This is a genomic window from Microbacterium oleivorans (assembly GCF_001691565.1).
Lineage (GTDB): Bacteria > Actinomycetota > Actinomycetes > Actinomycetales > Microbacteriaceae > Microbacterium > Microbacterium oleivorans_B.
Genome location: NZ_MAYO01000003.1, coordinates 510,375 through 624,028 on the forward strand (window position 1 = coordinate 510,375; position 113,654 = coordinate 624,028).

General features: G+C 69.0%; 111 protein-coding genes, 4 tRNA genes and 1 other RNA gene (2 of these 116 cut by a window edge). 41 read left to right on the forward strand and 75 right to left on the reverse strand.

From position 1 onward, the window contains the following. The 7 genes from pepN to dut form a co-directional block, all read right to left on the reverse strand. A protein-coding gene (pepN, locus tag BBA86_RS05240; RefSeq protein ID WP_065570604.1) for an aminopeptidase N crosses the window boundary here: on the reverse strand, positions 1-105 show its 5' portion. Its footprint begins 2,412 nt before the window's first position; 105 of the gene's 2,517 nt are visible here — the first part of the coding sequence; the start codon lies at positions 103-105; its stop codon lies off the left edge, out of view. 20 nt (positions 106-125) lie between these two features. Then, positions 126-2,093, reverse strand: a complete 1,968-nt coding sequence (dxs, locus tag BBA86_RS05245; RefSeq protein ID WP_065570605.1) for a 1-deoxy-D-xylulose-5-phosphate synthase — start codon at positions 2,091-2,093, stop codon at positions 126-128. 73 nt (positions 2,094-2,166) lie between these two features. Then, positions 2,167-5,031 carry an aconitate hydratase gene (locus BBA86_RS05250; RefSeq protein ID WP_065570606.1) on the reverse strand — a complete coding sequence of 955 codons (2,865 nt, stop codon included), beginning with the start codon at positions 5,029-5,031 and terminating at the stop codon, positions 2,167-2,169. A 149-nt stretch (positions 5,032-5,180) separates the two neighbouring features. Beyond that, complete coding sequence (locus BBA86_RS05255; RefSeq protein WP_065570607.1) at positions 5,181-5,822, reverse strand: LON peptidase substrate-binding domain-containing protein; 642 nt, start codon at positions 5,820-5,822, stop codon at positions 5,181-5,183. A gap of 42 nt (positions 5,823-5,864) precedes the next feature. Next, positions 5,865-6,641: a DUF3159 domain-containing protein gene (locus BBA86_RS05260; RefSeq protein WP_065570608.1), complete on the reverse strand. Its 777-nt coding sequence runs from the start codon at positions 6,639-6,641 to the stop codon at positions 5,865-5,867. Next, positions 6,638-7,222: a DUF3710 domain-containing protein gene (locus BBA86_RS05265; RefSeq protein ID WP_065570609.1), complete on the reverse strand. Its 585-nt coding sequence runs from the start codon at positions 7,220-7,222 to the stop codon at positions 6,638-6,640. Before BBA86_RS05265 ends, BBA86_RS05260 begins: the two co-directional genes overlap by 4 nt. After that, positions 7,219-7,668, reverse strand: coding sequence for a dUTP diphosphatase (dut, locus tag BBA86_RS05270; protein WP_189318423.1), 450 nt, complete (start codon positions 7,666-7,668; stop codon positions 7,219-7,221). The genes BBA86_RS05265 and dut overlap by 4 nt, the downstream gene beginning before the upstream one ends. 12 nt (positions 7,669-7,680) lie before the next feature. On the opposite strand from dut, the gene BBA86_RS05275 reads away from it, so the two are divergent. Beyond that, on the forward strand, positions 7,681-8,151 hold the full coding sequence (locus BBA86_RS05275; protein ID WP_065570611.1) for a DUF3093 domain-containing protein: 471 nt from the start codon (positions 7,681-7,683) through the stop codon (positions 8,149-8,151). A gap of 12 nt (positions 8,152-8,163) precedes the next feature. On the opposite strand, the gene BBA86_RS05280 is transcribed toward BBA86_RS05275, so the two are convergent. Continuing rightward, positions 8,164-8,457: a DUF4193 domain-containing protein gene (locus tag BBA86_RS05280; protein WP_018186686.1), complete on the reverse strand. Its 294-nt coding sequence runs from the start codon at positions 8,455-8,457 to the stop codon at positions 8,164-8,166. Between the two features lie 218 nt (positions 8,458-8,675). On the opposite strand from BBA86_RS05280, the gene sepH reads away from it, so the two are divergent. After that, positions 8,676-9,704: a septation protein SepH gene (gene sepH, locus BBA86_RS05285; RefSeq protein WP_065570612.1), complete on the forward strand. Its 1,029-nt coding sequence runs from the start codon at positions 8,676-8,678 to the stop codon at positions 9,702-9,704. Between the two features lie 2 nt (positions 9,705-9,706). On the opposite strand, the gene BBA86_RS05290 is transcribed toward sepH, so the two are convergent. Continuing rightward, complete coding sequence (locus BBA86_RS05290) at positions 9,707-10,819, reverse strand: alkaline phosphatase family protein (RefSeq protein WP_065570613.1); 1,113 nt, start codon at positions 10,817-10,819, stop codon at positions 9,707-9,709. 94 nt (positions 10,820-10,913) lie between these two features. Here BBA86_RS05290 and BBA86_RS05295 point away from each other — a divergent pair, with 94 nt between their 5' ends. Further along, entirely contained in the window at positions 10,914-13,367 is a 2,454-nt protein-coding gene (locus tag BBA86_RS05295; RefSeq protein ID WP_065570614.1) for a DNA topoisomerase (ATP-hydrolyzing) subunit A, read from the forward strand. 6 nt (positions 13,368-13,373) lie between these two features. On the opposite strand, the gene BBA86_RS05300 is transcribed toward BBA86_RS05295, so the two are convergent. Both BBA86_RS05300 and BBA86_RS05305 read right to left on the reverse strand, forming a co-directional pair. Continuing rightward, the gene (locus BBA86_RS05300; RefSeq protein WP_065570615.1) at positions 13,374-13,622 is read right to left on the reverse strand and encodes a DUF4287 domain-containing protein; all 249 of its coding nucleotides are present in this window, start codon (positions 13,620-13,622) and stop codon (positions 13,374-13,376) included. A 25-nt stretch (positions 13,623-13,647) separates the two neighbouring features. Next, positions 13,648-15,720 carry a DNA topoisomerase IV subunit B gene (locus BBA86_RS05305; RefSeq protein WP_065570616.1) on the reverse strand — a complete coding sequence of 691 codons (2,073 nt, stop codon included), beginning with the start codon at positions 15,718-15,720 and terminating at the stop codon, positions 13,648-13,650. A gap of 203 nt (positions 15,721-15,923) precedes the next feature. Here BBA86_RS05305 and BBA86_RS05310 point away from each other — a divergent pair, with 203 nt between their 5' ends. Beyond that, complete coding sequence (locus tag BBA86_RS05310; RefSeq protein ID WP_065570617.1) at positions 15,924-16,145, forward strand: hypothetical protein; 222 nt, start codon at positions 15,924-15,926, stop codon at positions 16,143-16,145. Between the two features lie 94 nt (positions 16,146-16,239). Here the strand turns inward: BBA86_RS05310 and BBA86_RS05315 are convergent, their stop codons facing one another. The 5 genes from BBA86_RS05315 to BBA86_RS05335 form a co-directional block, all read right to left on the reverse strand. Beyond that, entirely contained in the window at positions 16,240-17,253 is a 1,014-nt protein-coding gene (locus BBA86_RS05315) for a sugar-transfer associated ATP-grasp domain-containing protein (RefSeq protein ID WP_065570618.1), read from the reverse strand. A gap of 24 nt (positions 17,254-17,277) precedes the next feature. After that, a complete protein-coding gene (locus BBA86_RS05320) occupies positions 17,278-18,291 on the reverse strand; it encodes a sugar-transfer associated ATP-grasp domain-containing protein (protein ID WP_223247031.1) in 1,014 nt (337 codons plus the stop codon). An 11-nt stretch (positions 18,292-18,302) separates the two neighbouring features. Further along, positions 18,303-19,007, reverse strand: a complete 705-nt coding sequence (locus BBA86_RS05325; protein ID WP_065570620.1) for a coenzyme F420-0:L-glutamate ligase — start codon at positions 19,005-19,007, stop codon at positions 18,303-18,305. After that, positions 19,004-20,335 carry an RNA polymerase sigma factor gene (locus tag BBA86_RS05330; protein ID WP_065570621.1) on the reverse strand — a complete coding sequence of 444 codons (1,332 nt, stop codon included), beginning with the start codon at positions 20,333-20,335 and terminating at the stop codon, positions 19,004-19,006. Before BBA86_RS05330 ends, BBA86_RS05325 begins: the two co-directional genes overlap by 4 nt. Positions 20,336-20,560: 225 nt before the next feature. After that, a complete protein-coding gene (locus tag BBA86_RS05335; RefSeq protein ID WP_065570622.1) occupies positions 20,561-21,490 on the reverse strand; it encodes a proteasome assembly chaperone family protein in 930 nt (309 codons plus the stop codon). A gap of 86 nt (positions 21,491-21,576) precedes the next feature. On the opposite strand from BBA86_RS05335, the gene BBA86_RS05340 reads away from it, so the two are divergent. The 3 genes from BBA86_RS05340 (at position 21,577) to sucB (ending at position 26,195) form a co-directional block, all read left to right on the forward strand. Then, a complete protein-coding gene (locus tag BBA86_RS05340) occupies positions 21,577-23,049 on the forward strand; it encodes a leucyl aminopeptidase (protein ID WP_065570623.1) in 1,473 nt (490 codons plus the stop codon). Next, positions 23,046-24,416, forward strand: coding sequence for a dihydrolipoyl dehydrogenase (gene lpdA / locus BBA86_RS05345; RefSeq protein ID WP_065570624.1), 1,371 nt, complete (start codon positions 23,046-23,048; stop codon positions 24,414-24,416). Before BBA86_RS05340 ends, lpdA begins: the two co-directional genes overlap by 4 nt. 63 nt (positions 24,417-24,479) lie before the next feature. Then, positions 24,480-26,195, forward strand: coding sequence for a 2-oxoglutarate dehydrogenase, E2 component, dihydrolipoamide succinyltransferase (gene sucB, locus BBA86_RS05350; protein WP_065570625.1), 1,716 nt, complete (start codon positions 24,480-24,482; stop codon positions 26,193-26,195). Between the two features lie 18 nt (positions 26,196-26,213). Here the strand turns inward: sucB and BBA86_RS14530 are convergent, their stop codons facing one another. Next, positions 26,214-27,521: a hypothetical protein gene (locus BBA86_RS14530; RefSeq protein WP_065570626.1), complete on the reverse strand. Its 1,308-nt coding sequence runs from the start codon at positions 27,519-27,521 to the stop codon at positions 26,214-26,216. A 117-nt stretch (positions 27,522-27,638) separates the two neighbouring features. Here BBA86_RS14530 and BBA86_RS05360 point away from each other — a divergent pair, with 117 nt between their 5' ends. Then, positions 27,639-28,349 (forward strand): DUF4191 domain-containing protein, encoded by a 711-nt coding sequence (locus tag BBA86_RS05360; protein ID WP_065570627.1) that lies wholly within the window; start codon positions 27,639-27,641, stop codon positions 28,347-28,349. Between the two features lie 6 nt (positions 28,350-28,355). On the opposite strand, the gene BBA86_RS05365 is transcribed toward BBA86_RS05360, so the two are convergent. Then, positions 28,356-28,784 carry an RDD family protein gene (locus BBA86_RS05365; RefSeq protein WP_065570628.1) on the reverse strand — a complete coding sequence of 143 codons (429 nt, stop codon included), beginning with the start codon at positions 28,782-28,784 and terminating at the stop codon, positions 28,356-28,358. Positions 28,785-28,915: 131 nt separating this feature from the next. Here BBA86_RS05365 and glnA (BBA86_RS05370) point away from each other — a divergent pair, with 131 nt between their 5' ends. Further along, positions 28,916-30,340, forward strand: coding sequence for a type I glutamate--ammonia ligase (glnA, locus tag BBA86_RS05370; RefSeq protein ID WP_065570629.1), 1,425 nt, complete (start codon positions 28,916-28,918; stop codon positions 30,338-30,340). Positions 30,341-30,397: 57 nt separating this feature from the next. On the opposite strand, the gene BBA86_RS05375 is transcribed toward glnA (BBA86_RS05370), so the two are convergent. From BBA86_RS05375 to BBA86_RS05405, 7 genes are all read right to left on the reverse strand, one after another. Then, positions 30,398-30,784 carry a GntR family transcriptional regulator gene (locus BBA86_RS05375; RefSeq protein ID WP_065572189.1) on the reverse strand — a complete coding sequence of 129 codons (387 nt, stop codon included), beginning with the start codon at positions 30,782-30,784 and terminating at the stop codon, positions 30,398-30,400. Positions 30,785-30,882: 98 nt separating this feature from the next. Further along, entirely contained in the window at positions 30,883-31,806 is a 924-nt protein-coding gene (glsA, locus tag BBA86_RS05380; protein ID WP_065570630.1) for a glutaminase A, read from the reverse strand. A 5-nt stretch (positions 31,807-31,811) separates the two neighbouring features. Next, a complete protein-coding gene (locus BBA86_RS05385; RefSeq protein ID WP_065570631.1) occupies positions 31,812-32,066 on the reverse strand; it encodes a hypothetical protein in 255 nt (84 codons plus the stop codon). A gap of 49 nt (positions 32,067-32,115) precedes the next feature. Then, positions 32,116-33,024 (reverse strand): DUF808 domain-containing protein, encoded by a 909-nt coding sequence (locus tag BBA86_RS05390; protein WP_065570632.1) that lies wholly within the window; start codon positions 33,022-33,024, stop codon positions 32,116-32,118. Positions 33,025-33,055: 31 nt separating this feature from the next. Continuing rightward, complete coding sequence (locus BBA86_RS05395) at positions 33,056-36,037, reverse strand: bifunctional [glutamine synthetase] adenylyltransferase/[glutamine synthetase]-adenylyl-L-tyrosine phosphorylase (protein WP_065570633.1); 2,982 nt, start codon at positions 36,035-36,037, stop codon at positions 33,056-33,058. Between the two features lie 4 nt (positions 36,038-36,041). Continuing rightward, a complete protein-coding gene (gene glnA, locus BBA86_RS05400; protein WP_064002148.1) occupies positions 36,042-37,379 on the reverse strand; it encodes a type I glutamate--ammonia ligase in 1,338 nt (445 codons plus the stop codon). 77 nt (positions 37,380-37,456) lie between these two features. Further along, positions 37,457-37,639: a hypothetical protein gene (locus BBA86_RS05405; protein ID WP_065570634.1), complete on the reverse strand. Its 183-nt coding sequence runs from the start codon at positions 37,637-37,639 to the stop codon at positions 37,457-37,459. A 91-nt stretch (positions 37,640-37,730) separates the two neighbouring features. On the opposite strand from BBA86_RS05405, the gene ppgK reads away from it, so the two are divergent. Both ppgK and BBA86_RS05415 read left to right on the forward strand, forming a co-directional pair. After that, positions 37,731-38,552: a polyphosphate--glucose phosphotransferase gene (ppgK, locus tag BBA86_RS05410; protein WP_065570635.1), complete on the forward strand. Its 822-nt coding sequence runs from the start codon at positions 37,731-37,733 to the stop codon at positions 38,550-38,552. Positions 38,553-38,634: 82 nt separating this feature from the next. Further along, positions 38,635-39,000 carry a hypothetical protein gene (locus BBA86_RS05415; RefSeq protein ID WP_065570636.1) on the forward strand — a complete coding sequence of 122 codons (366 nt, stop codon included), beginning with the start codon at positions 38,635-38,637 and terminating at the stop codon, positions 38,998-39,000. A 35-nt stretch (positions 39,001-39,035) separates the two neighbouring features. Here the strand turns inward: BBA86_RS05415 and rnpB are convergent. The 3 genes from rnpB to BBA86_RS05430 form a co-directional block, all read right to left on the reverse strand. After that, positions 39,036-39,396, reverse strand: an RNA gene (gene rnpB / locus BBA86_RS05420) — RNase P RNA component class A. Between the two features lie 31 nt (positions 39,397-39,427). Next, complete coding sequence (locus BBA86_RS05425) at positions 39,428-41,191, reverse strand: bifunctional 3'-5' exonuclease/DNA polymerase (protein ID WP_065570637.1); 1,764 nt, start codon at positions 41,189-41,191, stop codon at positions 39,428-39,430. Continuing rightward, entirely contained in the window at positions 41,149-41,880 is a 732-nt protein-coding gene (locus tag BBA86_RS05430; protein WP_065570638.1) for a zinc ribbon domain-containing protein, read from the reverse strand. The genes BBA86_RS05425 and BBA86_RS05430 overlap by 43 nt, the downstream gene beginning before the upstream one ends. A gap of 107 nt (positions 41,881-41,987) precedes the next feature. Here BBA86_RS05430 and BBA86_RS05435 point away from each other — a divergent pair, with 107 nt between their 5' ends. Continuing rightward, entirely contained in the window at positions 41,988-43,487 is a 1,500-nt protein-coding gene (locus BBA86_RS05435) for an amino acid permease (protein WP_065570639.1), read from the forward strand. Positions 43,488-43,506: 19 nt separating this feature from the next. On the opposite strand, the gene BBA86_RS05440 is transcribed toward BBA86_RS05435, so the two are convergent. Beyond that, positions 43,507-43,582: transfer RNA gene (locus BBA86_RS05440), tRNA-Val, on the reverse strand. Positions 43,583-43,732: 150 nt separating this feature from the next. On the opposite strand from BBA86_RS05440, the gene aceE reads away from it, so the two are divergent. The 6 genes from aceE (at position 43,733) to BBA86_RS05470 (ending at position 51,280) form a co-directional block, all read left to right on the forward strand. Continuing rightward, a complete protein-coding gene (gene aceE, locus BBA86_RS05445; protein ID WP_065570640.1) occupies positions 43,733-46,459 on the forward strand; it encodes a pyruvate dehydrogenase (acetyl-transferring), homodimeric type in 2,727 nt (908 codons plus the stop codon). Positions 46,460-46,467: 8 nt separating this feature from the next. After that, complete coding sequence (locus BBA86_RS05450) at positions 46,468-47,670, forward strand: PucR family transcriptional regulator (RefSeq protein ID WP_065570641.1); 1,203 nt, start codon at positions 46,468-46,470, stop codon at positions 47,668-47,670. 87 nt (positions 47,671-47,757) lie between these two features. Further along, positions 47,758-48,675: an ACP S-malonyltransferase gene (locus tag BBA86_RS05455; protein ID WP_065572190.1), complete on the forward strand. Its 918-nt coding sequence runs from the start codon at positions 47,758-47,760 to the stop codon at positions 48,673-48,675. After that, positions 48,672-49,673: a beta-ketoacyl-ACP synthase III gene (locus tag BBA86_RS05460; protein ID WP_065570642.1), complete on the forward strand. Its 1,002-nt coding sequence runs from the start codon at positions 48,672-48,674 to the stop codon at positions 49,671-49,673. The genes BBA86_RS05455 and BBA86_RS05460 overlap by 4 nt, the downstream gene beginning before the upstream one ends. A 69-nt stretch (positions 49,674-49,742) precedes the next feature. Beyond that, positions 49,743-49,991, forward strand: coding sequence for an acyl carrier protein (locus tag BBA86_RS05465; RefSeq protein ID WP_065570643.1), 249 nt, complete (start codon positions 49,743-49,745; stop codon positions 49,989-49,991). A gap of 50 nt (positions 49,992-50,041) precedes the next feature. Then, positions 50,042-51,280 (forward strand): beta-ketoacyl-[acyl-carrier-protein] synthase family protein, encoded by a 1,239-nt coding sequence (locus BBA86_RS05470; RefSeq protein ID WP_065570644.1) that lies wholly within the window; start codon positions 50,042-50,044, stop codon positions 51,278-51,280. Positions 51,281-51,448: 168 nt separating this feature from the next. Here the strand turns inward: BBA86_RS05470 and BBA86_RS05475 are convergent, their stop codons facing one another. Next, positions 51,449-51,952, reverse strand: a complete 504-nt coding sequence (locus BBA86_RS05475; protein WP_065570645.1) for a DUF3145 domain-containing protein — start codon at positions 51,950-51,952, stop codon at positions 51,449-51,451. Positions 51,953-52,152: 200 nt separating this feature from the next. Here BBA86_RS05475 and BBA86_RS14535 point away from each other — a divergent pair, with 200 nt between their 5' ends. After that, on the forward strand, positions 52,153-52,296 hold the full coding sequence (locus BBA86_RS14535; RefSeq protein ID WP_189318425.1) for a hypothetical protein: 144 nt from the start codon (positions 52,153-52,155) through the stop codon (positions 52,294-52,296). Between the two features lie 115 nt (positions 52,297-52,411). Continuing rightward, positions 52,412-52,981, forward strand: coding sequence for a hypothetical protein (locus BBA86_RS05480; protein ID WP_083199468.1), 570 nt, complete (start codon positions 52,412-52,414; stop codon positions 52,979-52,981). Here the strand turns inward: BBA86_RS05480 and BBA86_RS05485 are convergent. Both BBA86_RS05485 and BBA86_RS05490 read right to left on the reverse strand, forming a co-directional pair. Beyond that, positions 52,979-53,052: transfer RNA gene (locus tag BBA86_RS05485), tRNA-Ile, on the reverse strand. The two genes, BBA86_RS05480 and BBA86_RS05485, sit on opposite strands and share 3 nt — an antisense overlap. 14 nt (positions 53,053-53,066) lie before the next feature. After that, positions 53,067-54,143, reverse strand: coding sequence for a DMT family transporter (locus BBA86_RS05490; RefSeq protein WP_065570646.1), 1,077 nt, complete (start codon positions 54,141-54,143; stop codon positions 53,067-53,069). 41 nt (positions 54,144-54,184) lie between these two features. On the opposite strand from BBA86_RS05490, the gene def reads away from it, so the two are divergent. Beyond that, positions 54,185-54,751, forward strand: a complete 567-nt coding sequence (def, locus tag BBA86_RS05495) for a peptide deformylase (protein ID WP_083199470.1) — start codon at positions 54,185-54,187, stop codon at positions 54,749-54,751. A 10-nt stretch (positions 54,752-54,761) separates the two neighbouring features. Beyond that, positions 54,762-55,151 (forward strand): ester cyclase, encoded by a 390-nt coding sequence (locus BBA86_RS05500; RefSeq protein WP_065570647.1) that lies wholly within the window; start codon positions 54,762-54,764, stop codon positions 55,149-55,151. Positions 55,152-55,154: 3 nt separating this feature from the next. Here the strand turns inward: BBA86_RS05500 and BBA86_RS05505 are convergent, their stop codons facing one another. The 6 genes from BBA86_RS05505 to dusB form a co-directional block, all read right to left on the reverse strand. Then, positions 55,155-55,946, reverse strand: coding sequence for a DUF4328 domain-containing protein (locus tag BBA86_RS05505; RefSeq protein WP_065572193.1), 792 nt, complete (start codon positions 55,944-55,946; stop codon positions 55,155-55,157). A gap of 170 nt (positions 55,947-56,116) precedes the next feature. Then, positions 56,117-56,192: transfer RNA gene (locus tag BBA86_RS05510), tRNA-Asn, on the reverse strand. A gap of 61 nt (positions 56,193-56,253) precedes the next feature. Then, a complete protein-coding gene (locus BBA86_RS05515) occupies positions 56,254-57,021 on the reverse strand; it encodes an ATP-binding cassette domain-containing protein (RefSeq protein ID WP_189318426.1) in 768 nt (255 codons plus the stop codon). 79 nt (positions 57,022-57,100) lie between these two features. Further along, the gene (gene dnaG / locus BBA86_RS05520) at positions 57,101-58,951 is read right to left on the reverse strand and encodes a DNA primase (protein WP_065570648.1); all 1,851 of its coding nucleotides are present in this window, start codon (positions 58,949-58,951) and stop codon (positions 57,101-57,103) included. After that, the gene (locus tag BBA86_RS05525; RefSeq protein WP_223247032.1) at positions 58,951-60,348 is read right to left on the reverse strand and encodes a deoxyguanosinetriphosphate triphosphohydrolase; all 1,398 of its coding nucleotides are present in this window, start codon (positions 60,346-60,348) and stop codon (positions 58,951-58,953) included. The genes dnaG and BBA86_RS05525 overlap by 1 nt, the downstream gene beginning before the upstream one ends. After that, entirely contained in the window at positions 60,320-61,480 is a 1,161-nt protein-coding gene (gene dusB / locus BBA86_RS05530; RefSeq protein WP_065572195.1) for a tRNA dihydrouridine synthase DusB, read from the reverse strand. The genes BBA86_RS05525 and dusB overlap by 29 nt, the downstream gene beginning before the upstream one ends. 63 nt (positions 61,481-61,543) lie before the next feature. On the opposite strand from dusB, the gene BBA86_RS05535 reads away from it, so the two are divergent. Further along, the gene (locus BBA86_RS05535; protein ID WP_065570650.1) at positions 61,544-62,038 is read left to right on the forward strand and encodes a glutathione peroxidase; all 495 of its coding nucleotides are present in this window, start codon (positions 61,544-61,546) and stop codon (positions 62,036-62,038) included. Between the two features lie 67 nt (positions 62,039-62,105). Here the strand turns inward: BBA86_RS05535 and BBA86_RS05540 are convergent, their stop codons facing one another. After that, on the reverse strand, positions 62,106-62,783 hold the full coding sequence (locus BBA86_RS05540) for a DsbA family protein (protein WP_065570651.1): 678 nt from the start codon (positions 62,781-62,783) through the stop codon (positions 62,106-62,108). Between the two features lie 60 nt (positions 62,784-62,843). Here BBA86_RS05540 and BBA86_RS05545 point away from each other — a divergent pair, with 60 nt between their 5' ends. After that, positions 62,844-63,410, forward strand: coding sequence for an AAA family ATPase (locus tag BBA86_RS05545; RefSeq protein ID WP_065570652.1), 567 nt, complete (start codon positions 62,844-62,846; stop codon positions 63,408-63,410). A gap of 3 nt (positions 63,411-63,413) precedes the next feature. Here BBA86_RS05545 and BBA86_RS05550 read toward each other — a convergent pair whose 3' ends face one another. Both BBA86_RS05550 and recO read right to left on the reverse strand, forming a co-directional pair. After that, positions 63,414-64,220 carry an isoprenyl transferase gene (locus BBA86_RS05550; RefSeq protein ID WP_065570653.1) on the reverse strand — a complete coding sequence of 269 codons (807 nt, stop codon included), beginning with the start codon at positions 64,218-64,220 and terminating at the stop codon, positions 63,414-63,416. Further along, a complete protein-coding gene (gene recO / locus BBA86_RS05555; RefSeq protein WP_018186632.1) occupies positions 64,217-64,945 on the reverse strand; it encodes a DNA repair protein RecO in 729 nt (242 codons plus the stop codon). The genes BBA86_RS05550 and recO overlap by 4 nt, the downstream gene beginning before the upstream one ends. Before the next feature lie 35 nt (positions 64,946-64,980). On the opposite strand from recO, the gene BBA86_RS05560 reads away from it, so the two are divergent. Then, positions 64,981-65,667 carry a trimeric intracellular cation channel family protein gene (locus tag BBA86_RS05560; RefSeq protein WP_018186631.1) on the forward strand — a complete coding sequence of 229 codons (687 nt, stop codon included), beginning with the start codon at positions 64,981-64,983 and terminating at the stop codon, positions 65,665-65,667. Between the two features lie 34 nt (positions 65,668-65,701). Here BBA86_RS05560 and leuA read toward each other — a convergent pair whose 3' ends face one another. Next, positions 65,702-67,462: a 2-isopropylmalate synthase gene (gene leuA, locus BBA86_RS05565; RefSeq protein ID WP_065570654.1), complete on the reverse strand. Its 1,761-nt coding sequence runs from the start codon at positions 67,460-67,462 to the stop codon at positions 65,702-65,704. A 185-nt stretch (positions 67,463-67,647) separates the two neighbouring features. On the opposite strand from leuA, the gene BBA86_RS05570 reads away from it, so the two are divergent. Continuing rightward, entirely contained in the window at positions 67,648-68,274 is a 627-nt protein-coding gene (locus BBA86_RS05570; protein WP_065570655.1) for a hypothetical protein, read from the forward strand. A gap of 7 nt (positions 68,275-68,281) precedes the next feature. Here BBA86_RS05570 and BBA86_RS05575 read toward each other — a convergent pair whose 3' ends face one another. The 12 genes from BBA86_RS05575 to lepA form a co-directional block, all read right to left on the reverse strand. Beyond that, positions 68,282-69,211 carry a zinc-binding alcohol dehydrogenase family protein gene (locus tag BBA86_RS05575; protein WP_065572196.1) on the reverse strand — a complete coding sequence of 310 codons (930 nt, stop codon included), beginning with the start codon at positions 69,209-69,211 and terminating at the stop codon, positions 68,282-68,284. A 35-nt stretch (positions 69,212-69,246) separates the two neighbouring features. Then, complete coding sequence (gene era / locus BBA86_RS05580) at positions 69,247-70,143, reverse strand: GTPase Era (protein ID WP_065570656.1); 897 nt, start codon at positions 70,141-70,143, stop codon at positions 69,247-69,249. Further along, positions 70,140-71,456: a hemolysin family protein gene (locus BBA86_RS05585; RefSeq protein WP_065570657.1), complete on the reverse strand. Its 1,317-nt coding sequence runs from the start codon at positions 71,454-71,456 to the stop codon at positions 70,140-70,142. The genes era and BBA86_RS05585 overlap by 4 nt, the downstream gene beginning before the upstream one ends. Beyond that, a complete protein-coding gene (gene ybeY / locus BBA86_RS05590) occupies positions 71,453-71,920 on the reverse strand; it encodes an rRNA maturation RNase YbeY (protein WP_065570658.1) in 468 nt (155 codons plus the stop codon). The genes BBA86_RS05585 and ybeY overlap by 4 nt, the downstream gene beginning before the upstream one ends. Then, positions 71,917-72,945: a PhoH family protein gene (locus BBA86_RS05595; RefSeq protein ID WP_223247113.1), complete on the reverse strand. Its 1,029-nt coding sequence runs from the start codon at positions 72,943-72,945 to the stop codon at positions 71,917-71,919. Before BBA86_RS05595 ends, ybeY begins: the two co-directional genes overlap by 4 nt. Before the next feature lie 46 nt (positions 72,946-72,991). Beyond that, complete coding sequence (locus tag BBA86_RS05600; protein ID WP_026302843.1) at positions 72,992-73,339, reverse strand: histidine triad nucleotide-binding protein; 348 nt, start codon at positions 73,337-73,339, stop codon at positions 72,992-72,994. A gap of 44 nt (positions 73,340-73,383) precedes the next feature. Continuing rightward, the gene (locus BBA86_RS05605; protein ID WP_065570660.1) at positions 73,384-74,121 is read right to left on the reverse strand and encodes a 16S rRNA (uracil(1498)-N(3))-methyltransferase; all 738 of its coding nucleotides are present in this window, start codon (positions 74,119-74,121) and stop codon (positions 73,384-73,386) included. A gap of 2 nt (positions 74,122-74,123) precedes the next feature. After that, positions 74,124-75,239: a molecular chaperone DnaJ gene (dnaJ, locus tag BBA86_RS05610; protein WP_065570661.1), complete on the reverse strand. Its 1,116-nt coding sequence runs from the start codon at positions 75,237-75,239 to the stop codon at positions 74,124-74,126. Between the two features lie 31 nt (positions 75,240-75,270). Continuing rightward, complete coding sequence (gene hrcA / locus BBA86_RS05615; protein WP_065570662.1) at positions 75,271-76,305, reverse strand: heat-inducible transcriptional repressor HrcA; 1,035 nt, start codon at positions 76,303-76,305, stop codon at positions 75,271-75,273. A 70-nt stretch (positions 76,306-76,375) separates the two neighbouring features. After that, the gene (gene hemW / locus BBA86_RS05620; protein ID WP_065570663.1) at positions 76,376-77,593 is read right to left on the reverse strand and encodes a radical SAM family heme chaperone HemW; all 1,218 of its coding nucleotides are present in this window, start codon (positions 77,591-77,593) and stop codon (positions 76,376-76,378) included. Further along, positions 77,593-78,243: a DUF1990 family protein gene (locus tag BBA86_RS05625; RefSeq protein ID WP_065570664.1), complete on the reverse strand. Its 651-nt coding sequence runs from the start codon at positions 78,241-78,243 to the stop codon at positions 77,593-77,595. Before BBA86_RS05625 ends, hemW begins: the two co-directional genes overlap by 1 nt. A 9-nt stretch (positions 78,244-78,252) precedes the next feature. Then, entirely contained in the window at positions 78,253-80,103 is a 1,851-nt protein-coding gene (gene lepA / locus BBA86_RS05630; protein WP_065570665.1) for a translation elongation factor 4, read from the reverse strand. Between the two features lie 213 nt (positions 80,104-80,316). On the opposite strand from lepA, the gene BBA86_RS05635 reads away from it, so the two are divergent. From BBA86_RS05635 to rpsT, 3 genes are all read left to right on the forward strand, one after another. After that, positions 80,317-85,053: an ExeM/NucH family extracellular endonuclease gene (locus tag BBA86_RS05635; protein WP_065570666.1), complete on the forward strand. Its 4,737-nt coding sequence runs from the start codon at positions 80,317-80,319 to the stop codon at positions 85,051-85,053. An 81-nt stretch (positions 85,054-85,134) separates the two neighbouring features. Then, positions 85,135-85,869 (forward strand): alpha/beta fold hydrolase, encoded by a 735-nt coding sequence (locus BBA86_RS05640; RefSeq protein ID WP_065570667.1) that lies wholly within the window; start codon positions 85,135-85,137, stop codon positions 85,867-85,869. 127 nt (positions 85,870-85,996) lie between these two features. Next, positions 85,997-86,257: a 30S ribosomal protein S20 gene (gene rpsT, locus BBA86_RS05645; RefSeq protein ID WP_065570668.1), complete on the forward strand. Its 261-nt coding sequence runs from the start codon at positions 85,997-85,999 to the stop codon at positions 86,255-86,257. Positions 86,258-86,323: 66 nt separating this feature from the next. On the opposite strand, the gene holA is transcribed toward rpsT, so the two are convergent. Both holA and BBA86_RS05655 read right to left on the reverse strand, forming a co-directional pair. Then, positions 86,324-87,358: a DNA polymerase III subunit delta gene (gene holA / locus BBA86_RS05650; RefSeq protein WP_065570669.1), complete on the reverse strand. Its 1,035-nt coding sequence runs from the start codon at positions 87,356-87,358 to the stop codon at positions 86,324-86,326. Between the two features lie 10 nt (positions 87,359-87,368). Further along, positions 87,369-88,016: a Pr6Pr family membrane protein gene (locus BBA86_RS05655; protein WP_065570670.1), complete on the reverse strand. Its 648-nt coding sequence runs from the start codon at positions 88,014-88,016 to the stop codon at positions 87,369-87,371. Positions 88,017-88,126: 110 nt separating this feature from the next. On the opposite strand from BBA86_RS05655, the gene BBA86_RS05660 reads away from it, so the two are divergent. Next, on the forward strand, positions 88,127-88,357 hold the full coding sequence (locus tag BBA86_RS05660; RefSeq protein WP_065570671.1) for a hypothetical protein: 231 nt from the start codon (positions 88,127-88,129) through the stop codon (positions 88,355-88,357). Between the two features lie 42 nt (positions 88,358-88,399). Here the strand turns inward: BBA86_RS05660 and BBA86_RS05665 are convergent, their stop codons facing one another. The 4 genes from BBA86_RS05665 to BBA86_RS05680 form a co-directional block, all read right to left on the reverse strand. Further along, on the reverse strand, positions 88,400-90,703 hold the full coding sequence (locus tag BBA86_RS05665) for a ComEC/Rec2 family competence protein (protein WP_065570672.1): 2,304 nt from the start codon (positions 90,701-90,703) through the stop codon (positions 88,400-88,402). Then, positions 90,700-91,290 carry a ComEA family DNA-binding protein gene (locus tag BBA86_RS05670; protein ID WP_065570673.1) on the reverse strand — a complete coding sequence of 197 codons (591 nt, stop codon included), beginning with the start codon at positions 91,288-91,290 and terminating at the stop codon, positions 90,700-90,702. The genes BBA86_RS05665 and BBA86_RS05670 overlap by 4 nt, the downstream gene beginning before the upstream one ends. 92 nt (positions 91,291-91,382) lie before the next feature. After that, on the reverse strand, positions 91,383-93,962 hold the full coding sequence (gene leuS, locus BBA86_RS05675; protein ID WP_065572197.1) for a leucine--tRNA ligase: 2,580 nt from the start codon (positions 93,960-93,962) through the stop codon (positions 91,383-91,385). Positions 93,963-94,030: 68 nt separating this feature from the next. Next, on the reverse strand, positions 94,031-95,320 hold the full coding sequence (locus BBA86_RS05680) for an anthranilate synthase component I family protein (RefSeq protein ID WP_065570674.1): 1,290 nt from the start codon (positions 95,318-95,320) through the stop codon (positions 94,031-94,033). A gap of 33 nt (positions 95,321-95,353) precedes the next feature. Between BBA86_RS05680 and BBA86_RS05685 the strand changes: the two genes are divergently transcribed. From BBA86_RS05685 to BBA86_RS05710, 7 genes are all read left to right on the forward strand, one after another. After that, entirely contained in the window at positions 95,354-96,031 is a 678-nt protein-coding gene (locus BBA86_RS05685; protein WP_065570675.1) for a DedA family protein, read from the forward strand. A 4-nt stretch (positions 96,032-96,035) separates the two neighbouring features. Beyond that, positions 96,036-97,082: an App1 family protein gene (locus BBA86_RS05690; RefSeq protein ID WP_065570676.1), complete on the forward strand. Its 1,047-nt coding sequence runs from the start codon at positions 96,036-96,038 to the stop codon at positions 97,080-97,082. A 10-nt stretch (positions 97,083-97,092) separates the two neighbouring features. Beyond that, complete coding sequence (locus tag BBA86_RS05695) at positions 97,093-97,800, forward strand: SOS response-associated peptidase (protein WP_065570677.1); 708 nt, start codon at positions 97,093-97,095, stop codon at positions 97,798-97,800. A gap of 11 nt (positions 97,801-97,811) precedes the next feature. Further along, entirely contained in the window at positions 97,812-98,684 is an 873-nt protein-coding gene (locus tag BBA86_RS05700; RefSeq protein WP_065570678.1) for a 3-methyladenine DNA glycosylase, read from the forward strand. 65 nt (positions 98,685-98,749) lie between these two features. Next, a complete protein-coding gene (locus tag BBA86_RS05705) occupies positions 98,750-98,944 on the forward strand; it encodes a hypothetical protein (protein WP_065570679.1) in 195 nt (64 codons plus the stop codon). An 82-nt stretch (positions 98,945-99,026) separates the two neighbouring features. Beyond that, positions 99,027-99,524 (forward strand): hypothetical protein, encoded by a 498-nt coding sequence (locus BBA86_RS14255; protein WP_223247034.1) that lies wholly within the window; start codon positions 99,027-99,029, stop codon positions 99,522-99,524. Between the two features lie 92 nt (positions 99,525-99,616). Then, positions 99,617-100,039 carry a hypothetical protein gene (locus BBA86_RS05710; RefSeq protein ID WP_065570680.1) on the forward strand — a complete coding sequence of 141 codons (423 nt, stop codon included), beginning with the start codon at positions 99,617-99,619 and terminating at the stop codon, positions 100,037-100,039. A 26-nt stretch (positions 100,040-100,065) separates the two neighbouring features. Here BBA86_RS05710 and BBA86_RS14540 read toward each other — a convergent pair whose 3' ends face one another. Further along, positions 100,066-100,299 (reverse strand): hypothetical protein, encoded by a 234-nt coding sequence (locus tag BBA86_RS14540; protein WP_065570681.1) that lies wholly within the window; start codon positions 100,297-100,299, stop codon positions 100,066-100,068. A gap of 124 nt (positions 100,300-100,423) precedes the next feature. On the opposite strand from BBA86_RS14540, the gene BBA86_RS14545 reads away from it, so the two are divergent. Next, positions 100,424-101,125, forward strand: a complete 702-nt coding sequence (locus BBA86_RS14545) for a GAF and ANTAR domain-containing protein (RefSeq protein ID WP_411267697.1) — start codon at positions 100,424-100,426, stop codon at positions 101,123-101,125. A gap of 30 nt (positions 101,126-101,155) precedes the next feature. Next, complete coding sequence (locus tag BBA86_RS05725) at positions 101,156-101,890, forward strand: GAF and ANTAR domain-containing protein (RefSeq protein WP_065570683.1); 735 nt, start codon at positions 101,156-101,158, stop codon at positions 101,888-101,890. 108 nt (positions 101,891-101,998) lie between these two features. Here BBA86_RS05725 and BBA86_RS05730 read toward each other — a convergent pair. The 10 genes from BBA86_RS05730 to rplU all read right to left on the reverse strand — a co-directional run bounded on the left by BBA86_RS05730 (position 101,999) and on the right by rplU (position 108,762). Next, positions 101,999-102,074 (reverse strand) — tRNA-Ala (locus BBA86_RS05730). Between the two features lie 72 nt (positions 102,075-102,146). After that, positions 102,147-102,524 carry a ribosome silencing factor gene (gene rsfS / locus BBA86_RS05735; RefSeq protein WP_065570684.1) on the reverse strand — a complete coding sequence of 126 codons (378 nt, stop codon included), beginning with the start codon at positions 102,522-102,524 and terminating at the stop codon, positions 102,147-102,149. Beyond that, positions 102,524-103,576 carry a hypothetical protein gene (locus BBA86_RS05740; protein ID WP_065570685.1) on the reverse strand — a complete coding sequence of 351 codons (1,053 nt, stop codon included), beginning with the start codon at positions 103,574-103,576 and terminating at the stop codon, positions 102,524-102,526. The genes rsfS and BBA86_RS05740 overlap by 1 nt, the downstream gene beginning before the upstream one ends. Next, the gene (nadD, locus tag BBA86_RS05745) at positions 103,573-104,169 is read right to left on the reverse strand and encodes a nicotinate-nucleotide adenylyltransferase (protein ID WP_065570686.1); all 597 of its coding nucleotides are present in this window, start codon (positions 104,167-104,169) and stop codon (positions 103,573-103,575) included. The genes BBA86_RS05740 and nadD overlap by 4 nt, the downstream gene beginning before the upstream one ends. 10 nt (positions 104,170-104,179) lie before the next feature. Next, entirely contained in the window at positions 104,180-104,404 is a 225-nt protein-coding gene (locus BBA86_RS05750; RefSeq protein ID WP_065570687.1) for a hypothetical protein, read from the reverse strand. Between the two features lie 44 nt (positions 104,405-104,448). Continuing rightward, positions 104,449-105,708 carry a glutamate-5-semialdehyde dehydrogenase gene (locus BBA86_RS05755; RefSeq protein WP_065570688.1) on the reverse strand — a complete coding sequence of 420 codons (1,260 nt, stop codon included), beginning with the start codon at positions 105,706-105,708 and terminating at the stop codon, positions 104,449-104,451. Between the two features lie 38 nt (positions 105,709-105,746). Then, a complete protein-coding gene (proB, locus tag BBA86_RS05760; RefSeq protein WP_065570689.1) occupies positions 105,747-106,577 on the reverse strand; it encodes a glutamate 5-kinase in 831 nt (276 codons plus the stop codon). Then, positions 106,574-108,082: a GTPase ObgE gene (obgE, locus tag BBA86_RS05765; RefSeq protein ID WP_065570690.1), complete on the reverse strand. Its 1,509-nt coding sequence runs from the start codon at positions 108,080-108,082 to the stop codon at positions 106,574-106,576. The genes proB and obgE overlap by 4 nt, the downstream gene beginning before the upstream one ends. 92 nt (positions 108,083-108,174) lie before the next feature. After that, a complete protein-coding gene (gene rpmA, locus BBA86_RS05770; protein WP_065570691.1) occupies positions 108,175-108,432 on the reverse strand; it encodes a 50S ribosomal protein L27 in 258 nt (85 codons plus the stop codon). A gap of 21 nt (positions 108,433-108,453) precedes the next feature. Continuing rightward, positions 108,454-108,762: a 50S ribosomal protein L21 gene (gene rplU, locus BBA86_RS05775; protein ID WP_065570692.1), complete on the reverse strand. Its 309-nt coding sequence runs from the start codon at positions 108,760-108,762 to the stop codon at positions 108,454-108,456. A gap of 211 nt (positions 108,763-108,973) precedes the next feature. Between rplU and BBA86_RS05780 the strand changes: the two genes are divergently transcribed. Next, a complete protein-coding gene (locus BBA86_RS05780; RefSeq protein ID WP_065570693.1) occupies positions 108,974-109,246 on the forward strand; it encodes a DUF4031 domain-containing protein in 273 nt (90 codons plus the stop codon). Between the two features lie 9 nt (positions 109,247-109,255). Here BBA86_RS05780 and BBA86_RS05785 read toward each other — a convergent pair whose 3' ends face one another. Further along, positions 109,256-111,670: an Rne/Rng family ribonuclease gene (locus BBA86_RS05785; protein ID WP_065570694.1), complete on the reverse strand. Its 2,415-nt coding sequence runs from the start codon at positions 111,668-111,670 to the stop codon at positions 109,256-109,258. 299 nt (positions 111,671-111,969) lie between these two features. On the opposite strand from BBA86_RS05785, the gene BBA86_RS05790 reads away from it, so the two are divergent. Then, positions 111,970-112,575 (forward strand): vitamin K epoxide reductase family protein, encoded by a 606-nt coding sequence (locus BBA86_RS05790; RefSeq protein WP_065570695.1) that lies wholly within the window; start codon positions 111,970-111,972, stop codon positions 112,573-112,575. A gap of 51 nt (positions 112,576-112,626) precedes the next feature. Here the strand turns inward: BBA86_RS05790 and ndk are convergent, their stop codons facing one another. The 3 genes in view from ndk to BBA86_RS05805 are tightly spaced (at most 11 nt apart) and all read right to left on the reverse strand, a layout consistent with a single transcriptional unit that may run on beyond the window. Further along, positions 112,627-113,043, reverse strand: coding sequence for a nucleoside-diphosphate kinase (gene ndk / locus BBA86_RS05795; protein WP_065570696.1), 417 nt, complete (start codon positions 113,041-113,043; stop codon positions 112,627-112,629). A 1-nt stretch (position 113,044) separates the two neighbouring features. After that, positions 113,045-113,443 (reverse strand): DUF4233 domain-containing protein, encoded by a 399-nt coding sequence (locus BBA86_RS05800; RefSeq protein ID WP_141677837.1) that lies wholly within the window; start codon positions 113,441-113,443, stop codon positions 113,045-113,047. Between the two features lie 11 nt (positions 113,444-113,454). Continuing rightward, positions 113,455-113,654 carry the end of a bifunctional folylpolyglutamate synthase/dihydrofolate synthase gene (locus BBA86_RS05805; RefSeq protein WP_065570698.1) on the reverse strand. It continues 1,153 nt past the right edge of the window, so only the last 200 of its 1,353 coding nucleotides appear in the window; the start codon falls outside the window, past its right edge; its stop codon occupies positions 113,455-113,457.

Here is a 113,654-nt window from a genome sequence, read left to right on the forward strand (position 1 = left end):
GACGTCGAGGTCGACCTCGATCGTGTCGACGACGATGACGGATGCCCGAGCCGCGGCATCCTCTCGACTCAGGTTCTCATCACCGGGATGCTGCCGTGTCTGCATCCCTCCATGCTGTCACGCGGTCAGTCGGAACCCGCATCGGTCGGACCGCGCAGTTCGACCTCGTGCGATTTCCACACCGCGTCGTCCGTCGACTGGCGGGCGACGGGCACGCGGGTGCCGAGCACCTGTGCGACGACGTCCTGCGCGATCTTCGAGGCCGTCAGCCCGGCATCGACCAGGATCTGCTCGCGGGTCGCGTGGTCGATGAACTCGTCGGGGAGGCCCAGCTCGTCGACCGCCGTCGAGACCCCCGCTTCGCGCAGCACCTGGCGCACGCGCGTCCCGACACCCCCGACGCGGATGCCGTCCTCGATCGTGATCACGAGGCGATGGGATGCCGCGAGCTCGACGACGGCAGGGCGGATGGGAACGGCCCACCGAGGGTCGATGACCGTCGAGCCGATTCCCTGCGCCCGCAGCCGCTCGGCGACCTCGACCGCCATGTGCGCCATCGGTCCGATGCCCACGATGAGGACGTCCTCCGCGCCGCTGCGATACAGCACGTCCGAGCCGTCCGCGAGACGCTCGACCGCGTCGAGCGCGTCGGGGACCGATCCCTTCGGGAAGCGCACCACCGTCGGGGCGTCCTCGACGGTGACCGCCTCGTCGAAGAGCTCACGGAGCCGTTCGGCGTCGCGGGGGGCGGCGATCCGGATTCCCGGCACCAGTTGGAGCATCGCGAGGTCCCAGATGCCGTGGTGGCTGGGACCGTCGGGACCGGTGACGCCTGAGCGGTCGAGGACGAAGGTGACCCCGGCCTTGTGCAGGGCGACGTCCATCATGACCTGGTCGAAGGCACGGTTCATGAAGGTGGCGTAGATCGCCACGACGGGGTGGAGCCCGCCGAAGGCGAGCCCCGCGGCCGAGGCGACGGCGTGCTGCTCGGCGATGCCGACGTCGTAGACCCGCTTCGGGAACCGCTGCGCGAACTCCTGCAGGCCCGTGGGCCGCAGCATCGCAGCGGTCATCGCGATGATGTCGTCCCGGCGCTCCCCGGCGGCCACGAGCGCCTCGGAGAAGACGTCCGTCCAGGCGACGGCATCCGAGGACCCGATCGGCTCCCCCGTGACCGGATCGATCTTGCCGACCGCGTGGAACTGGTCGGCCTCGTCACGCCGCGCCGGCTCGAACCCGCGCCCCTTGTCGGTGATGGCGTGCACGATGACGGGCGCGCCGTACTCCTTCGCGAGGCGGAGCGTCTCCTCCATCGCATCCAGATCGTGTCCGTCGACGGGGCCGAGGTACTTGATGTCGAGGTTGGAGTACAGCGCCACGTTGTTGGTGAAGCGCGACAGGAAACCGTGGGTGCCGCCGCGTACGCCGCGGTAGACCGCGCGGCCGATGGGTCCGAGCAGCCGGGAGACGTGCGCGGAACTCTGTCGCAGTGTCTTGTAGCTGTCGGCCGTGCGGACGCGGTTGAGGTAGCGCGCCATGCCGCCGATGGTCGGCGCGTACGAGCGACCGTTGTCGTTGACGACGATGACGAGGTTGCGGTCGTTGTCGTCGGAGATGTTGTTGAGCGCTTCCCACGTCATCCCGCCGGTCAGCGATCCGTCGCCCACGACGGCGACGACGTGGCGATCCTTGCGGCCGGTCACCGTGAGGGCGCGGGAGACCCCGTCGGCCCAGCTGAGCGAGCTCGAGGCGTGCGAGGACTCGACGACGTCGTGCGGGCTCTCGGAGCGCTGCGGGTAGCCGGCGAGCCCCCCGCGGGAGCGCAGCTTCGAGAAGTCCTGACGACCGGTGAGCAGCTTGTGGACGTAGGACTGGTGACCGGTGTCGAAGATGATGGGGTCGTTCGGGGAGTCGAAGACGCGGTGCAGGGCGATCGTCAGCTCGACGACGCCGAGGTTCGGACCGAGGTGTCCACCGGTGCGCGAGACGTTCTCGACCAGGAAGGTCCGGATCTCATCTGCGAGGACGTGGAGCTCCTCGCTCGAGAACCGATCGAGGTCGCGCGGACCGGAAATTCCCTCGAGAAGACTCATGACAGGAGTCTACGTGCCCGCATGCGAGAGGACCCCGACTCCACGCGGAGCCGGGGTCCTCTTGACAACCGGGTCAGACCAGCGAACGCAGCACGTACTGCAGGATGCCGCCGTTGCGGTAGTAGTCCGCCTCACCGGGGGTGTCGATACGGACGACCGCGTCGAACTCGACGGTCTGCTTGCCCTCGGGCGAGAACTCGCTCGGCTCGGCGACGACCTTCACCGTCTTCGGCGTGACGCCTTCGTTCAGCTGCTCGAGGCCCGTGATCGACACGATCTCGGTGCCGTCGAGGCCGAGCGAGCTCCAGCTCTCACCGGCGGGGAACTGCAGCGGCACGACGCCCATGCCGATGAGGTTCGAGCGGTGGATGCGCTCGAAGCTCTCGGTGATGACCGCCTTGACGCCCAGCAGGCTCGTGCCCTTGGCCGCCCAGTCGCGCGACGAACCGGAGCCGTACTCCTTGCCGCCGAAGACGACGAGCGGGGTGCCCTGCGCCTGGTAGTTCTGGCTCGCGTCGTAGATGTACGACTGCGGGCCCCCGGGCTGCGTGAAGTCACGGGTGAAGCCGCCCTCGACGACCTTGCCGTCGTTGACCGCGGCGACGATCTCGTTCTTCAGGCGGATGTTCGCGAACGTGCCGCGGATCATGACCTCGTGGTTCCCTCGACGCGAGCCGTAGGAGTTGAAGTCCTTCTGCGCCACACCGTGCTCGGTGAGGTACTGAGCCGCCGGGGTGCCGGCCTTGATGTTGCCGGCCGGGCTGATGTGGTCGGTCGTGACCGAGTCGCCCAGGGTCGCCATGACGCGCGCGCCGGAGATGTCGGTGACGGGCGCCGGCGTGCTCTCCATGCCGTCGAAGTACGGGGCCTTGCGGACGTACGTCGACTCCTCGTCCCATTCGAAGATGGGACCCGTGGGCGTCGGCAGGTTCTGCCAGCGCTCGTCGCCGTCGAAGACGGTCGAGTACTGCTTGATGAACTGCTCGCGCGAGATGGAGTGGTCGATGACCTCCTGGACCTCGTCGGGCGAGGGCCAGATGTCCTTCAGGAACACCTCGTTGCCGTCCGCGTCCTTGCCGAGCGCATCGGTCTCGAAGTCGAAGTTCATCGACCCGGCGAGGGCGTAGGCGACGACCAGCGGCGGCGAGGCCAGGTAGTTCATCTTCACGTCGGGGCTGATACGGCCCTCGAAGTTGCGGTTGCCCGAGAGGACGGCCGTGACGGCCAGGTCGTTCTCGTTGATCGCTGCCGAGACCTCTTCGATGAGCGGCCCGGAGTTGCCGATGCAGATCGTGCAGCCGTAGCCGACCGTGTAGAAGTCGAGGCCCTCGAGCGCCTTGTCGAGTCCGGACTTCTCGTAGTAGTCGGTGACGACCTTCGAGCCGGGGCCGAGCGTCGTCTTGACCCACGGCTTGCGCTTCAGACCCTTGTCGACGGCCTTCTTGGCGAGCAGGCCCGCCGCGATCATGACCGACGGGTTCGACGTGTTGGTGCACGAGGTGATGGCCGCGAGGGTGACCGCACCGTTGTCGAGCAGGTAGGACTCGCCCTCGGGCGTCGTGACCTTGACGGGCTTGGATGCCGCATGGCGCGCGCCGCTGGAGATCATCGAGGGCACGTGCTCGTGCTCGTGCTGGTGCGAGACGCCCTCGGCCGAGACCGTCTCGTGCTCGACACCCGGAGCGGAACCCGGGTCGGACGCGGGGAAGGTGCCTTCGACCTCGACGGAGTCTTCGGCCGCGGCATCCGCGTAGTTGAGGATGTCCTTCTCGAACTGGTTCTTCGCCTCGGACAGGAGGATGCGGTCCTGCGGACGCTTGGGACCTGCGATGGAGGGGACCACCGTCGACAGGTCGAGCTCCATGAACTCGCTGAAGCTGAGCTCGCGCGAGGCGTCGTGCCACAGCGACTGGGCCTTGGCGTACGCCTCGACGAGGGCGACGGTCTGCTCGTCGCGACCCGTGAGACGCAGGTAGTCGAGGGTCACGTCGTCGACGGGGAACATCGCCGCGGTCGAACCGAACTCGGGGCTCATGTTGCCGATGGTGGCGCGGTTGGCCAGCGGTACCTGGGCGACGCCCTCGCCGTAGAACTCGACGAACTTGCCGACGACGCCGTGCTTACGCAGCATGTCGGTGATCGTGAGGACGACGTCGGTCGCGGTCACGCCGGCGGGGATCTCGCCCGTGAGCTTGAAGCCGACGACGCGCGGGATGAGCATCGAGACGGGCTGGCCGAGCATGGCCGCCTCGGCCTCGATACCGCCGACGCCCCAGCCGAGCACACCGAGGCCGTTGACCATCGTGGTGTGCGAGTCGGTGCCGACACAGGTGTCGGGGTAGGCGCGCAGGACACCGCCGACCTCGCGGTCGTAGATGACCTTGGCGAGGTGCTCGATGTTCACCTGGTGGACGATGCCGGTCCCCGGGGGAACGACCTTGAAGTCGTCGAACGCGGTCTGGCCCCAGCGGAGGAACTGGTAGCGCTCACCGTTGCGCTCGTATTCGATCTCGACGTTGCGCTCGAGGGCGTTGTCGGATCCGAAGAGATCGGCGATCACCGAGTGGTCGATGACCATCTCGGCCGGCGACAGCGGGTTGATCTTGCTCGGGTCGCCGCCGAGGGCGGTGACGGCCTCGCGCATGGTGGCGAGGTCGACGATGCAGGGGACACCGGTGAAGTCCTGCATGACCACGCGCGCCGGCGTGAACTGGATCTCGGTGTTGGGCTCGGCATCGGGGTTCCAGTTACCGAGCGCCTCGATCTGCTCCTTGGTGACGTTCGCACCGTCCTCGGTGCGAAGCAGGTTCTCGAGGAGGATCTTGAGGCTGTACGGAAGCTTCTCGAAACCGGGAACGGTATCGATGCGGAAGATCTCGTAGTCGGTGTCGCCGACTGTGAGTGTGCTCTTGGCACCGAAGCTGTCAACAGTGGACACGTGTGCTCTCCTTCGTCGGCGGGCGCGGCGTCAGCCGGCCCTCCCATCTTCGCCCTGCCCGGTCCCGGTGACTAGTGAGGTCCGCCTTACCCCGGCGGGCGAAATTTATCTTGATATCAAGATACCTCACTTCGCCCGGCGACGCGGACTCAGCCGTCGTCGATGTCCGTGTCGGCGGCATCCGCCGCTCGTGCGACGAGGACCGGTTCCTCTTGGAGACACAGGTCGATGAGTTTCGACAAGAGCTCGCTGAGCGTCGTCGCGCCGAGCAGCCGGAACCGGTCGTACTCGCTCAGCGGCGCCATCGCGGTGAGCTGCCACGAGGACTCCACGGGGTCGTCCGAGACCTCCGTGTCGGGATCCCACCGCGCCTCCTCGAGCACCGCTGCGAGGGTCGCGACACGGCGCACGACCCGTTCCGCCTCGCGGCGCAGCGGCAGGAGGTCGTCGTCCCACGTCAGCGGTTCCAGCGTCGTAATGTCTGCGATCGGATGCGGATCATCGTCCCTCCACCGATCGACCGCGATCCGGTCCCCGCCGACCGCGATGACGAACAGATCCGCGGCGCCTGCCTCGATCCGGACGATCCTCGCCATCGTGCCGAGCGAACTGCGCTCGTCTCCTCCCCCCGACTCCCATCCCCGCTCGATGAGGACGACACCGAAAGAGGGATCCTCGGCATCCAGAAGACGACCCATCATCGTCAGGTACCGCGGCTCGAACACCCGAAGCGCCAACGGCGTGTGCGGGAACAGCACGCTGCCGAGGGGAAACATGGGAACGGCGTCCATGCGGCCCAGTCAACCACTCGGCGAAGTGCGCCGGGCGGGCTGTCAGGTCTCGTCGGGTCGCGCGGCGCGTCGGGGGTAGAGCGCTCTGACCGCCAGCCACGTGACGGCCACCATCGGTGCGAAGAGCGGGAGTCCCATGATGAGCTTCAGCGTGCCGAGCGCCGCCGTCTGATCGGCGAGGTACAACGGCAGTTGAACCGCCAGCCGTGCGAAGAAGAGCGCGGCCCACGCGATCGCGAGCCAGAAGAAGACCCGGCGCTTGCGCCGATCGGCTCGCCACGCCGTGCCCTCGTTCATCAAGAAGCCGACAGCCAGCCCGATCAGCGACCAGCCGACGAGTGCCGACACGAGGAAAGCGGTGCCGTAGGCGGCGTTGGTGATGAGCCCCGGGACGAAGTTGTCGACGCCGCGGCCTGTGAACAGGGCGAGGGCCGCTGCGGCACCGGTGGCCACCAGACCGCCGAAGGCCGCCGCCACGGGCGAGCGCTGGATCAGTCGGATGACCGTGAAGACGGCCGCCAGCCCGACCGACGCCACCAGCGACACAACGAGATCCTGTCCCGTGACGGTGAACAGGACCACGAAGACGAGACCGGGCAGGACCGACTCCGCGATCCCGCGCCACCCGCCCATCGCACGCCAGACCACATGACCCGTCGTGGCGTCCGCGTGCGGATCCAGGCCGGCCCGCTTGGCCGCCCCTCCGAGAGCCTGGCCGAGGAGGTCGGATGCCGCGGACTCGCCCGCCGATGGCGGTACAAGATCATCGTGCCTCGACCGCGTGTCACCGGGCTCCGGGCGCTCCTTCGACGCGGTCATGCGCCACCGGGCGACGCCGGCATCTTCAGGGGGATGAGGTCGCGCGGCGGCATGGGGGTGTTGCCACGGACGACGACGATCGAGCGGAACAGATCCTCGACCTGCTCCGCTGCGGCGATGTCGCTCGCGCCCGCTCCGCCGATGACACCGCGCAGGAACCAGCGTGGACCGTCGACACCGACGAAGCGCGCGAGGCGCTTACCCGCCGCGCCGTCGGCGCCGGCCACGGGGACCTCGGCAAGCAGCTCGGGACCCAGCGGCCCCTCCCGCTCCTCGACGCGCCCGCCCTGCTGACGGACCTGCTGACGGATCTGCTCCCGCGTCTCCTCCCACAGCCCGCTGGAGCGGGGCGCCGCGAAGGGCTGGACCTGCAGGGTCGATCCCGCGTAGTCGAGTCCGACGGCCACGATGCGCTTCGTCTGCTCTTCGACTTCGAGACGGAGGTTGAGACCTTCCCGAGGGAGGACCTTGACTCCGCCGAGGTCGATGTAGGGACGTACGGCGTTCGCCTCCGCCTCGTCGAAGGGGCCGTTCTCGGCCCGATCGCTCGGTGCCGACTTGGGTGCGAGCTCGTCGCTCATGCGGTTGTTCCTGTCGTGTAGCCGGTGGATCCGAATCCCCCGTCGCCGCGCACGCTGTCGGGAAGCGCGTCGACGGGAAGGAAAGTCGCCCGCGAGACGGGCATCACGATGAGCTGGGCGATCCGGTCGCCCGGAGCGATGTCGAAGTGCTCCGCGGCATCCGTGTTCAACAGCGTCACCTTGATCTCGCCCCGGTACCCGGCGTCGACCGTCCCCGGCGAATTGACCACGGTGATGCCGTGCTTTGCGGCGAGACCGCTGCGCGGGACGACGAAGGCGACGTAGCCGTCGGGCAGGGCGATGCGCACTCCCGTGCCGATGAGAGCGCGCTGACCGGGGGCCAGACGGACCTGTTCTGTGGAGACGAGGTCGGCGCCGGCGTCGCCCGGGTGCGCGTAGACGGGCACATGAGCCGAGATAATGGGAACGTCCACGGTATCCATCACCCCCCGAGGCTAATGCACAACCCCGAGCGCACCGTCCCCTCCATTTACCGCGAGCGGCTGAGCCCGTCGCTGTGGCTCCTGGTGAGCGCGGCGGTCTGCGCACCCATGGCGGCCGTGGTGTTCTCTCCGATCGACACGACCCTCGCCCTCGTCATCGGGTTGGCGGTCGGCATCGTCCTGGTGGCGTCACTGATCCTGACCGCTCCCGTGGTGACGCTCGCGGACGGGATCCTCGGGGTCGGGCGGGCCCACATCCCCGTCGCCGACCTCGGTGAACCCGAGGTGCTGACGGGCGAGGAAGCCCGGGCCGCCCGGGGCGGCGGCCTCCGCCGCGACGACTGGCACCTGCTCCGGGGCGGGATCGACGGTGTCGTGCGCGTCCCCGTCGCAGACGACGACGACCCCACGGCACGCTGGGTGTTCTCGTCCCGCACCCCTGACCGGGTGGCGGCGATGATCACCCGCGCGCAGCGGGGTCGCTGATATCGGCGCTGCTTACGCGGCGCACTCGGTGCAGATCGCACCGATCGAGGTCTGGTGGTCGATCTGGGTCCGGTGCTTCACCAGGAAGCACTCGACGCAGGTGAACTCATCCTCCTGCGGGGGAAGGACGACGACGTCGAGGTCGACGTCGGAGAGGTCGGCGCCGGGAAGCTCGAAACCGCTGGGGTTGTCGGAGTCCTCGACGTCGACCGAGCCGGACATCTTGTCCGGGACGCGTTCCTTGAGAGCCTCGATCGACTCGCTGTCGTCTTCGGTCTTGCGGGGGGCGTCGTAATCCGTGGCCATTCGAGAACGTCTCAACTTTCGGGGTGGTGCTGTGGGGGCGGCCCGTTCGGGCGGCCATAGTTTGCATCACCTGTCGGTGAATCGCAAATGAGCCGTCGAGTCGTCGCCGCCTTTCGGAGGTGCCCCACCGCAAACTCGCGGCACGCCCCGGATATTCCCGCTCTCCACGGTTCGCCGTGACACCATGAACGCACCCGCTGGATCTGGAGGACGTCCGCATGGAACAGCTCAAAGTGATCGGTACCGAAGACGGTCGCCTGATGCTCGCGACCGACGCCGGCGACCGATTCTCCCTCGCCGTGGACGAGGCGCTGCGCGCCCAGCTCCGGCGCCTGCAGCGGGAGGCCGAGCCCCGCACGACGCGGCCGAACCCGCGTGACATCCAGTCCCACATCCGCGCCGGTATGACCGCGGAGGACGTCGCGCAGCTCCTCGGAGTGCGCGTCGAGGACGTGCAGCGCTTCGAGGGGCCCGTCCTGGCCGAGCGCGAGCACATCGTGGGCCAGGCCCTCGCGGTGACGGTACTCATCGGCGGCGAACTCGATCCGGGCGCGCAGCCGACGTTCGGGAACGCCGTCCGCGCCAAACTCGCCGAAGCCGGCGCCACCGGCGAACGGTGGACGAGCTGGAAGGACCAGAACGGCTGGACCGTGAAGCTCGAGTTCACGGTGGGCGAGGTCGAGCACGACGCTCGCTGGTCGTTCGACCCCCGCCGTTCGTCCCTGGCCCCGCAGAATTCCGATGCCACGCAGCTGTCGCGGCAGGGCTCGCTGCCGGAGGGGCTCATCCCCCGCCTGCGCGCGCTCGATTCGGCGCCGCAGAAGGATGCCTCACGGTTCGACTCCGGCGCATTCGGTCCTCGTGCGGTGACCGAACCGGAGGCCGACCTCGAGACGCCCGACGCTCGCCCGGCATCCTCCGCCGCGGTGCAGCAGGCTGCGATCAAGCGCGCGCCGGACGCTCCCGTCACTTCTGCGGAGACGGCCGACCTCCTCGAGGCGCTCCGTCGTCGCCGTGGACAGCGCGAACCCATGCCCGGCGAGCCCGGCGGCGAACGTTCATCGACCCCCGTGGCACTTTTCGACGCTCCGGAAGCCGAGACTGAGCCGGCGGCGACGTCAGAGCCGGAGACCGTCGAGCCCGAGGCCGCCGCGGAGCCTCCCGCCGAGCAGAGCCGCCGACGCGGTCGCACCTCGATGCCCTCCTGGGACGAGATCGTCTTCGGCGCTCGTACCGAGGACGGCTGAGTTCAGCCGAACGCGCCGAGTCGCACCAGCGGGACGATGCGCTCCTGATCGGTGAGCGAGCCGTGCTGGCCGATCATGTTCTGCGGCTTCTTGTCGGCCTCTCTGTCGTCGTAGTAGGCCACAGCTGAGCGAGCGGCGACGAGGACATCGCCGATACGCGGCACGACCTCCGGGTCGGGCGACGCGCCGAACAGCCCGGCGTCCACCGCCTGCTCCCGAGACATCACCCAGGAGCGGGAGGCCTCGGCATCCCGCCACCGTTCCGCCACCTCCGCCGCTCTGCCGTCATCGGCATAGAGGTGGAGCATGCGCGGCTCGCCTCCGATGATGCTCACGCCGTCCACGAGCGGGTCGCCGTCGCGGAGCAGGATCTGACGCTGCCGCGGGACGTCGACGATGCCGTGGTCCGCGGTGAGGATCGCCCCGGCGTGAGAGCCGATGGCGGTATCCAGATCCCGTGCCGCCCCGTCCACCCGCTCGAGACCGGCGGCCCACTCGTCGCTCTCCCATCCCCGCGCGTGGGCGATCGTATCGAGCTCGGGCACGTAGGCGTAGACGAGAGCCCCGGGATGCCGGAGCGCGAGGTCCGCGGCGCGTTCCACGCGCTCGGAGATCGAGGCGGCGCCGATGAACTCCGCACCTCGCTGAAGGGCGGCCGTGAAGCCGGTCCCGGCGTACCGAGACTGGGAGACGACGAAGCACGGACGCCCGGCGGCGGACTCGCGTTCGAGGAGGGGGACGGATCGCTGCCAGGTCAGCGGGTCCAGCCCGTCGGTCTCCCACCCCTTGAGCTGATTCGGCGCCAGGGCGGTCCCGGGGATGCGGACCCGGTAGCCGACGAGGCCGTGCCGGCCGGGCATCTCGCCGGTGAGGAGACTCGCGAGGGCCACCGCGGTCGTCGAGGGGAAGACGGTGCGGGCGGCATCCCGCTTCGTCATCCGTGCGGTCAGGAAGCGGGCGTACCCCGCGCGAGCCGTCAGGTTCGCGCGACCGAGACCGTCGACCACCAGCACGACGGCCGACCGAGCCGACGGGAACCAGTCCCCGCGCCCCTCGAGGGAGGCCAGGATCTGCGGCACGACACCGGTGAGGCTCCGGGCTGACGGCGGGTCCACGGGTAGGCTGAGAGACACCCGGGTCAGTCTTCCACACGGTGCTCCGCCGCCGTCTCTGGCCCCTCGCAGCATCTCCCGAAGACCGATCGAGGCCATGGCATCGCGCACTCCCCCTCCCCCGCCCGCTGTTGAACGCATCGAGGACGTCGACCTCGCTGACGAGATGCAGGGCTCGTTCCTGGAGTACGCCTACTCGGTGATCTATTCGCGGGCCCTGCCGGACGCCCGCGACGGCCTCAAGCCCGTGCAGCGCCGCATCCTCTTCCAGATGTCCGAGATGGGCCTGCGTCCCGACCGAGGCCACGTGAAGAGTGCGCGCGTCGTCGGCGACGTGATGGGCAAGCTTCACCCGCACGGCGACTCCGCGATCTACGACGCGCTCGTCCGCCTCGCTCAGGACTTCGCCCTGCGGGTCCCGCTCGTGGACGGACACGGCAACTTCGGCTCTCTCGACGACGGCCCGGCGGCCGCCCGCTACACCGAGGCCCGGCTCGCGGCATCCGCTCTGGCTCTGACGGAGAACCTCGACGAGGACGTCGTCGACTTCATCCCGAACTACGACGGTCAGTTCCAGCAGCCCGAGGTGCTCTCGGCGGCGTTCCCGAACCTGCTGGTCAACGGCGCGACGGGCATCGCCGTCGGCATGGCGACCAACATGGCGCCGCACAACCTCATCGAGGTCGTCTCGGCGGCGATCCACCTGCTCGAGAACCCCGGCGCGACCCTCGAGGAGCTCATGGAGTTCGTCCCGGGGCCGGACCTCCCGGGCGGCGGCGTCATCGTCGGACTCGATGGCATCAAGGAGGCCTACCAGACCGGCCGCGGCACGTTCCGCACTCGCGCGAAGACGTCGATCGAGCCGCTCGGACCGCGCCGCACCGGCATCGTCGTCACGGAACTGCCCTACATGGTGGGACCGGAGCGCGTCATGGAGAAGATCCGCGACGCCGTCTCATCCAAGAAGCTCACCGGCATCTCCGACCTCACCGACCTCACGGACCGCAACAACGGCCTGCGCCTCGTGATCGGCATCAAGACGGGCTTCGACCCGAACGCCGTCCTCGAGCAGCTGTACCGCCTCACCCCCCTCGAGGACTCGTTCGGCATCAACAACGTCGCCCTGGTCGGCGGCCAGCCGCAGACCCTCGGGCTCAAGGAGCTGCTGCGCGTCTATCTGGATCACCGCATCCAGGTCGTGACACGGCGCAGCCGCTTCCGTCTCGCCCGCAAGCAGGAGCGCCTTCACCTCGTCGAGGGCCTTCTCATCGCGATCCTCGACATCGACGAGGTCATCCAGGTCATCCGCACCTCGGACGACAGCGAGCAGGCTCGCATGCGCCTCATGGACGTCTTCGACCTGTCGCAGCGGCAGGCCGAGTACATCCTGGAACTCCGCCTCCGGCGCCTCACGAAGTTCTCGCGCGTCGAGCTCGAGGCCGAGCAGAACACGCTGAAGGCCGACATCGCCGCGCTCGAAGAGCTCCTCGGCAGCGACGTCCTCCTCCGTCGCCAGGTTGCGACCGAGTTGGATGCCGCGTCCGAGGCCTTCGGTACGCCGCGTCGGACGCTCCTCATGAACGGCGGGCCCGTCGCCCCGCGCGGCCGCGCCGCCGCGCCGGCGGACCTCCAGATCGCCGACGCGCCGTGCCGTGTCTATCTGTCGGCGACGGGCCGTATGGTGCGGGCGGAGCTCATCGCCGACGCGCCCGGCGGCGGTGTCGTCCCTCCGGCGCGTCGCTCGAAGCACGACGCGATCCGCGCCGCGGTCGATGGAACGACGAGAGGCGACCTCGGGGCGGTGACGACGCTCGGCCGCCTGGTCCGGTTCACCCCCGTCGACCTGCCGTCCGTACCGGCGAATTCGGTGCAACTGGCGGCCGGCACGCGCGCGGACCAGTACCTCGGCCTCGCCCCGACGGAGCACGTCGTGACCGTCGTTCCGCTGACGACCGACGCGCCGATCGCGCTCGGGACCGCACAGGGCGTCGTCAAACGCGTCTCCGCCACCGAGCTCCCCCCGGGCAAGCCGGACGTCGAGATCATCTCCTTGAAACCCGGCGACACGGTCGTGGGGGCCGCTCTCGCCGCCGACGGCAGCGAACTCGTCTTCATCTCGAGTGACGCCCAGCTGCTGCGCTTCGACGCTTCGACCGTCCGCCCTCAGGGCCGCTCCGCCGGTGGCATGGCCGGCATCCGACTTTCGGACGGTGCCCGCGTCATCGCTTTCGCGGCGGTCACCGCCACGGACGAGACGGTCGTGGCGACGGTCGCCGGCGCCAGCGCTGCACTGCCGGGGACCGACCCGGGATCGGCGAAGGTCTCGCTGTTCTCGGAGTTCCCGTCCAAGGGCCGCGCGACCGGCGGTGTGCGCGCTCAGCGCTTCCTCCGCTGGGAGGATGCTCTTCTCGTCGCCTGGATCGGCGACGCCCCGCGCGCCGTCGGTCTGGACGGCGCAGTCCGCCCGTTGCCGGACGCCGGAGCTAAGCGGGATGCCTCGGGCCAGGCCCTCGACGCCGCCGTCGGCGCCATAGGCACCGTCGTCGGCTGAGGGTCGTCAGCCGTCCAGCTTCGCTTTGACGTAGGCGACGATCGCATTCGCGTGACCGTGCCCGAGCCCGTGCTCGTTCTTCAGGACGGCGACGGTCTCCATGTGGGTGCGGGTGTCGAGCGCGTCGGCGGCGATGTCGAGCCAGCGCTGCACCGGCTGACCGTACGTCTTCTCGATGCTCGGGAAATAGGACGCGGGGCCTTTCGGCTTCTCGCCCGGGGCGATGACGGGCGCGACGACGCGGTGGGCTTCCATACGCGTCACGCTAGTGCCGCCGTCGTCAGGCGTCGATGCGCTCGCGGTCGAGCCGCTCACTCGAGGTGACGATGAAGTCGCGACGCGGCGCGACCTCGGAGCCCATCAGGAGTTCGAAGACCGTCGAGGCGACCTCCGCGTCCTGCACGCGGACGCGGCGGAGGGTGCGTCCTGCACGGTCCATCGTCGTGGTGGCGAGCTGATCGGCATCCATCTCCCCGAGCCCCTTGTAGCGCTGGACCGGTTCCTGCCACCGCTTGCCGGACTTCGTGAGCTTCGCCAGGAGTGTGTGCAGCTCCTGCTCGCTGTAGGTGTAGATCGTCTCGTTCGGCTTGGTGCCGGGGTTCATGACGACGACCCGGTGCAGCGGTGGGACGGCGGCGTACACGCGGCCCTCTTCGATCAGCGGTCGCATGTAGCGGAAGAACAGGGTCAGCAGCAGCGTGCGGATGTGAGCGCCGTCGACGTCAGCGTCGCTCATCAGGATGATCTTGCCGTAGCGGGCGGCCTCGAGGTCGAAGGATCGCCCCGACCCTGCGCCGATCACCTGGATGATCGCCGCGCACTCGGCGTTCGACAGCATGTCGCTGATCGATGCCTTCTGCACGTTGAGGATCTTGCCGCGGATCGGCAGCAGAGCCTGGTACTCGCTGTTGCGCGCGAGCTTCGCGGTGCCGAGAGCGGAGTCGCCCTCGACGATGAACAGCTCGGACTCGGCCACATCGTTCGTGCGGCAGTCGGCCAGCTTGGTCGGAAGCGAGGACGACTCGAGCGCGTTCTTGCGGCGCTGCGTCTCCTTGTGCGTACGCGCCGAGATGCGCGCCTTCATCTCCGAGACGACCTTCTCGAGCAGGAGGGCCGTCTGAGCCTTGTCGTCGCGCTTCGCAGATGCGAACTTCGCGGCGAGCTGCTTCGAGACGACGGATGCCACGATGTTGCGGACGGCGGGCGTTCCGAGGATCTCCTTCGTCTGTCCCTCGAACTGTGGTTCGGGGAGACGCACGGTGAGCACGGTCGAGAGCCCGGCGAGGATGTCGTCCTTCTCGATCTTCTCGTTCGCGCCGACCTTGAGCTTCCGTGCGTTCGACTCGATCTGGCCGCGGAGGGTCTTCATCAGCCCCTGCTCGAACCCCTGCTGGTGCGTGCCGCCCTTGGGCGTCGCGATGATGTTCACGAACGAACGGGCGACCGTCTCGTACCCGGTCCCCCATCGCAGTGCGATGTCGACCTCGCACTCCCGCTCCACCTCCGTGGGCACCATGGCACCCGAAGCCTGCAGGACGGGAACCGTTTCGGTGAACGTACCGGTGCCCGACAGACGCCAGGTGTCGGTGATGGGTGCGTCGGGCGCGAGGAATTCCGCGAACTCGGAGATGCCGCCGTCGTAGCGGAAGCTCGTCTCGACCTCTTCGTCGGCCCGCCGATCGACGATGACGATCTCGAGTCCCGGGACGAGGAACGCCGTCTGCCGCGCACGTTGCTCGAGCTCGCTCAGATCGAAGGCGGCATCCTTCGTGAAGATCTGCCGGTCGGCCCAATAGCGGATGCGACTGCCTGTGACGCCGCGAGGCGCCTTGCCGACGACTCTGAGCTCGCTGGACTTCTCGAAGGGACGGAACGACGACGCGGGGCCGTCACCGTCGAACAGTCCGGGCTCACCGCGGTGGAACGACATCGAGTAGGTCTTGCCGCCGCGGTCGACTTCGACGTCGAGTCGCTCTGACAGGGCGTTCACGACGGACGCACCGACACCGTGGAGACCGCCGGATGCGGCGTACGATCCCCCGCCGAACTTGCCACCGGCATGCAGCTTGGTGAAGACGACCTCGACACCCGTCAACCCCGTGCGGGGCTCGATGTCGACCGGGATGCCGCGGGCACGGTCGCGGACCTCGACGCTGCCGTCGGCGTAGAGCAGGATCTCGATGCGATCGCCGTGGCCACCGAGAGCCTCGTCGACCGAGTTGTCGATGATCTCCCAGAGGCAGTGCATGAGACCGCGGGAATCCGTCGAGCCGATGTACATGCCCGGCCGCTTGCGCACGGCTTCGAGCCCTTCCAGGACCTGGAGATGATGGGCGGAATACTCGGCGGTCACGATCTCCCATCGTATTCGGCGTCGCCGACACACCGCCGATCGACACACGAGCGGTCGGGAGGTCGGCGGACGCAGCGGACGCAGCGGACGCATACCGTACGCGCACAGCGAAATGTCACGCAATGGCGGCATACGTGCAACATCCCCGTGGTTGTATGACATGACAGTTCACCCGTCATGAGCAGTACGAGGAGGCACCTGACATGAGCACGTCGACCACCACCGAGCCTGGAGCCGTCCTCGAACACCGCCTGACGGCGATGGATCGCTGCGACTCCTGCGGAGCCCAGGCCTACATCGCCGCAGAGGTCAACGGGAGCGAACTCCTGTTCTGCGCCCACCACGGACGTAAGTATGAGGAGAAGCTCCGCGCCGTCGCCACCTCGTGGCACGACGAGACCGCCCGCCTCACCGAAACGGTCTGAGCCGCGGCATCCCGATCACGACGAAAGCCCCCTGCATCGTGCAGGGGGCTTTCGCGTTGCGCTCGGGCCCGGGCCCGGGCCCAGGCAGATCCGGTCAGAACCCGACGGCGGCCTGGTACACCGGCAGCAGACCCGTACGGACGCCCGATGCCGAGGGCTTCGGTTGGAAGACGCTCGAGTTGTGGTTTCCCTCGATGACGACCGGGCCGGCCGGGGTGATCGCGATGTCCCACCCCACGTACGGCGCTTCGGGCGTGCGGCGTGCGAGGGCGGCGACGAGATCGAGGACGCGGCTGTACTCCGGCACCTGGAATCCGACGATCGGGGTGCCGGTGACCGGGTGCTCGCTGTAGACGTTGCTGTTCTTGTCGACGCCCGGATACATGGCGACGCCGTCGTCGTCGAGCATCGTGAACATGCCGCCCGAGGCGAAGTTGTCGATCACGTCGCCGTTGCCGATGCGGAGGACCGCGGCGAGCAAGTGGACGCGGTCTTCCGTGTCGAGGAAGGTGATGAGGCGGACGGTGTTGACGGCCTCGGGGTACAGCGCAGACATCTCGGGATGCTGGACGATGAACTCGTCGAGGACGGTCTGCCCCTTCGCCGTGACCTCGGCGCGGAAACGTGCCGCATCGACGTCCGGCGCCACCTCGTGCAAGTCGATGCCGCCGCCGCCGTGCCCCTCGTTCGGCTTCGCGAGGACGCACGGATGCCGGGCGAGGAAGGCCGCCAACTGGGTGTCGTCGACGTCGCGGAGGTCGATCGTCTCGCGGCCGAGGAGGTCCGCGTACTCGCGGGCGAAGCGGCGCTTGTCCTCGAGCTTCGAACGCCCCTCGGGGGTGTTGTACATCTTCGTGATCCGGAACGACTTGGGGTGCGTCATCCAGGTCTTCCGCTCCCGTGCGTTCAGCAGGCGGATGTCCCAGACCGCGTAGTCGCGGAACGCCATGTCGTAGCGCAGCGAGCACCACAGCATGTCGGCGATGATCACCGGCAGGGGTGCCTTCGACACGCGCTGCACGGTGCGCGCGAACTCGACGAGGTTGCCCGGTCGGATCCTCCGCGCGCGTCGGATCAGGTACTGCAGGCGGACGCGGATGCGGCGCATGGCGGTCCCTTCGGTTCGGGTCGGTCAGAAACGCATCGCGGCGCGGTACCGGGGCAGCAGGCCACGGCGGATGCCGGAGACGGACGGCTTCGACTGGAACACACCCGAGTTGTGGTTGCCCTCGATGACGACCGGACCCTCGGGCGTGATGGCGATGTCCCACCCGATGTACGGGAACGCGGGCACACGCCGCGCGAGCCGGTCCACCAGTGCCAGGACCTCGTCGTACAGCGGGACCTGGAAGCCCGTGATGGGCGTACCGGTGGCAGGGTGTTCCGCGAACGGACGCCCCTCCTCGTCGCTGGCGGCGTGAAGGGCGCGGCCCTGCTCGTCGAGCATCGTGTACATGCCGCCGTTGCTGAAGTTGTCGATGACCCCGCCGTTGCCGATCTTCAGGACGCCCGCAAGGACGTGCACCTCACCGTCGGGGTCGAGGTACGACACCATCCGGAGCGAGTTGACGCTGCCCGGGTAGAGCGCGGCCATGTCGGGGTGCTGGACCAGTACTTCCTCGACCAGGTTCTGCCTGTCGGCGAGAAGACGCTCGCGGAACGCGGCGGTGTCGCCGATCTCCGCCGAGTCGATCAGCGTGATCCCGTTCCCTCCGACACCGCCCGGGTTCTTCGCGATGATGCGCGGATGCCGCCCCACGAAGTCGGCGAAGGTCGCGGCATCCGTCTCATCGAGATCGATCCACTCGCGGCCGAGCTCCGGACCGAACCGCGTCGCGAACTGGAGCTTGTCATCGAAGATGGCCCGCTGCGCGTTGTCGTTGAGACGTCGCGACAGGTGGAACGACTTCGGGTCGGTCATGTAGGTCTTGCGCTCGCGCCCCTTGAGGATGCGGAAGTCCCACTCCGAGTAGTTCTCGAAGGTGGTCTCGTAGCGCACCGAGCACCACGCCATGTCGGCCACGACCCACCACAGCGGCGCCTTCGAGAGCCGCGCGGACTGGCGGGCGAACTGCAGCACCCGGTCGGTGTCGAAGTTGACGACCCGCTTCACGAAGAAGCGTCCGCGACGGTAGAGCCTGTTCACGGCGCCCACTATCAGCCCTTCGACGCGCGGATGATGCCGAGCGGGGTGGACTGGTGCCCCTGGCCGAGCGGATTGTCCGAGAGGATGCGGACGAGCCGCTGCTCCCCCGCTTTGTCGAGCGTCGACCCGAGGATGTTGCCGCCGATGTCGTTGATATCGACGACGGCGACCTCGTACGACCCGCCGAGACGGGTCTTCAGTCGTGCCGCCACGGCAGCCGGCTCCTTCGGACCGAGCACGACCGCCTTGTTGTACGGCGGGATGGTGTGCGGCGTGGGGCCGTCGATCGAGCGCGCCTTGTCGCCGGCGATCCGGTAGAAATCACCACGGCGTCCGAAGAGCTTCGTCACGGCCGCGACACCCGCCGCGAACACGATGCGAGGGGTCCCGCACTCGCGGAGCGCCATCTCCATCGTCTCGGGCATGCCGAGGCCGATGCCGTACTTCGTCTTGACGACGTAGCGCGACAGGAACCGTGCGAGCGGCCTGGGCGTGATGTCCTCGACGAGGTACGAGCGCCCCTGCGTGATCGCCACGATCTTCTCGGTCACGAAGAGCAGGTCACCGGGCTGGAGCTCCGGAGCGGCGTAGGTCGCGACGATCTCGTCGATGTCCTCGCCCGGCATGACGACGTGAGTCCGGATGGGGATCCGGGCGTACGTCGCGCCGTCGACCGCTCGCGTGAGCTCCTTGCCCTCGTTCGCGGCGTCGCTCATTCGAGGTAGTCCCGGAGCGACTGCGACCGCGACGGGTGCCGCAGCTTCGCCATCGTCTTGGACTCGATCTGGCGGATCCGCTCACGCGTCACCCCGAACGTGTCGCCGATCTGGTCGAGCGTCTTGGGCTGACCGTCGCCGAGACCGAAGCGCATCCGGATCACGCCCGCCTCGCGCTCGCTGAGCGAGTCGAGAAGGGACTCGAGCTGACGCTGGAGCATCGTGAATCCGACGGCGTCGGCGGGGACGACCGCCTCGGTGTCCTCGATGAGGTCGCCGAACTCGCTGTCGCCGTCCTCACCCAGGGGGGTGTGGAGCGAGATGGGCTCGCGGCCGTACTTCTGGACCTCGATGACCTTCTCGGGGGTCATGTCGAGCTCGCGGCTGAGCTCCTCGGGCGTGGGCTCGCGGCCCAGGTCCTGGAGCATCTGACGCTGCACGCGGGCGAGCTTGTTGATGACCTCGACCATGTGGACCGGGATGCGGATCGTCCGCGCCTGGTCCGCCATGGCGCGCGTGATGGCCTGTCGGATCCACCATGTGGCGTAGGTCGAGAACTTGAAGCCCTTGGTGTAGTCGAACTTCTCCACGGCGCGGATGAGACCGAGGTTGCCCTCCTGGATGAGGTCCAGGAACTGCATGCCGCGACCGGTGTAGCGCTTGGCCAGCGAGACCACGAGACGGAGGTTGGCGCCGAGCAGGTGGCTCTTCGCACGCTGTCCGTCACGGGCGACCCACTGCAGGTCGAGACCGAGCTGCGACGACTTCTCGGCCGCCGTCATGTGAGAGAGCTTCTCTTCGGCGAAGAGGCCGGCCTCGATCCGCATCGCCAGCTCGACTTCTTCGGCGGCGTTGAGGAGCGGGACCTTGCCGATCTGCTTCAGGTAATCCTTGACCGGGTCGGCGGTCGCGCCGGTGATCTGCGTCGAGTAGACCGGGACCTCGTCGTCGTCCGAAGACGAGATGACGATCGCACCCGTCGGCAGCGGCTCGGTGAAGGCCGGCTTGGCGGGTTCGTCCTCGTCGTCGCCTTCGGGCTTGTCGGCGTCCTTCTTGGCGTCGTCGTCGGATGCGTCGTCGGTCGCGTCGAGCTCGACCTCCTCCGCTTCGCCGTCCTCGTCTTCGTCCTCATCGGCGGACTTCTTGGCGCGGGACTTCGCCGGGGACGCCTTCGTCGCGGCCGGCTTCTTCGCCGGGGCCTTCTTCGCGGGTGCCTTCTTGGCCGGAGCCTTCTTGGCGGGGGTCTCGGTCTCGGCGGGCTCGACGACGTCAGCTTCGTCGACCTCTTCTGCCGCTCGTGTACGGGTGGTCCTCGTGCTCGAAGTCACGTCTCGCCTTTCACCGACGGCACTCCGCCGGGTTTCGGACACTAGTAAGACCCTTGTCAAGTCCCGCGGACACGCACGATGACGCTCCTCGGGCCCGGACAACGGGTCATTTCGTCCATTCTCTCACACGTGTCGGATGCATGAAGGACGTACCGGTGTCAACACCGAAAACCGTATGGGCATTCCCCCGCGAACACGATCGGGACGAGGGAGCGGAGCGACGCGTCAGCCGAGACCGGGCCGACGGTCGTCGTCGCCCGAGGGCCTGTTGGCGAGGAATCGCTCGAGTTCGGCGGCCAGTTCGTCGGCCGACGGCAGATCGCCCGTGTGGATGATCGGCTGCGCCTGCGTCGCTCCAGCCATGTACGCGTCGTAGCGCGTCTCGAGGTTGTGGAGCATGGTGGTCAGCTCGTCGCTCGTCGACACCTGGTCGTCGACCTTCTCGAGGTACTCCCGGTTCTCGTCGCGCAGGGTGTCGCCGTCGAAGACGAGGCCCGTGGCGATCGACACGCTGTCGAGGGCGGCGATGGCGGCGGCGGGGAAATCGGTCTCCGCGAGGTAGTGCGGGATGAGAAGCGCGAAGCCCGCCACCGAGACGCCGGCATCCGACAACCGGTACTCGAGAAGGTGGCCGGCGGTGGAGGGCACCTGCGTGCGCGGCTTCCAGACCGAATGCGCCTCGGTCAGTTCGCTCCGGTTTCCGCTCACCGTCGTACCGAGGGGACGGGTGTGGGGTACGGGCATCGGGATGGCATGGAACCACGTGGCCGAACGGACCTGGAGACCCTCGGCGAGACCCACCACCGTGTCGACGAAGGCTTCCCACGCGAAGTCCGGCTCGTAGCCGGAGAGGAGGACGAACGGCTGGCCGAGAGCATCGTGCACGAGCGCGAGGTCGAGCCGGGGTGCCTGGTAGTCCGTGAGGTGGTCGCCGTCGAACGTGATGATCGGACGACGAGCGCGATAGTCGAAGAGGACGTCCGGGTTGAACGTGACCACGGGCTGCGGGTCGTGCTCCGCGTGCAGGTGGTCGACGACGCGCGTGACTGCGGACCCGGCATCCGTGAAGCCGGTCAACGCGACGACCAGTGGCAGACCCGCCGGGACGGGCGGAGCGGTCGTGATGCGCTCGTAGAGGGGACCAGACAGTGGCATGTATCCACTGTAGAAGCAGCCCTCAAGGGGTCGGCGCGCCCAGCGTCCCGCTCTGAGCGAACGCCGCCCTCCATAGGATGGGAGGCATGCCGTACCCCGAGCTGACCGTGTCCACCTCTCCTGCACGCGACGGCGGCGCCGACGCGATCGTCCTGGCCCTCCCGCCGTTGGACGAGGCCACGTCGGTCCTCACCGGCTGGCCCGGTGTCGCGGACGTGCTGCGCGGTGTGGGTTACACCGGCGCCGCAGGCACCACGGTGCGCGTCTTCGCGCCGGCATCCACAGATCTCCCGCTGTTCGTCGTCGGGACGGGAGCAGCGCCGTCGGCCGACGCGATCCGGGATGCCGTCGGTGCCGCCGTCCGCACGACGACCGGGTTCGCGCATCTCGCCGTCGCGGTTCCCCACGCGGAGGAGCACTGGCGTGCCGCTGCCGAGGGCGCCGTCCTCGGCGGGTACCGCTTCGAGGGGTACAAGTCGGGCGACCCGGGCAAGACGCGCGCTGTCCGCGTGAGCCTCCATCTCGCCACCGATGTCGACGCGACGGACCTGCGCGCCGTCGACATCGCCGGCTCCGCTGCGGCACTCGTCAAGGACCTGGTCAACGTCCCCGCCGAGTGGCTCGGACCCGCCGATCTCGCCGAGCGCGCGATCGAGGCCGTCGCAGGCCTCCCCGTCGACGTCGAGGTCCTCGACGAGTCGGAGCTCGCTTCGCAGGGCTTCGGGGGCATCCTCGGGGTCGGCCAGGGGTCGGACCGCCCACCTCGCCTGGTGCGCCTCACTTACTCCCCCGTCGATGCCACCCGGCACGTCGCGATCGTCGGCAAGGGCATCACGTTCGACACCGGCGGGCTGTCGCTGAAGCCACCGGCATCCATGGTGGGCATGAAGTTCGACATGGCCGGTGCGGCGACGGCACTCGCAGTGGTGCGCGCCGCCGCGCAGCGCGGGTTGCCCGTCGGGGTCACCGCCTGGCTCTGCATCGCCGACAACATGCCCTCGGGGCGCGCAACCCGCCCGGGCGACGTTCTCCGAATGCTCGACGGGACGACCGTCGAGGTGCTCAACACGGATGCCGAGGGTCGCCTCGTCATGGCCGACGGTCTCGTCGCCGCGAGCCGCACCCGGCCCGACGTCATCATCGACGTCGCGACACTGACCGGTGCCGTCATCGTCGCTCTCGGCAACCGCCACACCGGCGTCATGGGGGACGACGACACGGTGGCGCGTTATCTCGAGGCGGCCGCATCCGTCGGGGAAGCGGCCTGGCAGCTTCCCCTTCCCGAGCACATGGAGGATGAGCTCGACTCCCCCATCGCCGACATGCGCAATGCCAAGGTCGGCGATCCTGCGGGCGGCACGATGTTCGCAGGGCTCTTCCTTCGCCGGTTCGTCGGACGGACGTCGGAGGATGCCGATGCTCCCCGCATCCCCTGGGTCCACCTCGATATCGCCGGCAGCGGCGAGAACAAGGCGTCGCCGTTCGGGCCGACGGACAAGGGACCGACTGCGGCGACGGTGCGCTCGCTCCTCGCCTTCCTCGAGGCGGAATCGCGATGACGCGCCACGAGTTCGATCTGGTCGTCCTCGGCGGCGGTAGCGGCGGCTACGCGGCCGCGATCCGAGCCAGCGAGCTCGGTCGGACCGTCGCGCTCATCGAGAAGGACAAGGTCGGCGGGACCTGTCTGCACCGCGGGTGTGTCCCGACGAAGGCGCTGCTGCACACCGCCGAGATCGCCGATCACGTGCGCGAGGCCGCGTCCGTGGGCGTCGACGCGACGCTGGCGGGTTTCGACACCTCGCGTATGACCGCGTATCGCGAGGGAATCGTCGCGAAGAAGTACCGCGGCCTGCAGAGCCTCCTGTCGACCCGCGGGATCACCGTCGTGGCCGGTGAAGGGCGTCTGAGCGCCGAGCGGACGATCCTGGTGGGCGACGACCAGTACGCCGGTGCGGACGTGATCCTGGCCACGGGCTCTCGGACGCGATCCCTCCCCGGGATCGAGCCTGGCGGACGCGTCCTCACGAGCGAGACCGCGCTCACGCTCGACGAGGTCCCGTCGTCGGTCGTCATCCTCGGGGGCGGCGTGATCGGCGTGGAGTTCGCCAGCGCCTGGCGTTCGCTCGGCACCGAGGTCCTGATCGTCGAGGCCCTGGATCGGCTTCTCCCCGCAGAGGAAGCAGCCTCGAGCAAGGCCCTCGAGCGCGCGTACCGCAAGCGCGGCATCCAATCCGCCCTGTCGACACGGTGCGAGGGCGTCACCGCGCGAGACGACGGCGTCTCGGTGACGCTCTCGGACGGCCGGGTCGTGGACGCCGACTACGTCCTCGTCGCCGTCGGCCGTGGGCCGGTCACGGACGGGCTCGGCTTGGCTGAAGCCGGCGTATCGCTCGATCGCGGCTTCGTGACCGTCGACTCCGGCCTGCAGACGACGGTTCCGCACGTCTGGGCCGTCGGGGACATCGTCCCCGGTCTGCAGCTCGCCCACCGCAGCTTCCAGCAGGGCATCTTCGTCGCGGAGCGGATCGCCGGGCTCTCACCCGTCCCCGTGCCGGAGTCGACGATCCCGCGTGTCTCCTACTCGCATCCCGAGGTCGCCTCGGTCGGGCTGACCGAAGAGCAGGCCCGGGCTGAGCACGGCGACCGGGTCACCGCGTTCGAGTTCAACCTCGCGGGCAACGCGAAGAGCGAGATCATCGGAACCGCCGGGTTCGCCAAGGTCGTCCGGATCACGGACGGGCCCGTCGTGGGCGTGCACCTTGTGGGCGATCGCGTTGGCGAACTCATCACGGAGGGGCAGCTCGCGATCGGGTGGGAAGCGCACCCCGAGGACATCGCTCCCTTCGTCCACGCGCACCCCACCCAGAGCGAAGCGCTCGGGGAAGCGTTCCTCGCCCTTGCGGGCAAGCCCCTCCATACCATCTGACCCCGTCGCACTCGCGACACTAAGCTAGAGAGCACATCGCTTTTTCTTGAAGGAGACACAGTCATGAGCACATCCGTGGTCCTCCCCGCGCTCGGTGAGAGCGTCACTGAGGGAACGGTCACCCGCTGGCTCAAGAAGGTCGGTGATTCGGTCCAGGCCGACGAAGGTCTCCTCGAGATCTCGACCGACAAGGTCGACACCGAAATCCCCTCGCCCGTCAGCGGCGTGATCGAGGAGATCCTCGTCGACGAGGACGAGACGGTCGAGATCGGAGCCGTTCTCGCGAAGATCGGCGACGGCTCGTCCGCTCCCGCTGAGTCGGCTCCCGAGGAGTCCGCGCCCGCCGAGGCCTCCGCCCCCGAAGAGCCCGCCGCCGAGGCGCCTGCGCAGGACGAGGCGCCCGCCGAGTCCGCACCGGCATCCTCCGCACCCGCATCGTCCGGTGATGCCAAGGACGTCGTCCTCCCCGAACTGGGTGAGAGCGTGACCGAGGGCACCGTCACCCGCTGGCTGAAGCAGGTCGGCGACGATGTGGCCGTCGACGAGCCGCTGCTCGAGATCTCGACCGACAAGGTCGACACCGAGATCCCCTCGCCGATCGCCGGCACGCTGACCGAGATCCTCGTACAGGAGGACGAGACCGTCGAGGTCGGTGCCGTGCTGGCTCGCGTCGGCTCCGGTGCCGCAGCCGCGCCCGCCGAGTCGGCCCCCGCGGCGCCCGCCGAGGAGAAGGCGTCCGAGCCCGAAACTCCGAAGGCAGAGGCCCCGAAGGCCGAGGAGCCCAAGGCCGAGGAGCCCAAGGCCGAGGAGCCCAAGGCGGAGGAGCCCAAGGCGGCCCCGGCTCCGGCAGCCGACGCCGCTCCCACCGAGGACGGCGTCACGTACGTGACGCCCCTCGTCCGCAAGCTCGCTCAGCAGCACGGCGTCGATCTTGCGACGATCACCGGCAGCGGTGTCGGCGGACGCATCCGCAAGGAAGACGTCCTGAAGGCCGCCGAGGCGCCGAAGACCGGAGCCGCACCCGCTGCCGCGCCCGCCGCTCCGGCAGCCGTCGAGGTGTCGCCGCTGCGTGGCACGACGCAGCCGATGTCGCGTCTGCGCAAGGTGCTCGCCAGCCGTGCCGTCGAGTCGATGCAGCAGACCGCTCAGCTGACCACGGTGGTCGAGGTCGACGTCACGAAGCTCGCGAACTACCGCGACTCCGTGAAGGCGTCGTTCCTCGAGAAGACGGGCGACAAGCTGTCGTTCCTGCCTTTCTTCGCCCTGGCCGCCGCCGAGGCTCTGAAGGCATTCCCGATCATCAACTCGACCGTCGACGGCGACCAGATCGTCTACCCGGCGAGCGAGAACCTCTCCATCGCGGTCGACACGGAGCGCGGCCTGTTGACGCCGGTGCTGCGCGACGCGGGCGACAAGAACATCGCTCAGATCGCTCACGAGATCGCTGATCTCGCCGATCGCACCCGCAACAACAAGCTGAAGCCCGACGAGCTCGCCGGCGGCACCTTCACACTGACCAACACCGGTTCGCGCGGTGCTCTGTTCGACACTCCCGTCGTCTTCCTGCCGCAGTCAGCGATCCTCGGTACCGGTGTCGTCGTGAAGCGTCCGGGTGTCGTGTCGGTCGACGGGAAGGATGCGATCAGCGTCCGCTCGTACGTCTACCTCGCCCTGTCGTACGACCACCGTGTCGTCGACGGTGCGGACGCAGCGCGGTTCCTCAGCACGATGAAGGCACGCCTCGAAGCGGCGGAGTTCGAGGGCCAGCTCGGCGCCTGACGCCACCAGCACAACCGGTCATGGCTGGTCCGCGAGGTCGTACACCTCGCGGACCAGCCATTTCTCTTGCGCACGCACCATGACGAGCACCTGCGTCAGTTCCGCGCCGACGATCTTCACCGCGGCCGCACCGCCGTACTCGTCGACGACCTCGACGGCGTAGTCGCCTGCGGCCGACGCTACGACGCCGGCGGATGACGCGTCCTCCCAGAGTCGGGAACGGCAGACCTCATCGGAGCACGCCGCCAGCGCGGAAATCACACCGCGCGCAGCGGCGACGAGGTCTTCCGGACCGGCATCCTTCTTCACCGGAGGCTGTTGCGCCCCGGGAAGCTCGTCCGCCGCATGAGGCGACGCTGACACCGACGACAGCGGTGACGGCGGGGCGGGCGCCTCGGAACCCGAGATCCCGGCCGAAGCCGGCTTCTCGGCATCCCCGTTCGGCCAGAGGGCGCCGCAGACGATCACCACGGTCGCCACCGCGCCCGCGACGAGGACGACGCTGCGGCGCGCGGGACGCGTTTCAGGACGTTTCCTCTCGACGCGCCGGGCACGGCCTCGGACGGCGGACGCCAGTGACGCGACAGCACCAGTCACGCGATGGGCCACGCCGACGTCGACCAGCCGTCCGAGCAGGTCTCGAAGGGTCCCTGCGAAGGGGCCCGGCTGGGGCGGCGCGGTCGGCTTCCGTGTCCGCGGCGGAGGACCGGGTGCGATCGCACGGCGATCGGTCGGAAGCGGCTCCGGCTCCGCGGAGGCGAAGAGCGCACCCTCGATCTCCTCCGTCTCGCGACGGAGCCGGCCCGGTTCTTCGATGACGGCGGCGGCGCGCTCGAGCGCGACATCGAGGACGCCGGGTGACGAATCCGCCGCGCGTCGGACGGCGACCACCTCCCTGAGCAGAGCGACCGTGTCGCGTCGCCAGCTCGACGAGCCGGTGAGGGCGAGGACCGGCCGCCCATCGGTGGTCACCCACCAGCGCCCGGACTCCGCTCCCAGCCGGTCGGCTTCGGTGGCGCCGCGCAACGCGCTGACCGCGACGGTGACGAGAGCACCGTCACCCAGCGCGGACTCCCGCACGACGTCATCGAGCGTGAGGGGACAGTGAGGAAGGATGACTCTCGCCCCGTCGGACGTGCCGGCGGAGTCGAACGGCGCGAGGACGTGGTCGGTGTCGACGGCCGACCAGGCAGGCGACGCGCCGAAATCGTCGGCGTCGACCCAGACGGCGGGCGTCTCGCCGCCGCGCAGCACGCCTGCGAAAGGTGCGTCGGAGGTGGTGAGCGCGCGGAGCGCGGGCGGGACCTCGAGTGAGAGCGGATCCATCCCCTCACAGTGAGCCACCTCGTCCCCCGCGGGGCGGCGACGCGAGGGGACGGTGGACGGTCGGCATCCGCCGAACGGTGTGAAGAAGTCGACGGGCCGCGAAGGTAGGCTGATCCCATGGCATCCCGCAGTACCGCACCTGAGAAGCGCCCTGGATTCTTCTCGCAGATCCGCTCGCTCTACACGTTCACCAAGAACGAGTTCCGGTGGCTGCCATGGGCGCTGGCCGGCACGGTCCTCGTCGGCATCGGGATCGGCATCGGGATCGGGTTCCTCGTGCAGCCCGTGCAGCTCTGGAGCATCATCCTCTGGGGAGTCAGCGGCATCCTCATGGGTGTCCTGCTCGCCATGATCCTGTTGACGCGGTTGTCGACTCGGGTCATGTACCGGAAGCTCGACGGGATGCCGGGTGCCGTCGGGCACGTCCTGTCGACCGGCCTCGGCCGCAGCTGGGTGACCTCGGAGATGCCCGTCGGCGTCAACCCGCGCACGCAGGATGCCGTGTACCGCGCGGTCGGTCGCGGCGGCGTGGTCATCATCGGGGAAGGCGCTCGCGGACGCTTGACACGGCTCATCAACGATGAGCGCAAGAAGGTGTCGCGGGTGGCATCCGGGATCAACGTGGAGGTGCTCTACGTCGGTGACGACGAGGGCGACATCCACATCTCGAAGCTCGCCAAGACGATCAAGTCGCTGCCCAAGACGGTCGACCGCGCCACGCTCGCCGCCGTCGTCAAGCGGATCGACTCGGTGTCGCAGTCGGTCACGTCCCTGCCGATCCCCAAGGGCATCGACCCGGCTCGTGCCCGGGCGCAGCGTCCTCGGTGACCCGACTCAGCCTCTGACGAGGACGGTTCCCACGACTTTGTCGTGAAGACCGCGCTGGTCGGCGTCCCAGATGACGGCCGGCAGAACGACCACGAGCAGCGCCGTTCGAATGATCGGGCGCCAGAGGCCGGGCCAGCCCCCGCGAGCCAATTCGACGCGCATCCCGAGGATGCGGTGTCCGGGGCTTCCGCCGATCGTCGGGATGAAGAGGATCTGCAGGGCGGCGAACACGATCATCGGGGCGAAGAGCGTCCACCCGGCCTTCTCGGGCAGCGCGAACTGGTCGTACCCGAAGAACGCCGTGGCCAGGATCGTCGCCGCGGCGTAATCGATGAAGAGGGCGCCGATGCGGCGGCCGGGACGGCCGATGCTGCCGCGGCCGGTGGCCGGACGGCCGAGCCGCTCGCCGGGATAGTCGGGCACAGTCGAAGACACCTCCTCAGCGTAATCGCGCCTACGTAACATCCTCGAAACATCGGAGACACTGCCGGGCAACTGCTTCCCGATAGGTTCGAAGGGCGCCTAATCCGACGGGCGTCGACATCGCACCCGATCTTGGAGACTCCATGTTCAAAGATTCTTCCGAGGTGCTCGCGTTCATCAAGGACGAGGACGTCAAGTTCCTCGACATCCGTTTCACGGATCTCCCTGGTGTCCAGCAGCACTTCAACATCCCGGCCTCGACCGTTGACGAGGAGTTCTTCACTGTCGGCCAGCTCTTCGACGGCTCCTCGATCCGCGGCTTCGCGAACATCCACGAGTCCGACATGCAGCTGATCCCGGATGTCACGACGGCGTACGTGGACCAGTTCCGCGAGGCGAAGACGCTGGTGATGATCTTCGACATCTACAACCCGCGCACCGGCGAGATCTACCACAAGGACCCGCGCCAGGTCGCCAAGAAGGCGGAGAAGTACCTCGCCTCGACCGGCATCGCCGACACCGCGTTCTTCGCCCCCGAGGCGGAGTTCTACATCTTCGATGACGTGCGCTACGAGGTGAAGCAGAACTCGAGCTTCTACTCCGTCGATTCCGAAGAAGGTGCCTGGAACACCGGCCGCGCGGAAGAGGGCGGCAACCTCGCGAACAAGACCCCCTACAAGGGCGGGTACTTCCCGGTCAGCCCGGTCGACAAGACGGCCGACCTCCGCGACGACATCACCCTCAAGCTGATCGAGGCCGGCTTCGTGCTCGAGCGCTCGCACCACGAGGTGGGCACCGGCGGCCAGCAGGAGATCAACTACCGCTTCGACACCATGGTGCACTCGGCGGACGACATCCTGAAGTTCAAGTACATCGTCAAGAACACGTGCGAGGAGTGGGGCAAGGTCGCGACCTTCATGCCGAAGCCCCTCTTCGGTGACAACGGCTCCGGCATGCACACCCACCAGTCGCTGTGGCTCGATGGCAAGCCCCTCTTCTACGACGAGAAGGGCTACGGCGGGCTCTCCGACACCGCTCGCTGGTACATCGGCGGCCTCTTGGCGCACGCCCCCGCCGTGCTCGCGTTCACCAACCCGACGATCAACTCGTACAAGCGTCTGGTCAAGGGCTACGAGGCTCCCGTCAACCTGGTCTACTCGGCAGGTAACCGTTCGGCTGCGATCCGCATCCCGATCACCGGCTCGAACCCGAAGGCCAAGCGCATCGAGTTCCGCGCTCCGGATGCCTCCGGTAACCCCTACCTCGCCTTCGCGGCGCAGATGATGGCGGGCCTCGACGGCATCATCAACCGCATCGAGCCGCACGAGCCGGTCGACAAGGACCTGTACGAGCTGCCGCCCGAGGAAGCGAAGAACATCCCGCAGGTCCCGAACTCGCTCCTCGACTCGCTCGAGGCTCTGCGTGCCGACCACGAGTTCCTCACCCGTGGGAACGTGTTCACGCCCGAGCTCATCGAGACGTGGATCGAGTACAAGATCGAGAACGAGATCAAGCCGATCGCTGCCCGCCCGCACCCGTTCGAGTACGAGCTGTACTTCGGAGTCTGATCCCGGCACGATCGCGAAAGGCCCGTCGGCATCAGCCGGCGGGCCTTTCCGCTTCCGTCAGTCCGCGGTGATCGGTCGGGCAAGGGCGGCATCCACGATCGCCCGCACGCGGTCCCCCGGCACAGCGCTCTCGCGAGAGACCTGCGCGAGCTGTGCGGCGAGCTCCTGCACTCGGCGCTCACCGGCATCCGGCGACCACGCCACAAGGGTGCCGTTGCGGCCACGCGTTTCGATCGCACCGACCGCCTCGAGCTCCTTGTAGGCGCGCGCCACTGTCCCCGGCGCCACGCCGAGATCGGCAGCCAGCTGCCGCACGGTCGGCAGGCGCGCACCGGCGGGCAGCGCCCCCTCCCGCATCTGATCCAAGATCTGAGCGCGTAGCTGCTCGAACGGCGGCACCGGCGACGCGGCATCGATCCTGAGCCGACTCGATCCTCTCGTCATACCGGCGATCACCGCTCTTCCTCGTTCGTTGCGGACTCAATGTATCAACACAGACCACCCGGCACGGAGCCCGTGCGTCAGAGTGCGGCACCGGCGCCTTACACCGACGACGGCCGACCGAAGGCGTGGAGACCCAAGTCCGCGCTGAGGATGTCGGCCGCGGCGTGCCCGCGCACACTCGTCCCGCGGGCATCGAGCGGCGGACTGATTATCGCGGCTCCCAGGACGCCGGGCACCGCGAGGACGAGCGCGCCGGAAACGCTGGACTTCGCGGGGATGCCGACGCTCCGCATCCATCTGCCGGAACCGTCGTAGACCCCGCATGTGGCCATGACGGATACGACGTCGCGTGCGACCGCTGCGGGCACCACCCGCTCCCCCGTCACCGGGTTTCGGCCTCCGCCGGCGAGTGTCGCCCCCATGACCGCCAAAGCCCGGGCGTCGACGAGGACAGCGCACGCACGAGCGTAGACGGCGACCGCGTCGTCGGCGGTGACCCGCAACGTGCCCTCGGACCGCATCAGATGCGCGAGCGCGTGATTGCGATCACCGAGCAGGTGCTCATCCCGGGCGATCTCCTCGTCGGCCTCGAGCGACCTCCCCGCGAAGGCCGACAGCCCCCGAAGGATCCGCTCGTCGCGCCCGGCGACATCGTGGCCGTCGACGAGGGATGCCGTGAGGAGCGCTCCCGCGTTCACCATCGGATTCGGCGGACGGCCCGTGCCGCTCTCCAGCTTGATCGCGTCGAACGCCTCACCGGTCGGTTCGATCCCGACGCGATCGAGAGCGGCCCCGTCGGTGTCGGCGAGGGCCAGCGCGAAGAGGAACGGCTTGACGGCGGACTGCAGGCTGAAGGGGACGCCGGCGTCCTCGGATGCCGCGATCGCCCCGTCCGTGCCGACGAGAGCCACCGCGATTAAGTCCGGGTCGGCAGACGCCAGAGCGGGGACGCTGCGATCCACCTCACCACCCGATTGGCCGCGGACCCGCTCCACGAGCGTCGCGAGGTCGTACGACGCCACGGCGCTCAAAAGCCGGGGAGGTTGATGTCCTTCGGGTCGACCTCGATCTCGCCCACGTCGTCAGGTCCGCCCGTCCCCGGTGCCACCTGCACCTGCGACTCGTCGACGTCGCCGGCGACGTCCTCGGATACGTGTTCGGTCTGCTTCTGCTGGGTCTCGGTCTCGCTCCCGGGACTGTACGCCGTGTCCTGATCGACCTGATCGCTCTGGGACTGAGGCGTGTCCGTCGCGGGAGTGGGGTGCTCGTCGTGGCTGCTCATGGTCGGACGCTACGCGCTCGGTTCGCGAGGTCGGGCCCCCTTGACAGGCTCAGTGGGCTCCGGGGGTCTCCGCCGTTGCGTGCGCGCGGTCGGTGCCGCGCATCCGACCGACGAGCAAGATCACCCCGACGATGACGAGACCGATCATCAGGCCGACGATGGCCGACACGAGGGTCTCACCGAACCAGACGATCACCGGTCCGAGTGCCTCGAGCAGATGCTCGATGCCGTGGAGGAAATCCGCCGTCCAGTGCCACCCGGCCTCCGCGACGTTCTGGAGGACGAGGTGGCCGCCGACCCAGAGCATCGCCACGGTGCCGAGGATGCTGATCCCCCGGAACACGGCCGGCATCGAGCGCACGATCCGGGCGCCGTTGTGGCGGACGCGCTTGACCGGGCTCTTGGCCATCTTGAGCCCGATGTCGTCGATCTTCACGAGCAGTGCGACGGCTCCGTAGACGACGCCCGTCATGAGGAGCGCGATGACAGCGAGGACGGCGAGCGTCGTCCAGATGTCGAGGCCGTCGTCGACGTTGGCGAGCGAGATCAGCATGATCTCGCTCGACAGGATCAAGTCCGTCCGCACGGCGCCGAGGACGAGCTTCTTCTCGTCGCGCTCCGCCTCCTCCTCAGCGTGCAGGTGGAAGCCGAACCACTCCAGGACCTTCTCCGCCCCTTCGAAGCACAGGAACGCTCCACCGATGATGAGGAGGTACGGGAGGACCCACGGGGCGAACGCGGTCAGCACCAGGGCGATGGGGATGATGATGAGGAATTTGTTGACGAGCGATCCGAGGGCGATCTTGCCGACGATGGGGAGCTCGCGTGCGGGCGTCACACCCTGCACGTACTGAGGCGTCACCGCGGCGTCGTCGATGACGACTCCCGCCGTCTTGGAGGAGGCCTTGAGGGCGGCGCTCAGGATGTCGTCGACGACGGCCAGCAGTCCAACGGACATAGGTGGTGACCCTTTCGGTCTGGTTCGGCGATCAGCCGTAGAAGAGGTTCTCGAAGGCACGTCGTGCTCGACGCGCGGCCCGCAGCCAATCCTCCTCCACCTGTGTGGCGGAACGGGGCTCGTATTCCAGAAGTCTGCCGATGCCGTCGAGCTTGCCGCGATCACTCGGCAGAACATCGCTGGTCTGTCCGGAGAGCAAAGTGTTCGCGGACCGGAGCCGGCTCGCGAGCCACCATGCTTGCGACAGCCGTTCGGCAGCGGCATCCGGGATCAGTTCCGCCGCCCGGGCAGCCTCGAGCGCAGCAGTCGTCGATGTCGTCCGAAGACCCTCGACGTCGGCGGCGTGCTCCAGCTGGAGGAGCTGAACGAGCCATTCGACGTCGCTGAGGCCGCCCGGGCCGAGCTTCAGATGACGCGACCGATCGACGCCTTGCGGGAGCCGCTCGTTCTCGACACGCGCTTTGATCCGCTTGATCTCTCGAAGTCCCTGAGCATCCGGATTCTGCGGATAGCGGAGGTCGTTCGCCAGCGTCATGAACCGCTCGATCAGCCTGACACTGCCCGCGACCCCGCGCGCACGCAGGAGCGCCTGCGCCTCCCACGACAGGGACCACCGCCGGTAGTACTCCGCGTAGGAGTCGATCGATCGGGCCATGGGCCCGTTCCGCCCCTCCGGGCGGAGTCCGGCATCGAGGTCGAAGGGCGCCCGCTGGTCCTCGGAGTGCGTCCGGAGGCCCTGCACGATCTTCAGCGCGAGCTCCTGTGCGCGTTGCGGCGGAACGCCGTTCGCGTCGTAGACGAACATGACGTCGGCGTCCGAGCCGAATCCGAGTTCGGCGCCACCGAATCGGCCCATCGCGATGACGGCGAAGTCGAGCGCGTCGTCCTCGGGTGGCACGACCTCGCGCCAGACGGCACGCAGCGTCGCCTGGATCGTCACCTCGCTGATCGAGGTCAATCCCTGCGCCAGTTCGGCGATGGTGAGTTCACCGAGCAGCCCGCCCAGGGCGAGACGCAGCAGCTCGCGTCGACGGAGCGCGCGAACCGATCGCATGGCGTCGTTGATCGATTCGTGGCGCGCTTGGATCGCGCGTGCCTCCTGCTGCAGCGAGAACCCGGAGCGCGGTCTGAGCTGCTCCGACGAATCGAGCCACGCCACCGCCTCGGGGATCCACTCCATGAGGTCGGCCGCGTAGCGGGAGCCCGACAGGACGTGGGTCAGCCGCTCAGCCGCCCCCGAGGAGTCGCGGAGCATGCGCAGGAACCAGGGGGTGTCTCCGAGCCGCTCGCTGATCCGCCGGAACGAAATCATGCCGTAGTCCGGATCGACACCATCGGCGAACCATCGGATCATGACCGGCATCAGGTGGCGCTGGATGGTCGCCTTCCGGCTCAGACCGCTCGTCAGCGCGCCGATGTGGCGGAGGGTGCCCGCCGGGTCGCGGAACCCGATCGCCGCCAGCCGGTCGTGCGCCTGCGCCGAGGACAGCGCACCCTGCTCATCGGCGGGCAGCGCAGCCACCGCCGACAGGAGCGGACGGTAGAACAGGCGGATGTGGATCTCGCGCACCTGGAGCTTCACGCGCTCCCACACGGCGCCGATGCCGGCGGCATCCGATGCCAGTCCCGTCGCCCGCGCGAGCACGCGCAACTCGTCGGAGGAGGTCGGCATCAGGTGCGTGCGCTGGAGCCGACGGAGCTGCAGTCGGTGCTCCATGACGCGGAGGGTGCGGTAGTGCTGGCCGAACGCGGCGGCATCCGTCCGTCCGATGTACCCCTCGCCGACCAGCGCCACGAGCGCGCGCAGGGTGCTCCGCTGGCGGATGGACTCATCGGAGAGTCCGTGCACCAATTGCAGCAGCTGCACCGTGAACTCGATGTCCCGGATGCCGCCCGGACCGAGCTTCAGCTGGCGCGCCACCTCGTCGGCCGGGATGTGGTCGGTCACCCGTTCGCGCATCCGCTGCACGCTGTCGACGAAGTTCTCCCGTGCGCTGCTGGTCCACACGAGCGGCTGCACCGCGGCGGAATACGCCTCCCCGAGCTCGAGGTCGCCCGAGAGCGGGCGCGCCTTCAGGAGCGCCTGGAATTCCCAGCTCTTCGCCCACCGCGCGTAGTACGACAGGTGGGAGTCGAGCGTGCGGACGAGGGCGCCCTGCTTGCCCTCGGGACGGAGGTTGGGGTCGACCTCCCACAGCGGCGGTTCGACCTCGACGTCCGAGATGCCGCGCATCGTGAGGGTTGCCAAGCGGGTCGCGATGTCGACGGCACGTCCTTCGGCGAGGTCGGCGCCCTCCTGCACCCCGGCGACGAAGATGACGTCGACGTCGCTCACGTAGTTCAGTTCGCGCGCGCCGGTCTTGCCCATCGCGATGACGGCCAGCCGCGTTGCGGCGACCTCCTCGCGCGGGTACATCCCCGACACGGTCCGGGTGCGGGCAGCGCAGAGTGACGCATCGAGCGCGGCCCCCGCGGCGTCGGCGAGAGCCGCGGCGACGTCGGGCAGCACCTCCGTCGCATCGTCCGCGGACAGGTCGTACGCGGCGATGAGCGCGACGATGCGCCGGTAGCGGACGCGCAGGGCGACCCACGCGGACTCATCGGATGCCGCCGCGAAACCGTCGGCATCCGCCCCGACGGCCTCGAGGAGGGTCTCGCGCATCGACTGCGCCGACGGGAGCATGCGCCCCGCTCCGGCGAGGTGCTGGAGTTCCTCGGGGTGGCGCAGGAAGAAGTCCGCGAGCCCCGACGACGCCCCGAGGAGGGACCAGACGACGTCCGACGCATCCGTCAGAGCCCGCGTGAGGGCGTCCGCATCCCGTCGCGCGATGCGGACGCACGACTGCACGGCACCGTCCGGATCGGCGGCCCGCCCCGCAGCGGCCACAAGGACCCCGCGGTCCGTGCCGGTCAGCGAGCTCAGCTCGTCCAAGGCATCCGACGATGCCGCGAGATCGGAGAAGCCCGCACGGGCCAGGTCGGTGAGCGCCGCCCGTCGCTCGATGGAGGCCATCGCCTCAGAGCATCTCGAGGTTCTTCTGCAGCTCGAAGGGCGTGACCTGCGATCGGTACTCCTGCCATTCACGACGCTTGTTCAGGAGCACGTAGTTGAACACCTGCTCCCCCAGCGTCTCGGCGACGAGCTCGGACTCCTCCATGTACTCGAGGGCGTGGTCCAGGCTCGACGGCAGCGGACCGTAGCCGAGGGCCCGGCGCTCGGCATCCGTCAACGACCACACGTTGTCCTCGGCCTCGGGCGGGAGCTCGTACTCCTCTTCGATGCCTTTGAGACCGGCGGCCAGCATGAGCGCGTAGGCGAGGTACGGGTTCGCCGCCGAGTCCAGCGCGCGGTACTCCACCCGCGTTGACTGGCCCTTATTGGGCTTGTACATCGGCACACGGACGAGCGCGGAACGGTTGTTGTGGCCCCAGCAGATGAAGCTGGGCGCCTCGTCGCCGCCCCAGAGACGCTTGTACGAATTCACGAACTGGTTCGTGACCGCCGAGATCTCGTTCGCGTGACGCAGGAGGCCGGCGATGAACTGTCGACCCGTCTTGGAGAGCTGGTACTGCGCGCCCTCTTCGTAGAAGGCGTTCATATCGCCTTCGAACAGTGACATGTGGGTGTGCATGCCGCTGCCCGGCTTGCCGCTGAGGGGCTTCGGCATGAACGTGGCGTAGACGCCCTGCTCGATCGCGACCTCCTTCACGACCGTACGGAACGTCATGATGTTGTCGGCCGTCGCCAGGGCATCGGCGTACCGGAGGTCGATCTCGTTCTGACCGGGACCGCCCTCGTGGTGGCTGAACTCCACCGAGATGCCGAGGTCCTCGAGCATTCGCACCGAGCGACGACGGAAATCGTGCGCCGTCCCGCCGGGGACGTTGTCGAAGTAACCGGCGGAATCGACCGGCTCGGGACCCTCGGGTCCGAAGGACGACGACTTCAGCAGGTAGAACTCGATCTCGGGGTGCGTGTAGAACGTGAAGCCCGCGTCGCCCGCCTTCGCGAGCGCCCGCTTGAGCACGTTGCGAGGATCGGCGACGGCCGGCTGCCCGTCGGGCGTCGTGATGTCGCAGAACATGCGCGCCGTCGGGTCGATCTCGCCGCGCCACGGCAACGTCTGGAACGTGGACGGGTCGGGGTGGGCCAGAAGGTCGGACTCGTACGACCGGGTCAGTCCCTCGATCGCGGAGCCGTCGAAGCCGAGGCCCTCGGCGAACGCGCCCTCCACCTCGGCGGGGGCGATCGCGACCGACTTGAGGGTTCCGGTCACGTCCGTGAACCACAACCGGATGAACTTGACCCCCCGTTCCTCGATCGTCCTCAGAACGAAGTCACGCTGCTTGTCCATCGCATCCTTCCCGGTGCCGAGCCGACTGCCAGACTAGCGGTCCGACGCCGCGACCGAGTGACGCGACGCGGCGCCGGTCAGTCGTCTTCGGCCGCATCCTCCGCAGCCCAGACACGGGAGCGCTCGCGCATGATCTCGGGTGCTCGGGCGGCATCCTCGGCCGTATCGAAGGGCCCGGCCCGGTCGGCCGACGGCGCTTCGAAGCCCTGCTGGACCTCGCCGGTCTTCAGGTTGTACCAGTACTTGTCGGCGTCGCTCATGGGTCCTCCTCGGCCTCGTGGCGTTCATCCTACGGATGCCGCGGCCCGCGACCTACGGTCAGCGTGCCGCGAGCGCACTAGGCTCGGAGGCATGACTGGGACCGCCACCACCGCCGTCGGAATCGACATCGGAGGGACGGGCATCAAGGGTGCTCTCGTCGACCTCTCGCAAGGAACCCTCCTCACCGACCGCATCAAGGTCCCCACGCCGAAGGGCGCCGAGCCCGACGACGTGCTGAAGGCCGTCACCGAGGTGCTCGAGAAGCTCGAGGTCACCGACGCCGATGTGCCTCTCGGCGTGGCATTCCCCGCGATCGTCAAGAACGGCCGCACCCTGTCGGCCGCGAACGTCGCGGACACCTGGATCGATTTCGAGGCCGAGGCGTTCTTCGAGAAGGGCCTCGGGCGTCAGATCCACTTCGCCAACGACGCGGACGTCGCCGGCGTCGCGGAGATGCGGTACGGCGCAGCGAAAGACCGCGAGGGGCTGGTCCTGCTGACCACCCTCGGCACCGGCATCGGCACCGCGATGATCTACAAGGGCGTTCTCGTTCCGAACACGGAGCTGGGCCACCTGCACCGCCCCGGTCATAAGAAGGACTTCGAGCATTTCGCGGCGTACTCGGCCATGGAACGTGAAGAGCTGGAGTGGGATGCCTGGGCTGAGCGCCTGCAGCAGTACTACAGCCACCTCGAGTTCCTCTTCACCCCCGACCTGTTCGTCGTGGGCGGCGGTGTCTCCAAGCACGCGGACAAGTTCCTGCCCCTGCTCGACCTGAAGACCGAGATCGTCCCCGCGGTGCACCGCAACAACGCGGGCATCATCGGAGCGGCCGCGTTGGCGCTGGCCGGCGACGACTCCGGCGCCTCGGTCGACGAGGGCGAAGACCTGGCGGGCACGACCTCGCGCTGAGGCCTCCCCGGAGGGTTGGACACGGGCGGCGCGCCGCCGATATGGTTCGAGCGCACTCACGCGACGTATCCGGGGGGAACCGATGAGCTATCCGCAGCAACCGCCGCAGTATCCGCAGCAGGTGGTCTACCAGCAGGTCGTCCGGCCACCGTCCAACGGCGCGGCGACCGCTGCTCTCATCCTCGGCATCCTCGCCGTCTTCTTCGGCATCAGCGTCCCGATCCCGTTCTGGGGACTCATCGTCATCTTCCTCGCGGTGCCCCTGGGCGCGCTCGCGGTGATCTTCGGCCACGTCGGCATGCGCGCGAGCCGTACGATCCCGGTCGGGCGCGGCAACGCCGTGGCCGGACTGATTATGGGCTACGTCACGCTCGCGATCTGCATCCTGACCACGGCGTTCTGGGTGATCGCCCTCGTCGGGTCGGCGGCGAGCACGTCCAGCGTCTGAGCTCGGCCGCCTGAGGTCGGGCGGCCGACGAGGGGCGAATGGGCCGGCCTGTACGCCGGGTTCTGTCCGGGGGTCGAAACCCCGTGGACGGTCATCTCTCTCGGCGACACGTTGCCGTGCCGCTCCAGCGGTCTACCCGGGGACTCGGCGGGCCGCGTCGGCATCCCCTGTCTGACCTTGCTCCGGGCGAGGTTTACCGTGCGGGTCGTGTCACCACGACCCCGGTGGTCTCTTACACCACCCTTTCACCCTTACCCCGGTCGGAACCGGGGCGGTCTGCTCTCTGTGGCACTGTCTCGCGGATCACTCCGGGTGGGTGTTACCCACCGCCCTGCCCTGTGGAGCCCGGACGTTCCTCGGTGCGCTTTCGCGCCACGCGACCGTCCAGCCGACCCATTCGCGGGGTCGAGTCTAGTCGCCCTGGCGGTCAGTCCTTCGCCGCGTCAATCCGCACCTGCAGGTCGAGACGGAAGTCCAGCGGGATGTCACCGAAGAGAAGCCGGGTGGCCGCATCCGCGGCGAGGCGCACCGCCTCCGCGGCCTGTTCGGCATGCGCGGCGGGCGCATGGACGATGACCTCGTCGTGAAGGAAGAACGCGAGATGAGCCTGCCGCGAGTGGAGCGCGCCCGACAGAGGTGCGGCATCCTCGTCACCGACGAACGGCAGCAGCGCGAGCCTCGCCCGCAGATCGCCGAGCCACGCGAGGGCCCATTCGGCCGCGGTTCCCTGCACGACGAAGTTCCTCGTGAACCGGCCCCGGTCGCGCGCGATGCGCCGGGCCTGGGTGCGGTCCGTCTCGGTCGCGTCGGGGTCGCCCGCTCGGCTCTGCACCGCGCGCCATCCGGGCGAGGGAGCCGGGCTGGACCGCCCGAGCCAGGTCGAGACGACGCCGCCCTCCTCCCCCACCCGTGCCGCGTCGTCCACGAGACCCATCGCGCGCGGATACGCGCGCCGGAGGGCGGGGACGAGGCGCCCGCTGTCCCCGGTCGTCGCCCCGTACATCGCTCCCAGCAGGGCGAACTTCGCCTCGGACCGCGTGCTCACCACACCTCGCGAGACGATGCCCTCGTACAGGTCGGTCCCGCGCGCACTGTCGGCGAGGGCGGCGTCCCTCGATATCGCCGCCAGGACCCGCGGCTCGAGCTGCGCGACGTCGGCCACCACCAACGTCCATCCGGGGTCCGCGCGGACGGCGGGTCGCAGTTGCCGCGGCAGCTGCAGCGCCCCGCCGCCCGACGACGCCCACCGGCCGGTCACGACGCCGCCGGGCACGTACACAGGACGGAACCGACCCTTCGGCGCCCACTCGTCACGCCACGCCCAGCCGTTCGCGGTATACATCCGCATGAGCCGCTTGTATTCGAGGAGCGGTGCGACGACCGGGTGGTCGTACTCCTTCAGCTCCCACTTGCTCGTCGACGTCGCGGCGACGCCGACGCGATGGAGCGCCCGCAGGAGCTTCGGCTGCGAATCGAGACTCGCGCCGGGATCCCCGAGAAGACCGCGGATCTCGCCCGCCAGGGCGACTATGCGCGCAGGTGGCCGACCTCCGGAGTCCCGCTCGCCGAGCATCGCGGTCAGGATCTCGTCGTGGACCCGCCCGTCCCACGGCACGCCCGCCGCGTGCATCTCGGCCGCGACGAGGGCACCGACGGACTCGGCCGCGACGAGCAGCCGCACGCTCGAGGCGCTGGTGGCGATCACCTGTCGCTGCCGCTCGAACTCCGCAAGGGCCGCCTCGATGTCGCGCGGCGCCTCGCGCGGCCCGGGATCGAGATCGAACAGTGCGGTCGGGCCGTCGTCGGCGACGGATGCCGCGGCATCCCACTCCGTCGCGCGTCGAAGCGCGTCCGGCTCGTTCGCGATCGCACTGTCCCGCAGGATCGCGTGCGCGAGTCGGAGATCGTGGCACCGGGCGACGCGGACGCCCGCCGCGATCAGCGACGGATACCAGTGCGAAGTGTCGCTCCACACCCAGCGGGTCGCGTCACCGGCCCGTCGAACCCGAGCCCCGAGGCCGCGGTCGTCGACGAGAACCCGATCGAGGATTCGCCCGTCGGTGTCGAGCGAGACGAGGGCGATCCGCCCGTCGGAGGCGCCCACGACGATCCACGGGACGGGACGGTCCGCGGAAGCGCCCGGATCGGTCAGAGCCCGGAATCCTCGTCGCGCACGAGGATGCAGCCGCACTCCGGGCAGGTGACGACGTCCTCCTCCGCCGCGGCACGGACGACGTTGAGGTCGGTGCCCGAGAGCACCATGTGGCAGCCACCGCACGTGCGACGCTGCAGGTGTCCTGCGCCGTTTCCGCGAGCGGCCAGGCTGTCGTACATGCCGACGAGGTCGGCGGGAAGCGACGCGGCGATCGCGGCGCGGTCTCGGGTCGCGGCCTCGAGACGCGTCGTCGCCTCGGCGACGGTCGCCTTGGCCTCAGCGCTCAGTCGCGCCCCCTCTTCGTTGACCGAAGCGATGAGCGCCTCCTGCTCGGCGACCGCGGCTTCGGCGGCCTCGAGACGCTCCATGACCTCGAGCTCCGCGTCTTCCAGGTCGCTCTTGCGCTTGGCGAGCGACGCGATCTCGTGCTCCAGCCCCTGGGCATCCTTGACGCTCGACGTCGCCGCGAGCAGGTCGTTGTCGCGCGCGGTCCGGGCGTCGACGACGGCGACGTCGGACTGGATGCGGGCGAGTTCAACCTTCGCGTCGTCCCGCTCGCCGAGGCGTCGGGTGAGCTCGGCCGAGTGGGTCGCACGCTCCGCCAGCAGCTCCTTCACGCGCGCGGCCTGCGCCGGATTCTGTCGCGCGTGATCCGCACGGCGCACGGCGAGGTCGGCGTCGGCGAGATCGAGGAGGCGGCGCTGGTCGGTAAAGCTGGCTTTCACGTCCTCCAACCTACCCCGCGGGTGAGCGGCCGTCGGGGCCACGGCTTCGGACGGGACGCACCGACGCACTAACATTGCGTGCCGGAATCGCGCGGGAGGAGAACAGCATGAGCGTGCTGCGCACCAAGACGGTCGAACAGTCGATCGCCGACACCGAAGAGCCCGAGTTCAAGCTCAAGAAATCGCTCTCGGCCCTCGACCTCACGGTCTTCGGGGTCGGTGTCGTCATCGGAGCGGGAATCTTCACCCTCACCGGACGCGCGGCCCACGAGGTCGCGGGTCCCGCGATCGTCATCAGCTTCGTCGTGGCCGCGATCGCGTGCGGGCTCGCCGCCATGTGCTACGCCGAATTCGCCTCCACGGTGCCCGTGTCGGGATCCGCCTACACCTTCTCCTACGCGTCGCTCGGCGAGCTCTTCGCCTGGATCATCGGCTGGGATCTGATCCTCGAGATGTTCCTGGGCGCGAGCGTCGTCGCGCAGGGGTGGAGCGCCTACCTCGGATCGCTCATGGAGCAGCTCGGCGCCCCGATCCCGGCCGCGATCGGCTACGGCGGGTCGATCGACCTGATGGCCGTCCTGCTGGTGGTTGTCCTCGGCGTGCTGATCACCGTCGGCATCCGGGAGTCCCTTCGGGTGAACCTCGTGCTCGTCGCGGTGAAGCTGTTCATCGTCCTGTTCGTGATCGTCGCGGGACTGATGTTCGTCAACCCCGCGAACTACTCCCCCTTCGTGCCCGATGCAGCTCCGCGCGAGACCGCCTCGGGACTCACGCAGCCCCTCCTGCAGTTCTTCTCGGGCATCGAACCGACCGCGTTCGGCGTCGGCGGCATCTTTGCGGGCGCCGCCCTCGTGTTCTTCGCGTACATCGGGTTCGACGTCGTCGCGACGACGGCGGAGGAGACCAAGCGCCCGCAGCGCGACCTGCCGATCGGCATCATCGCCTCGCTGATCATCTGCACGGTGCTCTACGGCGCCGTCGCCCTCGTCGTCACCGGCATGGTGCCCTACGACAAGCTCGACCCCGCCGCCGCGCTCGCCAATGCGTTCGCGTTCCACGGGCAGACCTGGATGGCGACCGTCATCTCCGCGGGCGCCGTCGCCGGCCTCACGACCGTCGTCCTGACCCTCATGATCGGCGCCACCCGCATCATCTTCGCGATGTCGCGCGACGCACTCCTCCCGCGCGGGCTCGCAAAGGTGCACCCCCGGTTCCGGACGCCGTGGGTCATCTCGGTCATCGTCACGGTCATCGTCGCCCTCGTCGCCGGTCTCACTCCGGTCGGCGTGCTCGAGGAGATGGTCAACATCGGCACGCTGTCGGCGTTCGTGCTCGTGTCGGTCGGCGTCATCGTCCTTCGCCGTCGGCGCCCGGATCTGGAGCGCGGCTTCCGCGTCCCGCTGAACCCGTGGCTGCCCGCGCTGTCGGTGATCGTCTGCGTCTACCTGATGCTCAACCTGACGGTGGAGACGTGGCTCCGGTTCCTTATCTGGCTGGCGCTCGGCTTCGTGATCTACTTCGCGTACTCGCGTCGCCACTCGCGTCTCGGCAAGGGCGGAGACCTCTACATCGACCCGGCGACGCCGACGGTGGCCGGACGGGACTGAGCGGAACGGCGGATGCCGGTGGTGGGCCCTGCCGGGATCGAACCGACGACATCCACGGTGTAAACGTGGCGCTCTACCAGCTGAGCTAAAGGCCCTGACCTCCCGAGTCTACGGGGACGCAGCGGCGTCCAGCACCGGGACCGTATGGGTAGGCTGAAGACAAGCGAGTTGTGCGCGGCGAACAAGCGCGCCCTCGCTCGATCCCTCCTTCCTGGCACGATCTGCCAGGCGACGAAAGGCCTCTTGTGACTGTCAACGATCAGGATCCGTACTCGCAGGGCCCGCAGGACAGCGACCCGGAAGAGACGTCGGAGTGGCAGGATTCCCTGCGCCAACTCGTCGACGCCCGCGGAGCGAGCCGCGGCCGCGAGATCATGCTGAGCCTGCTGCAGAGCTCGCGTGAGTTGCACCTCAACGTGCCGCAGGTGCCCACGACGGACTACATCAACACGATCCCCGTCGACAGCGAGCCCGAGTTCCCGGGCGACGAAGAGGTCGAGCGCCGCTACCGCAGCTGGATCCGCTGGAACGCCGCCCTCACCGTTCACCGTGCGCAGCGCCCGGGCATCGGTGTCGGTGGACACATCTCCACGTACGCATCGTCGGCCGCCCTGTACGAGGTCGGCTTCAACCACTTCTTCCGCGGCCCCGATCACGAGAGCGGCGGCGACCAGGTCTTCTTCCAGGGTCACGCCTCCCCCGGCATGTACGCCCGGTCATTCCTCGAGGGCGGTCTGTCGACTCAGCAGCTCGACGGGTTCCGCCAGGAGGCATCCGCAGCACCCCACGGTCTGCCCTCCTACCCGCACCCGCGCCTCATGCCGGACTACTGGCAGTTCCCGACCGTCTCGATGGGTCTCGGTCCGATCAACGCCATCTACCAGGCTATGACGAACAAGTACCTCACCAACCGCGGCGTGAAGGACCTCTCCGACGCACACGTCTGGGCTTTCCTCGGCGACGGCGAGATGGACGAAGTCGAGAGCCGCGGCCAGCTCCAGGTGGCCGCCAACGAAGGACTCGACAACCTCACCTTCGTCATCAACTGCAACCTCCAGCGGCTCGACGGGCCCGTCCGCGGCAACGGCAAGATCGTGCAGGAGCTCGAGAGCTTCTTCCGCGGTGCCGGCTGGAACGTCATCAAGGTCGTCTGGGGCCGTGAGTGGGACGACCTGCTCTCCCGCGACACCGAGGGCGCGCTGCTGAACCTCATGAACAGCACGCCGGACGGCGACTTCCAGACGTACAAGGCAGAGAACGGCGCGTACGTCCGTGAGCACTTCTTCGGCCGCGACGAGCGCGCCGCAGCTCTCGTCAAGGACTACTCGGACGAGCAGATCTGGAACCTCAAGCGCGGCGGCCACGACTACCGCAAGGTGTTCGCGGCGTACAAAGCCGCCATGGAGCACAAGGGCCAGCCCACGGTCATCCTGGCCAAGACGGTCAAGGGTTACGGTCTCGGCCCGCACTTCGAGGGGCGCAATGCGACGCACCAGATGAAGAAGATGACGCTCGACGACCTCAAGCTCTTCCGCGACCAGATGCACATCCCGCTGACGGACGCCCAGCTCGAGGAGAACCCGTACGAGCCCCCGTACTACCACCCGGGTGCCGAGGACGAGACCATCAAGTACATGGTCGAGCGTCGACGGGCGCTGGGCGGCACGCTCCCGCAGCGTCGCAGCACGTTCACCGCGCTGACCCTCCCCGACGACAGCGTCTACGCGTTGCCGAAGAAGGGGTCGGGCACGCAGGAGGTCGCCACCACCATGGCGTTCGTGCGACTGCTGAAGGACCTGCTGCGCGCCAAGGACTTCGGCCACCGCATCGTGCCGATCATCCCCGACGAAGCACGCACGTTCGGCATGGACGCGTACTTCCCGACGGCCAAGATCTACAACCCGAACGGACAGAACTACACCTCCGTCGACCGCGAGCTGCTCCTGGCGTACAAGGAGAGCCCGCAGGGTCAGATCATGCACGTCGGCATCAACGAGGCCGGCGCTCTCGCCGCCTTCACCGGTGTCGGCACGTCCTACGCGACCCACGGCGAACCGCTGATCCCGGTCTACGTCTTCTACTCGATGTTCGGCTTCCAGCGAACCGGCGACGCCCAGTGGGCCGCCGGCGACCAGATGGCGCGCGGGTTCATCATCGGTGCCACGGCCGGCCGCACCACCCTCACGGGTGAGGGCCTCCAGCACGCCGACGGTCACTCGCACCTGCTCGCGTCGACCAACCCGGCGACGGTGTCCTACGACCCGGCCTACGGCTACGAGATCGCGCACATCGTGCAGTCCGGACTCGAGCGCATGTACGGCGGGGAGCACGAGGACCCCAACGTCATGTACTACATCACGGTCTACAACGAGCCGATCGTCCAGCCCAAGGAGCCGGAGGACGTCGACGTCGACGGGATCGTCCGCGGCATCCACCGCGTCTCGGCCGGTGAGGGCGAGGGACACCGCGCCCAGATCCTCGCATCGGGCGTCGGTCTCGCGTGGGCCCACGAGGCGCAGAAGCTCCTCAAGGACGACTGGGGTGTCGTGGCGGACGTCTGGTCGGTGACTAGCTGGACCGAGCTCCGCCGCGACGGTCTCGCCGCCGACGAGCACAACTTCCTGCACCCGTCCGACGAGCCCAAGACGGCATACATCACCGAGAAGCTCCGCGACTCGGAGGGCCCGGTCGTCGCCGTGAGCGACTTCATGCACGCGGTCCAGGACCAGATCCGCCAATGGGTCCCCCGCCGCTATGCGACGCTCGGCGCCGACGGCTTCGGCTTCTCGGACACCCGTGCGGCCGCCCGCCGGCAGTTCAAGATCGACGGTCCGTCGATCGTCGTCCGGACGCTGCAGGCGCTGGCGGACGAGGGTGTCGTCGACCGCGGCCTGTCCGCTCAGGCGATCGAGAAGTACCGCCTGCACGACGTCAACGCCGGCACGTCCGGCAACGCGGGCGGCGAAGCCTGACCCGCGAGATGACCGAACGCCCGACCGCTCAGGAGAAGGCGGAGACACTCGCGTGGCTCCGCCGGATCTCGGGTGATCTTGCGACGACGACGCTCCGGAGGCTCGAGGAGTACCTTCCCTGGTACGCCGAGATGCCTCCGGGGCGCCGGTCGGCGGTCGGTCTGGTCGCCCAGTCGGGCATCTCGTCCTTCGTCGAGTGGTACGACGACCCCAACTCGACGCCGTGGATCGCGGCCGACGTCTTCGCCTCCGCACCGCGCGAGCTGCTGCGGAGCATCAGCCTCACGCAGACGCTCCAGCTCATCAAAGTGACCGTCGAGACGACGGAGGAGCGGGTCGCCGGAAAGGGCAACGGCCTCCGCGAGAGCATCCTGCTCTACTCGCGCGAAGTCGCCTTCGCCGCGGCGGACGTCTACGCCCGGGCTGCAGAGGCGCGCGGCCTGTGGGATGCCCGCCTCGAAGCCCTCGTCGTCGACTCGATCCTCACCGGCGAAGCGGACGAGGAACTGCCCAGCCGTATCGCCGCGCTCGGCTGGCACGGTCACGGCGAGGTCGCCGTCCTCGTGGGGACGACTCCTCCGCAGCTCGACGTCGACCAGGTGCGCCGCACCGCGCGCAAGCTCGGCGTCGATGTACTCATCGGAGTGCAGGGCTCCCGCCTGGTCCTCGTCATCGGTCGCGCCGATCAGGCAGGACGAGAGGATGCCGAGGAGCTCCCCTTCACCGAGATCGCGACCCGCCTCGAGCCCGGGTTCGGAAGCGGTCATCTCGTACTGGGCCCGACGGCTCCCGCTCTCCTGGACGCCGGCACCAGTGCGCGTGCGGCGCTCGCGGGTTTCGCCGTGGCCAAGTCCTGGCGTCACGCCCCGCGTCCCGTGGACGCGGACGATCTGCTTCCCGAGCGCGCCCTCGCGGGCGATCCGCTCGCGAAGGCGACGCTCATCGAACGGATCTACCGGCCGCTGCAGTCGCATTCCACCGATCTCGTCACGACTCTGTGGAGCTACCTCGACAACGGCCGCTCGCTCGAAGCGACCGCTCGAGAGCTCTTCGTGCACCCCAACACCGTCCGCTACCGCCTGAAGCGGGTTTCGGACGTCATCGGCTGGGACGCCACGGGCCCCAGGGAAGCACTGATCCTGCAGACGGCGCTCATCCTCGGATCGATCGGCGGCGATGTGACCCGCCGCCGCCCGGTGCGCCGCAGCTGATCTCCTGTACGACTCGAACAAACGGATCGCGCTTTCTTGTGCGCTGACCGACAGCATCGCCGACTCGAACTTGCAAGGATGGACATCGTGATCATTGCCGTCTTCCCGGGCCAGGGCTCCCAGACCCCCGGGTTCCTCACGCCGTGGCTCGAGACCGAGGGGACGCGTGCGCTGCTCGAGCAGTACTCCGCGTACGCCGACGTCGACCTGGTCGCCGCCGGAACCGAATGGGATGCCGACCGCATCCGTGACACCAAGGTCGCTCAGCCGCTCATCGTCGCCGCGAGCCTCCTCTCCTGGCGCGCGCTCGTGGACGCGGGCCTCCGGCCCGACGGCGTCGCCGGTCACTCCGTGGGAGAGATCGCCGCACTGGTCGCCGCCGGTGTCCTGACGGAGGAGGACGGCATGCGCCTCGTCGGCATCCGCGGACGAGCCATGGCCGAAGCCGCCGCTCTCGAGGAAACCGGCATGAGCGCCGTCGTGGGCGGCGACGAGGCCACCGTCCTCGCCCGCCTCGAAGAGCTCGACCTGACCCCCGCCAACTACAACGGCGGCGGACAGATCGTCGCCGCCGGGGCGCTCCCGGCCCTGACCGCGCTCGGGGCCGAAGCACCGCGCGGCAGCCGAGTGATCCCGCTGCAGGTCGCCGGCGCGTTCCACACGCGCTACATGGCGCCTGCCGTCGACACCCTCCGCACCGCCGCCGCCGAGGTCGCGGCATCCGACCCTTCGCTGACGCTCTGGAGCAACCGCGATGGCGGGACCGTGGCGGATGGGCGCGCGGCGCTCGACCTCCTGGTCGCGCAGGTCGCCAACCCCGTCCGATGGGACCTCTGCATGGCCTCGTTCGCGGAGAACGACGTCGCGGGCATCATCGAGCTCGCTCCGGCGGGCACCCTGGTCGGACTCGCCAAGCGCGGGCTGCGCGGCGTACCGTCTGTTGCGGTGAAAACGCCTGAGGACCTCGCCGCCGCGAACGCCCTCCTGACCGGAGAGAACGCATGACCCCCCAGCTGATCCAGCCGACGGGCGCAGCCCACACCCGCATCTACGCCTACGGTGCCGCACGCGGCGAGAACGCGGTCCCCAACGAGGATCTGATCGAGCCGATCAACTCGAGCGACGAGTGGATCCGCCAGCGCACGGGCATCATCACGCGAGTACGAGCGGATGCCGGGACCACCGCGATCGACCTCGCCGCCGACGCCGCCTCAGAGGCCATCCAGCGCTCGGGCATCGCCGCCGACAAGATCGACGCGGTCATCGTCGCGACGATCTCGAACCCGAAGCAGACCCCCTCGGTGTCGGCGATCGTGGCAGACCGCGTCGGCGCTAACCCCGCGGCCGCGTACGACCTGAACGCCGCGTGCGCAGGGTTCGCGTACGGCGTCGCGCAGGCGGACGCCCTCATCCGCGCGGGTGCCGCTCACTACGCCGTCGTCATCGGCACCGAGAAGCTGAGCGACGTCGTCGACCCGACCGACCGGTCGATCTCGTTCCTCCTGGGGGATGGCGCGGGCGCCGTCGTCGTCGGGCCGAGCGAGACGCCGGGGATCGGTCCCACCATCTGGGGATCGGACGGCTCCAAGGCGGATGCCGTGGGCATGAACCACACGCTGACCGAGTTCCGCGACGGAGTCGCGCCGTGGCCGACGCTTCGGCAGGAAGGGCCCACCGTCTTCCGCTGGGCGGTGTGGGAGATGGTGAAGGTCGCGCGTCAGGCCATCGAGGCCGCCGGCATCACCCCCGACGACCTGGCCGCGTTCGTCCCCCACCAGGCCAACATGCGCATCATCGACGAGTTCGCGAAGCAGCTGAAGCTTCCCGAGTCCGTCGTGATCGGCCGCGACATCGAGACGACGGGAAACACGTCGGCGGCATCCATCCCGCTGGCGACCCACCGTCTTCTGGAAGAGCACCCCGAGCTCAGCGGCGGCCTCGCCCTGCAGATCGGTTTCGGCGCCGGACTCGTGTTCGGCGCTCAGGTCGTCGTCCTCCCGTGACGATGGCCGTCCCCCACCTAAACTGACTACCGGCCCGGCTGGGCCGACCCCCACAGAAGGAGAAATCCCATGGCATTCACCAACGACGAGGTCCTCGCCGGCCTGGCCGAGCTCATCACCGACGAGACCGGCATCTCGGCCGACGAGGTCGCCCTCGAGAAGTCCTTCACCGACGACCTCGACATCGACTCGATCTCGATGATGACGATCGTCGTCAACGCCGAGGAGAAGTTCGGCGTCACGATCCCCGACGACGAGGTCAAGAACCTCAAGACCGTCGGCGACGCCGTCACCTACATCTCGTCCAACCAGGCCTGATCCGCGCGTCCGGTGGGGGTCCGCCCCCACCGGAGCAGCACGAGGGAACCATGAGCAACACGCGAATCTTCGTCACCGGCATCGGTGCGACCTCCCCCATCGGCGGCACCGCGAGCGAGAGCTGGGAGGCACTCCTCGCCGGAGCGTCCGGCACCCGTACGCTCGAGCACGACTGGGTCGAGCAGTACCAGCTGCCCGTCACCTTCGCTGCCGAGGCCAAGGTGCGGCCGGAGACCGTCCTCGAGCGTCCCGTCGCCAAGCGCCTCGACCCGTCGTCGCAGCTCGCGATGGTCGCGGCGAAAGAGGCATGGGAGGATGCCGGAGCGCCGGAGGTCGACCCCGAGCGTCTCGGGGTCGAGTTCGCCACCGGGATCGGCGGCGTCTGGACGCTCCTCGACGCGTGGGACACCCTGCGCGAGAAAGGCCCGCGGCGCGTCATGCCCATGACGGTCCCGATGCTCATGCCCAACGCCGCGGCCGGGAACCTGTCGCTGCACTTCGGCGCTCGCGCCTACGCTCGCACGTTCGCGAGCGCGTGCGCATCGAGCACCGAGTCGATCGTCAACGCCCTCGAACACATGCGCGCCGGTCTCGCCGACGTCGTCATCGCCGGTGGCACCGAATCGGCGATCCACCCGATCACGATCGCGTCGTTCGCCTCGATGCAGGCGCTCTCGCGCCGTAACGACTCTCCCGCGACGGCATCCCGTCCCGGCAGCATCGACCGCGACGGCTTCGTCATGGGCGAGGGCGCGGCGGTCCTCATCCTCGAGACCGAGGCGCACGCGAAGGCTCGCGGCGCGAAGATCTACGCCGAGCTCGTGGGCGGTGGCGTCACCGCCGATTCGTACCACATCACCGCCAACGACCCCGAGGGCACGGGTGCGGCACGCGCCGTCCGGCTCGCGCTGGAGATGGCGGATGCCTCACCGGACGACGTCACCCACGTCAACGCGCACGCGACCTCGACTCCGGTCGGAGACCCGAACGAGTACGTCGCCCTCAAGGCCGTCTTCGGCGACCGTGTCGACGAGATGCCGGTGTCGGCCACGAAGGCGTCCACGGGTCACCTTTTGGGCGGCACGGGAGCACTCGAGGCGATGTTCACCGTTCTTGCGCTCCGCGACCGCGTCGCGCCCCCCACCATCAACATCACCGAGCCCGACCCGGCCGTCCCGTTCCGCTTCTCGGGCGACGCGGTCGGCCTGGGCGACGGAGACCAGCTGGCGATCAGCAACTCGTTCGGTTTCGGCGGTCACAACGCCGTCGTGGCATTCCGCTCGGTCTGACCCCGAACACGACGAACGCCCCCGGGAAGCCACCGGGGGCGTTCGTCGTTCAGATCAGGCGGGGCGGTAGCCGCCCCGGTCTCCGGGAAGCCGTCCGAAGCCGGTCGAGGCCCATCCGCCCCGCCTGAAAACCTTCATGCGTAGAGTGTCCGACCGCTCGGACTCGTCTCAACCGACCTTGTGGAGCCAGACGACGGGTGCGTCGTCGCTCGCGTGACGGAACGGCTCGAGCTCCTCGTCCCACGAGGCTCCGAGCGCGACGTCGAGTTCACGCTGGAGTTCGCTCATGTCGCCGGCGGCGATCTCCATGGCGTATCGGATGCGGTCCTCCCCCACGACGACGTTGCCCGAGGCATCCGTCTGCGCGTAGTGGATGCCGAGGCTCGGCGTGTGGAGCCAACGTCCGCCGTCGCTTCGGGGGGTCGGGTCCTCTGTCACCTCGTAGCGGAGGTGCTCCCATCCGCGCATGGCGGTGGCCAGGGCGGCGCCGCTGCCCACCGGCCCCTCCCAGTAGAACTCCGCACGGCGGCTGCCGGGCTGGACGGGCTGATCGGCCCAGTCGAAGCTGACGGCGTGCCCGAGGGCACGACCAGCAGCCCACTCCAGGTGGGGGCACAGCGCGCGTGGCGCGGAGTGGATGAAGATCACTCCGCGCGCGTGAGGTGTGGCCATCGATCTCTCCGTTTCGTTCAGGTACGTCTTCCCCTACGACCTGATGGAGAGTGCTGGCCGGATATCTGGTTGTGCGGCCATTATCGCCCATTTCCCCGACGAATCACAACCGTGTAACACCAGGTCGTCGCAGGTTCGTCAACCCCGTAGGCCGCCGGCGATCACGGGGGCAGGCTGAACGCTCCATCGAAAGGATCATCATGAGCGACAACATCCCGCACACCCGGCACTCCGAAGACGCCCACGCCGATGACGCACCCCCCACCGACGCTGTCAGCGACGAGGTGAAGGACGACGCGGCGCGCGCCGGCGACGAGGTCACCGAGGACGACCAGGACGACTGACGTGAGAACTCCGGCCGTCCTGGTCGGTCGTGCCTTGCGGCATGCCTTTCTACGGCTGCAACGTCTACGCGCTCCGCGCCCCATTCATCCGCGCGGGCTCCCCCTGAGCGGAGACGTGTTCTGGGGGAACCGCGACCGCGTCGCGGGGATCGCGTGGATCGATGAGCCTCCGACCGGCGCCCGGGCGCGCGTCACAGCCCGGTACTCCCGATCGCTGGGATTGCCGGATGCGTTCCCCGACGTCCTCGGACTCGCCCTCCGCGTCGAGACGGACGACGGGCACGCCGACATCGAGCTCGCGTCGACCGGGTCAGGAGTCCCGTGGCGGTTCGCCCTCGTGCCGCGCTGGATCCCGTCGCGGGGTGTCTTCACGACGCTGATCCCCTACCGCGGCGGCGCGGGGGCGATCCTCCTTCGAGCGCGGCCGCTCCGACCGTCGCTGCCCGCCGGCGTACCGGCCATCTCGAGGATCCTGACCGACGAGACATGGCGCCTTTCTCTGGCCTTCGCCACGCCGGGCGGCTCGTGGCATCCATTCGCGCTTCTGAGCCTGGACAGCCGCCGGGGGGACCCGGACGTCCGTTTCGACGCGGGGCGGAATGTTCTGCCCGGAGCGCGTATGTATCGCTGGGTGAGCGCCGTTCGACAACCGTCGTACGACGCGGTCCAGCGTCGGAATCGGTAGGGCGGGTGGGACTTGAACCCACGATCGTCGGGTTATGAGCCCGCTGCCTTGACCAGCTTGGCCACCGCCCCCTGTGGAGACGACTCTAGCGTTTGCGTCGGTCGTCGTCCTTCACGGGCGGATCGGGCCACACCTTCGCGACGGCTTCGGTGATGCGGACCGAACCCGTCGAGGGCGCGTCGCGGTCGGCGTCACCGCTGCCGCGGGTGATCGGGATCTCCTGGCTCTCGCTCACCACCTGCGGGTGGTATCTCGCCAACTGGAACACCCCCGTCACGGCAAGGGCTCCGGCGATCGCGAATCCGATGTACGCGCCGAGCGGCGCGCCCTGGGCCTCGTTGAGGACCGCGAGACCGATGACGATGGCGACGATCGGGTCGATGACCGTGAGACCCGCGATCACGAGGTCCGGCGGACCCGACGAGTACGCCGTCTGGACGAAGTAGGCGCCCATCGCGGTACCCGCGAGCAGGGCGACGACGCACAGCACGGTGAGCCACTCGAAATCGCCGTTCGAGATGCGGTTGATGACGACCTTCGCGAGCGTTGCGACGAAGCCGTAGACCACGCCCGCAGCCACGATGTAGAACAGCGCCCGCATCCGCTTGCGCAGCGTTCCCCACAGCACGCCGAGGATGACGACGACACCGAGCAGGATACCGAGGACGGTCAGGAGCTGTCCGTCGCTGATCGGGCGCTCCGTCGCGTACAGTGCAGCGACCGTGACGAAGATGAAGATACCGCCGACGCACAGCGCGATCGAGGTGATCGACCGTCGCGTGGGCTTGTGCCCGCTGATCCTCGCATTCAGAAGCGTCGTGATCACCAGAGAGATCGCACCGATCGGCTGAACCAGGATCAGAGGCGCGAACGACAGCGCCGCCAGCTGGCACACGATCGCGAGCCCCAGCATGACGGTACCGAGCACCCAGGAGGGCCGGCTCAGCAGCCGGAGCAGCTGACCTCCCGTCAACCCCGAGACGCCGGCCTGAGCGGTCAGCCTCTCGACCTTCTGCACGCCGCGGTGCTGGTACTGCGCACCGAACGACATGAAGACCGCGCCGACGACGGCCAGGGGGATGCCGATGAGGATCGCCGGGTTCCCGAACACGCCCACCAGCTCATCGGTGAGATCGTTGATCGGTGTTCCGGCGTGAATCACGCCTCGACGATACCCGGCTCTGGCCTCGTTAGGCTTCTGACGTGGCCGTACTTCCGATTCGCATCATGGGCGAACCCGTCCTCCATTCCGTCGCCGCTCCCGTTCCCGAGATCACGGACGAGATCCGCACCCTCGTCGCCGACATGTTCGAGACGATGGACGCCGCTCCCGGCGTCGGACTCGCAGCCCCACAGGTGGGCGTGGGGCTCCGCATCTACACCTACTCGTACCAGGACGACGATGGTGCCCCGTGGCGTGGTGTGATCATCAACCCCGAGCTCTGGATGTCGCCCCCGGAGCCGGGCTCGCCCGACCCGGACGACGAGTCGGAGGGATGCCTGTCGTTCCCCGGTGAGCGCTTCCCGCTCCGTCGAGGTGACGACGTTCTCGTCACCGGCACCGACCTCGACGGCGGCGACGTCCGCATCCGTGTCGACGGCTGGCGCGCCCGGATCATGCAGCATGAGTTCGACCACCTCAACGGGATCCTCTACATCGACCGACTGTCGGACTCCGATTGGAAGACGACGCAGAAGATCGCGCGCAAGCGCGGCTGGGGCAAGCCTGGGCAGAGCTGGATGCCGGGCGTCGACGACCTCGACGCCTGAGGCGCCCCGCGTGGAGCCGTGGGAACTGCACGGGTGGTTCGAGGAGTATCTCGACGCCTGCAATCGACGTGATCTCGCGGCCGTCCGCGCGCTCCTCGACCCCGCCGTCCGGCGCGCTCACCTCGCGGCTGGCGCAGACGCGTGGATCGACGACCTCGCGGATCTCTTCCACGGCTTCCCGGACTGGCGGTGGAAGACGATCCAGCTCGTCGCCGAGGACGACCGAATCGCAGCCCACCTCCGTGGCAGCGGCACGCACAGCGGGCCGTGGCGCGGCATCCTGCCGACCCGCCGCCACGTGAACGTCGCGGAGTTCCAGTTCCTGCGACTCGACGGTGGCCGGATCGTCGCCTCGAGCGGATCCGGCGACGCCGAGGTGCGGGCTCAGCTCACCGCGTGAGCGTCAGCGCATTGCCGGATCGATGGCATCGGTCGCGCGGGTGAGGACCATGATGGCCAGCGGTACCGCGGCGATGGACAGCAGCTCCCCCAACAGGGACGTGGACATCACGGCCGGGTAATCCGAGAGGCTGCTGGCGTTCCACGACAGCCTTCCGGACAACGACGCCATCGCCGTCGAGGCGATCCACAGGCCCCACCATGTGCCGAGGATCCCGGGCGACACGGCGGCGCGTGCCGCCACGACGAGATCTTTCATGTTCTGGAACGGGAACCACCACGCGATCACCGGAATGAACCACGACACGACGTGCCACACCGGGGTGCGACGCGTCGCAGCGGGCGTGATCGCGCGGACCCGTACCGCAGCGCGGTACTGCCAGACGAGCCAGCAGATCCCCGCCGCCAGCAGGAGCGCCCCCGATCCCAAGCCGATGAAGCCCGACAAGGTGTCGTAGAGCTCGAGGTCCGAGAGCGGCGCGATCCCCCTGGTGAATCCTTCGACCGCGACGAGACCCCATGCCTCGACGAGGACGGTCAGGACGGAGAAGACCGCACCGACGAGGAGGAGGATGCGGGTGGCCTTCGCGACGCCACGGAGAGGACGGACGATCGGAGGCGCGGCCAGCGAATACCCCACGGGGTGGGTCGGACCGCCGGTACCCGCGAGCACCGGCTGCGCCGCAGGAACAGCCGACGGCGGAGCAGTCCACTCCGTGCCGTTCCAGTAACGCAGCTCGTTGCCCGCGTGCGGCGTCGGATACCATCCGGCAGGCGTGCTCGTGTGATCCGTCATCGTGATTCCCCCCGCGTGATCCTGAAACGCGCTCTGAACCCTATCGGGTCCGCACAGCCCCACGAAGGCGTCCTCGTCGCCACCGATCGCAGGCTGCGCTTTCGCGGGAGGGATGATGAGGACGCGGCGGATCACGAAAGCCCGGACCTCGCGAGGCCCGGGCTTTCTGTTGGCTCCCCGGCTTGGACTCGAACCAAGAACCTATCGGTTAACAGCCGATTGCTCTGCCAATTGAGCTACCGAGGATCAGTCACCCATCACCGGGCAACCACACAATCGTAGCAAAGCCCGAGGGGTGCTCGTGACATCAGCCGCCGATGCGTGTCGCCTCATCAGGGGTCCAGAGCACGTCCTCCAGAGACTGCCCGACGCCGACGGGGTGTCCGGCACGCAGGATGAGGACCTGGGCACCCAGATCGGTCACGAGATCTCGCTCGTTCGTCACGACCAGCAGAGCCATCCCGTCGTCCGTGCGTCGCAGGAGCGCGTCACGAACAGCCGGGCGGACATCCACATCGAGGTTCGCATAGGGCTCGTCGGCGATGAGGACCTTCGGGTCGAGGACGAGGCTCCGTGCGATCGCGACGCGCTGGCGCATCCCCGAACTGAGCTCGTAGGGGTACTTCTCGGAAGCGCCGATGGGCAGCTGCAACTCATCCAGGAGTGCGGCGACCCGAAGGGCGAGCGCGCGCTCGTTGACGCGGCGGTCGCGCGCCGTGATGGGCTCGGCCACGATCTCGGAGATCGTCAGCCTCGACGGCAGCGCGGAATTGACGCCCTGGGCGAGGTGGCCCGTCCGGAAGCTGCGGATTCGGCGTGCCCGACCACGCGCCCGCAGGGAGATGCCTGCGACCTCCCCGGTGCCGCCGACGACGCGCAGGTCACGATGATCGGCACCCGCGAGGCCCGATGCGAGGCTCGACTTCCCCGAGCCGGTCGCGCCCATGACGGCGATCGTCTCACCGGGCATCACCCGCAGGGAGACCCCGTCGACGACACGCGTGTCGGCGGAGAGCCGGGCGATCGACAGGTCCGAGCAGGAGATTGCGGCGTCCGGGTCGGTCACTCGAGGCATGGGATCCATCCTCATCCTTCCGCGCCCGTGATGCCAGTCGGCGTCGGTTCCGCGCCACCGTGCGGGACTCGTCCAGCACTCAAATGGAGTCGGCGAGGGTCCGTCGGCGCTGATCCAGGTCCCGGAGCGCGACCCGGACCGCACGGCCCTGCTCAGACTCCGGCGACACCCGCTGGACCTCGCCGAGCAGTTCGGCCTTTTCGCGGTCCATCGCCCGGAGCCGCAATCGTCGGCACATCGCGCGAGCGGAGGTCTTCGCTTCGACCTCCGTCAACGCGGGGAAGGAAGACGTCAGCAGTTCCGCGGCGAGCCCGCGGTACGGCTCGCGCGTCGCGTCCACGGCCGCCGTCGACCATCCCACCCGCGATCGATCCGGTTGTGCGATGACCGCGTTCCGGACCGCCTCGAGTGCGGGATGCTCCATCGGGATCTGGAGGGCAGCATCCACCTCATCGGCATCCAGGACGTGGCCGTACTGCAGGACCCCCATCAGCGCGTCCCTCTCGAGAGTGGCACTCGCCGTGCGCGGCAGACTCGCCATCGTCACGCGGACCGGAGCCGCGCCCTCGCCGGGCGCCTCAGCCGGAGCAGGCCCGCGCTCGCGAGGAGTGTGACTCCCCCGTGCTGCCCGTTCGACCGCCGGCGTCACCTCGCTCAGATCCATACCCAGCTTGCGCGCCAGGACGCGGGTGTACCCCGGCCGCAGCGACGGATCGCGGATCTCGGCGACGATCGGCGCCGCGGCGCGCAAGGCACCCACGCGCCCCTCGACGCTGCGCAGGTCGAATCCCGCCAGTTTCTGATCGATGACGAACTCGAACATCGGCGCCTTGGCGTCCATCAACGCCCGCACAGCGCCGTCGCCACGATTCAGCCGCAGGTCGCACGGGTCGAGGCCGTCGGGCGCGACCGCGACGTACGTCTGGGCGGCGAAACGCTTCTCGTCGGCGAACGCGCGCAATGCCGCCTTCTGACCCGCGGCATCCGGGTCGAACGTGAAAATCACTTCACCTGACGCACTGTCATCACCCATGACCCGGCGGAGGACGGTGATGTGGTCCGAACCGAACGCCGTTCCGCAGGTCGCGATGGCCGTCGTGATGCCGGCGAGATGGCACGCCATGACGTCGGTGTAGCCCTCGACCACCACCACGCGGTGAGACCGCGACACGTCCTTCTTCGCCAGGTCCAGTCCGTAGAGGACCTGCGCCTTCTTGTAGATCGGGGTCTCGGGGGTGTTCAGGTACTTCGGTCCCTGATCGTCGTCGTAGAGCTTGCGCGCGCCGAACCCGATGGTCTGCCCGGTGAGGTCGCGGATCGGCCAGACCACGCGTCCGCGGAACCGGTCGTAGACGCCGCGTTGCCCTTGGGATACGAGCCCGGCCGTCGCGAGCTCTTCGTCGCTGAACCCTTGGGCACGGAGGGCGTCGCGCATGTTGTTCCAGCCCTTGGGCGCGTACCCGACCCCGAAATGCGCCGCGGCGCCGGCGTCGAACCCGCGCTCACCGAGGAACCGACGCCCGGCATCCGCCTCTGCGGTCGCGAGCTGCGAACGGAAGTACTCGGCGGCGGCCGTGTTCGCCTGGTACAGCCGCGTGCGTCCGCTCGTCTCGGGCGCGGCGCCGCCATCCTCGTAGTGCAGCTGGTAGCCGATCCGTGCGGCGAGCCGTTCGACGGCCTCGGTGAACGTCAGGTGGTCCATGGCACGCAGGAACGAGTACACGTCGCCCGACTCACCGCATCCGAAGCAGTGGTAGTACCCGGCCTGGGGCCGGACGTTGAAACTGGGACTCCGCTCGTCGTGGAACGGGCACAACCCCTTCATCGACCCGACACCGGCGGACTTCAGCGCGACGCGCTCACCGACGATGTCGACGATGTTGGTGCGCGCCTTCACCTCGTCGACGTCCGCTTGACGGATGCGGGCCATCAGAGACCTTCGATCGGTTCGGGCAGCGCGTACCCGGGGTTCGCGACGACGCGCGACCCGGCGGGCCACAGACCGAGCTCCCGCAGGTCGACGGGACCTACGAGCGCGGAGTGCCATTCGATCGCGAAGCGGTCGGTCAGAGTCGCGACCTGGTCGACGACGACCCGCTTGCGCTCGGCATCCGTCTGCGCCGCGGCGAAGTCCACGGCGTGTACGCGATCGAGGTGTTCGGGACGCTCGAGGAGCGCCGACGCGAGCCGCTTCAGCACGCGACGCTGCTCCTTGTACAGCCCCTTCCGTCCATCGATCGACACGACGAATGCACCGATCGTGCCCTTGAGGACCGCCATCTCGGCCTCGATCACGCGCGGCACGATCATGCGTCCCCGATACCGCGTCAGAGCCGGGGTGTCGTAGTGCTCGCGCGTCGCGGCCGTTGCGGCGCGCGCGAAGCGTCCGATGAAGTCCGACGTCAAGTTCTTCAGACGTGCGACCGAGGCGCGCGTACCGTCGAACTCCGTCATCCACTCGGGCAGCCGCACCAGCCGGTACATCGCATCAGCGAGCTCGTCCCGGCTGAAGCCGAGTCCGACCCACGACTGGATCGCCGTGAGGAGCGACTCGCGCTCGCGGCTGTCCGCGAGACGCCGCGGGTCGAGGTAGCCGTTGAGCACCGCGTCCTCGAAATCGTGGACCGAGTAGGCGATGTCATCCGAGAGGTCCATGACCTCGGCCTCGATGCACCGCACCCGGCCGGGCGCACCCTGCCGCATCCAGTGGAAGATCGCCTCGTCCTCGGCGTACACGCCGAACTTCTGGCGCCCGCCCGGGTCGGGGATCGCGTGGTCGGCCGTCCACGGGTACTTGCACGTCGCGTCGAGGCTCGCTCGCGTCAGGTTGAGTCCGAAACTCGCACCGTCGTCGTCGACGACCTTCGGCTCGAGCCGGGCGAGGATGCGCAGCGACTGCGCGTTGCCCTCGAAGCCGCCGATGTCCTCGGCCCACTCGTTGAGCGCGCGCTCGCCGTTGTGCCCGAAGGGCGGATGCCCGAGGTCGTGGCTCAGGCAGGCGGTGTCGACCACGTCGGGCGACAGCTCGAGCGCGATCGCGAGCTCGCGGCCGACCTGCGCCACCTCGAGCGAGTGCGTCAGACGGTTGCGCGCGAAGTCGTCGGGGCTCGCTGGGCTCAGCACCTGGGTCTTGGCGGCCAGACGACGAAACCCCGCCGAGTGCAGCACACGCGCCCGATCGCGCGCGAACCCGTCGCGGAGGGAACGGTGCTTCTCGGGGTGGAACCGCTCGGCATCATGGTCGTCGTAGCCCGTGGGACGTCCGGCGGCGATCCCCACGCTCGCGCCGGTCACCGTCTCAGCCGCCACTGGTATCGAGCTCCGCATCAGCGAGGGCGGTGGATGCCGCGTGCCCGATCTCGCGCGAGTCCAGCCAGCCGTCGGGCAGTGCCGGACGCTTCGGCGTGCCTGCACGCCCACGCTGGCCCTCGGCGGCCGCACCGGGGTACGGCGCCTCGAGGTCGAGGGTCGCGAGCAGTTCGTCGATCTCCTCGAGGCTCGACACCGTCGCGAGCTTGGCGCGGAGGTCCCCGCCCACGGGGTACCCCTTGAAGTACCAGGCGACGTGCTTGCGGATGTCGCGGCAGCCGCGGTCCTCACTCTCGAAGAACTCCACCAGCAACTCCGCATGGCGTCGGAACGCCGCGGCCACGAACCCGAGGGTCGCGTCGACGGGATCGGCAGCATGCCCGGTGCCGAGTTCGCGCGCGAGGTCGCCGAAGAGCCAGGGGCGGCCGAGGCATCCTCGTCCGACGACGACGCCGTCGCAACCGGTCTCGGCCATCATGCGCCGAGCGTCCTCCGCCGACCAGATGTCGCCGTTGCCGAGGACGGGGACACTCGTCACCGTCTCCTTCAGCGTCGCGATCGCGGACCAGTCGGCGTGCCCCGAGTAGAACTCGGACGCCGTCCGCGCGTGCAGCGCGACGGCGGCGACGCCTGCGCCCTCGGCGATCCGGCCGGCCTCGAGGTAGGTCAGGTGGTCGGAATCGATGCCCTTTCGCATCTTCACCGTCAGCGGGACAGCGCCCGCGGCCTTCGCGGCGCGCTCGACGATCTCGCGGAACAGGTCCGTCTTCCACGGCAGCGCCGCGCCACCGCCCTTCCGCGTCACTTTGGGAACGGGGCACCCGAAGTTGAGATCGACGTGATCGGCGTGGTCCTCTTCGACGATGATCCGGACGGCGGCCTCCACGGTTGCCGGATCGACGCCGTACAACTGGATCGACCGCGGGGTCTCCGACTCGTGGTGGCGGATCAGACGCATCGTCGTCGCGTTCCGTTCGACGAGAGCACGAGTGGTGATCATCTCGCTGACATAGAGCCCGGCACCGTACTCGCGGCACAGGCGTCGGAAGGCGGTGTTGGTGATGCCCGCCATGGGCGCCAGCACGACGGGCGCGTCGAGGGTGATGGGCCCGATGCGCAGGGGCGCGGGCGGAGCGAGGGTAGTGGACATATCCTTCACATTCTCCCAGACGGCGAGCGCATCGGGCATCTGCTCGAGTCCTATCGTGGAGACATGACCGACACCTCCTCCCTGCGAGAGATCCCGTTCACCACGGCAGACGGGAAGGAGGCGACTCTCGGCGACTTCGGCGACAAGGCGTTCCTCATCGTCAACGTCGCGTCGAAGTGCGGGTTGGCTCCTCAGTACGAACAGCTCGAGGATTTGCAGAAGCAGTACGGCGATCAGGGCCTCCAGGTCATCGGCTTCCCGTGCAACCAGTTCATGGGCCAGGAGCCGGGGTCCATGGACGAGATCCTCGACTACTGCGCCGTCAACTGGGGCATCACGTTCCCGATCATGGACAAGGTGCGCGTCAACGGCTCGCACGCCGCGCCGCTCTACAAAGCGCTGAAGAAGACCCCCAACGCCGAACGAGCGAAGGGACCGGTGATGTGGAACTTCGAGAAGTTCCTGGTGACCCGCGACGGCGAGCTGCACCGCTTCCGCCCTCAGACGAAGCCGAACGAGCCCGAGGTGATCTCCGCGATCGAGAACGCTCTCGCCTGACATCGAGCACGAACGACGAGGGCCGCATCCCCGATCCGGGATGCGGCCCTCGTCGTGGGTGGAGTGATCAGCTCGCGGCGGGCTCCTCGGCGCGCTCGGCCCACACCTGGCGAGCGATCTGCGCGAACGCGGCGGCGGGCTGGGCGCCGCTCACGCCGTACTTGCCGTCGATGACGAAGAACGGCACACCCTGGATGCCGTAGGCCTGCGCCTGCGCCTGGTCGGCACGCACCGCCTCGAGGTAGCGGCCGGACTCGAGCGCGTCGCGGGTCGCGTCGGCGTCGAGACCGGCCTCACCGGCGAGCGCGACGAGATCGTCGATCTTGCCGACGTGACGGCCCTCTGTGAAATATGCCGACATGAGGCGCTCGGTCATCTCCTTCTGGAGGCCCTGCTCCTTCGCGAAGTGCAGCAGCTCGTGGGCTTTGACCGTGTTGGTGTGCTTCAGGATGTCGAAGCGGTAGCCGAGCCCGGCGTCCGCGGCGACACCCGTCACGCGGTCGAGCATCTGCTGCACCTGATCGGCCGGCATCCCCTTGTACTCCGAGAGGAAGTCGATCTCGGTCCCCTCGAAATCGACGGGAGTGTCCGGGGACAGCTCGTACGAGTGGAAGGTCACCTCCACGCGGGGGGCGTCGGCGTCGCTCGCCGTCTCCGCCAGCCCGGTCTCGAGGTTCCGCTTACCGATGTAGCACCACGGGCAGGCGATATCGCTCCACACGTCGATCTTGATGGGTTCCGTCACATCCCGTGCAACGCCACCTGGCCCTCGCGGTATTCCCTTCGCCGCTCCTAGGCTGGCGGGATGCTCTCGGCCGACACCCCGCTCCCGTTCCGCCCGCAGCGCGTCGTCATCGCCGGCACCACCGGCGTCGGCAAGTCGACTCTGGCACGGCGGCTCGCGGAGATGTGGAGGCTCGAATACACCGAACTGGACTCGCTCTTCCACGGCTCGGACTGGACCACGCGACCCGAGTTCCTGAGCGACGTCCGTCGCATCGCCGAGGGCGACCGCTGGGTGTCCGAGTGGAACTACTTCAGCTCCGGCGGCGGTCAGATCCTCGGCGAACGCGCCGACCTGACCGTCTGGCTCGACCTCCCGCGCCGGATCGCCCGCGCCCGGCTGCTCCGCCGCACCCTGCGTCGCCGCATCCGTCGCGAACGCCTGTGGAACGGGAACGTCGAGCCACCGCTGTGGACCGTCTTCCGCGACCCCGGTCACATCCTCCGCTGGGAGATGCGCACCCACGCGACCTGGAAGACGCGGATGCCGGTGGTAGCCGCCGAATACGGCCTGCCCGTCGTCCATCTGACGCATCCACGCGAGGTCGATCGGTGGCTCGCGGGACCGGCGGCGGACGCCGCACGCTGATCGTCAGGACGCGGTCGGTGCGTCCTTCGCGCCGCCGAAACGGCGGTCACGGGAAAGGTACAGCTCGATCGCACCCCACAGGTCCGTCCGCGAGAAGTCGGGCCACAGCGTGTCGAGGAAGACCATCTCGGCATAGGCGGCTTCCCAGAGGAGGAAGTTCGAGGTGCGCTGCTCCCCGCTGGAGCGGACGAACAGGTCGACATCGGGCATGTCGGGCACGTAGAGGTGCCGGCGGAGCGTCTTCTCCGTGATGGCGGAGGGCTTGAGCTTCCCGCGGGCGATCTCCTCGCCCATCGCCCGCATCGCGTCGACGATCTCGTGTCGTCCCCCGTAGTTGACGCACATCGTCAGGGTCAGTCCGGTATTGCCCGCCGTGAGCTGTTCGGCGTACTGGAGCTCCTTGATGACCGACCCCCACAGCCGGGGCTTCCGGCCCGCCCAGCGGATGCGGACGTTCCACTCGTTGAGCTGGTCGCGACGACGGTGCAGCACATCGCGGTTGTACCCCATGAGGAAACGCACCTCCTCGGGTGAGCGCGCCCAGTTCTCGGTCGAGAAGGCGTACACACTCAGGTGCTTCACCCCGGCCTGGACCGCACCGGCCACGACGTCGAGGAGGACCTCCTCCCCCGCGCGGTGCCCCTCGATCCGCGTGAGACCGCGGCGGTTGGCCCAGCGGCCGTTGCCGTCCATGACGATCGCGACGTGAGCCGGGACCGAGCCCTTCTGGAACTCCGGCGGGTACACGCCGGTCCAGTCGAGCGGGCGGTAGGGCACCGCGTCGCGATGCGTGTACGGCTTGGGACTCACCGAGGCGCCTCCAGGTGGGACAGGGAACGGATGCCTCGTTCAGTGTGCCACTGCGCATACGCCGCGATGAGACCGGAGGAAGCCGCGGTGGCGCCGCCCGATGCGGCATCCACCACATCCCACTCCCCCGCCAGGAGCGCACGCAGGAGGTCGGAGGTCTCGGCGCTCACCCGAGGCGACCCCGCCGGCGCGCACGCGGAGCAGACGATGCCGCCCAGCTGCGCGACGAACCAGTCGTGCGGTCCGGGCGCACCGCACCGCGCGCATTCCTGCAGCGACGGCGCCCAGCCGGAGAGGGACATGACGCGGAGGAGGTAGGAATCGAGGACCGATCTCGGTGCGTGATCGCCTCGCGCCAGCGCGCGGAGCCCCCCGACGAGCAGCAGGTACTGCTGCGGTGTCGTCTCGGCCTCGTTGAGGCGGTCCGCCGTCTCGGACATCGCCGACGCCGCCGTGTACCGGTCGTAGTCGGTCGCGATGTCGGCGCCGTACGCGCCCAGGGACTCCGCCTGCTGCACGATGTCGAGCGAGCGGCCCTTGTACATCTGGACGTCGGCCACCATGAACGGCTCGAGCCGCGCGCCGAACTTCGACGACGTGCGGCGGACGCCCTTCGCCACCGCGCGGACCTTGCCATGACGACGGCTGAGCATCGTCAGGATGCGGTCGGCCTCACCCAGCTTGTGGGTGCGCAGGATCACGACCTCGTCACGGTAGGTGGGCACCCATCGATTATCCCGTGACCAGGCACAATGAAGGCGTGACCGAGCCGCAGTTCCTCATCCCCCTCTGGGCAGACCTCACCGCCGTCGGCCTCGGCGGCGTGCAGGGAGCCCTGTTCGCCTCGGGGTTCCAGGGGCAGCGTCGTCTCGATCTGCTCGGGGTCGCCATCATCGGCGTCGTCATGGGTCTGGGCGGCGGCATGATCCGCGACCTGCTGCTCAGCACCACACCCGTCGCCCTCCAGAGCGACGGCTACCTGATCACCGTCACCGCGGCGGCGCTGATCGGGATGCTGCTCGCCAACGTGTTCCAGCGCCTCAACGCGGTCATCGTGGGCCTCGACGCCGTCGCGATCGGGATGTTCGGCGCCCTGGGGACGACGAAGGCGCTCGCCCTCGGCCTCCCTCCGATCCCGTCGATCTTCGTGGGCGCCTGTGCCGCCGTCGGCGGAGGACTCCTCCGCGACGTGTTCATGGGACTCCCCGTCGCCATGATGCACGTCGGGTCGCTCTACGCCGTCGCCGCCGCGGTCGGATGCGCCGTCCTCGCCGTCCTCGACACCCTCGGGGTCTCGGCGGTGCCCGCCGCGATCACGTGCATCGCCGTGACCGCCGTCATCCGCGTGCTCGCCGTGGTCTTCGACATCTCGCTGCCGGAGCAGCGGGCCCTCTACCGTAGGAAGGTCGCCGTCGAGACCTCGACCATCCCGATCATCAAGCCGTGATCGGGCGCCGCGGGGCGGCGACCCCCTGCAGGAGTCAGACGCCCGCGAGTTCGCCCTCGTGGGTGCGGCTGCGGATCGCCCGGTTCACGGCCGACACGATCGCCTTCAGGCTCGCGGTCGAGATGTCGCCGTCGATGCCGACGCCCCAGAGGCGCTGATCCTCGACCTGCAGCTCCACGTAGGCGGCCGCGTGGGCGTCGCCACCGGCCCCGAGCGTGTGCTCCACGTAGTCGTACAGGGAGATCTCGAAGCCACGCTCCCCCAGCACGTTCAGGAACGCCGCGATCGGACCGTTCCCCGCCCCGGTCGCCGAGACGCGCTCATCACCGTCGCGCAGGGTGACCTCGAGCGCCACGTCGCCGGACATGTCGCTCTGGGTGCGGGTGGACAGGAGCTCGAAGCGGCCCCATTTGTCGTCTGCCGCACGGGCAGGCAGATACTCGTCCGAGAAGATCGACCAGATCTGACCGCTGGAGACCTCGCCGCCCTCGGCATCCGTCTTCGCCTGGACGACGCCGGAGAACTCGATCTGCAGCTTCCGCGGCAGATCGAGCGCGTGGTCCGTCTTCAGCAGGTAGGCGACACCGCCCTTACCCGACTGCGAGTTGACGCGGATGACGGCCTCGTACGAGCGCCCCAGGTCCTTCGGGTCGATGGGGAGGTAGGGCACCGCCCACTCGATCTCGTCGACCGAGACGCCCGCGGCCTTCGCGCGGGACTCCATCGCCTCGAAGCCCTTCTTGATGGCGTCCTGGTGCGACCCGCTGAAAGCGGTGAAGACCAGATCGCCGGCCCAGGGGCTGCGCTCGGGGACGGGCAACTGGTTGCAGTACTCCGCCGTCCGCTTGACGTGGTCGACGTCGCTGAAGTCGATCTGCGGGTCGATGCCCTGCGTCAGCAGGTTGATCCCCAGGGCGACCAGGTCGACGTTGCCGGTGCGCTCGCCGTTGCCGAACAGGCATCCCTCGATGCGGTCGGCGCCGGCCATGTAGCCGAGCTCGGCCGCGGCGATCGCGGTGCCGCGGTCGTTGTGCGGGTGCAGCGACAGGAGGACGTTCTCGCGGTGCGCGAGATGACGGCTCATCCACTCGATCGAGTCGGCGTACACGTTCGGGGTCGCCATCTCGACCGTCGCCGGCAGGTTGATGATGACCTTGCGGTCGGGTGTCGGTTCGAACACCTCGATCACCTGGTTGCAGACGTCGACGGCGAACTCGAGCTCGGTGCCGGTGTAGCTCTCGGGCGAGTACTCGTAGTAGACGGCCGTCTCGGGGATTGTCTTCTCGTACTCACGGCAGAGGCGCGCACCCTCGAGGGCGATGTCGATGATGCCCCGCTGATCGGTGCGGAAGACGACCTCGCGCTGCAGCACGCTCGTGGAGTTGTAGAGGTGGACGATCGCCTGCTTCGCCCCGGCGATCGACTCGTACGTGCGCTTGATCAGGTGCTCGCGCGCCTGGGTCAGCACCTGGATCGTGACGTCCTCGGGGATGACGTCGTCCTCGATGAGCTGCCGGACGAAGTCGAAGTCGGTCTGGCTCGCACTGGGGAACCCGACCTCGATCTCCTTGTAGCCCATCTTCACGAGCAGCTCGAACATGACGCGCTTGCGTTCGGGGCTCATCGGATCGATGAGGGCCTGGTTGCCGTCCCGGAGGTCGACGGCGCACCAGCGCGGCGCGACCTCGATGCGGTTGCTCGGCCACGTGCGGTCCGGCAGGTCGACGCGGATCTGCTCGTGGTACGGGCGGTACTTGTGGATCGGTGCGCCCGAGGGCTTCTGGGTGTTTCGCATGATGGTGCTTCTTCTCTCGTCACTGGTGCGGACCCACGACAACCTCCGCGACGAGTTGGTCCTAGATCGAGGACTCGTCGCGGCGACGAAGAAGGAGGCCGCAGAAGCGCATACCGACACGTTACACCCCGCTCGCAGCGCACGACGTTCTGAGACGGATGCCGCGGGCCCGACACTCTCCGGGCATGATGCACCGTCGCTCCCTCGCCGCACTCGCCGCCGGCGCCGCCCTTCTGCTCACCTCCTGCGCCGCTGCGGCCGATGCGGGTGGGACCGCCGCGCCTCCGGGAGCCGCCTTGGCCGCGCTCACGCCGGACGCTCCGACCGGCGAGGTCATCGCCCAGGGGACGGTCCTCGACGACGGGTCCTCCGTCGAGTTGTGCCTGGGGGCGGTCGCGGAATCCGCGCCGCCGCAGTGCAGCGGCATCCCACTCTCCGGTTGGTCGTGGGCGGGCCTCGACGACGCCGCCTCGGTCGTCGACGCCACCTGGGGCACCTATGCCGTCTACGGCACCTACGACGGCGACACGTTCACCGTGACGCGCGCCCCGGTGCCCCTCGCCCTGTTCGACCCGGTCGCCGCACCCGATCCCACCGGGGGCAAGACCGGCACGGCCGCAGCATCGGACGTCACCTCCATCCACAAGGCGGTCCCCGCGGCGATCGGCGACGCCTACCTCTCGTCCTCGGAACAGGACGGCTGGGTGCTCGTCGACGTGGTCTGGGACGACGGCACGTGGCAGAAGGCAGCCGATCAGGACTTCGGAGCCGGGAAGGTGATCGTGCGCTCCGCCATCCGGGAGGTCAGCTGATCCCCCGTCAGGGCAACAGGGCGAGCTTGCCGCCGGGGTGCCCCTCCCGGAGGAAGCGCGCCGCTTCGATCGCCTCTGCGAACGGATACGTCCGTGCGACCGGCACCTCGAGCAGGCCGCGCCGGGCCAGGTCGACGAGATCGCCTCGGACCGCGTCGCGGAAGGCCGCACTGGCCGGCAGCATGCCGCCGATGGCGACGATGCCCTCGGATTCCAGGTCGCGCCGGACGATGGTGATGATGCGCTTCCGATCCTCGACGAGCGCGAGTGATGCCTCGATCGCCTCGTCGGTGCCCACCCCGTCGAGCGATGCGACGAAGGGAGCGTCGCCCGTGGCATCCTTCGCCCGGTCGACGAGGCCGGCCCCGTAGGTGATCGGGATGCCGCCGTATCGACGGACGACGTCGGCGTTCCGCTCGCTCGCCGTCCCGACGACGCGGACCCCTCGCACCGCCGCCTGCTGCAGGAAGCTGACTCCGACCGCGCCGGACGCCGCGTGGAACAGCACGGTGTCGCCGCGTCCCGCACCGCTCAACTCGAGCATTTCGGCGGCCGTTGCCCCGGCCAGGAACAGGTTGGCGGCCTCGGGGTGCGTCAGGGTCGCGGGCTTGGCGAACGCCTTCTCGGCAGGGATCGTGACCTCGGTGGCGTATCCGCCGCGCAGCCGGAAGGCGAGCACCTCGTCGCCGATCGCGGCGGGGCCCGAGCCGATCCCGGTGCCTGGACCGAGGGCGGTGATCTCGCCGGACACCTCGTAGCCGAGGGGGAACGGGAACGACGCGTCCGGGCGGGTCGGGTACTTGTAGTCGGCCGGGTTCATCCCGATGGCGTGCACCCGAATCGTCACCTCACCGCGCCCCGGCGCCGGGACATCGACGTCCTTCAACTCCCAGTCGGCGAGTCCGTCGGGACCGTTCGCGAACCATGCCTGCGCCATGAGATCGTCCTTCCGTGAGATGCCGGCGTCGCCGGTCAGAATCCGAGTCGCCCGAGCTGCTTCGGGTCGCGCTGCCATTCCTTCGCGACGCGAACGCGCAAGGAGAGGAACACGCGGCCGCCGACGAGCGGCTCGATACCCGCCCGAGAGAGGGCGCCGACGTCTTTCAGGCGGGATCCGCCGCGACCGATGATGATCGCCTTCTGACTGTCGCGCTCGACGACGATGTTCGCGTAGACGTCGGTGAGGTCGCTGTCCTCACGGGCGGAGATGTCCTCGACCGTCACCGCGATCGAGTGCGGCAGTTCGTCACGCACACCGTCGAGCGCCGCCTCGCGGATGATCTCGGCGATCCGGTCCTCGAGGCTCTCATCGGTGACGACACCCTCTGGGTACAGCGCGGGTCCGGTCGGCATCAGCTTCAGCAGCTCGTCCGCCAGCACGTCGAGCTGGTCGTCGGTCACGGCCGAGAGCGGGATGACCGCGTCCCAGTCCTCGCGGAGTGCGTCGACCTCCATGAGTCGCTCGGTGATCTCCTCGCGCGACGCGATGTCCACCTTCGTGACGATGGCGACCTTCTTCGCCCGGCCATAGCCGTCGAGGGATGCCGCGATCCGCCGGTCGCCCGGGCCGACCTTCTCGGTCGCCGGCACGAGGAAGCCGATCGCGTCGACGTCGCCCAGCACCTGCTCGACGAGGTCGTTCAGCCGCTGGCCGAGAAGAGTCCGCGGTTTGTGGATGCCGGGGGTGTCGACGATCACGAGCTGACCGCCCGGACGGTTGAGGATGCCGCGGATCGCCTTTCGGGTGGTCTGCGGCTTGTCGCTGGTAATCGCGACCTTCTCGCCGACGAGGGCGTTGGTCAGGGTCGACTTGCCGACGTTGGGACGTCCGACGAACGTCACGAAACCGGAACGGCTGCTCACGGTCACTCCGATCCCCGCGCGACGCGGATCTCTGCGGTGGAAAGGGATACGGGTTCGGCCGCCGGCGCCTCGGCGCGCTCGACGAACACCGTCGCGAGTCCCCGGCCCCGGCCGAGGGACGTGCCGCCCGTGAGGACGAGGCCGCTGTGCTCGACGCGTACGCCGGGGACCGGAACGCTGCCGAGCGCCTTGCCGAAGAGGCCGCCGATCGAGTCGACGTCGTCGTCTTCGAGTTCGATCCCGAACAGGTCGCCGACCTCGTCGAGCCCGAGTCGTGTGCTCACGCGGAAGCGGCCGCCGCCGAGGTCGGACACCTCGCTCGTGCGCAGGTCGTATTCGTCCGCGATCTCGCCGACGAGCTCCTCAATGAGGTCCTCGAGGGTCACGAGACCCGACACCCCGCCGTATTCGTCGACGACGAGGCAGACGTGGACGGCTTCGCGTTTCATCTGCTGCAGGAGCGTCTCGGCGCGCATCGATTCGGGGACGAAGACGGCGGGCCGGGCGATCTGGGCGACCGGCACGCCGCGCCAGGCGGTCTCGTCGCGGTAGGCGAACTGAACGAGGTCCTTGAGATAGACGACGCCCGTGATGTCGTCGGCTTCGCCGTCGGCGATCGGGATGCGGGAGACGCCCTTGTCGAGAAAGAGCGTCATCGCCTCCTGGGTTGTGGCCGCGGCATCCATCGTCACCATGTCGGTGCGCGGCACCATGACGGCGCGCACGAAACGGTCCGTGAAGTCGAACACGGAGTGGATGAGGTCCCGGTCGTCGGCCTCGATGAGGTCCTGCGACGCGGCTTCATCGACCATGCTGAGGAGCTGCTCCTCGGACGCGAAGGATGCGCCGCGGTGGATGCCGGGGGTCAGACGGTCGCCGAGGAGGACGAGCAGGTGCGCGAGGGGACCGAGCACGATGCGTGCGCCGCGGATGAGCCCGGCGCACGCCTTCAGGAAGCCCTTCGCATGCTGCCGCCCCACGGCGCGCGGGGACGCCCCCACGAGGACGAAGGAGGCGACGGTCATGACGACCACCGCCGCCAGCATCGCCCACCAGATGTTCTCGAAGACGAGGGTGAGGGCGACCGTGACGAGAACGGCGGCGGCGGTCTCGATGAGGATGCGGATGAAGACGACGGCCGTACGGTGCGCGTCCGGGTCGGCCGCGATCCTTCGCAGGGCGGCACCGGAACGCGCCTCATCGGCGAGATCGGCGAGGTCCGCGCGGGAGGTCACGTCGAGCGCAGCCTCGAGCGAGGCCATCAGGCCGCCTAGCGCGACCAGAAGACCCGCCGCGATGAACAGGAGGATCTCGGTCATGCGCGCCGGTGGCGCTCGCTCGCGTGGAACGCGCCGATGAGCTCCTTCTGCAGCCCGAACATCTCGCGCTCCTCCTCGGGCTCGGCGTGATCGAATCCCAGCAGGTGCAGCAGGCCGTGGGTCGTGAGGAGGATGAGCTCGTCCATCGTGGAATGCTTGGCCGCCTGCGCCTGGGTCTCGGCCACCTGCGGGCACAGCACGATGTCACCGAGCAGTCCGGGAGGCGTCGGAGCCTCATCCGTGCCGGGGCGCAGCTCGTCCATCGGGAAGCTCAGTACGTCGGTGGGGCCGGGCTCGTCCATCCACTGGACGTGCAGCGCCTCCATCGCCCCCTCGTCGACGAGGAGTATGGCCACGTCGGCGTCGGGGCTCACGTGGAGCTCCGCGAAGTTGTTCTCGGTGAGACGCAGCAGGACGGTCTCATCGACCTCGACGCCGGACTCGTTGGTGATCTCGATGGTCATGAACGTCCTCGCTTGGGCTGTCGGTCACGGGGGCCGGCGGGGCGCAGGCCCGTCCGGCGCTCGGCGCGGTTCGCGAACTCGCTCGCCTCGTCGCGCTCACGACGCGCGGCCAGCTTCTCCTCGTCGTAGGCGCTGTAGGCGTCCACGATGCGGCCGACGAGCGTGTGGCGCACGACGTCGTCGCTGGTCAGACGCGAGAAGTGGATGTCATCGATGTCCTTCAGGACCCGGGTGACGAGACGCAGACCCGAGGCGCCCTGCGGCAGGTCGACCTGCGTGATGTCACCGGTGACGACCATGCGGGTGCCGAAGCCGAGACGCGTCAGGAACATCTTCATCTGCTCGGGGGTGGTGTTCTGCGCCTCGTCGAGGACGACGAAGGAGTCGTTGAGCGTGCGACCGCGCATGTACGCGAGAGGTGCGACCTCGATGGTGCCCGATGCCATGAGCTTGGGGACGAGCTCGGGGTCCATCATCTCGTTCAGCGCGTCGTACAGAGGACGGAGGTAGGGGTCGATCTTGTCCGTCAGGGTTCCCGGGAGGAATCCGAGCCGCTCCCCCGCTTCGACCGCAGGACGGGTCAGGATGATGCGACTGACCTCCTTGCGCTGCAGCGCCTGGACGGCCTTCGCCATCGCGAGGTACGTCTTGCCGGTGCCGGCGGGACCGATGCCGAACACGATCGTGTTCTCCTCGATCGCGTCGACGTACTCCTTCTGCCCGAGGGTCTTCGGTCGGATGACCTTGCCGCGCGACGACAGGATCGCCTCGCCGAGAACTTCGGAGGGACGCATCCCGCTGTTCTCGCGCAGGATGCGGTTGGACTGCGTGACATCGCTAGGATCGAGACCCTGGCCCGCCCGCGCCATGCCGATGAGCTCGTCGACGAGCTCGTGTGCGCGAGCGACGGCTCCCTCGTCACCGGTAAGGGTGATCTCGTTCCCCCGAACGTGCACCTGCACATCGGGGTGCTCCCGTTCCACAGTGCGCAGCAGACGGTCCTGCGGACCGAGCAGCTGCACCATGGCGACACCGTCGGCGTAGATGTGCGCGACGGTGGGTTCGGTGCTGTCAGCCACCGAGGCTCCCTTCGGTGAGCCCGCCGCCCAGCACGTGTGCATGGACGTGGAACACGGTCTGTCCGGCGTCGGGGCCGGTGTTGAACACGAGTCTGAAGTCGCCGCCGGCATGTTCGGCGGCGACGCTGTTGGCGAGGCCGACCAGCTCGGCGAGGAGGGCGGGGTCGCCCGCCGCGAGCTCCACGACGTCGCGGTAGTCCTCGGTCTTGGGGATCACGAGGAGGTGGACGGGAGCCTGCGGAGCGATGTCGCGGATCGCGAAGGCGTTGTCGGTCTCCGCAACGATCTCGGAGGGGATCTCACCCCGGAGGATGCGGGTGAACACCGATGGCTCGCTCATCCTCCCAGTCTACTCAGCGCCTTCCCGCGCCGGTCGGGTCCGCCTCACCAGCGGCCGAGGGCCGCATTGACGACCGCGAGGGCGGCCGGCCCCGCCGTCGAGGTGCGCAGCACGGTGTCGCCGAGCCGCACGAGCGTCGCACCCGCTTCCTGCAGCAGATCGAGCTCGTCGGGAGAGATGCCCCCCTCGGGCCCCACGACGAGGATCACGTCGCTCGCGTCGGCCGCGTCGATGTCGATCCGCGAGAGAGCGACGGATGCCGTGGGTTCGAGGACCAGCATCCGGGCCCCGCGGGCGCGTGCAGCCAGGTCCCGAGTCGTCACCGGCTGGTCGACCTCGGCCAGCCAGGGCCGGTGCGCCTGCTTCGCCGCCTCGCGGGCGATGGTCTCCCAGCGCGCGACGCCCTTGGCCAGCTTCGGGCCCTCCCATCGCGAGACCGAGCGCGCCGCCTGCCACGGCGTGATCGCGTCGACGCCGAGCTCCGTGGCGGCCTGAACGGCGAGCTCGTCGCGATCGCCCTTCGCGAGAGCCTGCACGAGGACCGTGCGCGGCGATGCCGCAGGGACCACCGTCCGGGCGAAGACCTCGACCGAGACTTCCTTGGGTGCTGCGGCCGAGACCGTGCCGGTCAGCCACACGCCGCGGCCGTCGCCGACCGTGACGTCCTCTCCCACGCGGATACGGCGGACGGCCGCAGCGTGGTGCGCTTCGGCCCCCGTCAGCCGGACCGTGTCTCCCGGACCGGCGGCACCGGCATCCTCGATCAGGAAATGGAGGGCCACGATCAGCGCTTGAACTTGCCGCGGAGCTTGGAGAACAGACCCGGGTGGAACTCGGCCAGGTGAGGCGGGGCCGGACGCATCCGCTTCGCGAGCTCCTGCACGAGAGCCCGCGCCTTCGGGTCGAGGTGCGACGGGGTCACGACCTGCACGCCGACGCGGAGGTCGCCGCGCTGGTCGCCGCGGAGCGGCGTGATCCCCCGCCCGCGGATCGTCAACTCGTCACCGGACTGGACGCCCGAGCGGATGTCGAGATCGACGGAGCCGTCGAGCGAGTCGATCGTGACGCTCGTCCCGAGGATGGCATCGATCATCGAGACCTCGAGGGTTGCGAGGAGGTCGTCGCCGTCACGGCTGAAGACATCGTGGGGCGCAACGGTCACCTCGAGGTACAGGTCGCCGTTCGGGCCGCCGGCCGGGCCGACCTCGCCCGAACCGGGAAGCTGCAGACGCAGACCCGTCTCGACGCCGGCCGGGATATCGATCGACACGGTCCGGCGAGCCCGCACGCGCCCCTGCCCCTGGCAGGTCGAGCACGGGTAAGGGATCGTCGTGCCGTAGCCCTGGCACGTGGTGCAGGGCTGCGAGGTGACGACGTTGCCGAGCAGGCTCCGGACCGTCCGCTGGATCTGGCCGGATCCGTGGCAGATGTCGCACGTGACGGGCTGTGTGCCCGGCTGGCAGCACGAGCCCTGGCAGGTCTCGCACAGCACCGCCGTGTCGACCTCGATGTCGCGGTGGACACCGAAGACGACGTCGCCCAGGTCGAGGTCGACACGCACCAGCGCGTCCTGCCCGCGCTCCCGGCGGGACCGCGGCCGGCCGGCGCGCGTACCGCCGCCACCGCCGCCGAAGAAGCTCTCGAAGATGTCGCTGAACCCGCCGAAGCCGGCGCCAGCACCGCCGAACGCACTCGCGTCGCCACCCATGTCGTAGCGCTGGCGCTGGTCGGGGTCGCTCAGCACGTCGTAGGCGTGCGTCACGAGCTTGAACTGCTCGGAGGCGTCCTCACCGGGGTTCACGTCCGGATGCAGCTGGCGCGCCAGCCGTCGGTATGCCTTCTTGATCTCCTCCGGGCTCGCGTCACGCGCGACACCCAGGACCTCGTAGTGGTCAGCCACAATCACCTCTCCGGCCCGCGGGCCGATTCGTTCAGCGCGACGTCTCGTCTTCTTCGAGCAGACGCGTCAGATAATGCGCGACGGCGCGCACCGCCGCGAGATTCGTGGGGTAGTCCATCCGTGTCGGACCGAGGACGCCGATGCGTGCGTGCGAACCGCCCGCGTCGTAGTCGCCCGCGACGACGGATGCCTCGGACAGCCCGAACGGCTCGTTCTCGCGGCCGATGCTGGTCGCCAGCCCGCGGTCGTCGGCGACCATCTCGCCCATGAGCCGCAGCAGCGTCACCTGCTCCTCGATCGCCTCCAGCAGAGGGTAGATGCTGCCGCGGAAATCCGACTCGCGTCGCGCGAGGGTCGCCGACCCTGCCATGACCATGCGGTCCTGACGGAACTCGTCGAGCTCCTCGCCGATCGCGCGCAGCACGATGCGGCGGTTCTCCTCCCGCGGGACAGCGGTGTTCTCCTCGAGGATGCGGGCGATCGCTGCAGCGCCGTCCTTGACGCTCTTCCCGGTGAGGAGGGTCGCCATCGCGAGCTTGAGCTGCGACGCCTCGTCCGCCGACGGCTCGGTCGCGAGGAAGACGACGCGCTGCGAGACCCGGCCGGTATCGGTCACGACGATGAGCACGAGGCGCGTGCCGCCGAGGTGCACGACCTCGACGTGGGAGATGTTCGCCCGCGAGAAGGACGGGTACTGCACGATTGCAACCTGGCCCGTCAGCCGGGTGAGGGTGCGGACCGTCCGGACGAGCAGATCGTCGAGGTCGCCGGTGTCCTCGAGGAAGGAGCCGATCGCCGAGCGCTGCGCCGACGTGAGCGGACGGACGTCGGCGAGGTGGTCGACGAAGACCCGGTAGCCCTTGTCGGTGGGTACGCGCCCCGACGAGGTGTGGGGCGCCGTGATGAGCTCCTCGTCCTCGAGGAGCGCCATGTCGTTGCGGATCGTGGCGGCGGAAACGCCGAACTGATGCCGGTCGACGATCGCCTTGCTGCCGACGGGCTCACGCGTGTCGACGTAGTCCTGGACGATCGCGCGCAACACCTGGAGTCCGCGTTCCGAGACCATCACCCCTCCTCCGCTGGCACTCTCGATCTGGGAGTGCCAATTCTACCGCGCGAGCGGCGATGTGCTCGGATCACGCGGTCAGCGCACGCACGACGGCGTCGGCGAGAAGGCGCCCGCGGCGAGTGAGGACGATGCGGCCCCGCACGGCGGACGCGCCGTCGACGAGTCCGTCCGCGATGAGGGATGCCACGTTCCGCCGCCCCGCGATCGTCGCCTCGTCGACCGCGACGCCGTCGACGATGCGCGAGCGCAGCAGGATGACCTCGAGGCGGCGGGCTTCGGCATCCGGTCGCTCCCGTCCCGCCGCCGGGGACTCCCCGAGGGACAGGCGCTGCGCGTACGCAGCCGGATGCTTCACGTTCCACCAGCGCAGGCCCCCGACGTGGCTGTGCGCGCCGGGACCGTAGCCCCACCAGTCCTGACCCCGCCAGTACGACAGGTTGTGGCGGGAACGCTGGTCCGGTGTCGTCGACCAGTTGGAGACCTCGTACCAGCCGTAACCGGCGGCCGCGAGCAGTTCATCGGCGAGCTCGTACATGTCGGCCTGCAGATCGTCGTCGGGGGCGGGCACCTCGCCGCGGCGGATCTGACGCTCGAGCTTCGTTCCGTCCTCCACGATGAGCGCGTACGCCGAGATGTGGTCGGGTGCGAGCGCGATCGCCGTCTCGAGCGAGGTGCGCCAGTCCTCGAGCGACTCCCCCGGCGCGCCGTAGATGAGATCGAGGCTGACCGCGAGCCCGGCGCCGCGGGCGGCGGCGACCGCCGTCGCGATGTTCGCGGGGTCGTGCGTACGGTCGAGCGCCGCGAGCACGTGCGGCACCGACGACTGCATCCCGACCGAGAACCGTGTGACGCCCGCGTCGGCGAGCGTCCGCGCGACCTCGTCGGTCAGCGTGTCGGGGTTGGCCTCGACCGTGACCTCGGCGCCGTCCGCGAGACCGAATGCGTCTCTGACGCCGTCGAGCATGCGCGCGAGATCCCCCGGCGGCAGCAGCGTCGGGGTACCTCCGCCGAAGAACACCGTGCGGGCCGGACGCAGCGGTCCCCGCGCAGCGAGAACCTCGCGGGACAGCGCGATCTCGCGGAGCACTTCATCGGCATAGGCGTCCTGACGTGCACCCCGGAGTTCGGTCGCGGTGTACGTGTTGAAGTCGCAGTACCCGCAGCGCACGCGGCAGAAGGGAACGTGCAGGTACACGCCGAAGTCGACCTCGGAGTCGACCGCGACGTCGTGCGGGAGCGCGCCGTCGGTAGGTGCCGGATCTCCCAGGGGAAGAGCGGAGCCCATCAGGAGCCGGTGGCGTACATGGGCGACATCGCCTGCAGGTACCCCTGGAACAGCGCTCGGCGACGACGCTTCACGAGCGGACGCCACACGCGGTACACCAGGCCCGTCGGCTTGTCGAACGCGCGGACGGTGAACCACACCTCGTCGTCGTCCCGCCACTCGAGCAGGAAGGACTCCTCCCCGCTGACGACCGACCCGCCCACAGTGCCCAGGGAGAACCCGACCCGCCGGGGTTCGTCGATCACCGAGATGACGCGGAGTTCGGCATCCGCCCTCATCCCCGCGACACGACCGTGGAGGTGCGCCGTCGTGCCGGCGCTGACGAACGGGGTGCCGTCCGCATCGAAGCGCTGTTCGTCGTCCAGTCGGCTCGGCTGAACCGCGTTACCGTCGGCGTCGAAGCCGACGCCGGAGTACATGGGACCGGATGCCGGGCGCACATCGGCGACCGTGAGACCGGCGCCCCGCTGTGCCCCCCACCCGAGGAGCTGCTCGGTCGAGGTGACGAACCGCTCCTCGCCGCTGCCGAGGCGCCAGGACTCCTCCGCGGGGGTCGTCCCCTGCGGCGGATAGCCCATCAGATCGGGGGCCTGCGTGGCCCCGACGGCGGCGTAGTCGACGGTTCCTGCCTGGAAACTCCCGCGGCGCATCGTGTCAGCCTACTTCTTGTCCTTGCCCTCGACATCGCCCGACAGAGCCGCGATGAACGCCTCCTGGGGGACCTCGACGCGGCCGACCATCTTCATGCGCTTCTTGCCCTCTTTCTGCTTCTCGAGCAGCTTGCGCTTGCGGCTGATGTCGCCGCCGTAGCACTTGGCGAGCACATCCTTGCGGATCGCGCTGATGTTCTCGCGAGCGATGATCCGGGCGCCGATGGCAGCCTGGATCGGTACCTCGAACTGCTGACGCGGGATGAGCTTGCGCAAGCGCTCGGTCATCAGCGTGCCGTACGCGTAGGCCTTCTCGCGGTGGACGATCGAACTGAATGCGTCGACCTTCTCGCCCTGCAGGAGGATGTCGACCTTCACGAGGTCGGCGGTCTGCGAGCCCGCCGGCTCGTAGTCGAGGCTCGCGTAACCCTGCGTCTTCGACTTCAGGTGGTCGAAGAAGTCGAACACGATCTCACCGAGCGGCATGTTGTAGCGGAGCTCGACGCGGTCCTCGCTGAGGTAGTCCATGCCGAGGAGCGTGCCGCGGCGCGACTGGCAGAGTTCCATGACCGTGCCGACGTAGTCCTTCGGCAGGAGGATGCCGACCTTGACCACCGGCTCGGACACCTCCGCGACGCGACCGTCCGGGTACTCGGACGGGTTCGTCACCGTGACCGTCTCGTTGGTGTCGGTCGTGACGGTGTAGGTCACCGAGGGGGCCGTGGTGATGAGATCGAGGTCGAACTCGCGCGAGAGGCGCTCGGTGATGATCTCGAGGTGCAGCAGGCCGAGGAACCCGCAACGGAAACCGAAGCCGAGTGCCACGGAGGTCTCGGGCTCGTACTGGAGCGAGGCGTCCGAGAGCTTCAGCTTGTCGAGCGCCTCGCGGAGCACGGCGTAGTCGCTGCCGTCGATCGGGTAGATCCCCGAGAACACCATCGGTTTCGGATCGGTGTAGCCGGCAAGCGCATCGGTCGCAGGCTTCCGGTGGTTCGTGATCGTGTCGCCGACCTTGGACTGGCGGACATCCTTCACGCCCGTGATCAGGTACCCGACCTCGCCGACGCCGAGTCCCTTGGTCGGAACCGGCTCGGGGCTCGACACGCCGATCTCGAGCAGGTCGTGGGCGGCGCGCGTCGACATCATCTGGATCCGCTCGCGCGGTTCGAGCTTGCCGTCGACCATGCGGACGTAGGTGACGACGCCGCGGTAGGCGTCGTAGACCGAGTCGAAGATCATCGCCCGGGCGGGTGCGTCGGCGTCGCCCTTCGGTGCGGGGATGCGCTCGACGATGCGGTCGAGCAGCTCCTCGACGCCCATGCCGGTCTTGCCGCTGACCTTGAGGACGTCCGCCGGGTCGCCCCCGATGAGGTTCGCGAGCTCGGCCGCGTACTTCTCGGGATCGGCGGCAGGCAGGTCGATCTTGTTCAGCACCGGGATGATCTCGAGGTCGTTCTCGAGCGCCAGGTACAGGTTCGCGAGCGTCTGCGCTTCGATGCCCTGCGCGGCGTCGACGAGGAGGATCGCTCCCTCGCACGCGGCGAGCGACCGGCTGACCTCGTACGTGAAGTCGACATGGCCGGGGGTATCGATCATGTTGAGGGCGAACGTGCCGGCATCGGTGGCCCACGGCATCCGGACGGCCTGGCTCTTGATCGTGATGCCGCGCTCGCGCTCGATGTCCATGCGGTCGAGGTACTGAGCACGCATGTCGCGGTCCGAGACCACGCCGGTGATCTGCAGCATGCGGTCGGCCAGCGTGGACTTGCCGTGGTCGATGTGGGCGATGATGCAGAAGTTGCGGAGCTGCGCGGGCGGCGTGGCCGCGGGCTGCAGGGGCGTGAGGGCGCGGGGTGACATGACCAGGCGAGTCTACCGGCGACCGGCTGCACACCTGCTCCGGGGTTCGCGCAAGATAACCGCTCCGATCGCCGACACGCCAGCGGCGAGGGTCATGAGAAAGAGTTAACCGAGCCGACCCTTGCGGGGTGCGCCGCGCCGCCGAATGCTCAGTGTGGCGGTCGGTTCCTGCGCGATAAGCCCCGCGCCCGAGCCGCCTCGGGAGAACCCACCGTGTCGCACCCACCTGCCCCCGCGTCCGTCGCACGTCCGGTTCTCCGCCGGACCTGCGCAGCGCTGACCGTCGCCACCCTGACGGCAGCCGGACTCGCACTCGTCCCCACCGCAGCGTCCGCAGCAGTTTCACCCGACGCGCCCGTCGTCATCTCAGAGGTGTACGGCGGTGGCGGAAACAACGGCGCCGCCTACAACCGCGACTTCATCGAGCTGGCGAACACCGGCGACGAGACGGTCGACCTGAGCGGCTACAGCGTGCAGTACGCCTCTGCGACAGGCGCATCGTGGCAGGTGACGAAGATCGGCGATGTCGACCTGCCCGCCGGCGCGAATCTCCTGATCGGTCAGGCACCCGGTAGCAACACGTCACTCCCCGGCTTCGACGCCGACGTCGACGGCTCCATCGCGATGAGCGGCAGCGGCGCCAAGGTCGCGCTCGTCTCGAGCGAGACCGCCCTCACCGGGAGCACGGGCATCGCGACGCTCGATCAGGTCGTCGACCTGGTGGGCTGGGGGTCGACGGCCACGGCTTTCGCCGGGTCGGCCCCCGCGCCGGGCACCTCTAACGCGACGAGCGTCTCGCGCGACGACGAGGTTGCGAACACCGCAGACAACGCGGCGGACTTCGCCGCCGGTGCACCCACGCCCACCGGGCTCGGCGACGACACCGAGCCCGAGCCCGAGCCCGAGCCGGATCCCGAGCCGCAGGTCGCGACGATCGCCGAGATCCAGGGGACGACGGATGCCTCTCCCCTCGCTGGCCGCACGGTCACCACGACCGGTGTCGTGACTGCCCACTACCCCTCGGGCGGCTACAACGGCTACGTCATCCAGACGCCGGGCACCGGCGGCGCACTCGACGTCGCCACCCACAAGGCCTCCGACGCCGTCTTCGTCTACGCGCCCGGAGCGACCGGCGAGGTCGCCCTCGGCGACACCGTCACGGTCACCGGTGCTGTGTCGGAGTTCAACGGGCTCACCGAGATCACCGTCGAGGCCGGCGGTGCGAAGGTCATCGCCGACGCCGAGGCGCCCACGCCCGCCACGATCGGCTGGCCGACCACGGCAGCTCAGCGCGAGTCGCTCGAGTCGATGCTGATCGCCCCGCAGGGCGAGTTCACCGTCAGCGACACCTACAGCACCAACCGCTTCGGCGAGGTCGGCCTCGCCGCCGGCTCCGAGCCGCTCCGTCAGCCGACGGACGCCGCCCGTCCCGGAAGCGACGCCGCCGTCGCGGTCGCCGCAGACAACGCGGCACGCGGCGTGCGTCTCGACGACGGTGCCGGTCTCGACTACACGTCGGCCGCGAACCAGGCACTGACGCCAGCGTACGTCTCGCTTACCGAGCCGATCACGGTCGGCGCGGGGGTCACCTTCACGGCACCGCTCATCGTCGACTACCGCAATGACTCGTGGAAGCTGAACCCGACTCAGCCGCTCGTCGGCGACGGGACCGGTGCCGACGAGGTCGTCTTCGAGAATGTCCGCACCGACGCTCCCGCCGAGGTGGGCGGACACCTCTCCATCGCATCGTTCAACGTCCTCAATTACTTCACGACCCTCGGCACCGACACCCCGAGCTGCGAGGCGTACACCGACCGCTTCGGCGACGGCGTGACCGTCCGGGACGGCTGCGCCCAGCGCGGTGCGTGGGATGCCGCCGACCTCGCTCGTCAGCAGGCCAAGCTCGTCGAGGCCATCACCTCCGTGGACGCCGGCGTCGTCGGCCTCATGGAGATCGAGAACTCGGCCGCGCTCGGCGAGAAGACCGACGAGGCCACGGCGACCCTCGTCGCCGCGCTCAACGCGAAGGCGGGCGCCGGCACGTGGGCGTTCGTGCCCTCGTCGACCGACCTGCCCCCGGCATCCGAGCAGGACGTCATCACCAACGCGATCATCTACCAGCCCGCGCGTGTCTCCCCCGTCGGCGCATCGCGCGCCCTCGGCGACCAGAGCGCGGACGGCGAGGCGTTCGGCAACGCGCGCGAGCCCATCGCCCAGGTGTTCGAGCCCGCAGCGGGCGGCGACCCGTTCCTGTTCGTCGTGAACCACTTCAAGTCGAAGGGCTCCGCCGGTCCGTGGCCGGGCGACGCCGACACCGGCGACGGCCAGGGCTCGTCGAACGAGTCGCGTATGCGGCAGGCGACCGCCCTCCGCGACTGGGTCGCGAAGATCCAGGGCGATGTCGACGCCGTCGCACTGGCGGGCGACTTCAACTCCTACAGCCAGGAGGACCCGCTGAAGGTCCTGTACGACGCCGGCTACGCGGATGCCGAGCGGGCGTTCGACGTCGACTCGTCGTCGTACAGCTTCTCGGGACTCGCGGGATCGCTCGACCACATCCTCCTGAACGAGCCGGCCCTCGCCCGCTCCACGGATGCGGACATCTGGAATATCAACTCCGGCGAGTCGATCGCACTGGAGTACAGCCGGTTCCGCACGCACGGCACGGAGTTCTACTCCGCGGACCCATACCGCTCGAGCGACCACGACCCCGTGATCGTCGGGATGAAGGCGAAGGCCGCTCCCGTCCAGCTGACCCTCCTCGGCATCAACGACTTCCACGGACGCATCGACGGCAACACCGTCGGGTTCGCGGGAACCGTCGAGGAACTGCGGAAGGCGGCATCAGGTCCCACCCTGTTCCTGTCCGCAGGCGACAACATTGGGGCGTCGCTGTTCGCGTCCTCCGTCGCGGAGGACCAGCCGACCATCGACGTGCTGAACGCGATGGGTCTGCAGGCGAGCGCCGTCGGCAACCACGAGTTCGACCGCGGGTTCGACGACCTGGCCGGGCGCGTGTCCGACGAGTTCGACGCGCCGCAGCTCGGCGCCAACGTCTACAAGAAGGGAACGACGACCCCCGCACTCGACGAGTACACGCTGCTCGAGGCCGACGGCCTCACGGTCGGCGTCATCGGCGCGGTCACCGAGGAGACCCCGACGCTCGTCACGCCGACCGGCATCGAGTCCGTCGACTTCGGCGACCCGGTCGAGGCGGTCAACCGCGTCGCCGCTCAGCTGAGCGACGGCGATGCGTCCAACGGCGAGGCCGACGTCATCGTCGCGATGTACCACGAGGGCGCCGGCGCGGGTACGCCCGACGGCGCGACCCTCGACGAGGAGGTCGCCGCGGGCGGCGCGTTCGGCGCGATCATCACCGACACCTCCCCCGAGGTCGACGCGATCTTCACCGGCCACACGCACAAGGAGTACGCGTGGTCGGCGCCGATCCCCGGGACGGACCGCACCCGTCCGGTCGTCCAGACCGGCTCGTACGGCGCCAAGATCGGCGAGATCACCCTGACAGTGGATGCCGCCACGGGTGACGTCTCCGCGCACACCGAGCGCAACGTCGCCCGCACGTCGACGCCCGCCGCCGACCTCGTCGCCGCGTACCCCCGTGTCGCGGAGGTCGATCGCATCACGAAGGCAGCCCTCGCGAACGCGGCGGCCGTCGGCAACACGGAGGTCGGCCAGGTCGCCGGTGACATCACGACCGCCTACAGCGGCGGCTCGTACGTCGACGGCGTCTACACGGGCGGCTCACGCGACAACCGCGCAGCCGAGTCGACACTCGGCAACACGGTGGCGAACATGCTGCGCGACAGCCTCGCCGACCTGCCGAACGGCGCCGTGATCGGCGTGACGAACCCGGGCGGCCTCCGGGCGGACCTCTTCGACACGCAGGCGGAGTTCGGTGCCGGTGCCGTTCCGGGCCTGGCAGACGGCTCGGTCTCGTTCAGCCAGGCAAACGCGGTGCTGCCGTTCAACAACACGCTCGCGCTCATCACCCTGACGGGCGAGGAGTTCACGACGATGCTCGAGCAGCAGTGGCAACGGGATGCCGCCGGTAACGTCCCGCAGCGGCCGTACCTGCAGCTGGGCCTCTCGGACAACGTGTCGTACACCTACGACCCGGCGCTGCCGGAGGGTCAACGCATCACGTCGGTGACGGTCGACGGCAAGGCGATCGATCCGGCCGGGACCTACCGCATCGGCACGTTCTCGTTCCTGGCTGCCGGCGGCGACAACTTCCGGGCGTTCACCGAGGGTGACGACTACGTCGACACGGGCCTCCTCGACTACGAGGCCTGGGTCGACTACATCGCCGACGGCTCGCCCGTCGCGCCGTCGTTCGCCAAGCACGGCGTGCAGGTGTCGGGCGTCCCCGAGACCGTCGCGGCGGGCGACACAGTGACGTTCCAGGTGGCGGGCATGGACCTGACCAGCAAGGGCGCTCCGGCCAACACGGAGGTGACCGTCAGCCTGGGCGACCAGGTACTCGGCACCGCGTCGGTGACCGGGGGCGCGGCATCCGTCAGCGTCACGCTCCCGGCAGGGACCCCTGCCGGGGCGGCGCAGCTGACGGTGACGGCCGCACCCAGCGGCACCGTCGTTCAGGTTCCGCTGACGGTGGAGCAGGCGGCGGAGCCCGCCGCGACGACGCGCACGTCGCTCATCGCCCTCCCGCCGGTGCACATCAACCGGCTGCTGCCGGCGACGCTCCTCGCGATCGTCACGCAGGACGAGGGTCGTGCGGAGGGCGTCGTGGAGTTCCGCGAGGGCGACACCGTGATCGCGACGGCGGAGGTGCGCGGCGGGTTCGCGTCGACCACGCTGGGTCGCCTCTCGCGCGGGGTGCACTCGTACACGGCGACGTTCGTCCCGAAGGACCCGACGGTCTCGGAGGGGTCGGTCAGCAACCGGTCGTCGGTGCTCGTGCTGTTCTGATCCGGGCGTATCCGGAACGGGGGCGGGTCTTCGGATCCGCCCCCGTTCCGCGTTCCCGGAGACGGTTCGTAGGCTGGAGGCATGACGCCTCAGGTGGTGTTCGTCCACGGCATCCGAACCTCCGCGACGATGTGGCGCGCGCAGGTCGAGCATCTGACCGCAGCCGGTGTCGGCGCGAACGCGGTCGATCTTCCCGGCCACGGCACCCGCATGACCGAGACCTTCACGTTGGACGGTGCGTTCGAGACCATCGACGCTGCGGTGACGGATGCCGCGGCCCACGGGCCTGTGCTCCTGGTCGCCCACTCCATGGGCGGGCTCGTGTCCATCGAATACATGGGCCGCGAAAACCGGCCTCCCGTTGACGCCTTCATCGCGGCCGGGTGCACATCGATCCCACGCGGAGCGGGGTTGAGGATCTACCGGACTCTCGCGCGCGGCTTCGACCGCCTTCCGGGGCGCGGCCAGCGGCTGACCGACATGGTCCTGGACCGGACGTTGCCACCCGAGACGCGCGCCGATTTCGGGGCGGGCGGGTACGCGTACGATGCGCAGGACATCGCGCTGCGGAGTCTGTCCGTCCTCGATCTGGTGTCGGCTCTGAAACGGATCTCGGTGCCGATGTGGTTCGTCAACGGGCAGTGGGACCAATTGCGCCTGAACGAACGGCTCTTCACCGCGCTGAAGCCCGAAGCCGAGCTCATCGTGGTGCCCCGGACATCCCATCTGGTGACCGCCATGCGGCCCCGGGTGTTCGATGCCGTCATCGACCTCGCACTGGCGACGATGGCGCACGAGCGCTCGACTTCGGGATGAGCCTCCCACCTGATAGAATCGGTTTTTGGCTTGCGTGTGGGTTCCTCCCTCACACGACCGCTGTGCGACAGCCCTCTTCTGTTGCCGGCACATCCACCCGTAACTCCGAACGAAAGATACGTCGAACGTGGCGAACATCAAGTCGCAGATCAAGCGCAACAAGACCAACGAGAAGGCCCGCGAGCGGAACAAGGCCGTCAAGAGCGAGCTGCGGACCGTCGTCCGTCAGACCCGCGCGGCCATCTCGGCCGGCGACAAGGCCGCTGCCGAGAAGGCTCTGGTGAAGGCGACCAAGAAGCTCGACAAGGCCGTCAGCAAGGGCGTCATCCACGAGAACCAGGCGGCCAACCGCAAGTCCTCGATCGCGAAGCAGGTCGCCGCTCTCTGAGCCGCGAACGCTGCGCCACGACGAAGGCCCGTCCCGTGAGGGATGGGCCTTCGTCGTTTCCGGACGTCAGGCGCCGTACGGCGCGCGCGTCGCGACGACCGTGACCAAGCGCTCGACCGCGAAGACGGCGTCGCGGGACGCGCCTTTGACCTCGGCATCCGCTCGGGCGGCGGCCTGGATCGCGATCCCGAGCGAGGACTCGGTCCAGCCCGCGAGGTCGCGACGGGCACGGTCCACCTGCCAGTCCTTCATGCCGATGCGGGCGGCGAGGGCGCCGGACGGCTCGCGCGTGCCGGCGACGCGCGCCATGGTGCGGAGCTTCGAGGCGATCGCGGCGACCATCGGCACCGGATCCGCGCCCGAGGCGAGGGCGTGGCGAAGTGTCACGAGCGCGTCGCCGTAGCGGCCGGCGATCGCGGTGTCGGCGACGGCGAACGCGGTCGTCTCGACGCGGCCGCCGTAGTAGCGGGTGACGACCTGCTCGGTGATGTCGCCCTCGACGTCCGAGATGAGCTGCTGGCAGGCGGCGGCGAGCTCGGTGAGGTCATCGGCGAAGGCCGAGACGAGGGCGCGGAGCGCGGGAGGGGCGATACGGCGTTTGGCGGCCTGGAACTCCCCCGCCGCGAAGTCGAACCGGTCGGAGTCGCGCTTGACCGCAGGGCACGCGATCTCGATGCCACCGCCGGTACCCGAGCGGATCGTGTCGAGCAGCTTCTTGCCGCGGACGCTCGCGCCGGTGTGGCGCAGCACGATGGTCGCGCCCTCCTGCGGGGCCTCGAGGTAGCGGATCGCCTCGGCGAGGAACGCGTCGGAGCACTTCTCGACACCCGAGACGCGCACGAGGCGCGGCTCGCCGAACAGCGAGGGCGAGGACACCGCGAACAGCGTGCCCGGCGCATAGTCGTCGGCGCGGATGTCGGTGACTTCGAGGCTCGGATCCTCGGCGCGAAGGTATTCACGGATGCCGGCGGTCGCCCGCTCGGCGCAGATCTCTTCCGGTCCCGAGACGAGGACCACGGGCGCCGGCTGCGGTCGGCGCCACGAGATCTGCGGGATCGCCGACTTCGTCGTCTTCGCGGCGGGACGGCGGGGGCTCGGCATGGGGTCCAGCCTACCGAGGGGCGCCGACGCCTCGCCGTCGTGGCAGGACGATTCGGGACAGCGCCCATACCGCAGCGCCGGCTGCGAGGAGCATCGCGAGCAGCCCGAGGCTCGTGAGGACGAGCGCACCGAGCCCGCGGCTCGGCAGCAGGAACCCGTAGGGCACCCAGCCGTCGGTGTGACCGCGGAGGAGCACGACGAGCAGCCAGACGAGCGGATAGGGCAGCACGAGCCACAAGGTGCGCCACGGCTGCGGCGGGCGGTCTCGGATGAAGGTCCAGTCGAGCACGGCGTAGAGCGGAAGTGCGATGTGCAGGACGGCGCTCACCCACGGCGGCGCCGAGCCCGTGCCGGGGACGAACCCGTTGTAGACGACGCCCACGACGATGAGACAGGCGACTGCGACCCCGCGAGCGAGAGTCAGCCATCTCGGGACCGCCCGGTTGCCGGTGAGAAGGATGCCGGTGGCGCCGAACACGAGCGCGCTCCACATCGCGGTCTGGTTCGTGAAGTACCCGAAGAAGTCGAACGGATTGGCACTCCCCGGCTGCGCGGAACGGGCGTAGGTCCACCCCAGGACGCTGAGAACGCAGACGGCCACGCCGAGTCGCATGCCGCCGATGGCTGCGACGAGGCGAGGCGGGAGGGCGGGAGGCATCCGGTCAGCCTACGAAAGACCCGTCCTGACGGGATATCTCCCACGGAGGATCTATCCATCGTCGCCGCGCGACCAGTAGCATGGCGCGACACGAACGTGGGGGACCGCACATGAAGGACGCCGGCGAGATGAGCCGCTTTCGCCATTTCTTCGCGGACACCTGGTGGCGCATCGCCTGGTTCGTCGGCGCCGTGCTCTGGTGCGCGGCGGTGAACGCGCTCCTCATGACGACGCAGGCGGATCAGACGTGGTGGGGTCCCGTATCCGTGATCCCGATCCTCGCTTTCGCCGCGGATGCGCTTCGGCGCGACTACCTCCTGCGCCGCACGCACCCGCAGTGACTCCTGCGTGGTCGAGAGAGTTGACCGACGACGGGTGCTGTCTCAACCGCCCTGCTCACGCGACCGCCAGAGCCGGATTCCCGCACCGTCGCGCCACAGCACGACGTCACCGGACCTGTCGGTGCGGGCGATGATCGCGTGCTCCTTGCGGAGGAGTTCGAGGATCTCGTCCCGTGGGTGGCCGTAGGTGTTCTCTCCGACGGTCACGAGGGCGACGGCCGCGTCGAGCCCTTCGTAGAGGCTGTGGTCCTGATCGGCACTGCCGTGGTGCGCGACTTTGACCACCGAATAGGTGCGGTCGATCGCGCGGGAAGCGAGCAGGGATCGTTGCGGCTGCGCCGACAGGTCGCCGAGGAAGATGGCGTCGGGTACGCGGCATCCGGTGACGTCGATGACGACGCTCGCGTCGTTCCCGGAGGGATAGACCGGGTCGCGCGGCTTGGGCCACAGGGCGCGCCAGCGGCACTCCCCCAGCGCGCCGCTCTGGCCGGCGGACACCTCCTGGGCCCGCGCGCCCGACTCCGTGAAGCCGGCGATCACCGCAGCTGCTTCAGGGTCGGGGATCGGACCGTGCAGGACGAGGTCGGTACGACCGAGCAGGGCCTCGGCGCCGCCGCGGTGATCCAGGTCGAAGTGGGTGAACACGAGGACGTCGACGCGGTCGATCGCGAACCGGTCGAGACACGCGGCGACGGGCTCAGGCTCCGGCCCCGTGTCGATGAGCATGATCTCGTCGCCGGAACGCACGAGGACGGCGTCGCCCTGTCCGACCTCGCACGCCGCGATGGCCCAGTCGTCCGGTACCCGCGTGCGATCGATGAGCGTGCGGACCGGTCCCGCGCCCACCACGACCGCGATGATCGCGACGAGCACCCAGCCCGCCCAGCGCCGCGGCCGGTCCCGGCGCGCAGCGACCACGATGCCGATCGCCGCTCCTGTCGCGGCGAGGGCGATGAGCCCCGGCATCCCTTCCAGCCATCCGATGGATGCCCCGGGCAGCCGTGCGGACAGGTCCGCCGTTCCCGCGATCCAGGCGGCGGGCAACCATGCGATCGCCGCGAGCCCCTGAGCGAGCACGGGGAGCGGCAGCGCGAGGCAGGCGAGGAGACCGAGGACGGTCGCGGCTGGCGCGGCGGGACCCGCGAGCAGGTTCGCGAGCACGCCGACGAGGGGCACGCTCGGCTCGATCAGCACGAGCAGCGGGCCGCACGCGAGCTGCGCCGCGAGCGGCACGGAGAGGGCGAGTGCGAGGGGTGCGGGCATCCATCGCGACATCCCGTCGGCGAGCGGACCGGCGAACAGGAGCAGCGACCCGGTCGCGACGGCCGACAAAGCGAAGCCGAGCGATGCCGCCAGCCACGGGTCGAGCAGGAGCAGCACGCACACCGACGCGGACAGGATCGACATCCCCGCACCGATGCGCCCCAGCAGCACTCCGAGCATCGCGATCGCCGCCATCGCTCCCGCGCGCACGACGCTGGGTTCGGGCGAGACGAGCACGATGAACGCGACGAGCGTCGCGAGGCCCGCCGTAACCCGGATGCCACGGCGCGCCCCGCAGAGAGCTGCGATACCGAAGGCGATTCCGACGACGAGCGCGCAGTTCGCCCCCGAGACGGCTGTCAGATGCGACAGCGACGACGCCTTCATCTGCTGGTCGAGATCCTCGCTGACCGCTGACGTGTCGCCGACGGCGAGCCCCGGCACGAGCCCCGCACCGGGGTCAGGCAGGCCGTCGACCGCCGCCACCAGGCCTGTCCGCAGCGCGGCCGCGACGGCGAGGAGTCCCGTCGGCGGGTGCGTGAGCTCGATCGTCGACGCCTCGACGACGAGGACTTCCCGGTCCCCGGCATCCGCTCGGAACGCGGTCCCCGTCACGACCGCACGCGCCCCCAGGTCGAGCCCGGCGGGTCGCTCCTGCACGCGGACGAGGACAGGCGCCGAGACGGGAGTCGTGTCGGGGCCGATCGTGACGGACCGGGTGATCGCGTCGAAGCGGAACCCGGTGGCGGACCGTTCGACCTTTCCGACGACATCGACCTCGAACGTCGCACTGCGACCCCCGGTGATCGGTAGGCCTGCGACGGCCTCCCGCGCAGGCTGAGCGAGCGCGACGTGGGATGCCGCGCCCCCGGCGACGGCGAACGCCACCGCGATCAGCGCGGCCGTCGTCGGCCGAGGCGCTCGCGCGGCGATGGCCAGAGCCAGGACGGCAACCACCCAGAGCGCGACCGCGAGGGCCGTCGCATGCTCGGGGAAGGCGATCGACGCGCCCGCACCGGCCCACGCCACGAGCGCGACCGGCAGCAGCCGCAGGTCGCGGCGCCGCGCGGTCCGACCACTCACACCGTCACCAGGTCGCGGAGGGATTCGAGCATCTTCTCCCCGATCCCCGGCACCGCCATGAGGTCGTCGACGCTCGTGAACCGGCCGTTCTCCTCGCGCCAGTCGAGGATCCGCTGCGCGATCGACGGTCCGATGCGCGGCAACGTGTCGAGGGCAGCGACGTCGGCGGTGTTCAGATTCACGCGACCATCGCCTTCGGGTGCGGCGGAAGCACCGGCATCCGTCCCCTCTTCACCCTCTCCGGGGATGAGGAGCTGCTCACCGTCGCTCACCGGACGCGCAAGGTTCACGCCATCGCGGGACGCCGTCTCGGAGAACCCCCCGGCGGCGGCGACGGCGTCCACGACGCGCGCACCCTGGTCGAGGCGATACAGACCGGGCTCTCGCACCTGACCCGAGACGTGGACGTACACCGACGCCGGCGCCACCGTCTCGGAGACGACCTCGGGCACCGTCTCGACGGCTGATTCCGCGCCCGTCCGGACGATCCCGATCGCAATCGTCACGGCGGCGACGACGACCACGAGGACGACGGCGGCACCGATCCCCAGCCGACGTCGAGACGTCGGCACCGCCTGCGCACCCATGGCACGATCATTCCGGCGCCGGGCCGCCTCTCGCCGCGCGGCGAGAGGGCGGTGGACGAACCGCGGTCAGATGGCCACGGTGGAGAAGACGCTCAGGCGACGGTGAAGCTGACGACCTTCGGCGCCCGCACGACGGCGCGGGTGATCTCCTTGTCGCCGATGGCCCGACGCACCTTCTCGTCGGCGAGGGCGAGCTTCTCGAGCTCGTCGCCCGAGATCTTCGCCGGGACGGTGAGCGTGCCGCGCACCTTGCCGTTGACCTGCACGACCGCCGTCACCGACTCCTCGACGAGGAGCGTGGGGTCGGCCTGACGCCACGGGGTGACGCCGACGAACGGCTTGTAGCCGAGGATCTCCCACATCTCCTCCGCGGTGTGCGGGGCGAAGAGGTCGAGGATCATCGCGACGGCCTCGGCGGCCTCGCGGACGGCGGGGTCGGCGGCGCCTGCGCCCGAGTCGATCGTCTTGCGCGTCGCGTTGACGAGCTCCATGAGACGCGCGACCACCACGTTGAACTTCGACTGCTCGACGAGCCCGACGACATCGGCCCACAGGCGGTGGGTCACGCGGCGGAGCGCGGTGTCCCCCTCGGCCCAGACGACGTCCGACGCGCTCGCGACGTCGGAGGCGACACGCAGTGCGCGCGACAGGAACTTCTGGGCACCGGTCGTCGAGACGTCCTCCCAGTTGATGTCGTCCTCGACGGGCCCGGCGAATGCGATAGCGACACGGACGGCATCCGCACCCGGGTCGTCCATGCTCGATGCGAACTCGACGAGGTTGCCCTTCGACTTCGACATCTTCGAGCCGTCGAGCAGGACCATGCCCTGGTTGATCAGGCTCGTGAACGGCTCGGTGAAGTCGACGAGGCCCATGTCGAACAGGACCTTCGTGATGAACCGGGCGTACAGCAGGTGGAGGATCGCGTGCTCGACGCCGCCGATGTACGAGTCGACCGGCGCCCACTTGGATGCCTCGGCGCTCGGGAACGGCTCCGTCGCCCCGTTCGGGGCCAGGAAGCGCAGGAAGTACCACGAGCTGTCGACGAACGTGTCCATCGTGTCAGCGTCGCGAAGCGCCGGCTCGCCGGTCTCGGGGTCGACCGTCGACATCCACTCGGTCGCGCCGCCCAGCGGCGACGTGCCCTTCGGCTTCAGGTCGAGACCCTTGGCGTCGGGGAGGATGACGGGCAGCTGCTCGTCGGGGACCGGGACGATACGGCCGTCCTCGGTGTGGATCATCGGGATCGGGGTGCCCCAGAACCGCTGACGCGAGATCAGCCAATCGCGGAGGCGGTAGGTCTTCGCGGCGCGGCCGGTTCCCGCCGAGGTGAGCTCTTCGATCGCGCGGGCGATCGCGTTGCGCTTGGACAGCCCGTTCAGCGACCCGGAGTTGATGAGGCGCCCATCGCCCGTCAGCGCGGTGCCGGTGCGGGCGGGATCGATCGACTCGAGGTCGTCGCCGATCGGCACACCGTCCTCGTCGACCTCGATGACCGGGATCGCGCCGGTGACCGGAGCCGTCGTGTCGACGACGACCTTCACGGGCAGGTCGAACGCGCGGGCGAAGTCGAGGTCGCGCTGGTCGTGCGCGGGGACGGCCATGACGGCACCGTGCCCGTAGTCGGCGAGGACGTAGTCCGCCGCCCAGATCGGCAGACGCTCGCCGTTGATCGGGTTGATCGCGAAGCGGTCGAGGAAGACACCGGTCTTGGGGCGATCAGCGGTCTGGCGCTCGATCTCGCTCGTTTTCTGCACCGTGTCGAGGTAAGCGCGGAAGCGCTGCTGGACCTCGGGCGAGGCGCCCTCGGCCAGTTCGGCGGCGAGGTCGGAGTCCGGCGCGACGACCATGAAGGTCGCACCGTGCAGGGTGTCGGGGCGGGTGGAGAAGACGGTGATCTTCTCGGCGCGCCCCTCGATCTCGAAGTCGATATCGGCGCCGATGGAGCGGCCGATCCAGTTGCGCTGCATCTGCAGCACCTTGTGGGGCCAGAAGCCCTCGAGCTGGTTCAGGTCATCGAGCAGACGGTCGGCGTACTCGGTGATCTTGAAGTACCACTGCGTCAGCTTCTTCTTGACGACCTCGAAGCCGCACCGCTCGCAGTGTCCGTCGACGACCTGCTCGTTCGCGAGCACGGTCTGGTCGTTGGGGCACCAGTTGACGGCGCTCTGCTTGCGGTAAGCGAGCCCGCGCTCGAACAGGCGCTGGAACAGCCACTGGTTCCAGCGGTAGTACTCGGGGTCGCTCGTGTGGAGCACGCGGCTCCAGTCGTACGACGACCCGAACGCGCGGAAGCTGACCTTGTGCTGGTCGATGTTGTTGTAGGTCCACTCGCGCGGGTCGGACCCGGCGCCGCCCTTGATCGCGGCGTTCTCGGCGGGCAGGCCGAAGGAGTCCCAGCCGATCGGGTTCAGCACGTTGTAGCCGCGGTGACGCCAGAAGCGTGCGACGGCGTCGACGTAGGCGTAGTTCTCGGCGTGACCCATGTGCAGGTCGCCCGAGGGGTACGGGAACATCCCGAGCACGTACTTGCGCGGACGCGTGTCCTCGTCGCCGCCGGCCTTGAACGGGTCGGACTCCGCCCACCGGGCCTGCCACTTGGCCTGGATGGCGCGCGAGTCGAAACCGGTCTGCTCGGGAGTCGATGCGTCGGAGGAGGTGCTGGAGGACACGGTGAACCAATCGTGCAAAGTCGGGAGGGCGCGCGAAAGCGCCTTTTCAGCCTAGCGGACCGGGACTTTCACCATCCCGGCGGCAGTTCGGCACCGAGCGCACGGAGCGGCGCTCGGGCCTTGATCCCGACCTCGGCGACCTCGTCCGCCGCGACCGAGCCCCACGTGATGCCGCCGCCGGCGCCGACGTACGCCCCGGCGGGATGGATCACGATCGAGCGGATCACCATGGCGAGGTCGAGCCCCCCATCGGAACCGATCCACCCGAAGCACCCCGCGAAGACGCCGCGCGGCGCGCCCTCCAGCCGGTGGAGGATCTGCATCGCCGACAGCTTCGGCGCTCCCGTCATGCTGCCGGCCGGGAAGGCGGCATCCCACAGCTCACCGACGGTCGTCCGTGGACGCAGTCGCCCCGCCACTGTGCTCACGAGCTGGTGCACCGCGGGGTACGACTCCACCTCGAGGAGCCGCTCGGCCGCGACCGACCCGGGCTCGCACACCCGTTGCAGGTCGTTGCGCATGAGGTCGACGATCATGACGTTCTCGGCCTGCTCCTTCTCGCTCCCCCGCAGCGCGGCGGCGAGAGCGGCGTCCTGACCCGCGTCGGCGGCGCGCGGCCGCGTGCCCTTGATCGGTCGGGTGCGGACGATCCCGTCCGCGACCGAGAGGAACTGTTCCGGCGATGCGCTCAGGAGCGCCCGGCCGCCGCTGCGGATGAGGCCGCCGTGATGCGCCGGCGTCGCGGTTCGGAGGCGAAGGTAGGTGTCGACCGGGTCGACGGATGCCGCGGTCTCGAACCGCGTCGTAAGGCACAGCTGATACGCACGCCCCTCTCGGATCTCGTCCCGGCACTGCTCGATCAGGCGGGCGTAGGTGTCCGGATCGTGCCGGGCACTGACGGCGACGGCGGGCGGATCCGCGGGCGTCGACGTCCGCTCCGCAGTGATCGCGAGAGCAACCGCGGCGGCCAACCCGTCGAGGTCGTCGTCGGCGGCGAATGCGATCATCCTCTTCGCGGCGTGATCGAACCCCAGCATCCGATCGACGCGTAGCCAGGCGTCTGCAGGTCCCCCATCGTCCGCGGCCGGGGCGCCGGCGCGACGGGCCGCGGCGTCGTACGCCGACCAGCCCACCCACCCGCCGCGGAACGGTCCCGCGTCGGCATCCGTCATGCCCCCGAGTGCGACGTCGCGAGGAGGTGCCGTCGGGATGCCGGTGCCCACCCAGCTCCAGCCTTCCGAAGCGCCGGGGCCGGCATCGAGCCAGAACGCGTCGACCGCATCACCGATGACCGCGGTGAAGGCGACAGCCGGATCGAGCCACCCGGGAAGGACGCGTGAGGCGAGATCGCTGGACACTCCCTCAGGGTAGACGGCGGATAATCTGAGGTCGTGAACGAGATCCTCGACTGGCTGCTCGGCACCGTCCAGGCGGTGGATCCCGTTGTGCGCGTCATCGTCGCCGGCATCGCGATGATGCTCGAGACGAGCGTGCTGGTCGGACTCATCGTCCCCGGCGACACGGTCGTCATCGTGGCCGGCACCGCCGTCGACAATCTCGCCGAGGGCACGTGGCTCGTCCTTGCGGTCCTCGTCGGAGCGCTCATCGGCGAGAGCATCGGATTCGCCCTGGGCAGGTGGTTGGGCCCCCGCATCCGGTTCTCGCGGGTCGGCAGACTCATCGGCGAACGCAACTGGGCGCGCGCGGAGCTCTACCTGCGCCGGCGGGGCGGGCCGGCGATCTTCCTCTCGCGCTTCCTCCCGGTCCTCCACTCGCTCGTCCCGCTGACCGTCGGGATGAGCGGGTTCGCGTACCGCCGGTTCCTGGCATGGACTGTGCCCGCCTGCACGGTCTGGTCGGTGGCCTACGTCTCCGTCGCGGCGGCCGCGGCGGAGAGCTACCGCGAGCTCTCCGCCAGCCTTCACTACGCCGGTTACGTATTCGTCGGGATCATCGCCGCCTTCCTCGTGCTCGTCTACATCGCCAAGCGCATCATCGGAGCACGTGAGGCGCGTCACCTCGAACTCGACGACGCGACGGAGGCTCCCGCCGACGACGTGAAAGACTGAACCGATGGCTTCCCCCTCTTCGCCCGACACGAAAGTGCTGTGGCTGGCGCGCCTCGAGTACCGGTTCCACTCCTGGCGCGAGAAGCGCGCCCGCGCGAGGGGACAGCGTCCCACCGTCGCCGCCTTCCCCGGTTACGGCAGCACCGAGTGGGTGCGCGTCCTCGGCCGCGTGCTGATCCCGCCGAAGGCGAAGCGTCGGGAGCGAGGCGACTACGCGGGCGTGCGGGGGTGGCGCAGCTTCGCTGCCGTGCCGATCGCCCACGCCACGGTCACCGTGGTGATCGACGGTGTGAGTCACGAGGTGACGGCGGATCGCGGCGGCGTCATCGACGCCGTCCTGCCCGCGACGCTCTCCGCCGGCTGGCAGACGATCACGATGAGCGTCGAGAAGGCCGACCCCGTCGACGCCCGCGTCTTCATCGTCGGAGACGACATCCGGTTCGGCGTCATCTCGGACGTCGATGACACGGTCATGGTCACCGCGCTCCCCCGGCCCTTCGTCGCCGCATGGAACTCCTTCGTCCTCAATGAGCACGCCCGCCAGCCCGTCCCCGGGATGGCTGTCCTGCTCGAGCGGCTTGCGCGCGAGAACCCCGGGTCGCCCATCCTGTACCTGTCGACCGGGGCGTGGAACGTCGCTCCGACGCTGGTCCGGTTCCAGCGTCGGCATCTCTTCCCGCTCGGGGCCATGCTCCTGACGGACTGGGGTCCGACCCACGACCGGTGGTTCCGCAGCGGCAAGGAGCACAAGAAGGAGAACCTGCGCCGGCTGGCGGACGAGTTCCCCGACATCGACTGGCTGCTGATCGGCGACGACGGTCAGCACGACGACGAGATCTACACCCAGTTCACGATCGAGCATCCAGAACAGGTAGCCGCCGTAGCGATCCGGCGACTGACCCCGGCAGAGGCAGTCCTCGCCGGTGGACGGACGGCCGTAGACGATCACAGCGCGGCCGGCGTGCCCTGGGTGACCGGCGACGACGGAGCGGAGCTGCTCGAGCGTCTGACCGACGTCGACATCGTCCGCGATGTCCCCACCTCCTCCTAGGCTGACAGCCATGTGCGGTCGCTTCGTCGTTGCCAACGTCGCCTCGGAACTCGTCGGCGTACTCCGTGTCGATGTCGAGAGCGACGATCTCCCCGCGCCGTCGTACAACGTCGCACCGACCTCGCAGGTCGGCATCGTTCTCGACTCGGCCAAGACCGACCCTCCCACGCGTCGGCTGGAACCGGCGCGCTGGGGCCTCGTCCCCTCGTGGGCGAAGGACGTGAAGGTCGGTGCGCGGGCGTTCAACGCGCGGTCGGAAGAGCTCGAAGACAAGCCGATGTTCCGGCAGGCCCTCATCAAGCGCCGCGCGATCGTGCCTGCCACCGGTTACTACGAGTGGCAGACGACAGACGAGGGCAAGACGCCCTACTTCATCCATCCCGCCGACGGGTCACCTCTCCTCTTCGCAGGCCTCTACGAGTGGTGGAGGGACCCGGCCAAGGCCGAGGACGATCCCACCAAATGGGTGCTGTCGTTCACGATCATCACGCGCGACGCCGTCGCGCCGCTGGGGTCGATCCACGACCGGATGCCGCTGTTCCTCGACGCCGACTTCGCCGATGCCTGGCTCGACACCGAGGTCGACAATGTCGGTGACCTCCTGGACGCCGCCGTCGACGCGGCCCCCCAGGTCGTCACGGGGCTCACCGACCACGTCGTCTCGAGCGCCGTCGGCAACGTCCGCAACGACTCCCCCGAGCTGATCCAGCCCGTCTGACCCGCCCCCGCATGCCCACCCTCACGAGTGCTGTCCTCGCGCGGTCCGACTGGACCGACCGGATGCAGGCGCACGCCGAGCGGGCAGACGCGCTGACCGCCGGGCGCCGCCGTCGCGCAGCGAGAGCCGAGACTCACCCGGTCGACGACTTCCTCTACACCTACTACTCGTACAAGCCGTCGCTCCTGCGCCGGTGGCACCCCGGCCGCGATGTCCGACTGGCGGATGCCGCCGACGCACCGCACATCGCATGGCGGTGGTACCGAGTCGATCGCGATGCGGTCATCGCCGACGCCGAGGCGTTCCTCACGGAGAAAGCGCCTCTGGTCCGAGCGATCCGCGGCATCCTGTCGAGCACGCTCGGGCGGACGGGCTCATACGGGTGCTTCGGCCTGCACGAATGGGCCATGGTCTACCGTGACGGCGAGACGCGGCATCCCGTGCCGCTGCGGCTCGGTGGGGATGGCACAGATGCCGTCGTCGAGGCCCACGACCTGCGGTGCACGCACATCGACGCATTCCGGTTCTTCACTCCTGAAGCGACGCCTCGCAATCGCTTCACGCCCACGCGCGAGACCCAGGCGCAGAACGAGCAACCAGGTTGCCTGCACGCCGGAATGGATCTCTACAAATGGGCGGTGAAGCTCGGCCCGCTGGTTCCCGGCGAGTTGCTTCTGGATGCGTTCGTGCTCGCCCGCGACATCCGGGAACTCGACATGCGAGCCTCGCCCTACGACCTCACCGACTGGGGCTACTCCCCCGTGCGGATCGAGACGCCGACGGGTAAGGCCGAATACGTCGCCGCGCAGCGCGCCTTCACCGACCGGGCCCAGCCGATTCGTCACCGGTTGCTCCAGCTCGTGAACCCGACCGAGAACGGCTGAGTCAGGTCAAGGCCCTCGACGCAACGCTCGAGGTCCGACATGCTCGAAGAGTCGAGAGGACACCCATGAGCAACGATCCCACGCCCGACCTGGAGCGACTCGTCGGCGGAGAGCAGGACGGCCTGCCCCCTGCGCCCGCCGGTGCCGCTGATCGCTCAGACGAACCGTCTCCTGAGGAGCGATTTGTCGCGCCTGACGCCGGAGATCTCGACGTCGAGGCCGCCGAGGCGGACGCGGAGGCTTCCGATTCCACCGAGTGAGCCGGGATCGAGAGCCCTTGATTCCCGCGACGTCGCTCGTCACACATTCACCACGTGGGTCTGTTTCGTCGCGGTAGTCGCCGTGTACATGTTCGTCCTAGCGATGCAGACGAGCGAGAGCGTGAAGGGTCTTCCCGTCTTCGTCGTGCTGGGCGCGGCCGCACTCTCGTTCGCGTTGGTGTGGCTCGGCGCGCCGATCGCGTGGCTCGTGGCCCGGTGGATGCGGCATGTGCGCGGCATCGTCGCGCACGTGATGGTGTTCTGGCTGCTGGGGGCCGTGACGTCCGGGATCGTGCTGATCTTCCTCTCCTCGGTGACAGGCGCGGCGCAGGGTTCTGATCAGGCCGGCGCGGTCCTCGCTGCAGCCGCCGTGTGCGGTGTCTGCACCGCCATTGGGCGGAGCTCCGTGTTCGTGTCGGAGTGGCATCACGCGCGCAGGCGTCGGCGCCGCGAAGCCAATACAGCTGAGCGATCGACTGATGGACAACCACAACCTCTTAGCCAGCGACCGCCCCGAGAACCAGGAGATATCGGATTATCTCCGATTCTCCATGACTGCCAAGTGAGCCCATCAGGATGAAACGTTCCGCAGGTGTGGCCGCAGCCGTCTTCATAATCGCGGCTGTGGCCGGATGCTCTTCGACGACGAACGTAAACCCAGGAGGAGACGCCGTGAACGGTACGCAACCGGGGCTGACCGTTGGGGCAGCCAAGAAGATCGCACAGGACGTCGAGGATGAGATCGTCTCGAAGCTGCCGGCGGAAAGTATCCGAGCTGCGGACCAGGAGGCCACAGGTGTTCTCATGCCGTGCAGCGCGCAAGGCGCGTATGCCTGGACCGGAGGCACCACGATCGAGCTGTCCCCGACTGCAGATCCATCCAAACTGATATCGATGGTGTTGGATGCCCACCGTGACAATTCTGAGCTGAAGCCCAAGGACATCACCAAAGACGGTCGTGGCCGCGCGCAACTTGTTGGCCCCTACGGGTCGGGTTACATCATCGCGGACTACCAGAACGGTCACTTAGAAATCAGCTCGTTCTCGCCGTGCTTCGTCCTCCCCCCCGACAAGGCCCCCGAGGACGAGTACTAGGCCTGTCGGCGTGCCGTTCAAGGTCGTCAGTGCCAAAATTGCATGAAGCGCCGCGCCGGGATCGTCTCGACGGATTGTTTGGCGGACCGAAGCCGCTGGTAGCGACCGAGGGGGTTGGACGCGTCATCGAACGCGATGAAGCCGCCGTCGACGCTCACGACGAAACCCACGTGTCGCGCGCCGTCTTCGCAGACGTGCAATCCGGGTTCGGTCACTTTCCACCGGAGACGGTCCTTCTGCGGACCGGTGTATGTCGGCATGACGATCCTCTGCTCTCGCTCGGTTGATATTGGCGAGCCGGGGTCCGGGGCAGCGTGGTGTCACTGTATTGGCATCCCGGAGACCAACACAAGGAGGACGACGCCCGCGCGGGGACTCCCTACAATGGGATCAGCGTCCCTGGACCTAGGCCGCCTCGGGATACCCAGGTCTGGAGGAAACGTGCTCGGTTCCCACTCAGTGGACGATGACCCGATTTGTGCCGTCTTTCTGACGATGCTTCCGGTTCATCATGTGGGCGTCTCGACGCTGGGCGACCCGTTCGACGTCGAGACCGTGTGTGCGAGCGACGGCGCGGCTGCGGCTCTCGAAGACATTCAGCTGAGTTCCGGGGTCGGGCCAGGCTGGGACGCCCGAGTCGCGCGCACCCCGGTCCTTCTGCACGATCTCCGCGACGCGGCGACGACGGACTGGCCGATGCTCCAGTCCGTCGCCGCGCATCACGGTGTTCGCTCCCTGTACGCGTTCCCGATGACCGTCGGTGCGCTCGAGGTGGGAGTCGTCGATCTGTACGCCGACGGCCGAGGAGCACTGAAGCAGCGGGACGTTGCCCTTGCCTCCCTGATGGCGGATGCGGCCGCCCTCCGTATCTTCGAGCGGGTTCTGGCCGGCAACGCTGCCGACGCCGGTTTCGGTTCATCGTCTCGACGGATCGTCCATCAGGCAACCGGCATGGTCTGCGCGCAGTTGCGAGTGAACTCCGATGACGCGCTCGTGGTCATCCGCGCCCACGCGTTCGCATCTGGACAGTCAGTGACGGAGATCGCGGAGTCCATCATCAGTCGCGAGATCGATTTCACCGCCTGAGACCAGCGTGATTCGGAGGAGGTTGGAGACATGAGCAGGGAACCGCGGGAAAAGCAGCTCATCGAGACGTTCGTGGAGATCGCGGACACCATGGTGGGTGGATATGACGTCGTCGATCTGCTGTATCGCCTGGTGTCACGGTGCTCGGAGATCTTCTCGGCGGCGGATGCCGGCATCCTTCTGCGCACCGGAGGGCAACCGCTCGAAGTCGTCGCCTCGACGACGGAGCGAAGCCAGCTCATCAGCCTCCTTCAGCTCACCGCGGATGAAGGTCCCTGCGTCGATGCCTACCGATCCGGCGAACCGGTGAGCGTCGACGACATCTCATCCATCCGGGAACGCTGGCCGCTCTTCGCTGAAAGCGCAGGGGCGCTAGGTTACAACTGGATGCACGCCGTGCCGTTGCGTCTGCGCAACGAGGTCATCGGCTCTCTCAACCTCTTCGGCGACGGTTCGGAGAGCCTCAGCCCCGAAGACTCTCTCGCAGCGCGCGGACTGGCGGATATCGCGACCATCGGCATCCTCCACGAGCAGGCATTCCGCGAGGCGGATGTCGCGCGCACGCAGCTGCAGCAGGCGCTCGACAGTCGAGTCGTGATCGAACAGGCGAAGGGCGTCCTGGCCCACACGCACAACATCGACATGGACGAGGCATTCCAGCGTCTGCGGGCGCACGCACGGGCGAGTCAGCAGCGCCTCGCCGACGTCGCCCGCGACATCGTGGCGCATGCCAGCGACCCTACGCGCGACCTCAACGATCTGTGACCGGCAGGCTCAGGTCGACATGAGCCCACGGAGAGCGCCCCAGACGTCGACGAACGAGTGACGCCTTCGGTTGTCGGAAACACAAAAACCCCGGCGAACCGGGGTATTTGGTGGACCTGAGGGGACTCGAACCCCTGACCCCCTGCATGCCATGCAGGTGCGCTACCAGCTGCGCCACAGGCCCTTGATCGCCGCTCGCGGCAACTCATCCAGCTTACTACACGCGGAGGAGTGCTCTGAACACGAGGCGACGATGTCACTCGGTGGGAGTGGGCTCCGCGATGGTCACGGGAATGATGGGGCAGTCCTTCCAGAGGCGCTCGAGTCCGTAGAACACGCGCTCCTCCTCGTGGAAAACGTGGACGACCAGGTCGCCGAAGTCGAGGAGGATCCAGCGCGACTCGTCGCGTCCCTCACGGCGCAGGCGCTTCTGGCCGGCTTCGAGCATCTTGTCCTCGACCTCGTCGGCGATGGCGGCGACGTTGCGCTCGCTGTTACCGGTGACGAGGAGGAAGGCGTCGATCAGCGGGAGCGGGCCCGACACATCGAAGGCGACGAAGTCCGTGCCGCCCTTGCTGTCTGCCGCGGCCGCGGCCACCTGGACGAGTTCGTGCGTGTGCTCTGCAGCGACCATCAGAAGTTTCCGTTCACAAGGGTGAGGATGAGCACCGTCGCGAGGGCCAGCCCGAGGGCACCGGCGCAGATCGCGAGGGTCATGATGAGGCGGCTGCCCTTCTCGGGCGCCGGTGGGCGGATGATCTCGTCCGCACTCTTAATGGTACTGATCGCCGACGACGCGGCGATCGGGGTGGGCGAGGATGCCGGCGGCAGCTCACCGTCGATCAGGGCGGCGTCCGCGTCCTTGCCATCGGAGTTCCCCGGCCCGACTCCCGTGGAGCCGAAGCTTTCCGGGAGCGCGTAGCTGCCGGTGATGATCAGCTCACCGGTCCCGAGCATGGGTACCGACAAGGAGCCGGTCTCGGGCGTCTGCGACAGGATCAGCGCGTTCGGCGCGGAAGCCGAACCGCTCCCCCCACGCGTCAGGAGCTGGTCGAAGGATGGCGGAAGCTCCACGGAGGCCGCACCGTCCTCCAGAAGCTGTGCCCCGAGATCGGGAGCGACGACGCGCGCGCGCTCGGCATCATCAACGGACTCCGCCGCATGGACCGGCTCGTCCTCGGTGACGCCAGCGGCCTCGCTCGTGCCCTCGGGCTCATCCGGGTCCGCAGTCCCGTCCGCGTCCGAGACACGCTCATCCTCGACGACAGGCTCACTCTCGACGACAGGCTCGAACGGCTCATCGTCGTGCGCATCGGTCTCGGACGGGGCGGGCGCTGACGGCTCGTCATCCGTCGTCGCGACCTCGCCCGTCTCGGACTCCGACGGGAGGACGTCCACTGCGCCGGTGCGCATCTTCGCGAGGTACCGCGCCTGCCGGCGGCTGACGGGGTGCGCATCGGGGTCGAGCTCGGCGTCGTCCATGAGGGCGACGGGGGTCCGCTCCGGCGCGACCTCCATTTCCTGCTCCACCGCCGCGGCAGCGGCTTCTTCCGCGGCGGCATCCGAGGAGTCGGCGGCCTCCTGCGCCTCTTCCGGCGTGATGATGGGCGTGGAGGCCGTGTTGCGCAGTTCGCGCAACTGGCGCCGTGTGAGCGGCGGAGTGCCCGGCTGGTCTGGTGTACTCATGCCTTGCTCCGATACAGGTGATGCTTCGCAATGTATTGGACGACGCCGTCGGGGACGAGGTACCAGACGGGGTGTCCGCGACGCACGCGGGCGCGGCAGTCGGTGGAGGAGATCGACAGAGCCGGGATCTCGAGCTTGCTCACGTCGTCCGACGGGAGCCCTTCGACGTTCAGGGTGTGGCCCGGACGGGACACCGCGACGAAATGCGCGAGCTCCCACAACTCCGCGACGTCCCGCCAGCCGAGGATCTGCGCGATGGCATCCGCTCCCGTGATGAAGAAGAGGTCGGCGTCCGGTCGCTGCGCCTTGAGGTCACGAAGGGTGTCGATCGTGTAGGTCTTACCCCTGCGATCCACGTCCACGCGGCTGACGGTGAACATCGGGTTGGATGCCGTCGCGATGACGGTCATCAGATACCGGTGCTCGGCCGACGAGACACCCGATTTCTGCCATGGCTCACCGGTGGGGACGAAGACGACCTCGTCCAGATCGAACGACTGCGCGACCTCGCTCGCCGCCACGAGGTGACCGTGGTGGATCGGGTCGAACGTACCGCCCATCACACCGATACGCGGTGCGCGCGTGGTTGCCATCGACACGGCCTCAGTGGTGGCCGTGGCCCGCCTGCTGCACGGGGTTCTTCGCGGCGTACGCCTCGGCCTTGTGCGCGTGGCGGTTGGCCACGTTGCGGTACGACAGGCTCACGAGCCCGAGCAGCAGGAACAACACGAACGCCACGACGCCGTACCCGAAGGTCGTGCCCATGACGTTCCCGCCGTGGTGCTCGGTCTCGGCTGCGGCGAGGACGATGGTCGTCGCGAAGTTCATTCGGGCTCCGTTCGAGGGGTCGGGTGCATCAACAGTTTAGGTGGTCAGGAGCGGATCTGCCCGGCGCCCCGCGCCAGCCACTTGGTCGTGGTCAGCTCGGGTAGGCCCATCGGCCCGCGGGCATGGAGTTTCTGGGTGGAGATGCCGACCTCGGCACCGAATCCGAACTCGCCGCCGTCGGTGAACCGCGTGGAAGCGTTGACCATGACCACAGCGGCGTCCACTTCGGCGAGGAAGCGCTCGGCGACGTCGTCGTCCATCGTGATGATCGACTCGGTGTGCTGGGTGGAGTACCGCCGGATGTGCGTCAGAGCGTCGTCGAGGTCGTCGACGACGCGGACCGAGATGTCGAGGCTCATGTGCTCGGTGGCCCAATCGTCGTCCGTCGCGGGGACGACGTCTGACGCCAGCGCGGCGGTCTCAGCGTCGCCATGGACGGTCACGCCGCGCTCCTGGAGAGCCGCGACGACGGGCGGGACCAGGCGCGCAGCGGCATCCCGGTGCACGAGCAACGTCTCCACGGCGTTGCACACGCTCGGCCGCTGGACCTTCGCGTTGACGGCGATGTCCGTCGCCCACTCGAGCGGAGCGGACGCGTCCAGCACGATGTGCACGACACCCGCGCCCGTCTCGATGACGGGCACCGACGACTCCGTGACGACGGTCTCGATGAGCTGCGCACTACCCCGCGGAACGAGGACGTCGACGAGTCCGCGCGCCCGCATGAGCGCCCGCGCGCCGTCGCGGCCGAAATCGTCGACCGTCTGGATCGCCTCGGGGTCGACCCCGGCAGCCGCCAGAGCGCCCCGCATGACCGAGATGAGCGCCGCATTCGACGTTTGCGCAGCACTGCCGCCGCGCAGGACGACGGCGTTCCCCGAACGCAGCGCGAGCGCTGCGATGTCGACGGTCACGTTCGGACGGGCTTCGTAGATCGACCCGATCACACCGAACGGCACCGACACCTTCTGGAGGTGCAGGCCGTTGTCGAGGACGCGGTCATCGAGCACGCGACCGACCGGGTCGGGGAGGTCGGCGACGTCGCGGACGGCGGTGGCCAGGGCGCGCACACGGGCCGGGTCGAGGGTGAGCCGGTCGATGAGACCCGTCGTGAGGCCATCGGCTCGACCTCGGGCCACATCCTCGGCGTTGGCCGAGACGATGAGGTCGACGTTCGCGTCGATCGCATCGGCGAGCCCCCGCAGGACGCCGGCCTTGGCGGCATCCGTCAACAGCCCGACGGAGCGGGAAGCGGTCCGAGCCGACTGCATGCGCTCCTGCGGCGTTGCGGCGGTGATGGTCATCCGCCAAGTCTAGGGCGGGCGGCTGGCCGCCTCAGCCGTCAGGCGCCGTCGACCCGGACAGGCGCCGTCGTGGTCGGAGCCGCGGGGTGCGGGTTGGGGGCGAACCACGTGCCGACCTGCTCGCCGCGGAGCGCGGAGTGCACGAGGTCGGCGCTCGTGACGAGGACGGCGATGCCCGCCGCGGACGCGAGGCGCGCAGCGGAGGCTTTCGTCGCCGCTCCCCCGGTGCCGACGCTGTTCACGACGACGGAGCCGAACTGGGAGCCGGAGAGGTCGTCACCGAAGGCGACGTCGATGATCGGCTCAGCACCCGGTTCGTCCGGTGGACGCGTGTACAGCGTCTCGATGTCGCTCAGGAGCACGAGGGCGTCGGCGCCGACGAGCTGTGCGACGAGGGCCGCCAGCCGGTCGTTGTCGCCGAAACGGATCTCGTGGGTGGCGACGGTGTCGTTCTCGTTGACGATCGGGAGGATGCGCAGGCCCAGCAGCCGCTCCATCGCCCGCCGCGCGTTGGAGCGGTGCGTCGGGTTCTCGAGGTCTCCCGCCGTGAGCAGGACCTGGCCGGCCACGATGTCGAAGGGGCGGAGGGCTTCCTGGTAGCGGTAGATCAGAACGTTCTGACCGACGGCCGCGGCGGCCTGCTGCGTCGCGAGGTCGCTCGGGCGGGCGTCGAGCAGCAGGAACGGCATGCCGGTCGCGATCGCACCGGACGACACCAGGACGACCTCGGTCCCGCGGGCATGCGCCTCGGCGAGGGCATCGACGATCGGGCCGATCTTCTCCGCGTTCTCACCACTGATCGACGATGAGCCGACCTTGACGACGACGCGACGTGCGCCGGCGAGGCCGGCACGGTCCTGCAGCGTCACGACTCGTCCTCGTCCTCCCCGCGAGTCGCGGCGATCCGCTCGGACTCGAGTTCGGCGCGCGCTTCGGCCTTGGCATCCATGCGCTCGTGATAGCGATCACGGCGCTGCGAGGTCGTGCGACGGGGGTTCAGGTCGAGACGCGGGTCGGTGCCACGCGGCGCGGTCATGAGCTCGGCGGCGGAGCCGAGCGACGGGTGCCAGTCGAAGACGATGCCGTCACCGGGGCCGATGACGACCGTCGATCCGGCCTGAGCGCCGGCCTTGAAGAGGCCGTCTTCGACGCCGAGTTTCTCGAGGCGGTCGGCCAGGAAGCCGACGGCCTCTTCGTTCTGGAAGTCCGTCTGCTGCACCCACCGCACGGGCTTGTCGCCCAGAATGCGGTAGATGTTGCCGTACGTGCCACCCTCGACGCGGATCTCGAAGTCCTTCTTCGATCCCTGCGGCCGGATGACGACGCGCTCGGGAGCGGGTGCCGCGGCCAACGCGGCGCGGTGCTCCTCGACGATCTCACCGAGGGCGAACGTCAGCTGACGCAGACCGTCGCGGCTGACCGTCGAGATGTCGAACACACGGAATCCGCGCTGTTCGAGCTCGGGACGCACGAGATCGGCGAGATCCTTCGCCTCGGGAACGTCGAGCTTGTTGAGCGCGACGAGCTGCGGGCGCTCCAGGAGGGGGATCTGGCCCTCGGGCACGGGGTAGGCGGCGAGCTCCGCGAGGATCACGTCGAGGTCGCTGATCGGGTCGCGGCCGGGCTCCAGCGTCGCGCAGTCGAGCACGTGCACGAGAGCCGTGCACCGCTCGACGTGGCGGAGGAACTCGAGCCCGAGGCCCTTGCCCTCGCTCGCGCCTTCGATCAGCCCGGGGACGTCGGCCACGGTGTAGCGCGCGTCGCCGGCCTGGACGACACCGAGGTTCGGGTGGAGGGTCGTGAAGGGGTAGTCGGCGATCTTCGGGCGGGCGGCCGAGATGGCGGCGATCAGACTCGACTTACCGGCGGAGGGGAAGCCCACCAGCGCGACATCGGCGACGGTCTTCAGCTCGAGCTGGACGTCACCTTCCCACCCGGGGGTGCCCAGCAGCGCGAATCCCGGAGCCTTGCGCTTCGGGTTCGCGAGGGCCGCGTTGCCGAGACCGCCCTGGCCGCCGGGAGCGACGACGAAGCGGATGCCGGGCGTCGCCATGTCGACGAGGACCTCACCGGTCTCGTCCTTGACCACCGTTCCGACCGGGACCGGAAGCTCGAGCGGCTCGCCCTGGGCGCCGGAGCGGTGGTCGCCCATACCGAAACCGCCGTTGCCCGCGGAACGGTGGGGAGAGTGGTGATAGGACAGGAGCGTCGTGACCTGGGGGTCGGACACCAGGATGATGTCACCGCCGTGCCCGCCGTTACCGCCGTCAGGACCGGCGAGGGGCTTGAACTTCTCGCGCTTGACCGACACACAGCCGTTGCCGCCCTTGCCGGCGCTCAAATGCAGCGTCACGCGATCGACGAACGTCACCATGCGGTGTCTCCTGACGGGGAAGCCGGCGGACGCCGGCGGGGAAAGAACGAGGGGCGGGCCGTAGCCCGCCCCTCGTCAAGGAATGTGTGTGGTCACTCAGCGGCCGACACGATGTTGACGACCTTGCGGCCGCCCTTCGTGCCGAACTCGACCGCACCGGCGGCCAGAGCGAACAGCGTGTCGTCGCCACCGCGGCCGACACCGGCGCCGGGGTGGAAGTGCGTTCCGCGCTGGCGGACGATGATCTCGCCGGCGAGGACCTGCTGACCACCGAAGCGCTTCACGCCGAGGCGCTGTGCGTTGGAGTCACGACCGTTACGGGTGGAGCTTGCGCCCTTTTTGTGTGCCATCTCTCGTGTCCTCTCGGCTACTTACTTGATGCCGGTGATCTTGACGCGCGTGAGGTCCTGACGGTGGCCCTGGCGCTTCTTGTAGCCGGTCTTGTTCTTGAACTTCTGGATGATGATCTTCGGGCCACGCTCTTCACCGAGGACCTCGGCGGTGACCTTGACCTTCGCGAGCTTGTCGGCGTCGGTCGTCACGGCGTCGCCGTCGACGAACAGGACGGCGGGAAGCTCGATCTTGTCGCCGACCTTGACCGACTGACGGTCGAGGACGACGATCGTGCCGACCTGAACCTTCTCCTGACGGCCACCGGCGCGCACAACTGCGTAAACCACTTCACACCTTGTTTCTTCTGTGGAGCGCTCGGCTCCGATTGTCTGATGAGACTGGAAGTCATGGTGCGGAAGCCAGGCTCTGCATCGCAACTGCCTGCGACACGTGACGCACCAAGGGACCAGAATACCCGATCCCCGCAGTGAGGGCAAAAGCGCGGCCCGGCGCGCCGTAGCCGGTCGGCCCCTGCCGGCACCCGCTTATGATCGGCGGATGGCCATCCTCGTCGACTCCGCGATGTGGCCCGCCCACGGCAGGCTCTGGGCACACCTGGTATCGGACAGCGACCTGGCCGAGCTTCACGCCTTCGCCGCGGCGCACGGCATCCCTCCCCGCGCGTTCGATCGCGATCACTACGACGTCCCCGAGGACGCGATCGATGCGCTCGTCGCCGGCGGGGCGGAGCGCGTCGGGGCGCACGAGCTCGTGCGTCGCCTGATCGCGTCGGGCCTGCGCGTCACCGCCCGCGAACGCCGCGGACGGTGACGAGCGGCCTCAGTCTTCGTTCGACGAGGTCTGTACCGGCGTGCCCGTGAGGGCAGCGGTGGTGACGCGCCGACGGGCGCGCCCCTGACCGGGAGCCTTGGGCTCCGGGAGGGCCTCGAGCACCGAATCGAGCAGGCGGTCGGCGTCGCTCTTGGGCGCCGAGTCCGCCTTCTTACGACGGGGACGCTTGGCGCGCTCGGGCCGCTCCGCGGCCACGGGCTCCTCCGCCTCGGCGGCAGCAGCCTCCTCGTGGGGCTGGATGGTGGATGCAGCGATCTGCGCGAGGGCCGACTTCACGCCCTCCGTGATGACGTGCGTGTGCCCCGGAGCCGCGGCGGCGCTTCCGCTCGCCTGGTTCTGCGACGCTCCACCGTTCTGCCGGGGGCGACGGTTGCTCCCGTTTCCACCGTTGCCGTTGCCGTTCCCGCTACCATTCGACGAGCGGTGCTTGACCACGGGATCGTGGTGCACGATGACGCCACGACCGGCGCACACCTCGCACGCCTCGCTGAAGGTCTCGAGCAGTCCCAGGCCGATCTTCTTGCGGGTCATCTGCACGAGGCCGAGCGACGTGACCTCGGCTACCTGGTGCTTCGTCCGGTCCCGGCTCAGGCACTCCACGAGACGGCGCAGCACCAGATCACGGTTGGACTCGAGCACCATGTCGATGAAGTCGACGACGATGATGCCGCCGATGTCGCGAAGGCGCAGCTGGCGGACGATCTCCTCGGCCGCTTCGAGGTTGTTCTTGGTGACGGTCTCTTCGAGGTTGCCCCCGGTACCGACGAACTTGCCGGTGTTGACGTCGACGACCGTCATCGCCTCGGTCCGGTCGATGACGAGTGATCCACCCGAGGGCAGCCACACCTTGCGATCCAGGGCCTTTTCGATCTGCTCGGTGACGCGGAACACGTCGAACGGGTCCTGCTCGCCCTCGTACTTCTCGATCCGCTCGAGGAGGTCCGGTGCGACGCCCGTCAGGTACGACGTGATCGTCTGGTACGCCTCGTCACCCTGGATGAGCATCTTGCGGAAGTCCTCGTTGAAGACGTCCCGGACGATCTTGACGAGAAGGTCGGGCTCGGAGTGCAGGAGCGCCGGAGCCTGCCCGGTCTGGGCCTGAGCGCTGATGTGCTCCCACTGCGAGGTGAGGCGCTGGACGTCGCGCGTCAGCTGCTCCTCGGTGGCACCCTCCGCAGCCGTGCGGACGATGACGCCGGAGGACTCGGGGAGGACCTCCTTGAGGATCTTCTTGAGGCGAGCGCGCTCGGTGTCGGGGAGCTTGCGGGAGATGCCGTTCATGGCACCGCCGGGCACGTAGACGAGATAGCGCCCAGGAAGCGAGATCTGGCTCGTGAGGCGCGCGCCCTTATGGCCCACGGGGTCCTTCGTGACCTGCACGAGGACGCGGTCCCCGGACTTGAGGGCGAGCTCGATCCGGCGGGGCTGGTTGCCGGTCTCGACGGCATCCCAATCGACCTCGCCGGAGTACAGCACGGCGTTGCGGCCGCGACCGATGTCGACGAAGGCGGCCTCCATGCTGGGGAGGACGTTCTGCACGCGGCCCAGGTACACATTGCCGATGAGCGACGCGTCCTGGTTGCGGGCGACGTAGTGCTCCACCAGGACGTTGTCCTCGAGGACGCCGATCTGGATGCGGCCGCCGCGCGAGCGAACGATCATGTCGCGATCGACGGACTCGCGACGGGCGAGGAACTCGGCCTCCGTCACGACGGCGCGACGACGGCCGGCCTCGCGTCCATCGCGACGACGCTGCTTCTTGGCCTCGAGTCGCGTGGATCCCTTGATGCGCTGCGGCTCGGTGATGACCTCGACGGCGCGTCGACGGGGAGCGGCAGGCTCGTCGTTCTGCTCCGGTGCGTTGCCGCCGCGTCGACGGTTGCGACGACGGGAACCGCCGGATGCCTCGGCTCCGTTCTCGTCGCGGTCATCACGCTCGCGCTCGTCCCGGGGCAGGGCCGGCAGCGCAGCGACTTCGGGCGCGTAGAAGTGCAGCGCGGTCGACACGGCCGAGACGAACTGCTCCGGGAGCAGGCCCAGGCTGACGGCCGTCGGGATCTCGGGCTCAGCCGGAACCTCGGGTTCGCCGGGCGCCGCTGGCTCGGTGCGCTGCTCGGGCTCGGCGGGCGCCTCTGGCTCCGTGCGTTGCTCGGGCTCGGCGGGGTCCGCCGGCGCCGCCGCCGGAGCGGCGTCGTCGGGCTGAACTGCCGCGGCCTCGGCCGCAGGCGCTGCCTCGGCTTCTGCAGCGGGCGCCGCGTCCCCCGCCGACTCCTCAGCGACGGGAGCCGGGACGTTGTCCTCGGCCTGCTCCGTCGTCTCGGGCGCCTCGTGCGTTTCGTGCGTTTCGGGCGTCAGGTCGCCGTCGATCGCATCGGATGCTGTGTCGTTCTGCTCATCTGCCATCTCTGGCCTACTCCTAGCCGACGGCCCCGCGTGCCGTCCGGCGAAAATCGGGCGGCGCCGCTCCGTTGTCGGGGGTGCCGCGAACTCATTCGGTCTGCAGCCGATCCCCGCACACTCGGCGGGGTGATGCTGCGCGGGCGTCGATCGCCCGAAGTCTTCTGGTGACATCTTGGCGGCGCGGCCGCTCGGACGTCGACCCCCATTATCCCACTACCCGGGACGAAACCGTGACCGACCGCCTCGATATGCACGGCCAGGTGGTCAGGAGACCGATCAGCCGCGGTGCGATAATCGCCCGCATGACCTCGCGGACCCGCTCTCCCCGCCCGACCGTCTTCGCCGTCTGGCTGATCTTCGCCGGCGTCGTCGGGTGGATCGCCGCGTTCGCGCTCACGACCGAGAAGTTCGCGCTCCTCGAGAATCCCGGTTCCTCGGCATCCTGCGACATCAGCATCCTGGTGCAGTGCGGGAAGAACCTCGAGTCGGCTCAAGGGTCGGTGTTCGGGTTCCCGAACCCGATCCTCGGCCTCACCGGGTGGGTGGCCCCGATCGTGGTCGGTGCTGCTCTGCTGGCGGGCGCACGATTCGCGCGGTGGTTCTGGCTGCTGTTCGGGCTCGGGGTGACGGCCGCGCTCGCGTTCGTCCTGTGGCTCATCACCCAGAGCATCTTCGTGCTCGCGACTCTCTGCCCGTGGTGCATGGTGACGTGGTCGGTGACGATCCCGACGTTCTTCGCCGTGATGGTCCACCTCGTCCGGGAGGGGGCGATACCGGCATCAGCCGCCGGCCGCCGTCGTGCGGACGCCCTTATGGCGTGGACGCCGCTGATGGCCATCATCGCGTTCGCCGTCGTCGGGGTGATCGCCCAGGTGCGCCTGGACTGGATCGCGGAGTTCACCCGCTGACACGACGACGCGCCCGCCCCGAGGCTGGGACGGGCGCGGCGAGATGGATCGTCAGTCGAACCAGATCGCGAGCTCGCGGTTCGCGGACTCGACGCTGTCGCTGCCGTGGACGAGGTTCTGCTGAACGGCGAGACCCCAGTCACGACCGAAGTCGCCGCGGATGGTGCCGGGGGCAGCCGTCGTCGGGTCGGTCGTCCCCGCGAGAGAGCGGAAGCCCTCGATGACACGGTTGCCGGCGAGGCGGATCGCGACCGACGGTCCCGACATCATGAACTCGAGCAGCGGCTCGTAGAACGGTTTGCCCTCGTGCTCGGCGTAGTGCTGCTCGAGGCGCTCTCGATCGGGCTCCACGAGACGGATGTCGACCAACGCGTATCCCTTCGCCTCGATGCGGGCGAGGATCGCACCGGTGAGTCCGCGCGCGACGCCGTCGGGCTTCACGAGGACGAGTGTCTGTTCGGTGGCCATGTCAGTCTCCGTTCTTCTCCGCCTCGGCGGCGAGTGTGGCGTTGCGCTCGTCGAGCGCGCCGCCCTTGATGGTGCCATAGACGTACAACGCGCCGAAAACGGCGGCGGCGATCAGGAGCGCCGGCACGAGGAACGCACCGAGCGCGATGAGCACCTGCAGGGCGAAGCCCGCGATGACACCCCAGCGGTAGCGCGTGAATCCGCTGAGGACGATCATGACGAGACCGAGGAAGGCACCGCCGACGATCCCCCACCATGGCTCGATGCCGGCGGGGAGCGCCCGCAGGCCGTAGACGGCGAGGCCCGCGAGGAACGCGACGATCGACTCGAAGCCGAGGATGACCGAGAGCAGCGACTCGCGCGCACCTCGCCGACGGCGCACTCGGGACTGACGCGGCACGCGCGACCTGCTCACGAGTTGTACCCCGACTTCCAGTCCTCCGCCTCGGCGAGGACGACGGCCTCGCCGGCCAGGACGACGCTACCCGCGATGACGACCGCGCGGCGCTCGGACTCCGCGGCCCAGGCGCGCGCCGCCTCGGCGGCCTCGGCGAGGTCGCGGTGCACGGTGACGGGCGTCTCGGTCTGCTCGACGAGGTCGGCGACGGCAT

Bases quoted from the DNA above. Each gene is read 5' to 3' on its own strand.
- dxs (WP_065570605.1), bottom strand. From the start codon at position 2,093: ATGAGTCTTCTCGAGGGAATTTCCGGTCCGCGCGACCTCGATCGGTTC.
- BBA86_RS05255 (WP_065570607.1), bottom strand. From the start codon at position 5,822: ATGGACGCCGTTCCCATGTTTCCCCTCGGCAGCGTGCTGTTCCCGCAC.
- BBA86_RS05260 (WP_065570608.1), bottom strand. From the start codon at position 6,641: ATGACCGCGTCGAAGGAGCGCCCGGAGCCCGGTGACACGCGGTCGAGG.
- BBA86_RS05265 (WP_065570609.1), bottom strand. From the start codon at position 7,222: ATGAGCGACGAGCTCGCACCCAAGTCGGCACCGAGCGATCGGGCCGAG.
- BBA86_RS05275 (WP_065570611.1), top strand. From the start codon at position 7,681: ATGCACAACCCCGAGCGCACCGTCCCCTCCATTTACCGCGAGCGGCTG.
- BBA86_RS05280 (WP_018186686.1), bottom strand. From the start codon at position 8,457: ATGGCCACGGATTACGACGCCCCCCGCAAGACCGAAGACGACAGCGAG.
- sepH (WP_065570612.1), top strand. From the start codon at position 8,676: ATGGAACAGCTCAAAGTGATCGGTACCGAAGACGGTCGCCTGATGCTC.
- BBA86_RS05295 (WP_065570614.1), top strand. From the start codon at position 10,914: ATGGCATCGCGCACTCCCCCTCCCCCGCCCGCTGTTGAACGCATCGAG.
- BBA86_RS05300 (WP_065570615.1), bottom strand. From the start codon at position 13,622: ATGGAAGCCCACCGCGTCGTCGCGCCCGTCATCGCCCCGGGCGAGAAG.
- BBA86_RS05310 (WP_065570617.1), top strand. From the start codon at position 15,924: ATGAGCACGTCGACCACCACCGAGCCTGGAGCCGTCCTCGAACACCGC.
- BBA86_RS05315 (WP_065570618.1), bottom strand. From the start codon at position 17,253: ATGCGCCGCATCCGCGTCCGCCTGCAGTACCTGATCCGACGCGCGCGG.
- BBA86_RS05325 (WP_065570620.1), bottom strand. From the start codon at position 19,007: ATGAGCGACGCCGCGAACGAGGGCAAGGAGCTCACGCGAGCGGTCGAC.
- BBA86_RS05335 (WP_065570622.1), bottom strand. From the start codon at position 21,490: ATGCCACTGTCTGGTCCCCTCTACGAGCGCATCACGACCGCTCCGCCC.
- BBA86_RS05340 (WP_065570623.1), top strand. From the start codon at position 21,577: ATGCCGTACCCCGAGCTGACCGTGTCCACCTCTCCTGCACGCGACGGC.
- lpdA (WP_065570624.1), top strand. From the start codon at position 23,046: ATGACGCGCCACGAGTTCGATCTGGTCGTCCTCGGCGGCGGTAGCGGC.
- sucB (WP_065570625.1), top strand. From the start codon at position 24,480: ATGAGCACATCCGTGGTCCTCCCCGCGCTCGGTGAGAGCGTCACTGAG.
- BBA86_RS14530 (WP_065570626.1), bottom strand. From the start codon at position 27,521: ATGGATCCGCTCTCACTCGAGGTCCCGCCCGCGCTCCGCGCGCTCACC.
- BBA86_RS05360 (WP_065570627.1), top strand. From the start codon at position 27,639: ATGGCATCCCGCAGTACCGCACCTGAGAAGCGCCCTGGATTCTTCTCG.
- glnA (WP_065570629.1), top strand. From the start codon at position 28,916: ATGTTCAAAGATTCTTCCGAGGTGCTCGCGTTCATCAAGGACGAGGAC.
- BBA86_RS05375 (WP_065572189.1), bottom strand. From the start codon at position 30,784: ATGACGAGAGGATCGAGTCGGCTCAGGATCGATGCCGCGTCGCCGGTG.
- BBA86_RS05385 (WP_065570631.1), bottom strand. From the start codon at position 32,066: ATGAGCAGCCACGACGAGCACCCCACTCCCGCGACGGACACGCCTCAG.
- BBA86_RS05390 (WP_065570632.1), bottom strand. From the start codon at position 33,024: ATGTCCGTTGGACTGCTGGCCGTCGTCGACGACATCCTGAGCGCCGCC.
- BBA86_RS05395 (WP_065570633.1), bottom strand. From the start codon at position 36,037: ATGGCCTCCATCGAGCGACGGGCGGCGCTCACCGACCTGGCCCGTGCG.
- glnA (WP_064002148.1), bottom strand. From the start codon at position 37,379: ATGGACAAGCAGCGTGACTTCGTTCTGAGGACGATCGAGGAACGGGGG.
- BBA86_RS05405 (WP_065570634.1), bottom strand. From the start codon at position 37,639: ATGAGCGACGCCGACAAGTACTGGTACAACCTGAAGACCGGCGAGGTC.
- ppgK (WP_065570635.1), top strand. From the start codon at position 37,731: ATGACTGGGACCGCCACCACCGCCGTCGGAATCGACATCGGAGGGACG.
- BBA86_RS05415 (WP_065570636.1), top strand. From the start codon at position 38,635: ATGAGCTATCCGCAGCAACCGCCGCAGTATCCGCAGCAGGTGGTCTAC.
- BBA86_RS05435 (WP_065570639.1), top strand. From the start codon at position 41,988: ATGAGCGTGCTGCGCACCAAGACGGTCGAACAGTCGATCGCCGACACC.
- BBA86_RS05450 (WP_065570641.1), top strand. From the start codon at position 46,468: ATGACCGAACGCCCGACCGCTCAGGAGAAGGCGGAGACACTCGCGTGG.
- BBA86_RS05460 (WP_065570642.1), top strand. From the start codon at position 48,672: ATGACCCCCCAGCTGATCCAGCCGACGGGCGCAGCCCACACCCGCATC.
- BBA86_RS05465 (WP_065570643.1), top strand. From the start codon at position 49,743: ATGGCATTCACCAACGACGAGGTCCTCGCCGGCCTGGCCGAGCTCATC.
- BBA86_RS05470 (WP_065570644.1), top strand. From the start codon at position 50,042: ATGAGCAACACGCGAATCTTCGTCACCGGCATCGGTGCGACCTCCCCC.
- BBA86_RS05475 (WP_065570645.1), bottom strand. From the start codon at position 51,952: ATGGCCACACCTCACGCGCGCGGAGTGATCTTCATCCACTCCGCGCCA.
- BBA86_RS14535 (WP_189318425.1), top strand. From the start codon at position 52,153: ATGAGCGACAACATCCCGCACACCCGGCACTCCGAAGACGCCCACGCC.
- BBA86_RS05505 (WP_065572193.1), bottom strand. From the start codon at position 55,946: ATGACGGATCACACGAGCACGCCTGCCGGATGGTATCCGACGCCGCAC.
- BBA86_RS05515 (WP_189318426.1), bottom strand. From the start codon at position 57,021: ATGCCTCGAGTGACCGACCCGGACGCCGCAATCTCCTGCTCGGACCTG.
- dnaG (WP_065570648.1), bottom strand. From the start codon at position 58,951: ATGGCCCGCATCCGTCAAGCGGACGTCGACGAGGTGAAGGCGCGCACC.
- BBA86_RS05525 (WP_223247032.1), bottom strand. From the start codon at position 60,348: ATGCGGAGCTCGATACCAGTGGCGGCTGAGACGGTGACCGGCGCGAGC.
- dusB (WP_065572195.1), bottom strand. From the start codon at position 61,480: ATGTCCACTACCCTCGCTCCGCCCGCGCCCCTGCGCATCGGGCCCATC.
- BBA86_RS05535 (WP_065570650.1), top strand. From the start codon at position 61,544: ATGACCGACACCTCCTCCCTGCGAGAGATCCCGTTCACCACGGCAGAC.
- BBA86_RS05545 (WP_065570652.1), top strand. From the start codon at position 62,844: ATGCTCTCGGCCGACACCCCGCTCCCGTTCCGCCCGCAGCGCGTCGTC.
- leuA (WP_065570654.1), bottom strand. From the start codon at position 67,462: ATGCGAAACACCCAGAAGCCCTCGGGCGCACCGATCCACAAGTACCGC.
- BBA86_RS05570 (WP_065570655.1), top strand. From the start codon at position 67,648: ATGATGCACCGTCGCTCCCTCGCCGCACTCGCCGCCGGCGCCGCCCTT.
- BBA86_RS05575 (WP_065572196.1), bottom strand. From the start codon at position 69,211: ATGGCGCAGGCATGGTTCGCGAACGGTCCCGACGGACTCGCCGACTGG.
- BBA86_RS05585 (WP_065570657.1), bottom strand. From the start codon at position 71,456: ATGACCGAGATCCTCCTGTTCATCGCGGCGGGTCTTCTGGTCGCGCTA.
- ybeY (WP_065570658.1), bottom strand. From the start codon at position 71,920: ATGACCATCGAGATCACCAACGAGTCCGGCGTCGAGGTCGATGAGACC.
- BBA86_RS05595 (WP_223247113.1), bottom strand. From the start codon at position 72,945: ATGGTGCAGCTGCTCGGTCCGCAGGACCGTCTGCTGCGCACTGTGGAA.
- BBA86_RS05600 (WP_026302843.1), bottom strand. From the start codon at position 73,339: ATGAGCGAGCCATCGGTGTTCACCCGCATCCTCCGGGGTGAGATCCCC.
- hrcA (WP_065570662.1), bottom strand. From the start codon at position 76,305: ATGGTCTCGGAACGCGGACTCCAGGTGTTGCGCGCGATCGTCCAGGAC.
- hemW (WP_065570663.1), bottom strand. From the start codon at position 77,593: ATGGGCTCCGCTCTTCCCCTGGGAGATCCGGCACCTACCGACGGCGCG.
- BBA86_RS05625 (WP_065570664.1), bottom strand. From the start codon at position 78,243: ATGCGCCGCGGGAGTTTCCAGGCAGGAACCGTCGACTACGCCGCCGTC.
- lepA (WP_065570665.1), bottom strand. From the start codon at position 80,103: ATGTCACCCCGCGCCCTCACGCCCCTGCAGCCCGCGGCCACGCCGCCC.
- BBA86_RS05640 (WP_065570667.1), top strand. From the start codon at position 85,135: ATGACGCCTCAGGTGGTGTTCGTCCACGGCATCCGAACCTCCGCGACG.
- holA (WP_065570669.1), bottom strand. From the start codon at position 87,358: ATGCCGAGCCCCCGCCGTCCCGCCGCGAAGACGACGAAGTCGGCGATC.
- BBA86_RS05655 (WP_065570670.1), bottom strand. From the start codon at position 88,016: ATGCCTCCCGCCCTCCCGCCTCGCCTCGTCGCAGCCATCGGCGGCATG.
- BBA86_RS05660 (WP_065570671.1), top strand. From the start codon at position 88,127: ATGAAGGACGCCGGCGAGATGAGCCGCTTTCGCCATTTCTTCGCGGAC.
- BBA86_RS05670 (WP_065570673.1), bottom strand. From the start codon at position 91,290: ATGGGTGCGCAGGCGGTGCCGACGTCTCGACGTCGGCTGGGGATCGGT.
- BBA86_RS05690 (WP_065570676.1), top strand. From the start codon at position 96,036: ATGGCTTCCCCCTCTTCGCCCGACACGAAAGTGCTGTGGCTGGCGCGC.
- BBA86_RS05695 (WP_065570677.1), top strand. From the start codon at position 97,093: ATGTGCGGTCGCTTCGTCGTTGCCAACGTCGCCTCGGAACTCGTCGGC.
- BBA86_RS05700 (WP_065570678.1), top strand. From the start codon at position 97,812: ATGCCCACCCTCACGAGTGCTGTCCTCGCGCGGTCCGACTGGACCGAC.
- BBA86_RS05705 (WP_065570679.1), top strand. From the start codon at position 98,750: ATGAGCAACGATCCCACGCCCGACCTGGAGCGACTCGTCGGCGGAGAG.
- BBA86_RS14540 (WP_065570681.1), bottom strand. From the start codon at position 100,299: ATGCCGACATACACCGGTCCGCAGAAGGACCGTCTCCGGTGGAAAGTG.
- BBA86_RS14545 (WP_411267697.1), top strand. From the start codon at position 100,424: ATGGGATCAGCGTCCCTGGACCTAGGCCGCCTCGGGATACCCAGGTCT.
- BBA86_RS05725 (WP_065570683.1), top strand. From the start codon at position 101,156: ATGAGCAGGGAACCGCGGGAAAAGCAGCTCATCGAGACGTTCGTGGAG.
- rsfS (WP_065570684.1), bottom strand. From the start codon at position 102,524: ATGGTCGCTGCAGAGCACACGCACGAACTCGTCCAGGTGGCCGCGGCC.
- BBA86_RS05740 (WP_065570685.1), bottom strand. From the start codon at position 103,576: ATGAGTACACCAGACCAGCCGGGCACTCCGCCGCTCACACGGCGCCAG.
- nadD (WP_065570686.1), bottom strand. From the start codon at position 104,169: ATGGCAACCACGCGCGCACCGCGTATCGGTGTGATGGGCGGTACGTTC.
- BBA86_RS05750 (WP_065570687.1), bottom strand. From the start codon at position 104,404: ATGAACTTCGCGACGACCATCGTCCTCGCCGCAGCCGAGACCGAGCAC.
- BBA86_RS05755 (WP_065570688.1), bottom strand. From the start codon at position 105,708: ATGACCATCACCGCCGCAACGCCGCAGGAGCGCATGCAGTCGGCTCGG.
- obgE (WP_065570690.1), bottom strand. From the start codon at position 108,082: ATGGTGACGTTCGTCGATCGCGTGACGCTGCATTTGAGCGCCGGCAAG.
- rpmA (WP_065570691.1), bottom strand. From the start codon at position 108,432: ATGGCACACAAAAAGGGCGCAAGCTCCACCCGTAACGGTCGTGACTCC.
- BBA86_RS05780 (WP_065570693.1), top strand. From the start codon at position 108,974: ATGGCCATCCTCGTCGACTCCGCGATGTGGCCCGCCCACGGCAGGCTC.
- BBA86_RS05785 (WP_065570694.1), bottom strand. From the start codon at position 111,670: ATGGCAGATGAGCAGAACGACACAGCATCCGATGCGATCGACGGCGAC.
- BBA86_RS05790 (WP_065570695.1), top strand. From the start codon at position 111,970: ATGACCTCGCGGACCCGCTCTCCCCGCCCGACCGTCTTCGCCGTCTGG.
- ndk (WP_065570696.1), bottom strand. From the start codon at position 113,043: ATGGCCACCGAACAGACACTCGTCCTCGTGAAGCCCGACGGCGTCGCG.